This window comes from Streptococcus sp. SS-4456, from assembly GCF_036680365.1.
In the GTDB taxonomy this organism is placed as follows: Bacteria; Bacillota; Bacilli; order Lactobacillales; family Streptococcaceae; genus Streptococcus.
Genome location: NZ_JAVIHI010000006.1, coordinates 1 through 81,235, shown reverse-complemented (window position 1 = coordinate 81,235; position 81,235 = coordinate 1). Strand labels below are relative to the sequence as shown.

Genomic DNA, 81,235 nt, shown 5'->3' with positions numbered 1-81,235 from the left:
GACACCTCTACTTTATCATCTTGAGAATGAAAAAAGTAGTGAGTACTCTCTCCCGTCGGAGATTTCTTCACTACTAATCTTAGTATGTTTTTGTCATCTTTGAAGATTTTATAGCACAACCCTATCAAGGCGATGGTGAAACCACCAAAACTCAATAAAGTTTGTACCACTTCAAACGCTGTCAAAAGATTGTTACCCCCTTTCCGTCAGATTTTGATGAATTGCACATAGGCATCACCGTCCTCTCACTTAGAAAGTAACCACCGTCTTTCTCCTACATCCATTCATGGATACAGGAGCACTTTTCTACTGTTCTATTATACCATATCGTCCACAGAAATTTACTGTGGATTTTTTTGAACCTGTATTCACTTGTGAAGTACTTTCATATAAGTAATAGTTTTTTGTTAATCAAGGCAGTTTTTTGAAGAAATACTGGCTGTATTTTGAAAAAAACTAACGATGAGTAGCTTAAAAACTAGCCTTAGATGAAGGTGCTGAACTGTGAATGCCGGTTCTCAACTGTTGGATTTCTTCTTCTAGGGCCTTGTAGGCCTTTCGAAGTTCCATTTGTTTGCGCATGGCTTTTTCGGCAAACATCTTTTTCTTGAGCTGGGCTGCTTGCTTTTCCATTGCTGCTAAGCGTTCCGTCTGCTCAATCTGGTCTTTGATAGAAGCTCCGCCCCCGACCAGTTCTTCTTCCCCCGCTTGTTTGACCAAGTTTTCATAAAACTGGTCCAAGTCCCTTTCTTGGTAGGTCAATGCCAGAGGTTTGTCTGTTTGAAAGTGACGAACAATCTTAAAATTCCGTCCCTCTCTCGATTGCGCCAGCTTTTCCTTAAAATGAATCAAATACTGGCTAGTCCCATCTGGAAATACCAGATGAAAGAGAGTGTAAAATCCCAGATAAGTGTCCAGCTCTGCTAGTAAGTGCGGGTCTAGTTGCTGACTCAAGAGGTCAATCCGAAGGACGATGATTTGCTGAATGGTCTTGCCCGCTGGAATGGGGAGGGTCTTGGCATCTAGTTGATGGGTAGCGGTAATCTGGCCGATTTGTTGCCGTAGGAGCTGCTTCTCAGCTGTAGACAGACCAAAATTATCTAGAAAGTCCTTGTTGCCTTTTTGATAAGGCTTGTAGAGGACTTTGGGTCTTGGAATCTGAGTAGATGGTAAAAACGGCATCTTAGTCTTCTCCTTTCAAAACGGCAAAGAAGGCCATTAGTTCAAAATCATCACTTCCGTCCACCCCGCTATCCATAAAGTCAATGGTATCTGACGTGAAGAGGGACTCATTGAAGGTCTCCTCATCGCTCTCCACGAGATTTTCAAGACTTCTTTGCAAGAGGTCGGAGTAATGCTCCATTTTGGCGCCATCATCAGTGGCACGATTGTAGGTTGCCACCAAATCTTTCTCAGGCTGATTTTTGCCCTTGGTAATCATGCGTAAATGTTCCAGCAATGCCTTGGTATCTGCAATGGAGTAGACCGTTTCTCCCTGGCCACTGATATAAACCAGATAGTAGGGATGAAGACGATTTTTCTTACTGAGATGGGTCTGGTGGGCAATATTCTTCAAGAGGAAGATGGCTCCAGCTGGTTGACCTTGCCCTGCCTGCACCACTGCTTGAAGACCTTTAGGCATAGCTTCTAACTCTGGGTGTTTGGCTAAATAGCTGAGCAGGTCCATACGGTAGTCTTCCAAACCTAGATCCATAATGGAAATCCCCTCATTCATATCTTCCAAATCAACGACCTCTGTCTGGAGGCGTTCGAGCTGTTTCTTCCGATAATTATTGTCCTCTATTTCCTCGTTGGTCAAGACATTGTCATCAGCCGTTGAAGTCAGTACAGAGATTTTCATTCTGGATTCCACACGCGCCTTGAGATCGATATAAGTATCCAAAGCAATGTTGGGCCAAAAATTGACCAGCTGGATGTACTTGTTCTGACTACCAATACGATCTACCCGTCCAAAGCGCTGGACAATACGGACAGGATTCCAGTGAATGTCATAGTTAATCATGGTATCAGCATCTTGCAGGTTTTGACCTTCTGAAATAACATCTGTCGCAATCAAGACATCAATTTCTCGATGATCATCAGGATAAAGCAAGTCCTTCTGCTTGGATCTCGGTGAAAAATAGGTCAGAAGGGTGTTCAAGTCCTTATTTTTGAGTGGCAAAGTGGTCGAAAAGCCTTTTGTCCCTGAAATCTGGGCTGTGTGAAGTCCATACTTATCCAAGAGATAATGGCTAATATTTTTATAAAGATAGTCTGTTGTCGTCGCAAAGGCTGAGAAGATAATCACTTTCTTGTTATCTGGATTGATTGGCTGTGCCAATTTGTCATCAATCAAGTTAAACAAGGTCTGTAATTTCTGATCTTCCTGTGGGGTGATTAAATTGACCAGGTCTTCTAATTCTCTCAACACTGTTTGGTCAGCCTGTAAATCCCTCTTCCAAGATAGGTAGTCCATATCAGCCAGCTTGATAGGGAATTTCTTTCCAACGAAGAAATCCGTGTTGCTATCTTCGACATCAAAATCATCTTCAGCCAACTCTTGCAACTGAACACTTCCCTCACCACCTGCAACTTCAAACTCATCTATGCTCAGAATTGTTTTGTCTACATAAGCCTTGACCACGTCAATCAAGGTATAGCGAAAGGCCTCAATAGAACTTTCCAAACGTTTCAAGAGGTTGATCATCATCAGTTTCTTAATACCCGTTTCCCGTCCAAGCTGGGTCAAGCCTTGCCCTTCCGCTTTTTCATAGCGGGAACGTTTTGAGGGATGAATGAAAAGACTTGGCTGATAAATGGTCAGTTGTAGCTGATCCAATAGAGAATAAATCCGTTCGTAAGTAATGTCTGTTCGATTGACCGTCAAGTCTGGATAGAAGTTTTTAGGGGCCAGTCGTTCTGGAAAATCACCAATCGCATTTCTATCATAAAATTGTCGGATATGCTTACGGCTTCGTGCAATGGTCACGCTATCAAGGACTTTGAAGAAATCAAAATCAAGTCTATCTAGTAAAGCTGCTGTCGTCCGTGATTCTGCTGGTAGCTCTGCCCATTGATTATAAGCAGCCTGTGCCATACGGAAGATATCATTGATGGAGGATTTGGTATCTAATTTGGCATCAAATTGTGCCGCATCGCCTTCATAGGCTAGGGCAATTTGATTTTTCAAATCATTAAAGCGATTATTGACAGGGGTTGCAGACAGCATGAGGACTTTTGTCGGTACACCGCTTTTGATAATCCGATTCATCAAGCGGGAATAGCGATTTTCACGACCTTCTTCAATCTCGGCATCAGATGATCCACCATTTCTAAAATTGTGTGATTCATCAATGACAACCAAATCATAGGTGTCCCAGCGGTTGAGCGCCAAATCAATGCCATTTGATGTTCCCTTATCACGGCTGAGGTCTGTATGGTAGAGGATATCATACTGAAGATAGCGGTCGTAAATGGGATTGTTGACATAGTCGTGACGGTACATATTCCAGTTGTGCTCCAACTTTTTGGGACAAAGAACCAAGATCCGTTTGCCTCGATAGGCATAGTAGGTCATGACTGCAAGAGCTGTAAAGGTCTTTCCTAGTCCGACCGAGTCCGCCAAGATACAGCCGTTGTATCGTTCCAATTTTGAAATCAGCGACTTGACGGCATCCTTTTGAAAATCATACAAGAGATTCCAAATCTTGGTTTCCTTATACTGAACATGTTCATTTGGTAGTTGGTCCTGATTAACGTCTTCCAAAAATTCACTAAAGATATTATAAAGCATGACATAGTAGAGGAATTCTGGCGAATGTTCCTTATGGGCCAGGGTCAGATTTTCTAAAACTTCCTCGGTCACATCACGGAAATATTCATCATTTTCCCAGTAATCTTCAAAGTTTCGCAGATAGGTCAGGCTTTGTGGCTCTGTGTAGAGATTGCGACTGGACTTAAAAAGTGAATTTTCATAACCCAGTTCCTTACGGTCAAAGTTTTTCAGCTTGTCTACTGCGATGATTTGACCGTTGTCAATCCGAATGCCGTTGTCAATTTCTTCATGGACATTGATAGACTTAAACTGAGCCTTTCGACGTACCCAGTCGGCACACTCTCTGGCAAGCGATTTTTGGGTCAGCTCGTTCATCAATTTGAGCTCGTACTCAGCTCCAAATATAGATGATTCTCGCTGTTTCTTGGGTATAGTATATTCGCGGTATTCTTTGGCGACTTCGTTGGTCGTGAAGGTTGGGCTGGTAAAAATAAATTGTAGCTCTTCAATTTGCTCAAGCTCTTCTTTTAAAGACTGATAAGCAAACATGGAAAAAGTTGCTGCAGCCATCTTAACTTTACTGCCTTTTCCTAAATGTTCTTTTAACTGATCCCCTAGGAGCACCAGTCGGTTATCAATTTCCATAAAATCTCCTTCAAATGTTCATCCCAGATGTAGTATATCACCTTTGGTTAAGGATTTCTAGTTCTCCATCCTCCTCACCATCTCCTCCATATCATAGTCAAAAAGCAGGTCATGGCAGTCCGTAAAAAGCTGGCGACGCTTGTCATCATCCACCAACGCGATATCCACTCCCCTATCGTCATAGCAATGATAAATGACTTTTTCCTTACTGGATAGGAAGAATACAGAAGATGAAAGGTAGTTAAAGCCACCATGATCAGCCTTGATAATCTCCCGCAAGAGAGCTTTCAAATCTTGGTCAGCGGCTGGGAAAAGATAGCGTTCATAGACCAGCACTTCTCCCGTCCAGTCCTCCACTTCTATCAGCTCAGGCTCAGGACACTTGTTAAAGTTAAATTTCGATGTAAAATGCCAGAGGTAGCTGGCTATATCCCTTTCTTCCTCTTGAAGAAGGGAGAGAACCACATAGTCGTATCCTGAACTAGCCCGCTCCAAAAGCTCTACCGCACGCGCATAAGCTCGGTCCAGATAAACTTTCTTAGGAAGGGTTTCAGCCTCCTCTGCAGGACCAACTTCAAATTTCAAAGCGAGCGGGGTTGCATAGAAAAATGGACCTACCAATTGGTGTTCTCCAAATTGAAAATCTGAAAGCCAATCCTGTAAATGCATGATGTATCTCCTTCTATACTTTTGTATCATTATATCACGCTTATCAAAATTCTGTCTAGTTTTCCATAGGAAAATATGATAGACTAGTACTAAACACAAACTAGGAGAAAAATATGAAAACAGCATTCATTTCAGAAAAAGCCAAATCACGCTTTAACCTCAATTTTATCCTATCGCCTATCGTGGGCATTATCTTGATGATTCTAGCGGAAATTATCGGCTATATAGTCATAATGACCTTATTTTTCAACTACATCTATGACCCATTTGTATCACTAAGTTTGGAATTATTTTCCTTTGCCTTTATCAGCCTCGCTGTTATCCTCTGGGCAAGATTTGTTGAAAAAAGTCCTTGGCTTGGGCTTGGGATGACAAAAAAAGGAGCCCTAAAAGACTTCCTACTGGGTTGGGGACTTGGAGCCGCTATGTTGACTGCCTGTGTCTTGCTTATGTGGGGATTTGGGGCTGTGCAATTTACTAGCTTTCACATTTCACCAGCCTTTCTGGGTGAATTTCTAGTCTTGGTCCTAGCCTGGTCCGTTCAAGGAACAACAGAAGAATTGCTCACACGGGGCTGGATGTTTTCATCCCTAGCTGCCAAGCACAATATCCCTGTCGGTATTCTGGTTTCCTCCCTCCTCTTCACCTTTCTCCACTTGGGAAATAATGCCATCTCCCTCATTCCTCTCTTAGACTTGACATTATTTGCCATTCTGGCCTGTCTGGTCATGTTGAAAACAGGCAATCTCTGGGTCATCAGTGGTATCCACGCTGCATGGAACTGCTTCCAAGGAAATGTCTTTGCCTTTCCAGTGAGCGGAACACAGGCTGGGCAGGCCTTTATCGCAGTAGAAACCTCTGGCCCAGACTGGTTGTCAGGCGGTGCTTTCGGTGTGGAAGGATCCGTTATCAGCCTCATCGTCCAAGGTCTTGTCATCGCCTGGTTGGTTTACGACCTCTACTTTAAAAAGAAAAATACAGCTCAATAATGAAGAAAGACTGTCGGCTATTCACTAGCTGACAGTCTTTCTTTTAAATCCTGATAAAAAATAGCTCTGCTGATTTGATAGTAAGGTCTGACATAAAAAGATAGAAGGTTGAGGGTCAGGCATTCACTGATAAACCAGACAAAAAATGCCAAGTCCAAACAGAAAGCTTTCCAATAAGCTCCCTTCATCAATAGCTGACTTTCTTGAAAAACAGCTCTAGGCTGATGGTAGCGGTCCTCTGCTAGTTGGTCATATAAAACAAATACGGTCTGGGAGAATCGATAATGGATAAAGAAATAGATTAGACTTCCAAGGACCAGAAGAATGAAGCCTGTCTGTAAGAGTTGGCTTGGATGATAAAGTGCCAGCTCTGCCATTGCCCCAGGTGATAAAATCATCAAACTATGCAAAACCAAGCCGGCGATGAGATGGCCAATACCTATGCCCAGCGGTAACCCCGCTAGAAAATCAATCAAGTAATGGAAAATCAGGGTGATTAAGACTGGTTTTGTCCACTCCTTTCTGGGAAGGAACAGACTGCCCTTTACATTAAGCTTATCCACTTCTCCTTTGAGAAAGGACATGAGCTGAAGGCTTGCTAGACCAAAGAGAATGTGTATGATAGCATTCAATATCGAGCTAGTGACCAGGGCCAGAGAGAGATGGGCTACCAAACGTTCTACAACCAGACTGCTATCCTGCCTAAGCAGAAGAAAGCCTCTTAGAGCAGCAAGTAAGCCCCCTACAAGATGACAAATAGACAATACAACTACAGGCGAAAAGGCGGCCGTCATGCCCTGGGTTGCCTCACGGATCAGGGTAGCTTCTGCCATCTTCTCCTTCATCCACATAATCATCCCTCCTCTCAACTCTCTACTTGTTAACTCAACCATTCGCTCCACTAAAGTAAAAGCTAAACTACCGACGATGACATAAACCGATTGCTTTCTGAGAAAAGACTTTTAAAGACAAGAGGATTTTTTGCCTTCAAGTCCTCATAAAACAAGACCCTACAGGTCCAATAATATGGATAAACATGGAAAGCTAGCAATCCCAAAGTCATGAAAATACCGATAAACCAGCCCAGGAAAGACAGGTCTAGCAGAAACAAACGCCATCTATTTCCTTTCATCAATTGCCAACTCTGTCTGAATAAGACCAAAGGTGAGGAATAGGTCCCAATTTCCACATGGTCATAGAGTAGAAATTCGACTAGGCTAAAACCATAGCCAAGAAAACCGGTCACTAAGCCCCCTATGATGAGCATGACAAGTCCTAACTGCACATTACTAGAGAAAAAGAAGTCGCTCAAATCGGGCAACAAGCCCATATAGATTGTAAAAAGAACTCCTTTTTCTACCAAGTACCAGCTGATAAGACTGGTTCCAATCAAAATCGGTAGACTGCACACAAAGAGCAAGGCTCTTCGAATGACAACCGTTAAAACCAGCGGGAAGATATTCTTCTCATCCAGTCGGTTAAAACAATCCATGAAAGTCAAACGGCAACCATCTTTTCGAACGACTCGTATGAGCTGAAAACACGCGGTGATTATCAGACATTCTATAGCCAGATTTAAAAATATGCTTGGTGGAGATAGGTGGATTTGAAAGCTACGAACACTGCCAAATTCCTCAACCGTTTTGTTAAAAATAGGGATACCAGCCCAGCCATAAGCAAGCTTCAAGTAAGATGTAACCAGAGTAGAGAGAAAAGAAATCAAAATGGGGGGCATAAACAAGAAAATCATCCCATCTGTTGTACTTCTAATATCTCTTGCTTTCGCACGAATATCACTATTTAGCATAGATTACCCCTTTCGTTTAGCCTTCGGGTCTAAGACCATCAAGGAAAAATCTCCTTGAGTTGATACCTACTATTGATAAACCAGCTCTCAATTGTATATATTATACTATTTTGTACAAGAAATTTCTATAAATTCTATAAAAAAATTGCAAAAAATCCTAGTCTGCAGACTAGGATTTGATAAAATCAGATTACCATCCTTTCTCTACTCGATGACATCAGTTCTGTTCTTCTATTCTGTATTCTAATCCATACTGGTCACGCGATAGGTAGCCATAATCTACCAAGTAGCGTCTTAAAATAGCATAATCATCATAGATCTCAGCTAGAAAGGCATTGACATCTTTTTCTGTAAATGTTGAGCCCTTCTTAGCCAATTCCTCCTGCAAGTAGGCAAACAAGACCTGCTTACTTTTTAATTTTTTCGGAATGACAAGCAACTTTCCATCTCGGAAAAATTTTTCTTGAATATCTTGAGTGTTCATACTTCCCCCAAAAATCCTAGCCCGCAGGATAGGATTTAGTAGTATAGTCTTTCAGTTTTCTTTTGTACTAGCTCCAAAGGTTTGGGAAACCTTTGGAGGTCGGAAATAGAGCGAATAAAATTCGCATCAAAAGCTGCAGACAGCTTGCACAGACCAACTGCCTGTGCAAGTCTGGAAATATTACTTGCGATAGCAAGTCACAGCTGCAGAGTACGGCAAAGCGAGTTCAAATAATCTGAAATTATTTGAAGTTGGAGATAAGGAAACGGAGTTTCCTCATACGTCTAAGTAATAAAAGATAAAATGGAAGACTAAAGTTTAACGAATTTCAGCACCAAGTGCTTCGAGCGACTTACTGATTTTCTCCATATACTTCGCCACTTCCTCATCCGTCAGGCTGTCCGCAGGATTTTGGAAGGTCAGGTTATAAGCCATAGATTTCTTACCAGACTCAATATTGCTGCCCGCATAGACATCAAAGAGGGTCACCTTAGTCAAGCGTTTCACGCCCGCACCAGCAATGGCATCCAAGACATCCTGATGCTTGACATCGCTGCTCAAAAGCAGGGCAATATCACGGCTAACTGCTGGGAATTTAGAGATTTCGGTAAATGGCTGAGCAGGCTGGAGGGCTTCTTCAATCGCATCCAGATTGATTTCAGCCACATAGGTTTCAGGAATACCGTAGTCCTTAGCCGTTTGAGGATGTACCTGACCGACAAAGCCGATCACAGCCCCATTCAAATGGATTTCAGCTGTCCGACCTGGGTGCAAGGCAGCAATCTCACTGGTTGCTACAAAGTCAACTGCCAACTTGTAATGACCAAAGATAGCTTCCAAAATCCCTTTGGCATGGAAGAAATCAACTGGCACAGCTGGTGTCTGGAAGTCTTTCTCAGCCACCAAGCCAGTCAAGACAAGGGAAAACTTATTGATTTCTTGTGGCAGGTCCTCTTTTGGATTGCCAGACTGTTCAAAGATTTTACCGATTTCATAGAGGGCCAAGTTCTTGTTCTTACGAGCCACGTTGTAGGCTACCGTTTCTAGCATACCAGACACCATGTTCTGACGAAGGGCAGAGCGGTCAACGGTCATTGGCCACATGAGTTCAGTCACAGTGGTTGGACGAGCCGCAAACTCCACAGCCTTGTCAGGCGTTGTCAAGGCATAGGAAATGATTTCTGTCAGGCCTGCACCTTCTGCCAGGCTACGCACTTGGCGACGGATGTTCTGGGTCAGGGTCAACTCACCTGCTGTTCCATCCTCTTTGGGAAGAGTGGTCGGCAGATTATTGTAACCATAGATACGAGCGATTTCCTCTACCAAGTCTGCTGGAATGCGAATGTCCCAACGACGACGTGGTACTGCGACTGTAAACTGACTTGCATCGCCAGTTATTTCCATACCTAAACGACGGAAAATGTCTGCGATTTGGGCAAAGTCGAGGTTGGTCCCGAGCGAGCGGTTAACGTAATCAATGGTTGCTGTGACTGGGACATCCGAAGTATCCACGCTGCCCGCAGAAACGATACCAGACAAGACCTGACCGCCAGCCAGTTCCGCAATCATAGCAGCCGCTGTATTCATAGCCTCTGTCAAGGTCGCTACGTTGATGCCTTTTTCAAAGCGAGAAGAGGACTCTGAGCGAAGGTTGAGGCGACCCGAGGTCTTGCGGATAGACTTGCCGTCAAAGAGGGCCGCTTCCAGCACAACCGTCTGAGAGTTGTTGTCAATCTCTGTGTTGGCACCGCCCATGACACCACCGAGGGCAACTGCCTTGTCCCCAACGGAAATAACGATGTCATCACTAATCAAGTCACGTTCTTCGCCGTCAAGAGTTACCAAGTTCTCACCCTCTTTTGCCTGACGAGCTACGATTTTCTTACCGTCAAACTTGTCAAAGTCAAAGGCGTGCATTGGCTGACCGAAGTAGAGCAAGATGTAGTTGGTGATGTCCACCACGTTGTTGAGCGGGCGGATACCTGCGTTCATGAGCAGGTTTTGCAACCACTGTGGACTTGGTTCGATAGTCACATTTTCAATGACACGGGCCGTGTAGGCAGTCACCTTTTCTGACTCAATGGCCACTTCAATCACATCGCTGGCCTTCTTGTCGCTTTCATCCAAGGCTACAGGCTTAAAGTTGACCTTGCTATCATAGATAGCTGCCACTTCGTGAGCCACACCACGCATAGAGAGGGCGTCGGCACGGTTTGGTGTAATGGACAACTCAATAATCTCGTCGTCGAGGTCAAGGTATGAAAAGACTGGCTCACCCACGACTGCATCTTCTGGCAGGTGGTAGATACCGTCCGCATAGACTTTTGGTACAACTGAGTCGGACACGCCGATTTCGCTCAATGAGCAGAGCATACCCAAAGACTCAACTCCGCGGATTTTGCCTTTCTTAATCTTGTAGTTGCCAGCGATACGAGCTCCTGGCAGAGCAACGATCACCTTGATGCCTGGCTTGACATTTGGAGCACCGCAAACGATTTGCGTGATTTCCTCACCCACATTGACCTGACAGATATTGAGGTGGGTATCTGGAATTGGCTCAGCAGACACAACCTGCCCGACAACCAAATTAGAAAGGCCAGCACTCTTTTGCTCAACCCCTTCTACTTCAATTCCTGTTGTTGACATTTTTTCAGACAAGTCATGACTTGTCGCTTCAAAGTCAACCAGTTCTTTTAACCATTTATAACTTACTAACATATTATCCTTTCTGGTGCAAAGGCCGTTTCAGTAGCCAATCCACATCAATCTTATCACCGACCGCAAATTCATGCTGGCCAAATTTTTCAAATCCGTATTTGGAATAGAATTTCTGAGCCTTGTAATTATGTTCCCAAACTCCCAGCCAGACCCAGTCACAACTAGACTGCTCTGCTTTTTCCAAAGCAAATTCAAACAAGACCTTCCCAAGACCGCGACCTTGAAAAGCCTGCAAGAGATAGATACGCTGGATCTCAAAGGCATTTTTCAACTCCTGCTCCGTCTGGGCAGGACCTTTGTTAAGCTTAAGATAACCAGCTATCTGATTATCTACTCTTAGAAAATAGTGCTGGCAATTGGGATCCGATAACTCACTCGTCAAGACCTCCACGGAATAAGCCTCCTCAAAGAAAGCCTCCAGCTCCTCTGGATCATTATCATGGGCAAAGGTTTCAGCAAAGGTCTGCTTGGCCAACTCCTGCAAAACGGAAACCTCTTCTAAACGTATCGAATCTATCTGCATCTCATTGCCTCTCATTTCTAACTGGGTTAAGTAAACTGCTAGAGCGGCCACCTTTTCTCTCAATCAACAATCTACTAACTTTATCGGATTACTAGTATTTCAAGCAAAACGATATTTTTTGCTTGAAAACCGTCGTAAGGTAGCTAGGAAAGTCGCTCAATAGCGATTTCCGTTCACCTACTCCAGCGGTGTTACGACGGTTCAAGGTTGAAAACAACATTTTTTTCAACCTTGAACCTAGTGAGGGGAGTAGGTAGACCGCCATAGCAGCTACCGTTTTTCACCTTAAACAACCTGACAAACTTACTAAATCACGACGGCTTTCAAGCGAAACGATATTTTTGGCTTGAAATCCTAGTAAGGTAGCTAGGAAAGTCGCTTAATGGCGATTTCCGTCTACTTAAGAGCTGACTTTGTCAGCCTTAAGTAGTGCTACGTTAAAACTGCTCCGAGAATCGTACATCGCCTTGATAGAAACCACGGATATCGTTGATTCCGTAGCGAAGCATGGCAATACGTTCTTGACCAAGACCAAAGGCAAAGCCAGAGTACTTGGTCGCATCAATACCACTCATTTCCAATACTTGTGGGTGAACCATGCCGGCACCAAGAATTTCAATCCAGCCTGTTTTCTTACATACGTTACAGCCATCACCACCGCACTTGAAGCAGGAAACATCGACTTCAACAGAAGGCTCTGTGAACGGGAAGTAAGATGGACGCAGACGAATCTGACGCTCTTCACCAAACATTTTCTTGATGATCATTTCAAGTGTACCTTTGAGGTCACCCATGGATACATTTTCACCGACAACCAAGCCTTCAATCTGGTGGAACTGGTGGCTGTGGGTCGCATCATCCGTATCACGACGGAAAACACGTCCAGGCGAAATCATCTTCAAGGCACCTTTTGAGAAATCATGCTGGTCCATGGTCCGTGCCTGAACAGGTGACGTATGGGTCCGCATGAGGATCTCTTCTGTGATGTAGAAGGTATCTTGCATATCACGTGCTGGGTGGTCTTTTGGCAAATTCATCCGCTCAAAATTGTAGTAGTCTTTTTCCACTTCAAATCCGTCAACGATTTGGAAGCCCATGCCCAAGAAAATATCTTCGATTTCTTCAGAAGTTTGAGTCAGGACATGGCGTTTTCCGACCTTGACCTGACGACCTGGCAAGGTCACATCAATGGTTTCTGATGCTAATTGTTGTTGAATTTTCGCTGCCGCAACCTTCTGAGCTGTTTCTTCAAAGGCAGCCGTCAGCACATCACGCACTTCATTAACTTGCTTACCAACGATTGGTTTCATTTCGTTAGATAGGTCTTTTAAACCTTTCAACAAGTCCGTCAAGGACCCTTTTTTACCCAAAACCGCAACACGCAGGTCTTGTAGTTCTTTTTCTCCTTGGTGCTGGATTTCTTTTAACTTTTCAAGTGTAGTTTGGCTTAATTCAGCCAACTGTTGTTCAATGTTTGACATAATTCCTCCAATAAAAAAACGCATGACACCACTCGTATCGGAGCGTTGTCACGCGGTACCATCCGTTTTCATCTGCTAGGCAGACCTTAGTTCCAAGTCCTTGTGTGAGTGAATTCGACCAACTTTCACTGATTGAGCTTGCAGTCACGGCTCAACTCCCTGGACAGTTTCCATAGGTGTACTAGTCTCACAGACTTCTATTCAATTAAGAATATTTTATCAAAAAGAAGAAAGTTTGGCAATTGATTTCTTTACTCATTCACCGTAATTTCCCCACTATGATAGTTAATACTCAATCCACTCTGCACATTTGGGACGAACACATTGAACTCTAAGCTGCCATCTGCTGCTTTGGCTTCTAGATGACTACCTACTGGAATTAGGTCGTCTTTTTCTGCATAGATTAGGCTTACACGGTAGCGGACGCGCTTGTTCTTGTCCAAGGCTTTTCGTACCAAGGTTTCAAAGTAATTCTGACCTGTTGAGGTAGGATCATTGGCTTGATTAGACCAGGCTGTTTGAACCGCTATGTTTTTTGGATTGCTTGTTGAGGCATCAAATCCAGCTAGACCACCAATCAAGGCATAGCCTAGGAGGTGCCCACGGTCCACTGCATGATCATATTCCCCTGGTAAATCATGAATTTGGTGCCAGCCAGCAGGAGTCCATGATGTACGTCCATTACCAGTTGCTTCACGATCCTTATACTGACGTGTTGACTTAGCCAATAGGGCATTGGCTACGGTTGGAACCGTTTCTCCTTGGACAGTCTTTGTCTTGTTATCTCCATATGGTGCACTAGCGACCGAAGCATCTAAATCAGTCTTATTGCCGTTGATTAGAAAAGCCCCAGCTCCATTCCATTCAATGGAATTCCCAAGTTGTTTCCTTACTTTCTCCGTCAATACCGAACTAGCCAGCTCCTGGCTAGGTGTAAACTCGCTTGCTTGCGATTGATTGACATAATAAGAATAGTTTGCAGCATTGTCGCTGCTCGTATTATTTAAAAAGTAGCCACCACCAACTACAACAATAGTAGCTAACAAACTAAGTAGGCTCATAGCCTGTTTCTTTACATTTTTCTTAGCCATAATATCCCCCATCAAAAAAGTAGGTTACCCTACTTTCCTGTAAATTTATTGATTAAATCCTGCCATTTTGCAGGGGATAGGACTGCAAATAAATTATCCCCATCACCAATGACACCATAGCCTACCATCAGTCCTAAAGCAAAAACCAGTAGGGCTAAAAGTGCTACGATAGCAACCAGAAGCAGATTTTTTCCAACATAGTTCAGATTTTCCTTAAACATTTTCACTTTCTCCACTTACACGTCTGATGTCCGCGCCAAGTCCTGCCAATTTCTCATGGAACCGATAATAACCTCGGTCCAAGTGGGACAATTTCCCCACAATCGTTTCACCTTCAGCGACCAAACCAGCCAAAATCAAGGCTGCACTTGCCCGCAAATCCGTTGACATCACCTGGGCACCCTGCAAGGTCTGACCACCTGTAATGATAGCTGTATCACGCAAAATTTCCGAATGCAAGTCCATGCGACGCATCTCTTCTAGATGTTGGAAACGATTTTCAAATACTGTTTCAATCATGGTTGATTCCCCCTTAGCAACTGCCATAAGGGCTGTAAATTGAGCCTGCATATCTGTTGGGAAACCTGGATGAGGCAAAGTTTTTACAGTTACGGGTTTAAGTTTATCCACTTGCGAACGAACTCGGATGCCCCCTTCTTCTTCTGTCACTTCAACACCCATTTCTAGCATCTTAGATATGAGAGGACGGTTGTGTTCCCAGACAGCATCCTTGACCAAGACATCTCCGCCTGTCATTGCAGCAGCCACCATAAAGGTCCCTGCTTCAATACGGTCTTGAACAACTTGGTGTTCAGCTCCATGCAGCTGGTCAACACCTGTGATGGTAATGGTTTCTGTACCAGCACCCTTGACCTTGGCACCCATTTTATTGAGGAAAATTGCCAAGTCAACGATTTCTGGTTCCCGCGCAGCATTTTCCAAAACAGTCGTACCTTGAGCAAGCGTTGCAGCCATCATTAAGTTTTGCGTAGCCCCAACACTTGGGAAATCAAGATAGATATGAGCCCCCTGCAATTTCTCTGCACTCGCCTCAATATAACCCGCACGTTGCTTTATCTTAGCACCAAGTGCCTGCAAGCCCTTCAAATGCAAATCAATTGGACGACTACCAATGGTACACCCACCCGGCATGGATACCTTAGCATAACCATTGCGAGCCAAAATTGGCCCCAGAATGACAATAGAAGCACGCATCTGGCTTACATACTTATAAGGTGTTTCGCTACCAAGTTTACCTGTCGCATCAATAGCTATAGTCTTTGTTTCCTCGTCAAATTTCACACGAACTCCTAAACCACGAACGACGTTGTTCATGGTATAAACATCCGACAAAATAGGCACTTGAGTTAATTTGGTCTGTCCTTGACTAGCTAATACCGTCGCTGCCAATAAAGGCAGAACAGCATTCTTTGCACCTTCGATTTCTACCTGACCCATCAAGCCAGTTTTACTACCTTTAACAATAATTGTGTCCATTTACTATCCTTTTCTTACTTAAATCACATACTTGCAAATGAGCGCCCCACCACCAACAATTCTAAAAAGAAGGTGGAAACTAAGTAGCCCAGCGCAATGGCTAGAAAGAGAATGAGCAGGTTGATTTTCTGCCGGTTTTCTCCTGTAACCTTTAACCACCGTGACCAGTCAACTGTTGTCACCAAAAGATGATGGGCCAGATAGATAAACAGTATGTGACTAAAAAATTGTAAAATTGAAATAATCATATTTTCATTATACCATGAAAACAAAAAATGAGATTGAACTAAGTCCAATCCCATCTCTTTTAGTGTGTTAATGTTTACCAACTCGAATACGGTTAATGGCCCTTTGAAGTGCAACTGTAGCACGTTTTTCCAAATCAGCATTGTGGGCCTTATAAGCTTCTTCAAGCTCTCTTTCGGCACGCAACTTAGCTCGTTCTGCACGACTGATGTCAATATCACGCTCACGCTCTGCTGAATCCGAAATTACCGTAATCATATTCTTATTGATTTCAATAATCCCACCATTGACGGCAATCCAGTCCACGTGGTTTTCATCATCTACACGGCGGACTTTCATTTCATCGATTTCCAAAACGGCAATCAGTTCCTCATGCCCGGGATAGATTCCCATCTCACCTTCGACAGTCTTTACCAAAACAAAGGCAGCATGGTGGTCATATTTCATTCCATCTGGTGTCACAATTTGAACAGTCATTTGTTCCATAAGCCACCTCTTAGAATCTCATTTTTGCAGCTTTTGCGACTACATCCTCGATTGAACCGACATTTCGGAAGGCATCTTCTGGTAGATGGTCATGTTTACCGTCCAAGATTTCCTTAAAGCCTTTAACAGTTTCTGCAACTGGCACATATGAACCTGGCATACCTGTAAATTGCTCAGCAACGTTAAAGTTTTGAGATAGGAAGAATTGAATACGACGAGCACGTCCAACCAAGGTCTTCTCTTCGTCAGACAATTCATCCATACCAAGAATAGCAATAATATCTTGCAATTCCTGGTAACGCTGAAGGACACGTTTGACTTCCATAGCAACTACATAGTGTTCTTCCCCTACGATTTGTGGAGAAAGTGCACGAGATGAGGATGCCAAAGGATCTACTGCTGGATAAATACCAAGCTGGGTCAATTTACGCTCCAAGTTAGTCGTTGAATCCAAGTGGGCAAAGGCTGTTGCTGGCGCAGGGTCCGTATAGTCATCGGCAGGCACATAGATAGCCTGGATAGATGTAACAGAACCTTTTTTAGTTGAGGTAATTCGTTCTTGTAATTGCCCCATCTCCGTAGCAAGTGTTGGCTGATAACCAACGGCTGACGGCATACGACCCAAGAGGGCAGATACTTCTGAACCAGCCTGCGTGAAACGGAAGATATTGTCGATGAAAAGAAGCACATCCTGACCTTCCACATCACGGAAGTATTCCGCAATGGTCAAACCAGTCAGTGCAACCCGCATACGGGCACCTGGTGGCTCATTCATCTGACCAAATACCATGGCCGTTTTTTCAATAACACCTGACTCTTTCATTTCCCAATACAAGTCGTTCCCCTCACGAGTACGCTCACCAACACCGGTAAATACAGAAATACCACCGTGTTCTTGGGCAATGTTATGAATCAATTCTTGGATAAGAACGGTCTTACCAACACCGGCACCACCGAAGAGACCAACCTTACCACCTTTTAGATAGGGTGCTAGGAGGTCAATTACCTTGATACCTGTTTCCAAAATTTCGCTTGATGTAGATAGTTCATCAAAAGCCGGTGCTTTCTTATGGATTGGCTCACGTTCAAAATCAGCTGGGAAAGGCTCATCAAGGTCAATGGTATCTCCCAAGACATTGAAGACACGACCTAGAGTTTCCTTACCGACTGGAACGGAGATTGGACGACCTGTATCAAGGACCTCCATCCCACGTGTCAATCCATCTGTTGATTCCATGGCAATGGTCCGAACAACGCCATCACCAAGTTCCAAAGCAACTTCAAGCACAACTTTTTGCTTGGAATCATCATTTTTATATACAACGAGTGCGTTGTTAATCTCAGGAAGTTTATCTTCTGCTGCAAACGCAACGTCCACAACTGGTCCGACAACCTGAGTAATTTTGCCTGAACTCATTCTATTTCCTCTATTTCTATTACTCAAGGGCTGAGGCACCTGCTACAATCTCAGTAATTTCCTGAGTGATAGCTGCCTGACGAGCCCTATTGTATTGAATTGTCAAATCGTTAATGACATTCTTAGCATTATCCGTTGCTGTCTGCATGGCCGTCATACCAGCCGCATTTTCAGCAGTTTTGGCATCCAAAATCGCTCCGTAAATGGTGGATTCTGCATATTGGGTCAACAATTGCTCCAGAATGACTTCACGGTTTGGCTCTAATTCAAAAGTAGATGTATAACCATCTGCTTCATTATGGTCCAAATCCTCAACAGGAAGCATCTGCTGGACACGCACCTGACTGGTCAAGCTATTGACATGGTGGTTATAACAGACATACAATTCATCGAAAAGTTCATTCTTATACATTTCAACAGACTTAGAAATGATTTTTTGAACCTCTTCAAAGCTTGGATTGTCCGCCAGACCACGCAATTCAAAGACTGGATTGATACCACGGGCACGGAAGAAATCAGCTCCCATGCTACCAATGGCAATAATTTCATACTCATCTTTTGAGTCATGGTCCTGTTCAATCATGCCCATTACAGCTTTCAAAATGCTGGAATTATAAGAACCTTTTAATCCACTGTCCGATGTAATGACAATATAACCCGATTTTTGAACTGGACGACGAATCAGCATTGGATTGCTTGTATCTGAAGCCATCAATTCTCCACGCAAGAGGTCCGTTGTAATCTGACGAACCTTGCTAGCGTAGATCTGAAAGGATTGCGCTAATTGCTCAGATTTGGCTAGTTTAGAAGCCGAAACCATCTGCATGGCACCGGTGATTTGACTGGTTTTCTTAGTTGATGCAATTTTTGACTTGATTTCATTGAGAGAACCTGCCATTATTCACTCCTTTACTTAAAGACAGACTGGTCTTTGAAGGCTTGAATAGCAGCATTCAACTCATCTGTATCGGGAAGGTCTTTCGTCGTACGAATCACATCCAAAAGACTATCATAGTGCAAATCAAAATATGCGTATAGCTCTTCTTCAAATGCCAAAATATCATCAATTGGCACTGAATCCAAGAAGCCGTTTGTCAAAGCATATAAAATCAAGACCTGTTTTTCAACTGGAAGTGGCTTGTGCAAGGGCTGTTTCAAGACTTCGACAGTCCGACGACCTCGGTTGAGTTTAGCCTGAGTAGCCGCATCCAAATCGGAACCAAATTGCGTAAAAGCTTCCAATTCACGATAAGATGCCAAGTCGATACGAAGGGTACCCGCAACCTTTTTCATAGCCTTGATTTGAGCCGAACCACCTACACGAGATACGGAAGAACCCGCATCAATGGCTGGACGGATACCAGAGTTAAACAAATCGTCTTTCAAGAAGATTTGTCCATCCGTGATTGAAATCACGTTAGTCGCTATATAGGCTGAAATATCACCTGCCTGGGTTTCGATAAATGGCAGAGCTGTAATGGAGCCACCACCTAACTCATCAGAAACCTTGGCTGAACGCTCCAACAAACGACTGTGCAAGTAGAATACATCACCTGGGTAAGCTTCACGACCTGGAGGACGACGAAGCAAGAGGGACAATTCACGATAGGCAACCGCCTGTTTTGACAAATCATCATAGACAATCAATACATGCTTACCTTCATACATGAATTCTTCCGCCATTGCAACACCCGCATAAGGGGCCAAGAAAAGCAATGGAGAAGGCTGTGAAGCCGATGCTGTCACGACAATTGTGTAATCTAAAGCACCGTACTGACGAAGGGTTTCAACCTGCGTACGAACTGTTGATTCTTTCTGACCAATGGCAACGTAGATACAAATCATATCCTTGCCTTTTTGGTTGAGAATAGCATCGATAGCGACAGATGTCTTCCCTGTCTGACGGTCACCGATAATCAATTCACGCTGACCTCGACCAATCGGAACCAAAGCATCAATAGCCTTCAGACCAGTTTGCAACGGCTCATTTACTGATTTCCGTTGCATAACACCTGGCGCTGGGTACTCGATTGGACGGGTTTTAGTCGTACGAATGTCACCAAGACCATCCACTGGTTGCCCAAGTGGATTGATGACACGACCAATCAAGGCTGAGCCAACTGGCACTTCCATGATTTTACCAGTCCGACGAACAACAGAACCCTCACGGATATCTGTAAATTCACCAAGAATGATGATACCAACATCGTTGGTTTCTAAGTTTTGGGCCATACCAATGGTGCCATTTTCAAATACCAAAAGCTCTCCACTCATGGCATTGTCAAGACCTTGCGCACGGGCGATACCGTCACCAATGTAAGTTACGACACCAGTTTCTGTATAGTCAAAGTCAGGCTGAAAGCCTTCAATTTGTTGTTTTAGTAAAGCGCTAATTTCTTGTGCATTTATCAAAAGAACACCACTTTCTATTTTCTAAAGTTTTTTTCTAACATCCTTCAATTGTGTCCGAACACTTGCATCGATGACCTTGTGGTTAACACTCACAATGAAACCACCAAGTAGACTTTGGTCTAATTCTTCGATGATAGTTCGTACACGCAAGGAGAATCGTTCTTCCACTAACTGACGTAGTCGGTCTTTTTGCACCTCAGTCAAGGGATAAACAGAAACCACATAGGCTTCAAATTCATTTTTAAATTTACTGATTTGTAAACGGACACGCTCCAGTGTTTCCAGTAGCAAGTCTGCATGCCCATCACGAATAATATCCTCAATCAAATCATTGATTTGCCAGAAACTTGATTGGCGAACGGTTCGTACGAATGCAGCTTTTTCCTCTCTTGATACCGTAGCAGACAACAAAAGACGATTGAGTTTGCTATCATGGATAATCGTAATCAATTCAGAAAGCTGGTCATACATTTCCCAAATTTCTGCATGATCACTGACTTTCTCAACAAATGATAGAGCGTATTTTTGCACAAGGGCATTTTCTCTAGCGTTCATCTACGTTTCTCCCAGCTTATCCAAATAACGGTCAATTAAATTGCTGTGGGCTGCCTGGTCTAGGTCTTCTAAAATGATTTTACCTGCCAAATCAACAGCTAATTCAGCGACTTGAACACGCAAGTTTTCTTGGGCTTCACGCTTCTCAGATTCGATTTCCATCTGCGCTTTTTGTTTCAAGCCTTGGATTTCAACTTCTGCCTGTTCAAGAAGACGTTTTTTCTCTAGTTTCGCTCGCTCAATAGCGTCTTGAATGATTTTTTGTCCTTCAACACGACCTTGAACCAATTCCTGTTCCCGTTGTTGAACCAGGTTTGAAGCAGCTCTTAATTTTTCTTCTGCCGCATCAATATCATTGGCAATCTTATTGGCACGTTCTTCAAAAATACCTGTAATACGATCCCAAGCGAATACACGAATAAGGATTATCAATATCGCAAAAGAAGCCGTTACGAGAATAAAGTTTCCAAGAACAGTGCTAGATTGCATTGCTAAAATTGTTGCCATATTTTTCTTTCCCTTTCTTACTCACCATGACCGTGGATTTTTTTGTTCAAGTACATGGATACCAGCATGACAAATACATAGCCTTGCAAACATGAAATGAAGACAGAGAAGCCTGTCCAGACAATGTTTAGTGCAAATGCAACTGGATAAGCTACTGCACTTTGTTGTGATAGCTGTAAAAGAAGTGAAACCAAAACCTCACCTGCGTAAATATTACCGTACAAGCGCAAGGCTAGTGAAGCAAGGTTGGTAATTTCTTCTAAAATGTTCATCGGAGTCATTGCCAAAGGGGTCACGAAATCTTTCAGATATTGCTTAACCCCTCTACGGCGAATACCTTCGACATGACAAAAAACAGTTGCAATGGCTGCTAGTCCAAAATCGTAGGCCATGTTGGCTGTCGGAGATGTCCACAAATTATGACCTTCTGCTGTTTCCAACTTAGTCATCAAACCCAAGTTATTTGCTACCAAAAGAAAGGTGAAGACTGTGAAGAAGAACAAGGCGTACCTTTTAGCATCTTCATCCCCAAGATTTCCCTTAGTGAAATTGATGGTCAATTCGTACACATACTCCAAAACATTCTGTTTACCTTTTGGCTTCAGTTCCATTCGGCGACTAGCCCAAAAAACAAGTAAGAAAATAACGGAAATGGTTATGATAGAAACCAATACCATGGTCAGGTCAAAGGTTACGGGACCAAGGGTAAGGGTTGGACTTAAATGTTCTTCCAATGGAGGTTCCCCCCTTTTCTATTTCTCTATTTTCTACTATTTCAAGACAAACATCATAGCCAAGGTTACGAAGAACGTTCCCTCGATAAAGGCAACACCCAAGAATACACCAGCCATTAACTTGCTTTGCATTTCTGGTTGACGTGCAGTCGAACTAAGATAAGAAGCTACCAAAAGTCCCTCTCCAATACTAACACCAAGACAGGCCAAACCTAAAGCCAATGCGCCTAAATTCATAACGAATTCTCCTTTTAAAATTTAATACCATGTAAGGATACTCCTAAAACATCTATTTGTCAAGAAAATACCGCCTTTGGAAGCGTTTAATTCGCTATTGAAATAGAAAAAGAAAAGACCTGCTGTCTTTTCTTCCTATTTATATAGCAGAATGTATATGACTACTTTCTTCAATGAAACGTTTGGCCATATTTTCTCGATCGACCTGCTCCGTATCCAAAGTGATAGCCTCATCTGAAACCAGGTCCGTATCCGCAAAAAATTCAATATGATTTTGGAGATTGTGCAATTCAACTGGCGCATCTCCACCAAACTCTCCATCAAGATTGAGAAGAAGGCGGCTGTCGGAACTAAGGTTTTCGATAGATAAAGACTTTGTCTTGATATACTCAATCAAATCACTCTCAATATGCTTCCCACCGTCCAAGACCTGCCCAATTAACTGAAGAATTTCAAACAAGTTTCCAGTCTTGACCATTATCAAGGTGAAATTACCATCATCCAATTTGGCATCTGGAACAATTTGCTCAAACCCTCCGATTGAATTAGTTAGAGCCACAAAAATCATGGAAACTGACCCTTCAAAAATCCCTTGGTCATGACTCACTCGCACTGGCGTAAACTGAACTTGTGGCAAGAGTTCTGCACCTTTAACGACATAGGCTAAATAGCCAAACATGGTTTTGAGTTGGCTTGGTACACTGTAGGTCAATTCTGTCAGGGTTCCTGCGGCAGCAATATTGATGAAGTAATGTTCTTGATGAAAACCATTCTTTTGGTTCTTTGCCAAACCAATATCCATCAAAACCGTTTGGTTTTTGCCAATCAACTTGGCTGCTTCAATCGGGTTGCCACGCGGGACCTTGAGAGCACGCGCATAGTCATTGGTCGTTCCTGTTGGAATAATAGCCATCTTTGGTCTATTTTCAAGGGGAGCAATGCCATTGACCACTTCATTGATGGTGCCGTCTCCTCCTGCTGCGATGACTAGGTCAAAGCCCGCCTCCGCTGCTCTTTTCGCCTCATTCTTAGCAGAATCTTTTGCGGCCGTTGTCTGAAAAGCAGAGGTTTCATAACCGAAACCTTCTAAAATTTCAAGTACGTCTGCCACATTTTTTTTCATGATTTCCTGACCTGAGGTAGGGTTGTAAATCAACCGTGCTCGTTTTTGTTCTCCCATATGCTATACCTTAAAGGCTTTCTAACCAAGCCTCGTCTTTTATTTCAATACCTAACTCTTGTGCCTTGGCCAACTTGCTTCCCGCGTCAGCTCCTGCGATGACCAAATTGGTCTTTTTGGAAACGGACCCTGCTACGTTGGCACCTAAGGCTTCTAGCTTAGCTTTGGCCTCGCCCCGCTTCATCCGTTCCAACTTACCAGTTAATACGACCGTAAGTCCAGACAAGGCAGCATTTTCATCGGCCACCTGTCCTAGATAGGTCAAGTTTACGGCATTTTCCTTAAGTTCGGCTAAAAGTTGCTGGGCACCTGAGCTGGCAAAGAAGCTGGTCAAGGACTTGGCTATTACCTGACCCAATCCTTCTAGGGAAGCAATTTCCTCCTGGCTGGCTTGAGCTAGGGCTTCCAAGTCTCCAAAGTTTTCTAGCAAAATCTTGCTGGCCTTGCTGCCGACATGGCGAATGCCCAGACCGAACAAGAGCCGTTCTGCTGAATTTCCTTTTGATGTCTGAATAGCTTGGTAGAGCTTGTCTGCGGACTTTTCCTTAAAACCGTCCAGGGTCAAGAGGTCGTACACCGTCAGTTTGTAAATGTCCGCCACATCCTTGACCAGACCTGCTAGAAAGAGTTTTTCTACAATAGAAGATCCCAGACCTGCAATATTCATAGCATCACGGCTAGCAAAGTGCTCCAACTTACTCATCAACTGGCTTGGGCAGATGGGATTGATACAACGGAGGGCCACTTCATCTTCGTAGTGTTGCAAGTCGCTCTGACAAGACGGACAGTGACTTGGAACAGGCATGACTTCCTGCTCAGACCGATACTTGTCCACCACTTTCAAAACAGCGGGGATAATGTCCCCAGCCTTGTAAACAATAACCGTGTCGCCAATACGGATGTCTTTTTCTGCGATGTAATCCACATTGTGCAGAGTAGCACGGCTGACGGTTGTTCCTGCTAGCTGTACTGGGCTGAGATTGGCTGTTGGAGTGACGACACCTGTTCTACCAACCGTCCAATCAACAGACAGGATTTGGGCTTCTTTTTCCTCAGCTGGAAACTTGTAGGCCACCGCCCAGCGAGGTGCCTTAACGGTAAAACCGAGTTCTTCTTGGATAGCTAGGTCATTGATCTTAATGACGATACCGTCGATTTCATAGGGCAAATCTTCTCGACGCTCTGCCATTTTTTCAATAAAAGCCCAAACATCGTCCATGCTGTCGGCCAACTGGTAGTCGTGGTTGGTCACAAAGCCCAGAGCTTCCAGTTTCTCCAGCACTTGTGACTGGCTGGTCGCTTCAGAGGGGCTGGCCTCTTGGTAGAGGAAGGTTGCGAGACCACGCTGGGCCACAACTCCCGTATCCAGCTGGCGAAGGGTTCCTGCCGCTGCATTTCGCGGATTGGCAAACTCAGCCTCACCTGCCTCCTGACGTTGTTGGTTGACGCGGTCAAAAGACGCTTTGGGCATATAGCACTCGCCGCGGACTGTGATGTCCACCGCTTGAGGTAGGGTCAGGGGAATATCCGCTACACGCTTGAGGTTTTCCGTGATATTCTCACCGACACTACCGTCACCACGTGTCGCACCTACTACTAGATTGCCTGCTTCATAGGTCAGGGAGATGGACAGGCCGTCAATCTTGAGTTCGCAGATATAGGTCGCCTGTGGAAATTCCTTGCGAACACGCTGATCAAAGGCATCCAATTCCTCACGGGAAAAGGCATCCTGCAAGCTAAAAAGAGGATAGACATGGGCATATTTTTCAAATCCATCTAATATCTTTCCACCTACACGATGGGTCGGACTATTGGGCAAAACCAATTCTGGATGGGCTGTTTCCAGTTCCACCAATTCTCGATAGAGTTTGTCGTATTCTGCATCAGACACGCTTGGTTTGTCTGTGCGATAGTATTCGTCGGCATATTTGTTAAGTAAGTCTACTAATTCTGATATTCTTTTTTCCATAAGACAATTATACCACGACTTAAGATGGCAACTGAAGATTTTAGTTTTGAATTAGGTTAGGAAATTTTAGATACATTTGAGCAAAAAAGAGTATAATAGATATATAAAAATTTGGGAGGTGCCTCATGGCTATTACATATAAACGACAAGACGATTTGGAAAAAATGCTGGAAGAATTTGCATCCTTTGACAAACTCGAGGAAGTTGAATTTCCAGACCCAACAAGCACTGAAAAAAATAAGCAGAAAGTTGACGATAAGTAAGGATGTTTGGATTTGAGCAACTGCCCTCTTCTGTTTTACAGGCGGGGGCTATTTTCCTATCAATTATCATAGAAGCTCTGCCCTTTGTTCTGATAGGTGCGGTTATTTCTGGTTTCATTGAAGTCTTTATCACACCTGAAAAGGTGGTCAGATTTCTACCTAAGAATACTTTTTTAGCCATCCTCTTCGGGACCTTTCTGGGCTTTGTGTTTCCTTCATGCGAATGTGGGATAGTCCCTATTGTGAATAGGCTCTTAGAAAAAAAGGTGCCTAGCTATACGGCTATTCCATTTCTAGTGACTGCTCCCCTTATCAATCCCATTGTCCTTTTTGCAACCTATACTGCGTTTGGAAATTCTTGGCTCCTTGCTGCCTATCGTGTTCTAGGATCTATCTTGGTCGCACTCGTCCTTGGGCTGGTCCTTGGCTTTTTGGTCAAAGAACCGATTAAAAACCAACAGACTGCCTGTCAACCGACCCATGATTTTTCAGATAAAACCAACTGGCAAAAAGTCGGACTAGCTTTTATTCATGCCATTGATGAATTTTTCGATACAGGTCGATACTTGGTCTTTGGTTGCATCTTTGCTAGTTTAGTACAGGTCTATGTTCCAACAGCTATCTTGACTTCGATTGCTCACAGCCCTCTATCAGCTATCTTGCTCATGATGGGACTTGCCTTTCTGCTCTCCCTTTGTTCTGAAGCAGATGCCTTTATCGGTGCATCCTTTCTATCCAGCTTTGGTCTAGCTCCCGTCATGGCCTTCCTTGTCATTGGACCAATGGTAGATGTCAAAAATCTGCTCATGATGAAGCGTTACTTCACAGCTAAATTTATTCTGAGCTTCGTTACTATTACTTTCCTGGTTATCCTTGGCTACTGCATCATTCTAGGAGGGCTTGTATGATTCGATTTTTAATTCTCGCAGCTTATTTTGAAATGACCATGTACCTCTATGTATCAGGCAAACTAGACCAGTATATCAATATGCACTACACCTATCTAGCCTATCTGTCTATGATACTTTCCTTTATCCTAGCCATGGTTCAACTCTATGTCTGGGTAAAAAACATTAAAACACATAGTCATTTGACAAAAAAATCAGCCAAATTTGCTAGTATGTTTCTGCTAATCCTCCCGCTTACAGTTGCCTGGCTCTTTCCAACAGTTAGTTTAGATGCTACTTCTGTGGCGGCTAAAGGCTATCATTTTCCCCTAGCTGCTGAAAATGACACAGCTACTCAGGCTCAGGAGGGGACCAGCGTCCAATACCTCAAGCCTGATACATCCATCTATTTTACAAAGTCAATTTACCAATCTGAGATGCGCGCAATAGCAGACCACTATTTAGCTCAAGATGAAATAGAGGTGACAAGTGATAATTACATGGAGGTCATGGAGGCCATCTATGACTATCCAAATGAATTTGCCGGTAAAACAATTGAAATGATCGGTTTCGTTTATAATGACCCAGACAAGACTGACCAGCAATTTCTCTTCCGTTTTGGTATTATTCATTGTATCGCCGATTCTGGTGTCTACGGTCTACTCTCTACAGGAGCTTCACAGACTTTTCCTAACAACAGCTGGGTCAAGGCCAGCGGAAAAATTAAGATTTCTTACCATCATTCCTTAAAACAAAGCCTGCCAACACTGGAATTAGAGCAAACAGAAGAAATCCAGCAACCTGAAAATCCCTACGTTTATAGAGTATTTTAGAAAAATGAAGTCATAAAGTGAATTTTCTGACAATTTATGCTATAATGAGATTTATACTCAATAGAATAGGAAAGAATTTATGTCATCACATGTATTGTTTACCATTTTTGGTGCTAGTGGCGACTTAGCCAAACGCAAGCTATATCCATCACTTTTTCGTCTGTACAAGGCGGGACATATCAAAGAAAACTTTGCTGTTATTGGAACAGCTCGCAGACCCTGGACCAAGGAATTTTTTGAGCAAACCGTCATTGAATCACTAGGAGATTTGCCCGACACACCACGTCAGGCACATGAATTTGCAAGTCATTTCTACTATCAGAGCCATGATGTCAATGACACGGAACATTATGTAGCTCTTCGTAAATTACAGGATGACTTATGTGAAAAATACGATACGCAACACAACAAGGTCTTCTTCCTCTCTATGGCTCCTGAATTTTTCGGAACCATTGCCAAACACCTCAAATCTGAGCAGATTGTTGATGGACAAGGTTTTGAGCGTTTGATTATCGAAAAACCATTCGGAACAAGCCTTGCTACTGCAAGCAAACTCAATGATGAATTGGCCGCTGCCTTCAATGAAGACCAAATTTACCGTATCGACCATTATCTTGGTAAGGAAATGGTGCAAAACATCTTCGCTGTCCGCTTTGCCAATATTATCTTTGATCATATCTGGAACCGCGATTACATTGACAATATCCAAATCACTTTTGCTGAGGCGATTGGGGTTGAGGACCGGGGTGGCTACTACGACCATTCTGGCGCCTTAAAAGATATGGTTCAAAACCATGCACTTCAAGTCCTTTCTCTCTTAGCAATGGATAAGCCTGCCAGCTTTAAAGAAGAGGATGTCCGTGCGGAGAAGATTAAGGTTTTCCAACACTTACGTCAACCTTCTGATGAAGACCTCAAACGCAACTTCATCCGTGGCCAATACACTGCAGGTTCCATCGACGGAAAAGACTATGTTAGCTACTTGGACGAACCAAATATCGCAGAAGGTTCTCAGACGGAAACCTTTGCAGGAGGTGTCTTCTTCGTTGATACCGACCGCTTCCGTGATGTTCCCTTCTTCTTCCGTACGGGTAAACGTCTGACAGAAAAAGGTACGCGCGTGACCATCACTTTCAAACATGCTGAAGATATTTTCGGTCAACCTTCTGAAGCCAACGTATTGACCATATTTATCCAACCAACTGAAGGCTTCATGCTTTCTATCAACGGTAAGGAAGTTGGTTCCCACTTTGCTCTTACTCCTGCCAAACTCAACTTCCGCCACAATGCAACTGCTCTTGGTAATTCACCAGAAGCCTACGAGAAACTCTTTTTCGATGTCTTGAACGGCGATTCTACCAACTTTAGCCATTGGGAAGAAGTTAAGGCAAGCTGGAGCTTGATTGACCGCATTGTTGATTTATGGTCTAACGACCAAGCACCACTCCACACCTATCCAGCTGGTTCCATGGGACCTCAAGCAGCCTTTGATTTACTAGAAAGTTACGGCTGCAAGTGGGTATGGACTCCGGATGTATGGTATCGTGAACGTGGCTTATTGAAATAAGATATAAAAACTGGAGTCATCCAGTTTTTTTTGGGAGATAATTATGACTGAATTAAACAACATTCTCGACCAACTCCAAGCAGCCAGCCATGCTGGCACCCTCAAGCGTTATGAAAAAATTGGCGAAACCAAGCCCTACTACGGCGTTCCAATGGGAGCTATTTCTGGTATCGCCAAGGCCTATAAAAATCGACTGGACTTGTTTGCTCCACTCTGGCAAACGGGGGTACTAGAGGCACAATATTTAGCCATTCAACTGGCTAAGACTAAGCCCAACCAACTGCCCCTAGAGGATTTAGAAAACTGCCTCAATGAACAGGTTTCTGTCAATGTCTTAGACAAACTAGCTTCTATCATTCTCAGCAAACGAAAAGACAGTAGGGATTGGGAAGAAATCTTACTTGCCAAAGACGAGGCCGTCTTTAACAGACTTGGCTGGTTCCTCCGTGCCAAATACTTTGCTGGAAAAACAGCAACAAATCAAGAAATTGAAGAAACTCTAGACCATATTCGCCTGCATTTGCAAACCGCTGACCCGCTTGTCCAATGGACCATGAACCAATGCTTGGTGGAGATTGCGGTTGCCTATCCTGACTATCTGAAACAAGGTCTTGCAATCGGTCAGGAATTGGCAGTCTATGCCGATATGAAGGTTCCAAAAGGCTGTACTTCTGCCTACGCACCCGAATGGATTGAGGCATTGTTAAGGAGGAAATAAGGTGCAACATAAAGGAAGTCAGATTTTAGAAACAGAACGTCAAATTTTACGCCCTTTTCAAGCAAGCGATGTTGAATCAATTTTCCAAAACTGGACTTCAGACGAAAAGGTGACTACTTATCTGACCTGGCCAACTCATCAATCCCTTAAAGATACAGAAGACTATGTCCAGTTCTGTCTTCAATCCTATTCACAGTAAAAAACATACAGGTGGGTAATTGAGCTCAAAGAAAATCAGCAACCTATTGGAGATATTTCCGTCGTCAGTCTAGATGAACGAGTACAGGCTGCTGAATTGGGCTGGGTCTTAGGCAGTAAATGGTGGGGACAAAATTTTATGCCAGAAGCTCTTGAAGCTGTTAATCACTATTTATTGGAGGAAGTGGGTTGTTTACGGATTACAGCTGTTCACGATAGTGAAAATCGTCCTTCTGGTCGTGTCATGGAAAAAGTCGGCATGACCTACGAAGGAACTCTCCGACAAGCCGCTAGAAACAATCGTGGTATTGTGGATATTGCCATTTATTCCCTACTGCATACAGATAGAAAAAGTCGCTAGTTTTTCAACTAACGACTTTTTTCAATATTACACCAATCCCTCTAAAAGTCCACGCATGAACTCTTCGGATTTAAATTCTCCGATATCATCAATTTTCTCACCAAAACCAATCAATTTCACTGGAATATCTAGTTCCTGACGAATAGCAAGAACGACACCACCTTTTGCAGTACCGTCTAACTTTGTCAAGACTAGACCTGTCAATGGAGTAATTTTTGCAAATTCCTTGGCTTGACTAAGGGCGTTTTGACCTGTGGAGGCATCTAGTGCTAAGAGGGTTTCATGCGGTGCATCAGGTAGAGTCCGTTTGATGATGCGACCGATTTTTTCCAGCTCTGCCATAAGGTTTTCTTTATTTTGCAAGCGACCTGCTGTGTCAATCATGAGAATATCCACGCCTTCTGCCACGGCACGTTTTACCCCATCAAAAACCACGCTAGCTGGGTCTGACTTTTCAGGACCAGTCACTACTGGCACATCAACACGGCGACCCCACTCGACCAGCTGGGCTACCGCACCCGCACGGAAGGTGTCCGCTGCGACCAACATGACCTTCTTGCCAGCCTGCTTGTACTTGTAGGCTAACTTACCGATAGACGTCGTCTTCCCAACCCCGTTGACACCGACAAAGAGCATGACAGTCAAATCATCTTGGAAATTGATCTGCTCGCTGAACTGACCATCTTTTTCGTAAATATCCACCAATTTTTCGATAATCACACGACGGAGTTCATCTGTCTTTTTAGCCTTCTGTAGTTTGGCTTCATAGCGGAGCTCCTCTGTCAGCGTAGAGGCAACCTGCACTCCCACGTCTGACAAAATCAGCATTTCTTCCAGTTCCTCGAAAAAGTCCTCATCAACCGAACGGAAGTTTGCAAAGAACTCATTGAGCCTTGCCCCAAATCCTGTACGCGTCTTGTTCAAGGTACGCTGGTACTTGTCCTGCTCACTTTCTTGCTCTACTGGAGCAACTTCCTCAACACGCTCTTCCTTGACCTTGGTTTGAATAGCAGGGTCAAATCCTTTTTCCTGAGCTTCTTTGACACGGGCCGCAGCGGCTTCTTTGGCTGCATAATACTGGGCCATCATGTCTAAGGTCCGTTGTTTCTGAGCTTCTTGCTCGGCATTCAAGTCAGTTGGTCCTGAACTGTCCTGTTCAGGAATAGTTGACTCCGTTTCAGATACTTTAGTGTCCTTTTCAGAAACCAACTGCTCTACTTCAAGTTCTTCAACAACTTCTTCTCTAGGCTCTTCTTGAGCCTTTTGTCCAAATAATCGATCGAATAATCCCATACTAGTCCTCGTTCAATACATAGCGTTCAACAGCCCAGGCAATGCCGTCTTCATCATTGGTCTTAGGCAAGACTACCTTGGCGGCAGCTTTTATCTCATCTGTGGCATTAGCCATAGCAACACCCATACCAGCCCATTCAATCATAGAAAGGTCATTGCCTTCATCGCCACAAGCCATGACTTCTGACTGGTCAATTCCAAGATGACCAATCAACTTAGCCAAACCATTTGCCTTGTGGACACCTTTGGGGCTCCACTCAAGCAAAATATCACGCGATTTAAAAATCTCAAAACGTTCGTGCAATTCCGCAGGAATTTTCGGAATTTGTGCATCCAAGAAATCTGCATCTACTGCCGACACAGCCTTATTGTAAACGAAGTCCTCTGGCAATTCGTCATCAGTCACCTTGATTTTATTCAAAAGGGGGTTAGCAGTTAAATAGAGAGATTCGTGGGCAGCTGGTAGAGAGTATACATCACCCCCATAGACTGCATCAAGGGGTAAATCAAGTTCATTCGTCACCTGACGAATGGCACGGACTTCCTCAATGGTAAAGCCTACCTTATCCAAAACCCGACCTGTATTTTCTTGAACTAGACCACCATTAAAGGTAATGGAGTACTGTTTTTCACCCAGCAAATTCAATTCTTCCAGAAATGATCCAATGGCTTGTAAGGGACGACCAGTTGTCAAAACCACATAGACACCTCGATCACGTGCAGCCTTTAAAGCTTTTTTATTGGCCTTTGAAATCCGTTTATCAGATGTCAGAAGCGTTCCATCTAAATCTAATGCAATCAACTTAATTGCCATTTACTAATTCCTCCATGTAGGCCAGCACAGCCTCTTCATTACAATGCCCAATAACTAAGTCTGCTTGTGTCTTGACTTCATCAACTGCATTTGCGGTCGCAACAGAAAAGGCTGCCAGCTTCATCATTTCTAGGTCATTTTGGTTATCTCCGAAGGCAATCAAATCCTTTCCAGACAAGCCAAAGTACTTGCATAGATGCGATAAACCAATTCCCTTATGAACACCTGACAAGATAATGTCGATTGAGGTAAAGCCCGTCGTGACAGCAGTCAATTGTTGAAAATGATGATTGATCCATTCTTGCGCTTCTGTACGTATATCCTCATCAATATAGAGATTTAATTTAATAATATCCTCAGAAACATCCTCAAAACGCGGAAGCAAAACAATATCTTGGTAATAGTCTGATAGGACCTGATATAGATCATCTTCAACCGTATCCAACATGTAAGAAGCCTTCAGGCCAGATAGGGTGATATGCTGAGGTTTAACATATCCGCTCTTAATCAGTTCATCCACCAAGGATAGATAGGTTGCTGGTTTAATGGGCTCATCCATGTAAATCGTCTGATTACCATACAGAACTACTGCTCCATTTTCTGCAACCAGGGCAATGTCATCCAAGAAATCCTCGAACAAGAGTTTCAAACCTGGTAGAGAACGACCACTTGCCGCTACAAACAGATAGCCCTCCGTTTTAAATTGAGCAAGTAAGCGGCGAAAACGCTCCTTGTCAAAATGATGATCCTCTCGTAGAAAGGTCCCATCCATATCGCTTGCAATTAGTTTTTTATACAACATACAGTTCCCCTTATTTCTTCTATTATACCATAGTTCCTTCCAAATTCGAAGACTTGCTTCTCTCTTCCCACGCCGTAGGTATAAAAAAATGCATGTAACTATTTGCTAGAGTTACATGCATTTTTCAAGATATTTTCATAAAACTTACACTTTAGAAGGGTAATCCCTCATTTTTCAAGGCCATTATATCACTTTTTTCTATCAAGAATTGATGCTGACTTTGAAAAATGATTTCTGAAAACGAAATTTTCTTCATACATTTGGCCTACTCTCTTCCTTTGGTCCAGTAAAAGTAAAACCAGCGGTTCCCCACTGGTTTTTCTTATTCATTATCCCTTCACCGCAAAGTAATGACCACTTGGGCTAGCAAAGTTAAAGTTAGGGAAAGGTTCCGCATTGACTGGACTGCAAGTATCCGTCAAACCAGCGATGCGTTCTTGAAGACCTTCGATATCGTCTGTTTCAAACAAGATACTTGGCTTCATATCGATCACTTCTGGTGATACTTGGCGAATAAACTCATTTGCATAAACTGTGATAGTCGTTGTAGCTTCAGGATGTGGCTTCATATCAAAAGTTTCATAGCCCATCATCTCAGCTTCATTTAGAATCGTAAAACCAGCTGCAGACCAAAAATCCTTTTCAGCAGCAACATCATCCACATAAAACATCAATCCAAATTCTTTGGTAAACATGATTTCTCCTTTTCATTTCAATGTGGTCTATCAATAATACCACATATTTAACTCAATCTAGTTTATCTTATCAGAATTTTCTTCCTTTTGCAAAACTGGGATTTCTGACAACTCTCTTTTCAAATTCTTAATCTCACTTTTCAATGACATATTCTTAGTCAATCCAAGTAAATATTGAATGAACATACCAATCAAGAGCGAGCCAATTATCACCAAAATCAAGGGCATTCTAAATTGTCCAAATAAATAATTGACCACTACTACCTGACGATTTGTCAATGAAAGAACAACCGTCAAAAGTATGATGAGCACTAAACCAATTAGCGATAATTTCTGTTTCATCTTAACTCCTTTTCTACTATGATAGTCTAGCATATGTAAGTATGAATGGCAAGGAAGTCAACTCACCACGATGGAGAATAAAAATATAATACCAAAAAGATTGTCAACCGCAACATCCAATTTCCCTACTAGAACAGCCTAATCTTGATATAAAGAAAAACGCCTCCCGGCGTTTCCAATCTCCAACTTAAATCGTGGGGTAACCCACTTATAAAGAGAACCGCTTACCAGCAGTTCTCATTTCCGACCTAAAAAGATCCCAAAAATGAACAAAAAGAAAGACCGTCTGCCGACGGTCCCTATTTCCAACCTAAAACAACCCGTCAGGGTGGGGACTAACCAGCTACATGCGGTACTGGTTTTCCTATTTCCAACCTAACCCTTCGCTATTTCATTTCTAGACTCAGGCTGAAATAGTTCGCCGAACTATTTCACTCCCCCGGACTTTGATAATAAGAAAAACGCCTACTGGCGTTTCTCATCTCCAACTAAAAAAGGGCCCAAATCAGATTATAGTGAAAAGTTGCTACCGCAACTTCTCATTTCCAACCTAAAAAGGTCCAAAAAATGAATAAAAGGAAAGACCGTCTGCCGACGGTCCCTATTTCCGACCTAAAACAACCCGTCAGGGTTGTTTTAGCCACCCAGATATGCTTTTTTGACTTCTTCTGAGGCGAGGAGTTCTTTTCCTGTTCCTGAGAGGACGACTTTTCCTGTTTCTAGTACGTAGCCGCGATCTGCGATAGCAAGGGCTTTGTTGGCGTTTTGTTCAATCAAGAGTACGGTTGTTCCTTGTTTTTGGATATCCTGGATGATATCAAAAATTTCTTGAATGAAGATTGGTGCCAAGCCCATTGATGGCTCATCAAGAAGCAAGAGCTTTGGTTGGCTCATCAATGCCCGTCCCATAGCAAGCATTTGTTGTTCACCACCTGAAAGTGTGGCAGCATCTTGGTTCTTACGTTCTTCCAAACGTGGAAAACGTGCGAAGATTTTTTTCAAATTAGCTTGGTTTTCTTCACGGTTGTTACGAAGGAAGGCACCCATTTCTAAGTTTTCCATAACGGTCAAGCCTGCAAAGACATGTCGACCTTCTGGAACTTGTGACAAACCGTCCGCAACGATTTTACGAGCAGGAACTTTCTGAATTTCATTTCCAAGGAAAGAAATAGTTCCAGCTGATGGACGAACAAGTCCCGAAATGGTACGAAGAATAGAGGTTTTACCAGCACCATTGGCACCAATTAAGGTTACAACTTCCCCCTCGTTGACCTCGAAACTGACATCTTTTACAGCCTCGATAACGCCATAGTTGACGGAAAGATTTTTAACTTCTAACATTGTCATTATGCTTCACCTCCAAGGTAGGCTTCAATTACACGCTTATTATTACGGATTTCTTCAGGAGTACCATGGGCAATCAAACGACCGTATTCCAATACATAAATACGTTCTGTTACTTCCATAACCAAGCTCATATCGTGCTCAATCAAGATGATAGTGATACCAAATTCTTCCTTAATTTTACGGATGAGTTGGGTCAATTCTGCCGTTTCCTGCGGGTTCATACCAGCCGCTGGCTCATCCAAGAAAAGAATTTTTGGCTCGGTCGCAAGGGCACGAACGATTTCCAAACGACGTTGTTGACCGTAAGGAAGGTTCTTAGCCAGCGTATCCGCATCGCCATCCAAATCGAAAATTTTCAAGAGGTCAATCGCCTTGTTTTTCAACTCTTCTTCATTTTTGTAGAAGGCAGGAAGTCGAAGGAAACTTGCCAAGACTTCTGCTTTACCATGATTACCAAGACCAATCAAGACATTTTCCAAAACTGTCATATTTTTGAACAAACGGATGTTTTGGAAGGTACGCCCAAGACCAAGAGAGGCAATCTTAGAAGGAGCCTTACCATTCAAGATAGTACCAGCAAGAGAAATGGTTCCTTCACTTGGCTCATAGACACCTGTCAAGAGGTTGAAAAGGGTTGTCTTACCAGCACCGTTAGGACCGATAAGACCGACCAATTCACCCTCATGAAGTTCCATGGTCACATCACCAACGGCAGTCAAACCACCGAAGTTCTTGGTTAAATTTTTTACTTCAAGTAATGCCATTACTTAACCTCCTTCTTCTTGAGCAAGGCTGCCACGCTAAATTCCTTAGTTCCCAACAAGCCACCTGGACGGAAAATCATCAAGAGGATAAGGGCCAATGAGTAGATAATCATGGCGATATCTGAATAGCTCTTGAGGAATACGTTCAAGATACCAAGTACAATCGCTGCAACAAAGGTACCTGTGATAGAACCCAGACCACCCAATACGATGATGATCAAGACGTTAACAGATGTCATGAAGGCAAAGTCTTTAGGAACGATGGTACCTACATAACCTGCATGAAGACCACCTGCAATAGCCGCTGTCATAGCACCGAATACAAAGGCAGATACCTTAACAAAGGTAGGATTAACACCTACTGATTCTGCTGCAATCTCATCTTCACGAACAGAAATAGTTGCACGTCCCATAGGACTACGCAAGAAGTTGACCGTTACAAGAGTTGTGATGATCACAAAAATGTAAACCAAAGGCCAGCTGGTAAAGAGTGGGATGGACATGATACCAGCCGCACCGTTTGTTACAGTACCACCATTGATAATCAAAATACGGATAATCTCAGCAACACCAAGGGTCGCAATCGCAAGGTAGTCACCTTTCAAACGAAGGGTTGGCAGACCAACCAAGAGGGCAACAGCGCCCGCAAGCAACATACCAACAAGCAAAGCGATGGCGAAACCACCATAAGATGGCATCATCTTGCCAAGAATACCTACTGCGTAGGCACCAATAGCCATGAAACCAGCATGACCAAGAGAGAACTGACCTGAGAAACCAACAATGAGGTTAAGACCCACTGCCAAAATAATCTGAATTCCGATTTGTTGTACAATCTGAATATAGTAGAAGTTGAGAATACCAGCTGCAACTAGACCTTGAATAAGACCAAAACCAGCCAATAAGATAGCCAACCAGATTGCATTCACTTTAAGATTTTGCTTCATGGTTACACCTTCTCTTTCACGTTCTTACCAAGGATACCGCTTGGACGCACCAAGAGGATGACAATCAATACTGTATACACAATTGCATCACGGAAGGTATCCAAACCAATCACATAGGTAAATGTTTCAATAATACCGATAACGAAACCACCCAGAGCAGCACCAGGAATAATACCGATACCACCAAGTACCGCTGCTACGAAGGCCTTCAAACCAGGAGTCATACCCATCAAAGGCTCGATTTGGTTGTAGTAAAGACCAAGGAGAACACCTGCAGCACCAGCAAGTGCTGAACCCAGCGCAAATGTAAAGCTAATAGTACGGTTGACGTTAATCCCCATCAATTGCGCCGCATCGCTATCCACAGAAACAGCACGCATGGCTTTACCCATCTTGGTACGTTTTACAATCAACTGCAGAGCAACCATCAAGGTCAAGGCTACTCCTAGGATAATCAACTGGATATTGGTCACTGAAACTGGACCAAGATTGAAGGTCACAGCCTCCATAGCTTGTGGAAAGGCTTTTACATCAGCTGAAAATAATTTAATCATTCCATATTCTAAGAAGAAGGAAACACCGATGGCTGTAATCAAGGCCGCAATACGGGTTGAGTTTCTCAATGGACGATAGGCCAAGAATTCAATGACCACACCAAGAGTAGCTGTTCCAACCATTGCCAAGACTAAGGCAACAAAGAAACGGAGGCTACCATCTGCAATAAAGGTTAAATTATTCAATAGGAAGTAACCCATAAAGGCTCCCATCATGTAAAGGTCCCCGTGGGCAAAGTTAATCAGTCTGATAATTCCGTACACCATGGTATAACCAAGGGCCAAGAGGGCATATACAGAACCAAGAATCAAACCATTGACAAGTTGTTGAAGCATAGGTTCACCAATCTTTCTAAATATTTTTCAAGCTCAATAAGCATTGTTACATTATACAAAATTTTCTGAAAATAGGCAAGTTTTATTATATTTTTTAATCTTTTAAAAATAGGCTAGTCAATTCAAGGGAAAAAGAGGGAAATTCCCTCTTTAACTTGCTTATTATTCTGCTGAAATTGTATCAACCGATGTCTGCTCTCCATCTGTCAAACCAACAATGTAAACTGATTTCACAACATTGTGCTCTGCATCGATAGACATAGTACCTGTAACACCTTCGAAATCTTTCAAAGCTGCAAGGTTGTCTTTGAGTGCCTTAGAATCAGCTGCACCTTCTGCTGCTTTAGCTGCCATGTAAACTGAGTCATATGCAAGCGCTGAGAACATCGATGGCTCTTCATTGTATTCTTTCTTATATGCATCGTAAAACGCTTGTGCTTTCTCACTAGCTGATGTTACGAATGCTGAAAGATAGTATACATTTGATGCTGCTGAAGCTGTTGCCAATTCAGTAAATTGTGGTGAGTCGAAACCGTCAGAACCAAGAATTGGTTGATTCAAGCCAAGTCCACGAGCTTGTTTCACAATTGTACCTGTTTCGTTGTAGTAACCAGGCATGATGATGGCATCAAACTCAGCATCTTTCAATTTAGTCAAAGCTGCTTGGAAGTCTTTATCTCCTGAAGCAAATGTGATTTCAGAAACAATCTCACCAGTGTAAGCTTTCTTGAAAGCTTCTGCTACACCCTTACCATAGTCAGAAGAGTTGTCATAGTAAAGAACAACTTTCTTAGCTGACATGTTTTCTGTCGCATACTTAGCCATAATTTGACCTTGGTATCCATCAGTAAATGTTGCACGGAAGAAATAATCTTGAACTTCACCTTTGCCATTTACTACAAGGTTTGTTTGCGTACCTGAAGGTGAGATCATTGGAATACCAGCTGAAGTTAATGCAGGGATAGATGCTGCTGAAGCACCAGATGTTGCAGGTCCAATGACAAGGTTTACACCTTCACTTGCCAAGCTAGTAGCAACAGAAGCTGCTTCTGCTGTTTCAGACTTGTTGTCTTTTGTAACAACTTCAATTTGCTTCCCATCAATACCACCTGCTGCATTGATTTCTTTCACAGCCAAGTTTGCACCTTTTTCTTCAGTTTGTCCGTATGAAGATACAGCACCTGACAATTCCAAGTTGTAACCAATTTTAAATGTATCACCAACACTTGAACCAGTTGCTGAAGAATTGGTTGTCGAAACATTACCACAGGCAGCAAGTAGGGCTGCTGAGGCAAAGGTAGCAAGTGCTACTGCAAATTTTCTTGTTTTCATGAAAACTCCTTAAATCTTTCTTAAATTTTGCGATGTATCTAATATACTGAATTATCAGAAAATTGTCAACAAAAAAAGAAAAATTTTTAAAAAAATATTTTTCCACAAAAAAGCGAGTAGACTAAACCTCGACTACTCACTCATTTCACCATTAAATAATTGGTTCCTCTTCCCGCCACAAGCTACCAACGAAATTTTGATCTAGCTCCTTAATATAGGAAGGAAGAACCTTCTTAACAAATTTTTCCTTTTTTAATTTTTGGATGATAAGCTCAGACTGATCCTTATCCATATAAATCAGAACATAACGCAATTTCTTTGAATGATAATGGATATCTCCGTACTGATTTAGCTTTCTAGCATCTCGATTGTAATGCAAATACACAGTCAGGCAGGTCCGTTCTCTCTTCTCAAACATGATTTCTCCTCTAAAACTTCTCTTGTTTTATTATACCTTTTTCAGAGGAAAATGAAAAGGTCAAACTTAGCGGAATGGAAAAAGGAGGCTCAAACGCCTCCTCATCAGCTTATTTGGCTTTCGTATTGTCCATAATTTGGTCAATAAATCCGTAAGCTAGTGTTTCTTCTGCTGTCATCCAGTAATCGCGTTCGGCATCCTTGTGGATTTGTTTCACTGTTTTACCTGAATTGTCAGCCAAGATTTTTTCTAATTTGTTACGGGTTTTGAGCAAGTGTTCTGCAGCGATGGCCATATCCGTTTGCTGAGTACCGCCACCAGTTCCACCCATTGGCTGGTGAATCATGTATTCCGCATTTGGCAACATGAAACGTTTGCCTTTGGCACCACTTGAAGCGATAATTGTACCCATGCTAGCTGCTGTTCCCATAACGATTGTTTGTACATCAGCCTTGATAAAATTCATCGTATCTACAATAGCTAGACCAGCTGACACAGATCCACCAGGTGTATTTACATAAAGGTAAATATCTTTGGTTGGGTCTTGGGCATCAAGGAAAAGCAACTGGGCAATGATAGAATTTGCCATATTATCCTCAACTGGTCCTGTCAGCATGATAATACGATCTTTCAATAGGCGTGAGTAAATATCATACGAACGTTCACCACGGCTAGTTTGTTCAATAACTACTGGAATCATACGAATCCTCCTTTATTTCAATAACAAGTATGAACCCATTATATAGAATTAGTCAAAATTGGTCAAATAAAAACCACGATTTCTGGAAATCAAAAAGAAACCAGCACAGCTGATTTCTCAAATACATTATTTTGTACCGAACAAGCGGTCCCCAGCGTCACCAAGACCTGGAACAATGTAGCCTTTTTCATTGAGTTTTTCATCCAAAGCTGCCGTGTAGATATCAATATCTGGATGAGCTTCTTGAAGAGCTTTGACTCCTTCTGGAGCTGAAACTAGGGCAACAAATTTGATATTTGAAGCGCCACGTTTTTTCAAGGAATCAACAGCCAAGATTGCTGAACCACCTGTGGCAAGCATTGGGTCAACTACAAAAATATGGCGTTGGTCGATATCTTCTGGTAATTTCACAAGGTATTCAACTGGTTGAAGGGTCTCTTCATCACGATACATACCGATGTGACCAACCTTAGCTGCTGGTACCAAGCTTAGCAAACCATCGACCATCCCAACACCTGCACGAAGGATTGGTACAATGGCCAATTTCTTACCAGCAATTTGCTTTTGAACCGTCTTGGTAATTGGTGTTTCAATTTCCACATCTTCTAATGGTAAGTCACGCAAAACTTCGTAACCCATAAGCATGGCAATCTCATTTACCAACTCACGAAAATCCTTTGTAGAAGTCGATGTACGACGAAGGATTGACAACTTATGCTGAATGAGTGGGTGTGAAATAACTTGGAATTTACCCATGATGATAAAACCTCTCTTTTTTGTTTTTTCTATTTTACCAAAAAATTCGGAAAAATGCTTGGGAAATGAAAAGAAGTACTACTTATTTTTTGAAAACGATAGCTTCGTAAGGTCTCAATACAGACTTATCAAAAATTACTTTATTATCGTAATTATGCATAAACAAGGAATAGTCCTCAAGTGATAAGGCGTACGCTTGCTCTTCACTTGTGAAATTAACTAAAATAATGAAATTATCTTCTTCATCATATTTTCGATAGGCCATTACTAAGTTGTTCCCTGTCTCCATCACTTCATATTTTCCTTCAGACATACAAGGATACTCTTTCCGAAGAGCAATCAATTTTTGATAAGTATAGAACAGCGAATTTTTATCTGCAAGTGCTTTCTCAACGTTGATGTCTTTGACAGTATCTCCCAAAGCCAGCCAGGCTTGACCTGTACTGAAGCCTGCTCCTTCTTCTCCTGTCCATTGCATTGGACGGCGAGCATTATCACGACCTTTGGCATTAATAGCAGTAATCAATTCCTCCTTGGTGAAGCCATTTTCAATCCGTTCCGCATACATGCGACGTGTTTCAATATCATCCGCTTGGCTAATATCCGTAATCGATGTATTAATCATACCAATTTCCTCACCTTGGTAGATATAAGGTGTCCCTGACATAAAATGAAGATAAATAGCCAACATTTTACCACTTAGTTCACGAAATGCTGGTCGATCATCACCGAAGCGAGAAATGGCACGAGGTAAATCATGGTTATTCCAGAAAAGTGAGTTCCAACCTTTACCAACCAGTTCAGTCTGCCATTTGGATAGAACCTTATGCAAACGAGCTGGATCAAGCGGTGCCAAATCCCACTTTTCTTTTCCTTCCTGCTGATCCAGTCCGACATGTTCAAATTGGAAAATCATCGAAAATTCTTTTCGGTCAGGATGCGAATATAACTGAGCATTTTCTGGATTGGCACTCCATGTCTCCCCAACAGTCACTAAGTCGTATGCACCAAAAGTTTTCTCATTTAATTCCTGAATAAGAGGATGAAGAGTCGGTCCATCGGCTGTAATTAATTTTTCCGGTTCTTTTCCAATCAAATCAATAACATCTAGCCTGAAACCGCCAACACCTTTTTCAATCCAAAAATTGATCATGTCCCAGATTTCTTGTTTCAGAGCAGGATTTTTCCAGTTCAGATCTGGTTGCTTAACAGAGAATTGGTGGAGGTAGTATTTGTTCAGATGTGGAACGTATTCCCAAGCAGAGCCTGAGAAGGTCGAGCGTAATTCATTCGGTTCATCAGCCCAAACATAATAGTCATAATAAGGATTATCTGGACCTTTGAGGGCTTCTTGAAACCAGAAGTGTTCATCCGAGGTATGATTGAGCACCAAATCCATGATTATTTTAATATTACGCTTATGGCCTTCTGCAATCAGCTCTTCCATATCTTCCATGGTCCCAAATTCGGGAGCAATTCCCTGGTAGTCACTGATGTCGTAACCATTGTCATCCATGGGGGACTGATAAACAGGACTGAGCCAAATAGCATCAATTCCTAGCTCGTGAAGATAATCTAATCGGCTGATAATCCCTCGAATATCCCCTACTCCATCTCCATTTGAATCTTGAAAGCTACGAGGATAAATTTGGTAAATGACGGACTTCTTCCACCAATCTGTTTTTTGTATTTCTGACATTTGATTGATCCTTTCTGCACAATCTTATTTAAGCAAGAAAAAGAGGAATCCCCCTCTTTCTATATAATCATATTATAACTCAATTGTGGTCATTTTGCCCTCTTCAATTTCAACAATTTCAAAGGATTTTTCTTTTAGGTTAGCTGTTAGGCGAGCAGACACCCCTGCATCTTGATTATCCCAGAAAATTTCCATACTTGTTTCATCCAGCATCTTAACGGAGAACTCTCCGTCGAAAGCTGGACTTGTATTGCGGAATTTAAGGAGTTTGAACAAGGATTGTACCACAGGACGTTGCACTTCCTGCTCAATTTCTTCTAAATCATAGTAATGGCGATTGATATTGCGGCCTTCCTTGCTTGATTCTAAAAGTTCAATATCATTTTCGCCTGCTAGCAAACCAACATAGTAAATTTGTGGAATACCTGGTGCAAAACATTGGAGAACACGCGCTAATAGGTAAGCTTGATCGTTATTGCCAAGGGCAGAATAATAAGTACAGTTAATTTGATAAATATCCAAATTATTATAGGCTTCGGTACTATAAATTTTCTTGACATTGGCACCTTGTGCATACAAGGCTTCACGCGTTTCCTCCGTCTCCTCATCCGTCAGCAAATCCTTAACATCCACAACACCGATTCCATCATGTGTATCAAGAGTTGTAAATTGCTTGCGAGGGCAAATCTCCATCCAGTGTACCAGACGATTGACATGACCGGAATACAAAGCGTGGAGAACCAGCATTGGCAAGGCAAAGTCATAAACATAATAATCTTGCTCGGCAATTTTCTGCTGAATGGTATAGTGTTCATGAATTTCTGGTAAGATTTCCACATCTTTTGGCGCCAATAACTGACGTGGAAAATGGAGCATTTCCCAAATATCAGGCTCCACAAAGAAACAGTTGGTTCCGATTTTTTTATTGGCATAAGCAAAGGCGTCCAAACGAATAATCGAAGCACCATGCTCTGCCAACTGTTCCAAATTTTCTTGGATGAACCGGCGTGTTGTCTCTGTAGTCACATCCAAGTCAATCTGTTGCTCATCAAAGGTACACCATACCTTCTCCTCACTACCATCAGCGAATGTTGCAATTCGATATGGAGCACGAGGTTTACGCTTATAGATTAAATCAACATCTTCTTGCGTTGGCTCACCATTTGGCCAAAAGTTTTTATAGCGAATAAACAAATCCGCATAAGCTGATTCATCTTTCTTTTCAAGAAAATCAAGGAAATATGGAGATTTTGCAGAAATATGATTGATCATAAAATCGAACATCAGATAGTAGTCCTTACTCAATGCTTCAATATCTGACCAGTCTCCAAATGCAGGATCTACCTTTGTATAATCCATTGGTGCAAACCCACGGTCACCTGATGATGGGAAAAACGGCAGAATATGGATACCTCCCACAACATCCTTTAACGGTCCCTCTAGAACTTTTTTCAAATCCTTGAGATTCTTGCCTAAACTATCCGAATAGGTAATTAACATAGCTTGGTTTTTAATTTTCATTGACACTCTCCTTTGTAAGCCTTTTCTTTTGTGTTTTTTAGAAAAGGTTGAACAAGTCAACCTTTGTAATTATTTGACAGAACCACTTGTCATACCTGAAATAATATGTTTCTGGAAGACAAGGTATACCAATAAGATTGGGATAATCCCCACCACATAGGAGGCAAATGATGGACCATAGTCACTAAAATACATACCTTGGTAATTGTATTGGAAAAGTGGCAAGGTCCACATGCTTTGATCACGGTTCAATACTAGTAAAGGCAAGAGGAAATCGTTCCAGACCCAGAGGGCATTGATAATCAAAACGGTTGCATGCATAGGTTTCATGAGTGGGAAAATGATTTTCCAATACATAGTAAATTTATCACAACCGTCAATAGCTGCCGCCTCATCCATTTCTTCAGGAACAATGGTCTTAATATAGCCAACATAGAGGAAGAGGGCCTGAGGAACTGCATAGGTCAAATATAGAATAATCAAACCGACAATATTGTTCAAACCAAGGCTTGACATTAATTTGGTCATTGGGAGCATAATCACTTGGAAAGGTACAAAAATCCCAATAATCAAGAAAAAGTAGATAAAGTTAAACACTGTCTGGCGTTTCATTTGACGGGCTACGGCGAAAGCTGCCATTGGAATAACAAGTAGAATCAAGCCAATTGCTACAATCGTAATCAAGGCTGAATTACCAAAATATTGTACAATCCCATCATTAAACAGGCGTTCATAGTTGCTCAATGTAAACTCTTGTGGCAAACCAAAGAAATTTCCTGTAATTTCCTTTGTTGGTTTAAAAGAACTGATAATGGTTACCAATAGTGGAATAAACATGAACAATATCCCACTAAAGAGAACTAAGTAAACCCACCAATTTTTCTGTTTGTGCTTGTTCATATTTACTCTCCTATACTTCAAATTTCTTCGAAATTCTCATCTGAATCAATGAAATCACAATGATAAAGATAAAGAGGACCACCGCTAAAGCATTCGCATACGAAAACTTATTATCAACAAAGGCATAGTTATAGACTAGTAAACCAAGTGATTCTGTCTTGCCATCTGGGCCACCACTTGTCAGTGCAAAGATAAGGTCAAATGCTGTCAAACCTGACTTCATTGCCAAGATGAAAACCATACTGATAGATGGTAATAAGAACGGAAGTTCAATATTGAAAAATTGTTGAGAACGAGTAGCTCCATCGATTGCAGCTGCTTCTTTCACATCTTCTGGAATACTCTGTAAACCTGATAAGAAAATGATAACTGGCATAGCCAAACCTTGCCATAGTGCCACAAAAATCACTGCTGGGATAACAGTATTCTCCTGTACCAACAAGTTTTCCATCAACCAATCGATACGGAGGATTTCTCCAATCTGTGTAAAACCATAGTTGAATAATTGAACAAAAATCAAGCCTAAAGTAACGGTTGAAAGTACCGCAGGGAAGAAATACCATGTTCTAAAGAAACCAACCGCCTTTATCTTACGATTAAGCAAGGTAGCCAACCAGATTCCGATAACTATTTCTCCAATGACCAAACCAATGGTGAAGATAATGGTAAAAGTCATAGACGTATAAAAATCAGGATTTTTTAAAATATCTAAGTAATTCTGAATACCGATTAGTTTGAAATCAGATGTCAATCCATTCCAATCCGTCAAGCTATAATAGATACCTGTAAATAGGGGATAGAAGAAAAAGATTAACTGTAGGCCAATTGGTATGGCAACAAATAGATAGGGCCAATATTTGGCAATAAAACCTTTTTGATTCATCATGGTACTCCTTTTTTCTAAAATATAGTTGCTTAGGGTCAGTTTGAATGGAGTAGTTAGGGGATTTTCAAACCAACCCTAAGCAACTATAAAGAAGAGCTAGGCTAATCTAGCCCTCCTTATAGTTTTCTTGTCTTATTTTTTCATCGGATCAAAGAATGCATTTAGTTTCTTAACTAATTCTGTAGAATTTGGATTTTTCACTGCTTCTACTGTAATATTCCAGAATTCTTCCTCTGATTCCCATTCAGATTGCAACCAAACTACGTGTTTATCAGTAAAGGCATATTGTGTCACTCCGGCTGTTTCTTCAAACTTACCTTCTGTATCTACACCTTCAACAGAGGTTGGAGAACCATCTACATCATAGTATTTTTGCATTACTTCTGGACGAGAGAGGTATTCTAGGAATTTTTTAGACTCTTCTGGGTGCTCTGACTCAGCCGATACTGATAGAGCAAGGTCAGCTGCACCAATGGTATAGTCACCACCTTCTTTATCACCAGGGAAGGTAAACATACCATATTCAAATTCTGGTTCTTGTTGGTTTACAGCTGTAGCTGCCCAAGTACCTTGTGGAAGCATGAGAGCATCTCCTGCTGCAAAGGCTGCCACCGCATCTGCATAAAGCGCACCAGTTGCCCCTTTTTGTCCATTATCTGTCAACAGTTGTAAGCGTTCTAGAACTGCTTTTGTTGTAGCATCATCTTGAATTGCTCCCTTTGCACTGCGGATTAGAATATCTTCTGCGCCATCAAATCCACCCGCAACAGTTACCCAAGCTAACTGATGATATCCGTTCAATGACCAAGCATCGTTCAATGAAAGAGCAAACGGTGCTGCACTGCCATCAGCCTTGATTTTGTCTACCAAAGCCACAAATTCTGTATAGGTAGTTGGAACTTCGAGACCCAATTCTTTGAACTTATCTTTATTATAGTAAATACCATAGGCATTTGCTGTCAAAGGAAGGGTGTAATTTTTTTCATTAACAAGATATGGCGTTACAGCACCTTCTTTTAGATGACTGAGACCTGCATCATCTCCAATTTCTAGGAAACGACCATCCGCCGCGTATGCTTTGAAGTCCGCATTTTGTGGATAAATGTTAATCACATCTGGCGCTTCATTGTTGGCCATACGGGTTTTCAAAACAGTTCCTGCATCTGGTACATTTGAAAATTTAACATCAATCGTAGGATTTTCTTTTTCAAATTCATCAATAATTTCCTGAAGAGTAGCCTGCATTTCAGGTTTTTGTGAGAAATATTCTATTTCTACCTTATCGCTACTACTTGCATTCCCACAAGCAACCAAAAAGCTGGCAAAAGCACAAACCGATGCACATTTTAAAAATGTTTTCATTTTCATTATAAAATCCTCCTAGATTTTGTTAAAAATATATTGTACACTATAATAATCTTTTTGAACATGTGGCATTGTAAGACCAATGTTCATCAATTCATCCCCATAGAATGTCTCACCTAATTGTGGGCATTCGTAAAGGGCATCTGGGTCAAGTCCTTTTAATTGAACTTGTAAAAGCGGAGCTTCTGATTGAGCCAGTATCTTAACAAATGTAAATACTGCTTGACTTTTATCTTTGTTCACATAGTTTGCAGCCCATGTATTGCTTGTTTTTTTCAAGCGATAAAGCAAGCCTTCTTGAATGGTTCCGCGAATAGTCTTGTAGGTTTGAACTTGCTGACGAATCTCTTCTAGTTCTTCCTGATCAAGCTTGGTGACATCCAGCTCGTATCCAAAGGCTCCTCCCATCATGGCCACATTACCGCGAGTTGCAAGCGGTGTTATTCGACCAACTTGGTGGTTTGGAACAGCTGACACATGAGCTCCCATAGAAGAGGCAGGTAAAATCAAACTAGTTCCTTCTTGAATGGAAAGTCGACCAATCGCATCTGTATTATCACTAGCCCAAGCTTGTGGCATATAGTAGAGCAAGCCTAAATCGTTTCGACCACCACCACCAGCACAAGATTCAAACAGGATAGTTGGGAATCGCTTGGTCAAGGTATCCAATACCCGATAGAGTCCTAAGATATAGCGATGATGAAATTCAAATCGTTGATGATTTGCATAGGCTGGAGACATACTTGTGATATTCCGATTCATATCCCATTTTACATAGCTGATCGGAGCTGATTCCAATATGCTTGAAACCGAATCAATAATATAATCACAAACTTCTGACTTAGTTAAATCCAAGACCAGTTGCTCACGACTGTAAATTGGTTGTCTACCGTCAATTTGAATGGCCCAGTCTGGATGTTTCCTATAAAGCTCACTATCAACTGAAATCATTTCCGGTTCAAACCACAGACCAAATTTCATACCAAGTTGGTTGATTCTTTCTGCTAGACCATTTAAGCCATTTGGCAATTTCTCCAAATTGACTTTCCAATCGCCTAATGAACTCTCATCATTATTTCGTTTTCCAAACCAGCCGTCATCCAGTACAAAGAGTTCGACTCCTACTTTGCTAGCCGTTTTAGCCAGTTCTACAATCTTATCTTCAGTAAAGTCAAAATAAGTTCCTTCCCAGTTGTTAATGAGAATTGGTCGTTCTTGATGACTAAACTTCGGAGTTACAAGATGATTTTTGATGAACTCATGACTGTCTTGTGTCATTCCCGTCAAGCCTTTATCAGTGAATGATAAGAGTACTTCAGGTGTCTGGAAACTAGAATGATTGCTTAACTCCCAACTAAATTGTTCATCATTTAATCCCATACCCCAACGACATGTCTCTAGTGGTGTTACCTCAACAAATCCAGCGAAATTTCCACTATAAACTAATTGAGCAACATAGACATGGCCACAATCCTCGGTTGCTGCTGGATCCGCCAGCGCTAGGAAAGGTGTTTTTGAATGACTTGAGGCTCCACGAATACTCCCAATAGAAAATTTGCCTTTGGTTAAAGGAGTTTGTGTCCACTCTTTCTCATAACCATAGCGTCCAGCTAAGCTATGGACTGTAAAATCTTTATGTGGAACATCTAAGGTAAATGACAAAGCCTTTTCAATTTTTGTAGCATACCGACCAGTTTGAATCCTCGCAGATCGACTGAGGTAATTTGAATTCTCAAAAATACTGTATTGCAAGGTTATGGTGATATCAGTCAACTGATCATATAGATCAATCTCCAAACTCTCCACATCTTTCTCACTGCCAAAACTTGAAGGAAGACCTTCTAATATTGGTTTCCCTTTTTGAATGCGGTGTGTCTTATATTTCAGATCCAGAGCAACTCCAAACTCATTTCTCAACTCAAGAGCCGATGTTCGAAAATCACCTAAGCCATTACTAGAATACTCCTGTTGCAAGGTATCCATTGAATAGGTTCTGTTGCCAGAAATTGGACTTGGTGAAAAAGAACGATCTAGATATGTGATTTTGTTTCCCGGACTAAAATGTTTAATCTTTTTTCCGAAATATCTATGAACCACATCCCCTGTTTCCAAGATCTGAATAATGTATGAAAACTCTCTCGTTTGTAGGTGGAAGAGGCGATTTTCTTCTAAGTATTGAATCATATTCACGTCTCCTATCTCTTTTACATACCATATTATATAAAATGAAAACGCTTTACTTAATAATCTTTTGTTTTTAAAACATGGTATAATGTTTCCTAGGAGGATTGAAATGAATATTCTGAATATCTATAATGAATTTGATAGTCATAATTTTGACTTAAACGTTGACCATTATGGAGCCGAACAATGTGACAGTGGCTATTACTTTGGACCTACCATTCGGGAAAACTATGTTCTTCATTTTATTACGAATGGAAAAGGGAAAATAACCATTGATGGAGAAACTACCAATTTACAAGCAGGGGATTTATTTGTACTCCCCAAAAATCAATCAATTTTTTATCAAGCTGATGAGAATGAGCCCTGGACTTATACTTGGGTGGGTTTCAGTGGTTCTAGAGCTGAGACAATTCTTTCTCAGACCCGACTCCTAGAAAAATATTTCTTGCATTCACATCTTGAGTCAGAAATATTAAAAAAAATGATCGATATCAATCAAACAGAGGTTCAATCCCTACCAATGATTACTGAACTTATTCTAATCGGTCATTTAAACCAATTGCTTGCAGCGCTAGTACAAGAGTTTCCAAATGAGTCATTGAAAGAATCCTCTACTCTCGCCAAGAATTACGTCCACCACGCAATAAAACTCATTCATTCTCAATACAATAGCCCAATAAAAGTAAACGAAATTGCAGACCATTTAGCACTAAGTCGTAGTTACCTATACAAAATTTTTAAACAAGAAACTGGTTATGCCATCAAAGATTACATTCTTCAAATCAAAATGAAACGCTCCTGTCAATTATTAGAAGATCCAACAAGAAACATTACCGAAATTGCCTATTCAGTTGGCTACCAAGACCCTCTCACTTTCAGTTCAGCCTTCAAAAACTATTTCCATATGAGTCCAAGAGATTTTAGGAAGACACTAAAAAACAAGGATTAGGTGATCAAATTCGAACACCTAATCCTTGTTTTTTATCCAAACACACTTGCGATTCGTTGACAAGCTTCTTTGATGGTTTCAAATGGTGCGGCTGCGTTGAGGCGGGCATGTTTAATACCCTCTTTGCCAAATGTTTGTCCATCGTTTAAGACAACTTTTGCCTCTTCTCTTAATTTTCGATGGATTTCAACATGTTCCACATCGTAAGCTGAGAAATCTAGCCAAACCAGATAAGTCCCTTGTGGTTTCAAGACCTTTATCTTGGTATGTTGGGTCAGATAGTCCGACACAAAGTCAATGTTTTTCTCAAGTACTGTTTTCAATTCTGCTAACCAAGGTCGACCGTAGCGAAAGGCTGTTTCAGTCGTTATAAGACCAATGGCTGGTATTTCATGTTGGTTATTGACCAACTGTCTCCTCGTGAAAACCTTTCTCAAGTCTGGATTTTCAATGATTGCAAAGCTATTTTTGGTACCAGCAATATTAAATGTCTTAGTGGCAGAAGATAGAATAATCGAAAAATCTTTAAAATCTGTGTCCACCGTATTGAAACTGTAGTGCTTATTTCCATAAAGCGTCAGATCTTGATGAATTTCATCTGAAACCAACACTACCTTATGCTTCCGACAGAGTTGGCCAATTTTTTCCACTTCTTCCTTGGTCCAAACCCGACCACCTGGGTTATGTGGATTACAGAAAATGTAGAGTTTTACTTCCTGTTCCACAAGGTCACGCTCTAGTTGCTCAAAATCAATTTGGAACTGGTCTTTTTCCACGCGCAAGGAATTGGTTACCAACTGACGATTGTTTAATTTTACCGTGCGGGCAAAAGGAGGATAGACAGGTGTATTGATGAGAACGGCATCTCCCTCCTCAGTAAGAGCCTGGATAGCTACCGAGAGGGCTGGTACCACTCCTTCAATTAAAACGATACTTTCTCTTCCAACCTCATAGCCGTGTTGGTCTTTTTCCCAGTCAATGATAGATTGAAAGAGGGAATCACTAGCATAGGGATAGCCAAAGATATGTTGGTCCGCATACTGGCGAATGGCAGAGCGAATTTCGGGCAGAGGTTCGAAATCCATATCTGCAACCCAAAGTTGTAAGAGTTCTTGATCCTGTTCACTCGTCTTCCACTTCTCTGAATGGTGACTCAATCGATCAGGTCTTGTTGTAAAATCATACTGGGTCATCTCTTATCCCTCCAAGGCTGTTTTCAAATCTACAATCAAGTCTTCCGCATCCTCAATACCAATTGACAAACGAAGCAAATCATCTGTCAAACCGTAAGAATGACGGGTTTCAGCTGGAATATCTGCGTGGGTTTGGGTAGCTGGGTAGGTTATCAAACTTTCCACTCCTCCCAAACTTTCTGCAAATGTAAAGACTTGCAAGGTATTAAGAATATGAGGAATGCGGCTTTCATCTAGAACTTTCACAGATATCATGCCCCCTTTGCCTGTATAATAAACCTGCTTGACTGCTGGGCTATTCTCCAAATACGCTACAATTTTCTGTGCATTTTGTGTTGCTCGTTCCATGCGCAGCGAGAGGGTTTTCAGACCACGCATAAGCAGGTAGGCATCTAGTGGCGAAAGGGTTGGACCTGTTGTATTTTGGTCATAGAAGAGCTTATCATAGAGGGCCTGGTCATTGGTCATGAGCACGCCAGCTAGGACATCATTATGCCCTGACAGATACTTGGTAGCTGAGTGCAAGACAACATCGGCACCAAGCAAGAGAGGATTTTGATAAATAGGGCTATAAAAAGTGTTATCGACAATTACCTTGGCACCTTTGGCATGGGCGACAGCCGAAACCTTGGCAATGTCAAACTCTACCATGAGTGGATTGGTCGGTGTTTCGAGGAAAACATAGTCTGTCTGATCCGTGATGGCAGCCAACAAATCCTCTTCTGAATTGGCATAGGTGAAACTAAAGCGGCCCAACTGCTCCTGCTCGTTGAACCAGCGGAAAGAGCCACCATACAAATCACGCGCCGCTACAACTTGACTACCGACCGGGAAACCGTTAAAGAGCAAGACCAAAGCAGCCATACCCGAGCTGGTCACTAGGGCATAATCAGCCTTTTCGATGGCAGCTAAGGTCTTTTCCAAGCTAGCTCTAGTAGGATTTTTTGTTCGTGTGTAGTCGAAGCCAGTTGATTGACCAAATTCTGGATGCTGGTAAGTGGTCGAAAGGTGGATAGGGGAAATCAAGGCCCCTGTTTTTTCATCAGTATTGATGCCTGTATGTGCTAATATCGTATCAATCTTATAATCTGTCATAACCATTTCTCCATTCTAACTACTATCTAGTCTAGCATGAAATGAACGATATGATGTGAAAAACCTCAAAAAATACTTATAGAAAAATAGGGAGCCTTGTTATAGTTTTTCTTTATAACTAGACTAGTTTGGACTTACCAATAAATACTTTTAAACCTATAATTTATTTTATATAATAAAAGAAGGAGAGGTGATTGTTATGAAATTCCAGTTTAACAAGCATTTCTATCGGTATAGTGCCTTCTATTCTATGATTTTTTGGACGTGTTTTTTTCTGTCAGACATTTTGCTAGATACTTCCCAAACTCCTGCATGGTATAGCCTACTAGCCTGTCTGATTATTTTTATCAATGCCATTCGGGTATTCTTCTTCAAGGAAGAAAAGGAACTCACTCGCATGGGCTACATCTTCTATATCGGATCGATTGTGGTGATTGTTTATCTGAGATTTATTTTGGGTAAGTAGAAGGAGTTTACTATGTCTAGGAAATTCAATAAAGCATTCTATCGGACCTGGGAATTTTACTTTTCCCTACTTTGTTTAGTGACCTTTAGTTTCGTAGTTACAAAGGGAATCTTTGGGGTGTTCGATTTCATCCAATTTGCCTTGGGACTTTATGTCGGCTATCTGGCATTCTTTAAACCACGCAGCTGGATTAAAAAAACATGGCAGATTTATCTGACAATTGGATTGATTGCTAGTTGGACAATCATTTCCTTCTTTGTACTGTGAGGATTTTATATGTTTAAGGAATTTAATAAAGAATTTTATCGAAGTTTGAACTTTTATTTGATGATATTGTTGTTGCTTGGTAGCATTGGAGAATGGTTGGACAAGGGACCTAGCCTCTGGCTTGGGCTCTTGCTTTTTGCTTTCGTCGGTACTGCCCGTAGTGCCTTTTGGTCTAAAGAATGGATGTTGAGGGCAAATTGGCAAATCTATCTCTGCATCGCATTCTTGCTTGTTGGGGCTTGTGTAGAATTTTTTATTTAAGAATTGAGAGCGGGGTATCCGCTCTCTTTTCATTCAAAATAAACAGTGATTTTCATTCAAAGATGGTATAATAAACCTATGCAAAAAATTGATTTACTAGACGGAGAGCGGATTGATCAGCTCTTCTCGACAGATGTTCAGATTATTCAAAATCGGGAGGTATTTAGCTACTCGATTGACAGCGTTCTTCTTTCGCGGTTTCCAAAAATGCCTGCTCAGAAGGGGCTGATTGTCGATCTTTGTAGTGGGAATGGGGCGGTTGGCCTCTTTGCCTCTACACGCACCAAGGCACAGATTATTCAGGTTGAATTACAGGAACGCTTGTCGGATATGAACCGCCGTTCCATCGCCCTCAACGGTCTGGAGGAACAGCTTTCGGTCATCAATGACGACTTGGCAAATCTGCCCCAGTATGCTCTGCGGTCCAAGGTTGATTTAATACTCTGCAATCCACCTTATTTTAAAGTCGATGAGCAGTCAAATCTCAATGAAAGCGAGCATTTTCTCCTAGCCAGACACGAGATTGCGACCAACCTAGACAGTATTTGTCAGGTGGCCCAACAGGTGCTCAAGTCCAATGGTCGCTTGGCCATGGTCCACAGGCCCGATCGATTTTTAGATATTTTGGACACACTAAGAACCTACAAACTTGCTCCCAAATGCATCCAGTTTGTCTATCCCAAGGCCAGCAAGGGGGCCAATATGTTGCTGATTGAGGCTATCAAGGACGGCTCGGTGGACGGTCTGCACATCCTACCACCTCTGGTTGTCCATGAGGAAAACGGCGACTATACTCCTGCCATTCGTGAGATTTATTATGGAAAATAAGGCCTACTTGTATGTTTTGGAATGTGCCGACGGGAGTCTTTATACTGGCTATACGACTGATGTGGAGAAACGGCTTGCTACCCATAATCGTGGGAAAGGGGCCAAGTACACCCGCGGACGCTTGCCTGTCAGCCTGCTCTATCAGGAAGCCTTTACTAGTAAGCAGGAAGCTATGTCTGCCGAGGCTTTGTTTAAGAAACGCAGTCGGCAGAGTAAATTAGATTATATTGCAGAAAGCAGAAAAAATGATACAAAATAAGAAACAAATCCACCGCCTTCGCATTATTTGGCATATTTTGAGAGTGACTGGCTTCGCCACTTTTCTCACTTCCTTTTTCAGTTTTATCTTTCTAGCAGCTGGATTACTGCTCTGGTTGGAGCCTGACTTTACTAGCTATGGGGACAGTCTCTGGTACAGCTTTGTCACAGCGACGACTGTTGGTTATGGAGATTTGCTGGTCACTACTACATTTGGACGGACTATCAGCATTATCTTAGCTATTTACGGCATTCTCTTTTTGGGGAGCCTGTCTGGTTTGGTCGTCAGCTACTACACCGAGGTCAGCAAGCATTATTCTTTAGCGGTTGAACATGATAAGCAAAAAACTGGCTCTTAGGAACCAGTTTTTTTGCTACTTATTTCAACTTCTCCAAGAAGGCCGTCAGCTCTGCCTGTGCTTCTGGTGTGGTACCGACTAGCTGACCAAGCATGCTTTCAAGTTGGGCTGTGGTTTCTGCGATTTCCTTATCAGTTTGAGCAAGCTTATCCGCAAGCTCTGTTAGTGGAACAACTGGCTCTTCCTCAAAGGTATCAACATAGCGAGGGATGTTGAGGTTGTAGTCATTTTCCACAATCTCTTCAAAGCTAGCTAGGTGGGCAAACTTGTCCACATCTTGCCGGTCTTGATAAGCTTTCAAAATCTTGGCGATATGGTCATCGGTCATGATATTTTGGTTTTTGCCCTTGTCAAATTCTTTAGAAGCATCGATAAAGAGAACATCTTTACTGGTGCGGTTTTTCTTGAGAATGATGACAGTCGTTGGAATGGAGGTATTGTAGAAGATGTTGGCTGGCAGTCCAATCACGGTGTCAATGGCTCCTTCTTCTAGGAGATGCTGACGAATTTTCTGCTCTGCATTTCCCCTAAAGAGAACCCCGTGAGGGAGATCAATGGCCATGACACCTGAATGCTTGAGGTGGTAGAAACCATGAAGAAGGAAGGCGAAGTCGGCCTTAGACTTAGGTGCTAATACTCCATAGCTAGAGAAACGTGCATCTTGCAGGAAGCCAGCATCCCCACTCCACTTCTGAGAATAAGGTGGGTTCATGAGCACCCCGTCAAAGTCTGTCGGCTCAGTCGTTGGCCAGTCCGCATCAAGGGTATCACCAACATGAAGTTTTTGGTTCTCAATAGCAACCCCGTGGAGCATCATGTTCATGCGGGCCAGGTTGTAGGTCGAGGTGTTAATCTCCTGACCGAAGTAGGAAACGGTCGAAGCCTCTTTGCTGTAACGTTTGGCGTTAAGAAGGAGGGAGCCTGACCCCATGGTTGGGTCATAGAGGGTCATGCCCTTTTGATGTTCCCGTCCAAGAAAGACAATCTGGGTCATGAGGTGGGAAACGGCTTGAGGTGTATAGAACTCCCCTGCTTTCTTACCAGAGTCGCTGGCAAACTGACTAATTAGGTATTCATAGGCATCTCCCAAGACATCTCCATCATGGTTACTGAGGTTGAGTTCATGGAGTTCTTTGATGAGGGCTGAAATGACCTGATTCTGCTTTTGCGGTGTTGGCCCTAGCTTTTTAGAGTAGAGGTCTATGTCTTCAAAAAGGTTTTCAAAAATCTCGTTGGACTGCTCAATATCACGAAAGCCCTGTGCCAAATCTTCCAACTGGAAGTTGCTGGTGTGGACTTTTGCCACCAAGGCCGTAAAGGTCAGACCAGGCTCGATAAAGTAACCTAGCTCATCATCAAGGACATCTAACAAATCTTCCTTAACATCTGGATCCGCAAAATTTTCTTCATAAAGTCTTTGAGCCTGTGACAAACTATCAAAGGATTCATCAAGGTTGTCACACACTGTCAAAAGTAACTTATCTGATAGGTATTTGTAGAAAATCAAGCCCAAAAGGTAGGACTTGTATTCATTAGCGTCCATCTTGCCACGGAGAATATCCGCCGCATTCCAAAGGGACTGGTAAAGGGATTGAGAGTTGTTTGAATTGTTCATTTTAATTCCTTTTCTGTTATACAAATAATTTACGGAGTAGCGTCTTTTTCATCTCTTTCAAGCTAGCCAGCTTATCCTCTACCTGAGCAATCTCTTGATCGAGGGTTTGGAAGAAAGTGCCGATAGCTTCCTGTTCAGGGAGGGTGGGGAGGGAGATTTTCATCAAAAGAAAATCAGATACCTTTACAGCCATCCTTTCATATACTGTTCCCTCTTGAAATTGAAGTGCTTCCTGTATGAAATCTCTTTTAGTCACTATTCCTTCAATAAAATTAGCGAACACCTTACTCTTATTTACCACTAAAGTTACATATATTGGTGAAAAGACTGCTTTACCAAATTTATTTCGTGAAATTGCACCAAACTTTAAATTTGCTGGATTATATACAATATCATCTAGCTCCGTGTACTTATATTTTTTATCCCCTGTTCGAACCAAAAACTCTCTATCATATCTATCAGTTTTTGGAGTAACACCGTTCTCAACTGTAAACGAAACTAAAGGAGTATCTTCTTGTGGTAATTGCTGAACATTCCGTTCTTTCAAAACCTCCCCCAACTTCACTTCTTCCCAGTCGTCTTCAAAGCCTTGGAAGCGGAGAGCTGGTTTGGTTTGTCCCTTGGCTGGAAAGAGGAGTTTGAGATAGGTCTTCTTCTGCTCCTTGAGCGTGTCCAACTTACGCTGATGAAGGGTGATTTGTTGGTCGAGGGTGGAGAAGAAAGTACCGATGGCTTCTTGTTCGGGGAGAGCTGGGAAAGATATCTTGAAATTCTCAACATCTGTCTTTGTTATATTCGGGTCTTTCCGACTACTTGCTGCCAAACTCCTCCATACTCCAATTTTTGAATTGAGATGATAGATTAGATAGTAAGGTAAAATCTCATCACTCGGCGGCAATGCTGAAATTGCTTGGTTAATAGTTGACGGAAAAGTTAGTAGTCCTGTTCTACCTATTTGATTTATACCTCCATACATAGCTATAAGAACTGTCCCATTTGGAAATAGCTTTAGTTTTTGACTAGCCTTATTAGAAATGAATTCTTCAGATTCTAGAATTGCTGAATTGGTTAAGTCCAGTGTTTTTACCCAAGGTACATCTGGCGAAGAGAAATTTTCTTCGTCTTGCCTTGATGGAGTCTGTCCTGAGCTAACTTGAAAAATTTCCCCCAACTTCCGCAGATCCCAAGCATCAGTGTAGCCTTGAAAACGATAGGCTGGGATATTATTGTTTGTTTTCATTTAATTTAATAACTCCTTTCTCATCTGATCTATATCATAACTTTTCACAAATACAATATTTCCTCTACCAGTTAACTCTACTAACTTTCTTTTTCCTAAAATAATTGCTAGATTTTTAACAATATTTCGTTTCGTGACCTCGTCAAGGAAAGTAAATATGAACTTGTAAGCATAGCCCCCTTCATGGGCTAAATCAAAACAGGCTTTAAAAATTTCCTTATCAAGAGGATCTACGGAATGACCAAAGATGATAATATTTTTACTAGCCGAATACACCCAATCGTCACTAAACTCTAAAGTATTTTCAAAAAAATTCTCAAACTTGCTTCCTGTTTCTTTAACAGCCCGTTGATAGAATTTCTGAAATGGAATTAAATCTTGATGGATATTTTCAGTTTCTGCTTCCTTATCTTCAATACCGAATACCATGGTATTGATGTCATCATCAGATCGATTGAATTGACATCTTCCATGAATAAAGTGAGTATTTTCATCGGTTACACCCAACATTTCACTAGCAGTATTGGTATAATTAAAAGTAATAACTTTAGATTTTTCAATATTTTGAATAGCATCCAATGCTGTTGAAGCAGGTCTAATCTTTTGAATTTCAAAATCAATCTTATCCAAATAGGTTAGATAAAATTCCAAGTAATCTGTTATTTTCTCTAATTCAGAAATCATAAATTCGTTAATAGCATCAAGGTGATGAAGTACGGATAACTTTGAACTTTGAGAAAAAGACTCACTTTTCAATAAATCCAAAACATAACATATTGCCATATGATTTACACTATCAGCAAAATTTGATTTCATACTCTCTAGTTTAAAGTTCCTTTGAGTAATATATTCTTCCGCCAACACATCTGTTAAAATGGATGCATTATGTTTAAGCTCCGCTATTGCCTCTGCAAGTGATGAAATAGCATGTTCAATATTTGACCAATTTTTACCTAGTTTATCTTTATTTTCTTCAAGAAAGCGAATATAGATATTATCTGATAATCTGAACAACCATTCAAAATCCTTTTTTTCTACATTTGACAATATCTCTGCAATTAATTCGACATCAAAATATAATTGTGAAGTCTTTACAGAATTTTTTACAGACACCACTCCTTGACTGAGTATAGTATTAGCTATTTGGTCATTGAGTAACGAATAATCCAGAATGTCTATCGATAAACTGTTTTGCCCCTCGTAGTAAAGATAATCTGACATCAAATAGAATTTTTTATTATTACTTAAGCTCAAAATTTTCTCATACTCTTTGTCTGAGAATTCCGATTTTATCTCATCTAAGGCTTTTGAAATGCTTGTTAGTACCCTTTGATAGTTTTGGTTTACATTTTCCAATGAGTAATCATTTGTATCTTTTAAAACATAGTTTTTCAAAACACTAAGAGACCTTGAAAATTTCAAAAAATCTCCATAGCTAGTCTTTCTCCCCATCGCAAGGTCAAAACCATTTCCTAAAATTAGAATATTTTCTGCCATTCCCTTCTCCTTTCTATTTTCATTTCTCTCAAATACCGCATTTTATTGAAATAGCTCTCAATTATTCAATCCTATTTTGACAAAATGCTGATTTTGATAAAATAGACTCATGTTTTTCATTCTATTTTGACAAAATGGCTGTTTTGAGCAAATAGAAAATAAATCTTAGGGGATATTTTGACAAATGGAGGGTTTCGTCAAAATACATCTACCCTACCTCCCCCTCAATGGCAGGATTTCTTCCGCAATCATATTCATATAGTCCTCTTTGAGGGCTTTTTTGTATTTGAGCTTGTTGAGGGCTTGGTCGCCCTTGTTTTCCTTGTAGCTTGTATAGTCGTAGGTATCAACAAGGGCTTTTTCTCCAATTTGCTTGTCCTTGCCGACTCGGTAGTTGTCCACGATAAACTGGAGTTCGTCTTCGCCAACACACCAATCTCGTGCGGTGGATACGACTTGCTCACGGATGGTTAGGTCAATCATCTCGTCTAACTTGTGGGCGATGGATTGGCCCTTGTAATCTTGAGTATTGGTCTGGGCTTCCTGCCAGATTTTTGAGATGAGTTGGGATAGTTTGGGATTGGTCTTGTCTAAGTCGGCGATGTAGTTGTCCACCATCTTTTTCTCCTTATCAGGAATGACTTGATTTTTACTGTCAATCAAGTTTTGGATAAGAGAGATGATATAGTGGTAGTTGATTTCATCCGTACGGACAGACTCCAGCTCGTATTCAATATCAAAAGGCGTATCTTCTATGCCCTCGTCATCCTTCCGCCGTCTGCGGAGTTCTTCGATGACATTTTGGTATTGTCCAGAAAAATTCTCAATATCCTCCAGACTAAGCCCGATTTCCTTGAGAATATCCTCTTGCTCGTAGTCGGCATAGACCTGCACCGAGGCAAAGAGCTTGTCAAATTCCTGAAAGGCCTTGGCAAAGCGTTTCAACTCGGCATCACTGCTGGCATCCAGGTCTGGCGCCATTTCAGGATTTGGGGCAATGGCCAGCAACTGCTGAACTTTTTCCTTAAACTTGGCTTTTTCTTCCAACCAAGTCGGAGCCAGCACCGCAAACTCACCGCCATTTGAGTAAAGACTGAGGGCCTCGTCAACCTTTTCCTTAAAGCCTTCTGGAGTCTGGAAGGTGACGATTTGTCCAAACTTCTTGCCCTCGTCAAAGAGACGGTTGGTCCGTGAAAAGGCTTGGATGATGTGCTGGGGTTTCATAGGCTGTCTATCCATGAAAATGGTAGACAAGCACGGAGCATCAAATCCCGTCAGCAAGCGATCCACTACAATAACCAAGTCCAACTGCTCCTCACGGAAGGCATACTTGTCTTTTTTCCGAGCCAAGCGTTCGTTGAGGTCAGTATTATAGGAACCAAGGGTCGCCAGAGTGAAATGCGTACCAAACATGGCATTGTAATCCTCCAAGCTCTTGCTCATGTAGTCTTGATTAGCAAAGGAAGACTCTTCATTTTCAGATACTGAGTAGGTGATGGCAACTTTTGGAAAATCAGGCAAGACTTTTTTGACTGATTCCGAAATCGTCAGACTCTTCTGTCCTGCCTTGACTTCCTGTATCAGGTCATAGTAGGCTTGGGCACGGGCGATGGACTTGACAGTCAATAGACCCTCGTAGGTTTTCCCTACTCCGTTTTGGAAACCGAGTTTGCGTTTGGATTTGTTTAAAATGGCATCTAACACCGTCAGCATGTGCCGTTCATCGTCGTAAAACTCGTCTTCGATTTCATCCTCAGCCCAGCCAGGCATGGTGGTCTGGTATTCCACTTGGAAACCAAGAACAGCTCGGTCATGGATGGCTTCTTTGACCGTGTACTCATGAAGACACGGACCATACTGTTCTTCTGTTGTCTGGGCCAAATCCCCTTTTTGTTCTCGCTTGTTTTCCTTGAAAATAGGGGTTCCTGTAAAGCCATACCAGAGGGAATGAACAAAGAACTGCTCTAAAATCCGTTGGCGTTCTGGGGTGACAGCCCGGTGGCATTCGTCCACAACAAAGGCTAGATTTAGGTTCTTAACACGTTGGTGGAATTTCTCATGAAACCCCTCTTCAAATTGACGCAGGAGGGTATTGAGTTTTTGGATAGTGGTGACGACGACACGGCGGTCTTCTGAAGACAGATTTTTCAACAAGTGCTGGGTATCGTCCGTCTGGTCAATATCTATCATGTCATTTTCCGCGTAGGATAGAAAGGCAGCGGTGGTCTGCTGGTCAAGGTCTGTCCTATCTATGACAAAAATGGTCTTCTCAATAGATGGAATTTGCAGGAGATTGCGTGCCACCTTGTAGGATGTCAGGGTCTTACCAGAACCAGTCGTGTGCCATATATAGCCTGACTGGCGTAGACGGCTAGCTTCTCTGATGGCTTCTATGGCATGAATTTGATAGGGACGAAGCAGGATAAGGGCTTTTTTGTCGTCGTCAATCACCGAATATTGCATGACCAATTGGTGAGCCATGGGAATGGAAAGGACCTCTCTGGCAAAGTCAAAGAGATGGGGTTGAGCTTGATTGTGCTTGTCTACCCACTTGGTCAAGAAGCGGTCGTTGAGTTTGGATTCTTTGGCAGCGGCGATGTAGCGGGTTTCCGTGATGTTGGACACAACAAACATCTGCAGGCTTGAAAAGATACCCTTAAACTGACCTTCTTGCTCGTATTTCCGAATCTGGCGAAAGGCATCCATATAGGGATGGGAACGGCTCTTGAGTTCAATTTGAATCATGGGTAGGCCGTTAATCAAGAGGGTCACATCACCCCGTCTTTGTCTGGCAGCATCACCACCGGTCACAACTTGGTTGACAACCTCATAACTGGACTTACCCCCTGCGACATTGTGCCGCCAGATGACCTCTAGTCGGATGGTTCCCAGACTAGCATCTTCCCGCTGGACTTGGACCTTGGCAATGCCATTCTCACCCGCTAGCCACTTGGCAGCTTCGTAGAAATTGACAAAGTTGAGTTGGTTCTTGATTTGGTGTTTTTCTTGGTCTGTCAGAGGATAGTCAGCTAAATGGCGGACATTATTGGCTTCTAGCTTGGCGAAAAAGTTTGCCCAAAGGAGTTCTTCACTATTGAGTTCAGGACGGTAGACCCACTGACTCTCTCCACTAGTCAAATGGCGAATGAGTTCATCTTCCATCTGCACTTCATTGGCTGGCTTTTTAGTCTGATAAACAGCTTGAGGCTCAACCAGCTCCCGTTGACCAGGTAGTAAACGTAGACTGACTTGAAAATCTTTTAAGTCATCTTCATTCACTTTTTGTAGCAAGTTCAGAAGATGTTTGCGGAAACCGATTAACTGACCGTGGGCATCTGCTAATTTCTGCTCGGCTTGAGCATAGTGGTCAGGCTTACGCTTGATGTCCAGATAGCCTTTAACAATATCAGTCAGGCGGGCTTGTTCCACTTGGTAAACAGCCTCCAACTCCAAGGCATTGTCCTGTCTTTCTAGTTTTTCCAGCAAGCCTGTTTGGTATTCCTCTATGGCTCTCATTTCTTCCAAGAGCTCTGGTGCATAGACTGGTATGTCTAGCATAAGTTGTTTCCAAGTCATCTAGACACCAGCCTTTCGACAACGCAAAAAGCCTGCCAAGACTGGCAGGTTTTGTTTACTATGAAATTGAAAAAAAGTTTTAAATCGCTTTGATATATATATATATATATGCAAATCTATTTAGAAGTTTCATATCTCTCTCCTAAAAAATACAAAGATTATGTAGGTTTATTTTATCATATTTTAAGCTAGAGTGGAATAGAAAAACAATTGATTTAGTGAGCATGCATTCCCATCCCTCATCTGTGCTTTTTTCATCATTCCATGATACACTAATAGATAAGACGATTTTAGAAAGAAAGATATATGATAACTAAAGAATTCGACACCATTACCGCTATTTCTACCCCTCTCGGAGAGGGAGCTATTGGAATTGTCCGCCTGTCTGGGACGGATGCCTTTGCCATTGCCAGCAAGGTTTTCAAAGGAAAAGACCTAGCAACTGTACCCAGTCACAGCCTCAACTACGGTCATATCATTGATCCTGCGACGGGGCAAGTGCTTGATGAGGTTATGATTGGAGCCATGCGTTCCCCTCGCACCTTCACCCGCGAAGATGTCATTGAGATTAACACCCACGGAGGCATCGCCGTTACCAACGAAATCCTCCAACTCCTGATTCGCCAAGGGGCTCGAATGGCTGAGCCGGGCGAGTTTACCAAGCGGGCCTTCCTCAACGGCCGTGTGGATTTGACCCAGGCAGAAGCCGTCATGGATGTTATCCGCGCCAAGACCGACAAGGCCATGCACAATGCCGTCCGCCAGCTTGACGGCTCCCTCTCCCAGCTCATCAACGACACCCGCCAGGAAATCCTCAACACGCTGGCACAGGTCGAGGTCAACATCGACTACCCTGAATACGACGACGTGGAGGAGGCGACGACAGAGCTGGTCCGTGAGAAGACCCTCCAGTTCCAAGCTCTTCTAGAAAATCTCCTCCGCACTGCCCGCCGTGGAAAAATCCTGCGTGAAGGCATCGCAACCGCTATTATCGGTCGTCCCAATGTCGGAAAATCCAGCCTGCTCAATAATCTTCTCCGCGAGGAAAAAGCCATCGTTACAGACATCGCTGGAACAACACGCGACGTTATCGAAGAATACGTCAACATCAAAGGCGTCCCCCTCAAGCTGATTGATACAGCAGGTATCCGTGATACAGATGACATCGTTGAAAAAATCGGTGTGGAACGTTCCAAAAAAGCCCTTGAGGAGGCCGACCTCATCCTATTAGTCCTCAACGCATCTGAGCCCCTAACCGAGCAAGACCGCAATCTCCTAGCCATTTCCGATATGGCCAACCGCATCGTCCTGCTCAACAAGACCGACCTGGAAGAGCAGATTGAAGCAGACCAACTGCCTGAAGATGTCATCCGCATTTCCGTCTTGAAAAACCAGAATATCGACCAAATTGAAGAAAAAATCAACCAACTCTTCTTTGAAAATGCTGGTCTGGTAGAGCAAGATGCCACCTACCTCTCCAACTCCCGCCACATTTCCCTGATTGAACAAGCCGTTCAAAGCCTACAAGCTGTCAACGATGGGCTGGAAATGGGCATGCCTGTTGACTTGTTACAGGTTGACCTGACACGTTGTTGGCAGATTTTGGGAGAAATCACAGGCGATGCCGCTCCAGACGAACTCATCACCCAGCTCTTTAGCCAATTCTGTCTTGGAAAATAATATCAACTATCATGCAAGGAAACTTGCATGTTTTTTTTGTTATATTAACACATAAACAATTGATTTTGTTTACTATTTAGGATATACTAAAAATAGAGAGGAGGTCTTTCCATGAAAAAAATCATCATCTGTATTGCACTTCTATCCTGTCTAGTTTTTCCCTTTATCGGCTGGAAACTCTACGCCTACCAGCACAACAAAATAAGTTTGACTGAGAATGCGGATTTCTACTTGGTTTATCCCGGTAAGGTCGAAGCCTTTCAACTAAATGGCCAAGAACCTCAACTCCTTCATGCACAAAAGATGAGTTCGGAAGGCTATTTTGGCTCTGGTGAAAATTATGTCATAGACAATCAGTATCTAGTCTTTGCCAACGATCAGCAAAAATTCATTAACGACAATCTGATATCCATCGATTTCAATACTGGCACTGTCTTGCGAAAGCCAAGTCAGTATAGTAGCTATATCAGTGGTACAGATGGACAAGACTTTTATACAGCGGGGCCCTATCACAAACTAGCGCAATTTGACAGGAATTTTGATACCATTCAAACCCACGTTTTAAACGACGACTTCATACCAAATGCTCCATTCATGGTAGACCAAACGTCAGTCTATTTAACTGGTTTTGTGAAAGATTTTACCCAAGAAGGACCCGAAGAAAATGTCTTGATTGTATTTGATAAGGAAGATTTTTCAAAGCAAGAGGTATTTAAGTACGACAATACCATTGCCACAGGAGAGGGGCTTTTGATCAATGGAACCATCTATCTCCCAAATTTAGGGAAAAAAACAAATGAGTATGAGGACATTGAACAGTCATCCGAACTCTTGGCCTTTGATACAAAAACAAAAACATTTTCGTCAGTAACTTTAGAACACCCCTCACCAAGCACACTCCATGCCCTCAAAGACGAAAACCTTCTTCTCATCGAGCATCAAAATGGCATGTTTAGTCCACTTTCCTTTACTATTTACAATACCCAAACTGGCGAGCAATCCTACCATACTTTGAAGGACTTAAATCCCCGTCCTCATTACATCGACCATATCCGTCAAATTGATGACAAGCGCTTAATGATTATTTTGGCAAATCAACTCCTTATCTATGATATGGAGGCTAAGAGCATTATCAACCAGACAACTCTGTCTGAAGACTACGTTTCTGGTGTTTGGATCAATCAATAAAATAAGAACTCGGCTCAGGGAGCCGAGTTCTTTATTCGTTATCCTGTAAATCCACACTTGGCACTGTTGTCGCCGCATCTGTGCTAGCTTGGAAAAGGTCGACTTTTTCATAACCAAATAGATTGGCATAGATGGATGTCGGGAATCGTTTGATTTTTTTATTGTAGGCCGTTGCCACCGCATTATAATCCTTACGTGCAACCAAAATCCGATTTTCAGTCCCCTCTAGCTCGGTAATGAGGTCAGATACCTGTTGATTGGCTGTTAATTGCGGATAATTTTCCGTCACCATCAACAAACGTGAAACTGCCGAATCCAGCTGACTTTGTGCCTGATTGTAGTCGCTGGTTCCCACTTGGCTGGAGCCGATTTTCGCACGCGCATCCGCTATGGCAGTGAAAATCTCTTCCTCATGCTCCATGGCTCCCTTGACTGCTGCCACGACATTCGGTATCAGGTCATAGCGCCGTTGAAGCTGGGTATCCACATTGGCTTGAGCATTTTCCACTTCCGCATGGCTATCGACCAGTCCATTGTATTGACCGATTGCCCCCATTCCTAAAAATAGCAGAGCGAAAACTGGGATTAGTATGGCTAACCATTTCTTTTTCATAGACTTTCCTTTCTTTTCTTACCAACCAGATGAGGCTCCACCGCCACCACCACCGCCGCCAGACCAACCACCTCCACCATAGGATGATGAAGAATGGGAAGAATGATTGTTGTGGTAATGATGGTGGTCGTCTACCAGCATCCAAAGCAGATTACCTGGACCTCCGCCACCTCGGCTGGATTTATCAATAATCATAAAGATAATGACAACGAGAATAACAATCATAAACCATACAAAGCTGTCACTTTCTGCACTGGTCCTTTCTTCCATAGCAGCCAGCTGTTCTTGGCCCAGACTTGTTCCGTAGAAACGATCACCGATAGATTGGACAATATAGGTTACCCCACCATCATAGTCTTCCTGACGGAAAAACTCCCTAGCACTTTCCAGAATATCCTTGGCTTCCACATCTGTCAACACCGTTGCAGCATTGTCAGAGGTTTCTATCCGAAACTCCCTGTCGGCTATGGCAATCACCAAGAGAATGCCATTGTCCGTTCCTGCAAAGCCGACTTGCCAATCACGGAAGGTTTCATTTGCCAGACTTTCAATATCAGTAGAAAGACTTTCCGTCACATAGACCCCAACCTGTAACTGCTGTTCACTTGCTGCCCAGGTCTGATTGAGCTGGTCAATGTTGGCAATTGTTTCACTAGAAAGAAGCTGGGTTTCATCAACCACCGTCGTATAAATTGGACGGGGTGGGATTCCCTCAGCTCCTACCAGACTAGGCTGACCTAGGCTGAACAGTAAAAGTAAGAAACCTAATAAATAGAACAGATACTTTTTCATACGGCACCTCCTCTGAAGGTAGAAACAGTTTCTTTATATTATTGTATCATTTTTACCTTATTTTTCAAGTATTTTCATAAGTATATTTTGTAAATATGGAATGATTTCCGCTTGAAACCAGGGATTCTTTGCCTGCCAAATATTGTTTCTAGGTGATGGATGAGGCAAAGGAAAATAAGTGGGAAGGTAGTCAACTGCATGCTGTACTCTCTCAGTCAGGTTCCTTTGGGATTTTTCCAAATAATAAGTTTGAGCATAATTGCCTACCAATATGGTCAACTCAAGCTCTGGCAGTTGGTCCAGAATAAGTGGGTGCCATTTGAGCGCAAAATCCTTGCGAGGCGGCAAATCCCCAGACCTCCCCTTTCCTGGATAATAGAAATCCATAGGAAGAATGGCAAAATAGCCAGATTCATAGAAGAATTCCCTATCTACTCCCAACCATTTCCGAAGATTCTCTCCACTGGCATCATCAAAAAGGCGACCTTTTTCTTGTGTTTTTAATCCCGGTGCCTGTCCAATAATGAGAATTTTTGCGGTCGAAGGGGCTTGGAAAAGGGGAGCTATTCCCTTGTTCGTAAAGTCTCGGTTAGCAACATCCTCAATGATGGCTTGACGAATATCAGCAAGTTCCATGATGTCCTACTTTCTTGACCATGGTCACATCTTTTTCTAAGGCACGGAAACCGCATTTTTTGTAGAAAGAATAGGCTGAAAGGTTGCGTTCGGTTTGTAGAAGAATATGAACAATTTTTCTATCAGCTAACTGCTTCTCTATGTCCGCTAGAAAACTAGCACCATGTCCTTGCCCTTGGTAATCACGGGAAATGCAGAGCTCTTCAATTCGATACTCTGTTCCCTCATACCAATAGCGAATGTAACCAAGTGACAGCCCTATCAATTTTTCCTGGTCAAACAAGCCAAAACAGAGTGCTCTTGGGTGTCCCAGTAAATCGCCTATATAGCAATCTAATTGTTCCTCATCTGACCAATCATCATTCCAGGGCTCCTGGCTAAAGACAGACAAGAAGAGCTGTTTGACCATTTCCAAATTTGCAAGTGTGAGTTCTTTCAGTTTCATACTTCCTCCTAAAAAAGACGGGCATCCCCGTCTTCATGTATTACTTAATGAGTTCATAGATAGCTTCTGCATAGATGGCAGCTGCACGGTAGAGTTGCTCAACTTCAATAAATTCGTTGGCTTGGTGCATGGTGTTGACATCGCCTGGGAACATAGCTCCGTAGGCAACGCCACGTTTGAGCAAGCGTCCGAATGTTCCGCCACCGATTACTTGTTCGTGACCTTTCAAGCCTGTGTGTTTTTCGTATACAGACAAGAGGGTTGCGACCATTGGGTCATCGATTGGGCAGTAGTGCGGAGTGTGTCCATGCTCAGACAGGCTGACAGCTTCTACTCCCAGTTTTTCCAAACCAGCCTTGATGATTTCAGGGTTGGTATTTTTGGGATAACGGAAGTTGAGGGCAATGGTGTTATCAGATGAGTTTTCATCAAACTTAAAGACACCAGCGTTCATAGAAAGAGCTCCCATTTGCTCATCGTAGATGGCTACGCCGAGTTTTTGGGCATCGTGGTCTTCCAGAAGGACTTGTCCTGCCAGGTCAAGATAGTTTTTTGCTGCTCCGTCAAAGGCGAATTGGCTGAGGAATTTTGCCAAATAGGTTGCTCCGTTGACACCTTCTTCTGGGGTTGAACCGTGGGCAGATTTTCCGATGACGGTGACTTGAACTTGACCGTTTTCAAGGGTTTCCGCGTCAGCTTTTAGGCCATAGGCTGCTGTGAAATCTGCCAACTTGCTGTCTAAATCTGCAAGGTCGCCAGAGATAATAGCTGTCGCAGACTCAGGCACCATGTTCTCACGCAAACCGCCTGTGAAGGAATGCAGTTTAGCAGCTCCGCTATTTCCCCCCGCAAAATGCAAATAAGCTGTGATATTGCCCTTTTCGCCGTTGATAATCGGGAACTCGGCATCAGGCGAGAAGCCGAAATCTGGCAATGGGAGGCCTACGTGCTCGAAGTAGTAATCCATGTCCGCCCAGCCTGACTCCTCATCAGTACCGACGATGAAGCGGACTTTTTTAGAGGTCGGAAGGCCCAACTCCTTGATGATTTTCAAACCGTAGTAACAAGCCATGGTTGGTCCCTTGTCGTCAGAGGATCCGCGGGCAAAGAGCTTGCCGTCAATGATTTGCGGCTCGTAGGGGTCGGTATTCCAGCCGCTTCCTGCTGGCACTACGTCCAAGTGACCGAAGATACCAAGGACTTCTTCGCCCTCACCGAATTCGAAATGACCTGCATAGTTGTCAACGTTCTTGGTTGGATAGCCATCACGCTGAGCAATTTCTAGAAACTTGTCCAAGGCACGCACTGGTCCAGGTCCAAATGGATGCTGGGCATCTGCCTGGCTATCGTCACGCTCAGAATTGATGCGGAGGAGGTCAAAGAGATCCGCTAGAAACTCGTCTTTGCGTTTGTCAATTTCTGCTCTAAAATTTACTGTCATGTGTTCTCCTTTTCAGTATCGTCATTTGGTTTATCTTTTATTACTTAGACGAGCGAGGAAACATCGTTTCCTTATTTCCAACTTCAAACACTCCACTGGAGTGTTTGAACTCACCTTGCTTGATTGAAACAGTCTGGGAGACTGTTTCAAGTCAATGCCTAGAAACAAGAAAGCATTGAGTTATGCCTGCGGCTGTTGACACAAACTTCGTTTGTTTCATTTCCAACCTTCAAAGGTTCCCCGAACCTTTGAAGCTAGTAATAAAAGTAAACCAAAAGACTGTATCAAAGTAAGTCTATTTTATCATATTTTGAAGGATTTCAGTGATAAAAATGACCTGTCAAATAGAAAGGTCACTCAAATTTATTCAAACTCCAACTGGGCCTTGTCGGTAAAATAAGTCTGGTAGGCTGAGTAGGAGGCAATCACAGAGGCTAGACTGGTTGCAGACAGTAACATGAACATAACCATAATCTGATAGCGAATGGCATGGACTGGATCAACTCCTGCAAATATTAGCCCTGACATCATGCCAGGCAGGCTGACCAGACCTACTGTCTTGGCTGAGTCAATGGTAGGCTGCATACCTGTTTTGATAGCTTCTCGTAAGATATCCTGTGAAGCCAATTTGACAGTTGCTCCCAAACTTAATTTTTCCAAGACTTGTTGGCGGTTGTCGGTGAAGGATTTGTACATAGCCCGATAAGACAGACCGATTGCCGTCATGGCATTGCTAGCCAGCATCCCTGAAATGGGAATGACCTGGGAGGGAATAAACTGGATAGCACCTGATAAGACCAAGATTGTCAAGGTTAGACCTGTTGATGCAAGGAGGGCTAAAAAAGGATGAAGCAAGGATTTCTTGCTATTGGGATTGCGTTTGTTGGCTTGAACACTAGCATTGTAGAGAATAACTAAAACCATTGCTATGCTGAGAAAGACATTTGAGGCTTGGAAGATAAACTTGAGAATGTAGCCGACAAAAATCAGCTGAAGGACAGTTCTGACAACGGCCATGAAAATATCCTTGGTCAAGCCCAATTTTTCCTTCTGACTGATGCTAATTGCTACCAAGACCAGCCCAAAAACAAGGGCTAGAGAAAGGTTATCTACTGAAACATTCATACTTGGACTCGACCTCCTTCTATTCTCAAAATCTTTTGGGCTGCATCAATCTCTGACTGGTCATGAGTGACTTCAATTAAGGTATTTCCAGCTGCATGGTAATCTGCTAGAAGCTTGTTGACAATGGCCTTGGTTTCAGCGTCCAGTCCTGCAGAGATTTCGTCCAAGAGTAAGACTTTGGGCTCGAAGAGCATATTGCGGATGAGGGCAACTCGCTGCTTTTCTCCTCCAGATAGTTCTGTGATTTTCTTGCTTAAAAATTCTGGTGCTAGATGTACAGATTCTAAAGCCTTGAGGGCTTTGGTTTGGTCAAATTCTAACTGACGAATGGTAAATGGAAACTGGAGATTGTCTTGGACAGTTTGCCCAAAGAGAACTGGCTGTTGAAAACAATAGGAAACTTCTCTCCTGTAAGTCGGCATATCCAGCTCTGCTATGTCCCGCCCCTGAAAGAAAATAGTCCCACTGGTCGCGGATGTCAGGCCTGCCAAAAGTTTTAGAATAGAGCTTTTTCCACTGCCCGAAGTTCCAACCAGGGTTAGTCGCTCGCCTGCTGCAACGGTGAAGCTAATGTCAGTTAAAATCGACTTATCTTTATCCGATAAGCCGACCGATTGAAGTTGAAAAATTCTCATCTTAATGCCCGTGCTCTTCTGCTTCTTCGGCAGCGATAGCGATGGCCTGTGTTTCGTGAACTGTCCCGTGAGCGTGGTGAGCTGGTCCATAGATAGAGTAGATTTTAAGGTCTTCTTGACCGATGTTGATAACATTATGGTAGGCACCGTTTGGAATCAAAATCGCATCTTCTGGTCCAACTTCCGTATCAAGCGTAATCTTGTCAGCAGATTCGCCCATAATAACACGGCCGTGTCCTTGCTCAATGCGGAGGAACTGATCGTTTTCATTGTGAACTTCTGCACCGATATCGCCACCAACTGGGATAGACATGAGGGTAACTTGCAAGAGTTCCCCAGTCCAGAGGGCTGTGCGGTAGTTAGTATTTTCAAGTGTTGCTGTTTCAATATTGGTTACAAATGGAGCTTTTCCGTTGTCTTTTGTTGTCATAAGATTTACCTCTAAATTATAATGATTCTAAAGTTTCTTTGGAATAATTCTAATTATACTCCTTTTAAAATACTTGTCAAGCTTTTTTAAAAACATTATAATTTTCAGACAATACTTAGAGACCTGATAAGAATATGCCATCAATCAGGAGCTGTTTTCTATAATTTTACAGATAGATTAGCCAGATAATCTGGGCCAAATTGGGACAGGCGATTACGACTGTCTTTGGATTCATATAAATCAATCATGGCAAAACCAGCTCGTAATTGTCCAGCAATTTGTTCTTCTAAGGTGTGGCTAAATTCATAGCCATATTCTGGATCAATCGTGATTTGTCCTGCTTCTTCTAATTGTCGTGCGTTGAAAGGTAGGCTGTATTTAGGAATCAATGCTCTATCTGGATGCTCCCAAACATCATCAGCATCAAAGACATAAATCCAAGGGTTCATATAACCGATCATGAGCAAACCACCCTTTTTCAAAAACCGATAGGATTCCTGCCACATCGGTGTCAGGTCTTCAATATATACATTTGAAACGGGGCAAAAAATGATATCAAAACTCTCGTCTTCAAAAGGAAAAGGCTGTGTCATATCTGCCTGGACCGTTTGCAAATTCAGATTTTCTCGCTCAACAACTAGCCTATCCTTGTCCAACTGTTCCTTGGAAAAATCCATAATGGTCGTTTGGTAACCATGAGCCGCAAAAATTGGTCCCTGTTGACCGCCACCGCAAGCTAGACCCAGCAATTTCTTACCTCCGGCTTTTTCAAACCAGTCAAGTGGCACTGTCTTTCCGACTGTCAAAGAAACGGATAAGGGCATATCTTTGGCAACAAGAAATTCCTCATGACTGAGCGGAACTGTATAGGCATTCCCCTATCTAGCTGAAATCCGATTCCAACGTTCTTGGTTGTAGTTTACATAATCTGTCATTTTATTTCCTCTAAAGAGGCCTAGTCAGTGTGACCTCGTTCTATTCTTTTCATATTTTTACCTCCTTTACTATGCTCATTCTATTATAGTATAAGCACAAAGAAAAAGCCACCTTTCGATAGCTTTCAATCTAAGTCAAGTCATTGAAGTCCCATACATCATCCACCCAGCCTTCATAGAAATCCGGCTCGTGGCAGACCATGAGGATAGAGCCCTTGTAGGCTTGGAGGGCACGTTTGAGTTCGTCCTTTGCATCCACATCCAAGTGATTGGTCGGCTCGTCAAGAACTAGGACATTGTTTTCACGGTTCATAAGCAAGCAGAAGCGAACTTTGGCCTGTTCACCACCTGAAAGGACTTGGATCTGGCTTTCGATATGCTTGGAAGTCAGACCGCAACGAGCCAAGGCTGCTCGTACTTCTGCCTGGTTAAGGGCTGGGAAGGCATCCCAAACGGCTTCAAGCGGAGTCTGACGATTGCCACCAGCTACCTCTTGCTCAAAATAGCCTAGTTCCAAATACTCCCCACGCTCCACAGAGCCTCCGAGCGGTGGAATAATACCCAACAAACTTTTAAGAAGAGTGGATTTACCGATACCATTGGCACCGACAATAGCAATCTTCTGGTTGCGTTCAAAGGTCAGATTGAGCGGCTTACGTGTTAGGGCACGGTCATAACCAATTTCCAAATCTGTCGTCTGGAAGATAAAGCGACTTGGAGTTCGAGCCATTTTGAAATCAAAGGACGGTTTTGGTTTCTCTGCTTGAAGCTCAATAATCTCCATCTTATCCAATTTCTTCTGACGAGACATGGCCATATTTCGAGTTGCAACTCGGGCCTTGTTACGGTTAACGAAGTCCTGCAAATCAGCGATTTCTTTCTGCTGGCGTTCGTAGGCCGCCTCCAACTGAGCCCGCTTCATAGCATGTACTTCTTGGAATTGGTAGTAATCGCCTGTGTAACGGGTCAAGAGTTGATTTTCTACATGGTAGACAATGTTGATCACATCATTCAAAAAAGGAATGTCATGCGAAATCAAGACAAAGGCATTCTCATAGTTCTGCAAGTAACGTTTGAGCCAGTCAATGTGTTCGGCATCCAGGTAGTTGGTCGGCTCATCCAGAAGCAGGATATCAGGTTTTTCCAAGAGCAATTTTGCCAAAAGAACTTTAGTACGTTGGCCACCTGATAACTCCGTCACATCCTTGTCCATGCCATAGTCCATGACACCTAGAGCACGCGCCACTTCGTCAATCTTGGCATCAAGCGTATAGAAATCACGGCTTTCCAGACGGTCTTGCAGTTCGCCAACCTCTTCCATGAGGGCATCCATATCAGCTCCCTCTTCTGCCATAGACATGTAAATGTCATTGATACGAGCTTCTGTCTTGAAGAGTTCATCGAATGCTGTCCGTAAGACATCTCGGACGGATTGACCCTTTTCTAGTTTAGCATGCTGGTCTAAATAACCTGCCGTTACATAGCGGGACCATTCTACCTTGCCCTCATCTGGCTGCAATTGACCTGTCACGATGGACATGAAAGTCGATTTCCCTTCACCATTGGCACCGACAAGACCGATATGCTCCCCTTTTAAGAGACGGAAGGAGACATTCTCAAAAATGGCGCGGTCACCAAACCCATGACTTAAATTCTTTACTTCTAAAATACTCATATTTTCCTCATAACATCAAAGAACTGGAGCAAGAAACTCCAGTTTTTATTTCTATTTTCACTGCCTTAAGTGAAACTTCTCCGCCTATCAGCTATAAAATTCCTACTCAATCTTGTGGATCCAGACAATGAAATCATCTTAACGAATGATTGATTTCTACTTAAATTCCTATTTCTGCACGGACCACATCGGCAATGGTGTCCACATAGTAATCGACTTCAGCATCCGTTGGTGCTTCTGCCATGACACGCAAGAGTGGCTCGGTACCACTTGGGCGAACCAAGATACGACCGTTGCCAGCCATTTCTGCTTCCATTTTTTCAATGATAGCTGCAATAGCAGGTACTTCCATTGCCTTATCTTTCATGCTGTTTTCCACACGGATATTGACCAATTTTTGTGGGTAGATGGTCACTTCTGCTGCCAATTCTGACAACTTCTTACCAGTTTCTTTCATGATTTTGGTCAATTGCACAGCGGTCAACTGGCCATCGCCTGTGGTGTTATAATCCATGAGAATCACATGACCTGACTGCTCACCACCAACATTGTAGCCACCTTTGCGCATTTCCTCCACCACATAACGGTCACCAACTGCGGTCACAGCTTTTTCAATACCTTCACGGTCCAAGGCCTTGTGGAAACCAAGGTTAGACATAACCGTTGTCACAATGGTATTTTTAGCAAGCAAGCCCTTGTCTGCCAAGTACTTACCAACGATGTACATGATACGGTCACCATCAACCAAGTCACCATTTTCATCAACGGCAATCAGGCGGTCACTGTCTCCGTCAAAGGCCAGACCGATTTGGCTACCCGTTTCCTTGACCAATTCTTGCAACTGCTCAGGATGGGTTGAACCAACTCCCTCATTGATATTCAAGCCGTCTGGGTCTTCAGCCATAACAGTCAAATCAGCTCCCAAATCCGCAAAAATTTGACGGGCAGAGGTTGAGGCAGCGCCATTGGCAGTATCCAAGGCCACTTTCATACCTTCTAGTTGGGTACCAGTCGATACAAGGAAGGATTCGTATTTGCGCAAGCCTTCTGGATAATCGACCACATCCCCCAAACCTTGTGCAGATGGACGTGGTAGCGTATCTTCTTCAGCATCCAAGAGAGCTTCAATCTCTGCCTCCAAGGCATCGTCCAACTTAAAGCCGTCGCCCGCAAAGAACTTAATTCCGTTATCTTGAGCAGGGTTATGGCTAGCTGAAATCATAACACCAGCACTAGCCTTTTCAGTTTTTACCAAGTGGGCTACACCCGGTGTCGCAAGCACTCCTAGTTTATAGACATGAATCCCAGCTGATAAAAGTCCAGCAACCAAGGCAGCTTCCAACATTTGTCCCGAAATACGTGTATCACGCGCCACAAAGACACGAGGTACATCCGTTTCATGTTGACTAAGAACATAACCACCAAAACGACCTAATTTAAATGCCAATTCTGGCGTCAATTCTACGTTTGCTTCTCCGCGGACACCGTCCGTACCAAAATATTTACCCATTTTAAAATTTACCTCTTATTTCGTTTTTGTTATAGTGATTTGTAGGTTGGCTTCTGTTTGTGATAAAACAACTGGCAAGACATTGCCATCACCATCTACTGCCTGCAACTTAGCTGTCCCACTATAATTAGCGGATAAATTGCTGACATCTACTGCGATTGCCTCGATGTGATCAATCTTAGCCATGGTTTCTTCATCCGTTGTTACTTTTACAGTATCGACATTGACGGAAACCTTAGAAAGACTATAACCTTCTGCCAACTGGTTACTATAAACCTTAGCTTCAACAGGTAGAGCCTTACTGACACGCTTACCTATTTTTACAGAAATAGCATCTGGTGCCAGGGTCGCTGTTACCCCTGCTGGTAGGTTGGCCAATTGGAGTTTTACAATATTGGTGCCTGCCTTCATCTCCTTCAAATCTGCGACAACTTGAAAAGTTCGCGTAGATTCATCGGATTCCCGTTGCAAAAGCACTCGATTGGATCCTCTCAACTCAACAGTCACTGTTGATGAGAAACCTGAAATAAAGTACTCACTGGTATTGTATTCAATATCTATCGGTACATTATTTAAGGTATGAACATAGGTTTCTGACTCCGTATTCTGAGCGGCTGTTTCTGAATTTTTATAGTTGGTAGTAGTCGCATAGAAAAAAAGCAAAAGCGCTAAGAATAATGAGAGAAGTAAGTGACCTACAGCTTTAAATTTTTCTTGCATGTTTGCCCCCTCTCAATCGCTTCAAAAATGTGTTTTTCTCCTCATTGTCAGAACCGAAAATAGTCCATAGTTCAGCCTCAAATTCCTCCAAGCTCAAATCATGCTTGAAATTACCATTATGAGCAATGGAAATACTACCCGTTTCCTCTGAAACTATGAAAACAAAGGCATCTGAAACCTCTGACAAACCAATCGCAGCCCGGTGCCTAGTGCCAAATTCTTTTGAAATACCTGCACTTTCAGACAGGGGTAGGTAGGCACAGGAAACCGCCACCTTATCATCCTTTATAATAACTGCTCCATCATGCAAGGGGGTATTAGGAATGAATATATTTATCAATAATTCACGCGAAATATCTGCGTTCAACGAAATACCCGTTGCCCTATATTCTTGCAAGGTTTGAGCCTGCTCCACTGCCACAAGTGCTCCAATTTTACGCGGTGACATATAGGCTGCAGATTTTACAAGGGCATCAATGAGCTTTTCTTCCTTACTGAGCGTATTAGCTGAAAAAATATGGGTCGTCCGCCCTAACTTTTCAAGCATAGCCCTCAATTCTGGAGCAAAAATAACAACTGCTGCGATAACTCCATAGGTAATGACCTGATTGATCAACCAGGCAATGGTCTGCAAACCAAATAAACTAGCAAGAAGTTGTGCAATGATAAAGAGAAATACCCCACGGATGAGGGTCATAATCTTCGTACCAGCAATAGCCTTACTAAAATTATAAATCAAATAAACAACGATGCTGATGTCAATCAAGTGTAGGATAGCTACCCAAGGACTAGCAATCAGACTTGACCAATACCCAGCATCCAGTAACTGGCTTAAGTTTAACATAGGTTTCTCATACTTCCTAACTCGTACATGGTAACGTTTCTATTATATCACATTTTTTCTTTCTTTTTTTAGAAAAGGATGAAGATAGGATTAAATTTATTACAAATAGTCATCAGAAATGTATCAGTATTTCTACATACTCCGTTCTAGAAAATCCCTGACCTTTATGATAAAATAGTCCCATGAAAATAAATACTTTATTAGGGATTGCCGCAGGGAAGACCAGCCAGTTTGTCCTCGACAAACTGGGCCGAGGAACTACCTTGCCTGGCAAAATTGCCCTTACATTCGATAAACATATTTTAGATAGTTTGGCTAAGGATTATGAAGTCGTTGTTGTGACAGGTACCAACGGTAAGACTTTAACAACTGCCTTGACCGTTGGAATTCTCCAAGAAGCATTTGGAGAAATCACGACCAATACCAGCGGTGCCAATATGATTACAGGGATTACGGCAACCTTTTTATCTGCCAAGAAAAATAAAAAGGGCAAGAAGATTGCCGTCTTGGAGATTGACGAAGCCAGCCTGGCCCGCGTGACCGACTTTATCAAGCCTAGCTTGATCGTCTTTACCAATATTTTCCGCGACCAAATGGACCGTTATGGTGAGATTTATACCACCTATCAGATGATTTTAGACGGGGCTGCCAAGGCTCCACAGGCGACCATTTTAGCCAACGGTGACAGCCCGCTTTTCAACTCGACCACCGCTATCAACCCAGTTAAATACTACGGTTTTGCGACGGAAGAGCATGAGCCTCGCCTGGCCCATTACAATACCGAAGGCGTTCTCTGTCCGCATTGCCAACAGATTATCCAGTACAAGCTCAATACCTACGCTAACTTGGGCAGCTACATCTGTAGCAACTGTGGCTTTTGCCGACCTGAACTGGACTACAAGTTGACCGAACTAAAAGAAATCACCAATACCTCTTCTACCTTTGCCATTGACGGTCAAGATTATAAGATTAACATCGGCGGGCTCTATAATATCTACAATGCCCTAGCAGCTGTCAGCGTTGCAGAATTTTTCGGCGTATCTCCTGAGAAAATCAAGGCAGGTTTTGACAAGTCCAAGGCTGTCTTCGGTCGCCAAGAAACCTTTAAGTTGGGCGATAAGGATTGTACATTGGTCTTGATTAAAAACCCAGTTGGTGCTACTCAGGCCATTGAAATGATGAAACTGGCTCCATACGATTTTAGCTTGTCTGTTCTTCTCAATGCCAACTACGCTGATGGAATTGATACCAGCTGGATTTGGGATGCTGACTTTGAGCAGATTACCCAAATGGACATTCCCAAAGTCTTTGCGGGCGGTGTGCGTTCATCTGAAATTGCCCGTCGCCTCCGTGTGACTGGCTATCCTGCGGACCAGATTACTGAAACTCCGAAACTGGAAGATATTATGACCTTGATTGAGCAATCGAGTAGTCAGCATGCTTATATTTTAGCTACTTATACAGCTATGCTCGAATTCCGTGACCTGCTGGCTCAACGCCAAGCCGTTGGAAAGGAGATGAAATAATGGTCTATACGTCATTAAAAAGTCCTGAAAAAGACTACAATTATGATCTCCACATCGCCCACCTCTACGGTGATTTGATGAACACCTACGGTGACAATGGCAATATCCTCATGCTCAAGTATGTAGCTGAAAAGCTAGGGGCTCGTGTTCAGGTGGACATCGTTTCACTGACAGATGAATTTGATAAAAATTTCTACGACATCGCCTTTTTCGGTGGCGGTCAGGACTATGAACAATCCATTCTTGCAAAAGATTTACCAACTAAAAAAGACAGCCTAGCAGACTTCATCGAAAACGACGGTGTCATGCTGGCCATCTGCGGTGGCTTCCAGTTGCTCGGTCAATACTACATCGAAGCTGGCGGTCGCAAGATTGACGGACTGGGTATAATGGGCCACTACACCCTCAACCAGACCAACAACCGTTACATCGGTGACATCAAAATTCACAATGATGAATTCAACGAAACCTACTACGGTTTTGAAAACCACCAAGGCCGTACCTTCCTAGCTGACAACCAAAAACCTCTAGGCAAGGTGGTCTATGGTAATGGCAATAACAAGGAAGACGGCGGCGAAGGCCTGCACTACAAAAACACCTTCGGCAGCTACTTCCACGGACCAATCTTATCCCGCAATGCCAACCTAGCCTACCGCTTGGTCACTACTGCCCTCCGTAAAAAATACGGACAAGACATCCAACTTGCCAGCTACGCCGATATCCTCAGCAAAGAAGTCGCTGAAGAATACGGCGATGTAAAGAGCAAGGCAGAATTTGAGAAATAAATTAGCTCTATAATTTCTATTGTGGTCAATTCCACCTGGAGATTATAGAGCTTTTTTGAGTACAAAATTAAAAACTTGAAAAAAAGTAGCTAGCACTTTTTTGCTCTAGCTACTTTTCTTTTTTTATCCTGTCAGAAAGAAACTATTTTTATTCTTTCTCATCTTCTTTCTTGCGTCGTTTGTACAATCCACCAAGGAGAAGACCTGCTCCTAGAAGACCAGTCCAAGATGATGATTCCTCACCTGTATTTGGCAATACTGCTGACTTACGAAGAAGCTGTGAATCCACTGAAGGAGTTGATTCAGATACTATCTCAGAGATGGACTCGGAAAGTGACAGTGACTGACTAATTGATTCAGAGATGGATTCAATATTTATTGGTGGGAGTGGTGGGTTTACCAATCCAGGACCATGTGAATGAATCTCCACACTTGACTCTGATACTGATTCTGATACTGACTCAGAAACGGATTCTGAGATTGACTCAGATACAGATTCAGAGATTGATTCGCTTACTGATTCTGATACTGACTCGCTGACCGATTCTGAAATTGACTCTGAAACGGATTCTGATACTGACTCTGAAACTGATTCACTTACTGATTCTGAGATGGATTCAGAAATTGATTCAGATACTGATTCTGAGATTGACTCGGAAACTGACTCGCTTACTGATTCTGAGATAGATTCAGATACGGATTCGCTGACTGACTCTGATACAGATTCGGAAACGGATTCAGATACAG

General features: G+C 42.6%; 79 protein-coding genes and 2 pseudogenes. 18 read left to right on the top strand and 63 right to left on the bottom strand.

The annotated features are described in order from the left end of the window. From RFK25_RS11745 to RFK25_RS03125, 4 genes are all read right to left on the bottom strand, one after another. Positions 1 to 185: putative holin-like toxin (locus RFK25_RS11745; RefSeq protein ID WP_443035547.1), on the bottom strand; the 185-nt coding region annotated here is incomplete at its 3' end. A gap of 286 nt (positions 186 to 471) precedes the next feature. Then, on the bottom strand, positions 472 to 1,182 hold the full coding sequence (locus RFK25_RS03135) for a DUF4391 domain-containing protein (RefSeq protein WP_332411430.1): 711 nt from the start codon (positions 1,180 to 1,182) through the stop codon (positions 472 to 474). 1 nt (position 1,183) lies between these two features. Next, the gene (locus RFK25_RS03130; protein WP_332411428.1) at positions 1,184 to 4,420 is read right to left on the bottom strand and encodes a helicase-related protein; all 3,237 of its coding nucleotides are present in this window, start codon (positions 4,418 to 4,420) and stop codon (positions 1,184 to 1,186) included. A 57-nt stretch (positions 4,421 to 4,477) separates the two neighbouring features. Continuing rightward, positions 4,478 to 5,089: a DUF3885 domain-containing protein gene (locus RFK25_RS03125; RefSeq protein ID WP_332411426.1), complete on the bottom strand. Its 612-nt coding sequence runs from the start codon at positions 5,087 to 5,089 to the stop codon at positions 4,478 to 4,480. 113 nt (positions 5,090 to 5,202) lie between these two features. Here RFK25_RS03125 and RFK25_RS03120 point away from each other — a divergent pair, with 113 nt between their 5' ends. After that, the gene (locus RFK25_RS03120) at positions 5,203 to 6,078 is read left to right on the top strand and encodes a CPBP family intramembrane glutamic endopeptidase (protein WP_332411425.1); all 876 of its coding nucleotides are present in this window, start codon (positions 5,203 to 5,205) and stop codon (positions 6,076 to 6,078) included. A 17-nt stretch (positions 6,079 to 6,095) separates the two neighbouring features. Here RFK25_RS03120 and RFK25_RS03115 read toward each other — a convergent pair whose 3' ends face one another. From RFK25_RS03115 to ligA, 20 genes are all read right to left on the bottom strand, one after another. Continuing rightward, entirely contained in the window at positions 6,096 to 6,929 is an 834-nt protein-coding gene (locus RFK25_RS03115; RefSeq protein ID WP_332411424.1) for a DUF975 family protein, read from the bottom strand. 62 nt (positions 6,930 to 6,991) lie between these two features. Beyond that, complete coding sequence (locus tag RFK25_RS03110; protein WP_332411423.1) at positions 6,992 to 7,885, bottom strand: DUF975 family protein; 894 nt, start codon at positions 7,883 to 7,885, stop codon at positions 6,992 to 6,994. Between the two features lie 217 nt (positions 7,886 to 8,102). Continuing rightward, entirely contained in the window at positions 8,103 to 8,369 is a 267-nt protein-coding gene (locus RFK25_RS03105) for a DUF2087 domain-containing protein (RefSeq protein WP_172028588.1), read from the bottom strand. A 318-nt stretch (positions 8,370 to 8,687) separates the two neighbouring features. Further along, a complete protein-coding gene (gene pheT / locus RFK25_RS03100) occupies positions 8,688 to 11,087 on the bottom strand; it encodes a phenylalanine--tRNA ligase subunit beta (RefSeq protein ID WP_332411422.1) in 2,400 nt (799 codons plus the stop codon). Position 11,088: 1 nt separating this feature from the next. After that, positions 11,089 to 11,610, bottom strand: coding sequence for a GNAT family N-acetyltransferase (locus RFK25_RS03095; protein WP_332411438.1), 522 nt, complete (start codon positions 11,608 to 11,610; stop codon positions 11,089 to 11,091). A 437-nt stretch (positions 11,611 to 12,047) separates the two neighbouring features. Beyond that, a complete protein-coding gene (gene pheS, locus RFK25_RS03090; RefSeq protein WP_029187816.1) occupies positions 12,048 to 13,091 on the bottom strand; it encodes a phenylalanine--tRNA ligase subunit alpha in 1,044 nt (347 codons plus the stop codon). A gap of 251 nt (positions 13,092 to 13,342) precedes the next feature. After that, positions 13,343 to 14,182 (bottom strand): DNA/RNA non-specific endonuclease, encoded by an 840-nt coding sequence (locus tag RFK25_RS03085; protein WP_332411419.1) that lies wholly within the window; start codon positions 14,180 to 14,182, stop codon positions 13,343 to 13,345. Between the two features lie 29 nt (positions 14,183 to 14,211). Beyond that, positions 14,212 to 14,403 carry a DNA-directed RNA polymerase subunit beta gene (locus RFK25_RS03080; protein ID WP_105113934.1) on the bottom strand — a complete coding sequence of 64 codons (192 nt, stop codon included), beginning with the start codon at positions 14,401 to 14,403 and terminating at the stop codon, positions 14,212 to 14,214. Then, complete coding sequence (murA, locus tag RFK25_RS03075; protein WP_332411416.1) at positions 14,396 to 15,679, bottom strand: UDP-N-acetylglucosamine 1-carboxyvinyltransferase; 1,284 nt, start codon at positions 15,677 to 15,679, stop codon at positions 14,396 to 14,398. The genes RFK25_RS03080 and murA overlap by 8 nt, the downstream gene beginning before the upstream one ends. Before the next feature lie 23 nt (positions 15,680 to 15,702). Further along, complete coding sequence (locus RFK25_RS03070) at positions 15,703 to 15,927, bottom strand: DUF1146 family protein (protein WP_332411415.1); 225 nt, start codon at positions 15,925 to 15,927, stop codon at positions 15,703 to 15,705. Positions 15,928 to 15,994: 67 nt separating this feature from the next. Next, positions 15,995 to 16,411 (bottom strand): F0F1 ATP synthase subunit epsilon, encoded by a 417-nt coding sequence (locus RFK25_RS03065; protein ID WP_105113936.1) that lies wholly within the window; start codon positions 16,409 to 16,411, stop codon positions 15,995 to 15,997. 10 nt (positions 16,412 to 16,421) lie between these two features. Next, positions 16,422 to 17,828 carry a F0F1 ATP synthase subunit beta gene (gene atpD, locus RFK25_RS03060; protein ID WP_105113937.1) on the bottom strand — a complete coding sequence of 469 codons (1,407 nt, stop codon included), beginning with the start codon at positions 17,826 to 17,828 and terminating at the stop codon, positions 16,422 to 16,424. A gap of 19 nt (positions 17,829 to 17,847) precedes the next feature. Beyond that, positions 17,848 to 18,726, bottom strand: a complete 879-nt coding sequence (locus RFK25_RS03055; RefSeq protein WP_024398204.1) for a F0F1 ATP synthase subunit gamma — start codon at positions 18,724 to 18,726, stop codon at positions 17,848 to 17,850. A gap of 11 nt (positions 18,727 to 18,737) precedes the next feature. Further along, a complete protein-coding gene (gene atpA / locus RFK25_RS03050; RefSeq protein WP_161942060.1) occupies positions 18,738 to 20,258 on the bottom strand; it encodes a F0F1 ATP synthase subunit alpha in 1,521 nt (506 codons plus the stop codon). A 3-nt stretch (positions 20,259 to 20,261) separates the two neighbouring features. Then, the gene (locus RFK25_RS03045; RefSeq protein ID WP_332411410.1) at positions 20,262 to 20,795 is read right to left on the bottom strand and encodes a F0F1 ATP synthase subunit delta; all 534 of its coding nucleotides are present in this window, start codon (positions 20,793 to 20,795) and stop codon (positions 20,262 to 20,264) included. Further along, a complete protein-coding gene (gene atpF, locus RFK25_RS03040) occupies positions 20,796 to 21,302 on the bottom strand; it encodes a F0F1 ATP synthase subunit B (RefSeq protein WP_332411408.1) in 507 nt (168 codons plus the stop codon). It lies immediately after the preceding gene. Between the two features lie 17 nt (positions 21,303 to 21,319). Next, positions 21,320 to 22,036: a F0F1 ATP synthase subunit A gene (gene atpB / locus RFK25_RS03035; protein ID WP_248055066.1), complete on the bottom strand. Its 717-nt coding sequence runs from the start codon at positions 22,034 to 22,036 to the stop codon at positions 21,320 to 21,322. A gap of 36 nt (positions 22,037 to 22,072) precedes the next feature. Continuing rightward, a complete protein-coding gene (locus RFK25_RS03030; protein ID WP_105109681.1) occupies positions 22,073 to 22,273 on the bottom strand; it encodes a F0F1 ATP synthase subunit C in 201 nt (66 codons plus the stop codon). Between the two features lie 139 nt (positions 22,274 to 22,412). Then, complete coding sequence (locus tag RFK25_RS03025; protein ID WP_332411404.1) at positions 22,413 to 23,453, bottom strand: diacylglycerol kinase family lipid kinase; 1,041 nt, start codon at positions 23,451 to 23,453, stop codon at positions 22,413 to 22,415. A gap of 10 nt (positions 23,454 to 23,463) precedes the next feature. Further along, on the bottom strand, positions 23,464 to 25,422 hold the full coding sequence (gene ligA, locus RFK25_RS03020) for an NAD-dependent DNA ligase LigA (protein WP_332411403.1): 1,959 nt from the start codon (positions 25,420 to 25,422) through the stop codon (positions 23,464 to 23,466). A 125-nt stretch (positions 25,423 to 25,547) separates the two neighbouring features. Here ligA and RFK25_RS03015 point away from each other — a divergent pair, with 125 nt between their 5' ends. The 6 genes and pseudogenes from RFK25_RS03015 (at position 25,548) to RFK25_RS02990 (ending at position 30,249) form a co-directional block, all read left to right on the top strand. Then, positions 25,548 to 25,685, top strand: a complete 138-nt coding sequence (locus RFK25_RS03015) for an SPJ_0845 family protein (RefSeq protein WP_172050468.1) — start codon at positions 25,548 to 25,550, stop codon at positions 25,683 to 25,685. A gap of 2 nt (positions 25,686 to 25,687) precedes the next feature. Beyond that, positions 25,688 to 26,593, top strand: coding sequence for a permease (locus RFK25_RS03010; protein ID WP_332411400.1), 906 nt, complete (start codon positions 25,688 to 25,690; stop codon positions 26,591 to 26,593). After that, positions 26,590 to 27,405 carry a TIGR03943 family putative permease subunit gene (locus RFK25_RS03005; protein ID WP_332411398.1) on the top strand — a complete coding sequence of 272 codons (816 nt, stop codon included), beginning with the start codon at positions 26,590 to 26,592 and terminating at the stop codon, positions 27,403 to 27,405. Before RFK25_RS03010 ends, RFK25_RS03005 begins: the two co-directional genes overlap by 4 nt. Positions 27,406 to 27,484: 79 nt before the next feature. Continuing rightward, positions 27,485 to 28,972, top strand: a complete 1,488-nt coding sequence (gene zwf / locus RFK25_RS03000; protein WP_332411395.1) for a glucose-6-phosphate dehydrogenase — start codon at positions 27,485 to 27,487, stop codon at positions 28,970 to 28,972. A gap of 43 nt (positions 28,973 to 29,015) precedes the next feature. Beyond that, positions 29,016 to 29,690, top strand: coding sequence for a DNA alkylation repair protein (locus RFK25_RS02995; RefSeq protein WP_332411393.1), 675 nt, complete (start codon positions 29,016 to 29,018; stop codon positions 29,688 to 29,690). Between the two features lies 1 nt (position 29,691). Next, positions 29,692 to 30,249, top strand: a pseudogene (locus tag RFK25_RS02990) (GNAT family N-acetyltransferase). A gap of 27 nt (positions 30,250 to 30,276) precedes the next feature. Here RFK25_RS02990 and ftsY read toward each other — a convergent pair. From ftsY to RFK25_RS02895, 19 genes are all read right to left on the bottom strand, one after another. After that, positions 30,277 to 31,542 (bottom strand): signal recognition particle-docking protein FtsY, encoded by a 1,266-nt coding sequence (ftsY, locus tag RFK25_RS02985; RefSeq protein ID WP_332411391.1) that lies wholly within the window; start codon positions 31,540 to 31,542, stop codon positions 30,277 to 30,279. Position 31,543: 1 nt separating this feature from the next. Further along, positions 31,544 to 32,356: a Cof-type HAD-IIB family hydrolase gene (locus RFK25_RS02980; RefSeq protein WP_332411390.1), complete on the bottom strand. Its 813-nt coding sequence runs from the start codon at positions 32,354 to 32,356 to the stop codon at positions 31,544 to 31,546. Continuing rightward, entirely contained in the window at positions 32,346 to 33,158 is an 813-nt protein-coding gene (locus RFK25_RS02975; protein WP_332411389.1) for a Cof-type HAD-IIB family hydrolase, read from the bottom strand. Before RFK25_RS02975 ends, RFK25_RS02980 begins: the two co-directional genes overlap by 11 nt. A gap of 329 nt (positions 33,159 to 33,487) precedes the next feature. Continuing rightward, entirely contained in the window at positions 33,488 to 33,853 is a 366-nt protein-coding gene (locus RFK25_RS02970) for a glyoxalase (RefSeq protein ID WP_332411388.1), read from the bottom strand. Positions 33,854 to 33,910: 57 nt separating this feature from the next. After that, a complete protein-coding gene (locus RFK25_RS02965) occupies positions 33,911 to 34,195 on the bottom strand; it encodes a LapA family protein (RefSeq protein ID WP_332411387.1) in 285 nt (94 codons plus the stop codon). A gap of 636 nt (positions 34,196 to 34,831) precedes the next feature. Further along, positions 34,832 to 35,542 carry an ABC transporter ATP-binding protein gene (locus tag RFK25_RS02960; RefSeq protein ID WP_332411385.1) on the bottom strand — a complete coding sequence of 237 codons (711 nt, stop codon included), beginning with the start codon at positions 35,540 to 35,542 and terminating at the stop codon, positions 34,832 to 34,834. Next, positions 35,542 to 36,306, bottom strand: coding sequence for an ABC transporter ATP-binding protein (locus RFK25_RS02955; protein ID WP_332411384.1), 765 nt, complete (start codon positions 36,304 to 36,306; stop codon positions 35,542 to 35,544). Before RFK25_RS02955 ends, RFK25_RS02960 begins: the two co-directional genes overlap by 1 nt. Next, entirely contained in the window at positions 36,306 to 37,253 is a 948-nt protein-coding gene (locus RFK25_RS02950) for a branched-chain amino acid ABC transporter permease (protein ID WP_332411382.1), read from the bottom strand. Before RFK25_RS02950 ends, RFK25_RS02955 begins: the two co-directional genes overlap by 1 nt. Positions 37,254 to 37,255: 2 nt before the next feature. Continuing rightward, positions 37,256 to 38,143, bottom strand: a complete 888-nt coding sequence (locus RFK25_RS02945) for a branched-chain amino acid ABC transporter permease (protein ID WP_105118804.1) — start codon at positions 38,141 to 38,143, stop codon at positions 37,256 to 37,258. 162 nt (positions 38,144 to 38,305) lie between these two features. Continuing rightward, positions 38,306 to 39,475, bottom strand: coding sequence for an ABC transporter substrate-binding protein (locus tag RFK25_RS02940; RefSeq protein ID WP_332411380.1), 1,170 nt, complete (start codon positions 39,473 to 39,475; stop codon positions 38,306 to 38,308). A gap of 151 nt (positions 39,476 to 39,626) precedes the next feature. Then, on the bottom strand, positions 39,627 to 39,893 hold the full coding sequence (locus tag RFK25_RS02935) for a DUF2129 domain-containing protein (protein ID WP_105124206.1): 267 nt from the start codon (positions 39,891 to 39,893) through the stop codon (positions 39,627 to 39,629). A gap of 109 nt (positions 39,894 to 40,002) precedes the next feature. Beyond that, positions 40,003 to 40,593, bottom strand: coding sequence for an ATP-dependent Clp protease proteolytic subunit (locus RFK25_RS02930; protein WP_074389118.1), 591 nt, complete (start codon positions 40,591 to 40,593; stop codon positions 40,003 to 40,005). Between the two features lie 126 nt (positions 40,594 to 40,719). Next, positions 40,720 to 41,349: a uracil phosphoribosyltransferase gene (gene upp, locus RFK25_RS02925; RefSeq protein ID WP_002937309.1), complete on the bottom strand. Its 630-nt coding sequence runs from the start codon at positions 41,347 to 41,349 to the stop codon at positions 40,720 to 40,722. 82 nt (positions 41,350 to 41,431) lie between these two features. Then, on the bottom strand, positions 41,432 to 43,048 hold the full coding sequence (locus RFK25_RS02920) for a glycoside hydrolase family 13 protein (RefSeq protein WP_332411376.1): 1,617 nt from the start codon (positions 43,046 to 43,048) through the stop codon (positions 41,432 to 41,434). A gap of 72 nt (positions 43,049 to 43,120) precedes the next feature. Beyond that, complete coding sequence (gtfA, locus tag RFK25_RS02915) at positions 43,121 to 44,569, bottom strand: sucrose phosphorylase (protein WP_105110050.1); 1,449 nt, start codon at positions 44,567 to 44,569, stop codon at positions 43,121 to 43,123. A 69-nt stretch (positions 44,570 to 44,638) separates the two neighbouring features. Continuing rightward, a complete protein-coding gene (locus tag RFK25_RS02910) occupies positions 44,639 to 45,469 on the bottom strand; it encodes a carbohydrate ABC transporter permease (RefSeq protein ID WP_044686342.1) in 831 nt (276 codons plus the stop codon). A gap of 10 nt (positions 45,470 to 45,479) precedes the next feature. Next, positions 45,480 to 46,352 carry a carbohydrate ABC transporter permease gene (locus RFK25_RS02905; RefSeq protein WP_332411435.1) on the bottom strand — a complete coding sequence of 291 codons (873 nt, stop codon included), beginning with the start codon at positions 46,350 to 46,352 and terminating at the stop codon, positions 45,480 to 45,482. 135 nt (positions 46,353 to 46,487) lie between these two features. Continuing rightward, the gene (locus RFK25_RS02900) at positions 46,488 to 47,723 is read right to left on the bottom strand and encodes an extracellular solute-binding protein (RefSeq protein WP_332411373.1); all 1,236 of its coding nucleotides are present in this window, start codon (positions 47,721 to 47,723) and stop codon (positions 46,488 to 46,490) included. A 12-nt stretch (positions 47,724 to 47,735) separates the two neighbouring features. Continuing rightward, entirely contained in the window at positions 47,736 to 49,904 is a 2,169-nt protein-coding gene (locus tag RFK25_RS02895) for an alpha-galactosidase (protein WP_443035546.1), read from the bottom strand. A gap of 109 nt (positions 49,905 to 50,013) precedes the next feature. Between RFK25_RS02895 and RFK25_RS02890 the strand changes: the two genes are divergently transcribed. Next, positions 50,014 to 50,853 carry an AraC family transcriptional regulator gene (locus RFK25_RS02890; protein ID WP_332411371.1) on the top strand — a complete coding sequence of 280 codons (840 nt, stop codon included), beginning with the start codon at positions 50,014 to 50,016 and terminating at the stop codon, positions 50,851 to 50,853. A 32-nt stretch (positions 50,854 to 50,885) separates the two neighbouring features. On the opposite strand, the gene RFK25_RS02885 is transcribed toward RFK25_RS02890, so the two are convergent. After that, positions 50,886 to 52,046: a MalY/PatB family protein gene (locus RFK25_RS02885; RefSeq protein ID WP_332411370.1), complete on the bottom strand. Its 1,161-nt coding sequence runs from the start codon at positions 52,044 to 52,046 to the stop codon at positions 50,886 to 50,888. 3 nt (positions 52,047 to 52,049) lie between these two features. Beyond that, positions 52,050 to 53,141 carry a cystathionine gamma-synthase gene (locus RFK25_RS02880; protein WP_332411368.1) on the bottom strand — a complete coding sequence of 364 codons (1,092 nt, stop codon included), beginning with the start codon at positions 53,139 to 53,141 and terminating at the stop codon, positions 52,050 to 52,052. 199 nt (positions 53,142 to 53,340) lie between these two features. On the opposite strand from RFK25_RS02880, the gene RFK25_RS02875 reads away from it, so the two are divergent. From RFK25_RS02875 to RFK25_RS02850, 6 genes are all read left to right on the top strand, one after another. Continuing rightward, positions 53,341 to 53,607, top strand: a complete 267-nt coding sequence (locus RFK25_RS02875) for a hypothetical protein (protein WP_332411367.1) — start codon at positions 53,341 to 53,343, stop codon at positions 53,605 to 53,607. 12 nt (positions 53,608 to 53,619) lie between these two features. Continuing rightward, positions 53,620 to 53,874, top strand: coding sequence for a hypothetical protein (locus RFK25_RS02870; protein ID WP_332411365.1), 255 nt, complete (start codon positions 53,620 to 53,622; stop codon positions 53,872 to 53,874). A gap of 9 nt (positions 53,875 to 53,883) precedes the next feature. Continuing rightward, positions 53,884 to 54,135: a hypothetical protein gene (locus RFK25_RS02865; RefSeq protein WP_332411364.1), complete on the top strand. Its 252-nt coding sequence runs from the start codon at positions 53,884 to 53,886 to the stop codon at positions 54,133 to 54,135. Positions 54,136 to 54,213: 78 nt separating this feature from the next. Further along, positions 54,214 to 54,963: a tRNA1(Val) (adenine(37)-N6)-methyltransferase gene (locus tag RFK25_RS02860; protein WP_332411363.1), complete on the top strand. Its 750-nt coding sequence runs from the start codon at positions 54,214 to 54,216 to the stop codon at positions 54,961 to 54,963. Then, positions 54,953 to 55,222 (top strand): GIY-YIG nuclease family protein, encoded by a 270-nt coding sequence (locus RFK25_RS02855; protein WP_332411361.1) that lies wholly within the window; start codon positions 54,953 to 54,955, stop codon positions 55,220 to 55,222. The genes RFK25_RS02860 and RFK25_RS02855 overlap by 11 nt, the downstream gene beginning before the upstream one ends. After that, entirely contained in the window at positions 55,212 to 55,580 is a 369-nt protein-coding gene (locus RFK25_RS02850; RefSeq protein ID WP_332411434.1) for a potassium channel family protein, read from the top strand. The genes RFK25_RS02855 and RFK25_RS02850 overlap by 11 nt, the downstream gene beginning before the upstream one ends. Before the next feature lie 19 nt (positions 55,581 to 55,599). Here the strand turns inward: RFK25_RS02850 and RFK25_RS02845 are convergent, their stop codons facing one another. The 4 genes from RFK25_RS02845 to RFK25_RS02830 form a co-directional block, all read right to left on the bottom strand. Next, the gene (locus RFK25_RS02845; RefSeq protein ID WP_332411359.1) at positions 55,600 to 57,195 is read right to left on the bottom strand and encodes a type I restriction-modification system subunit M; all 1,596 of its coding nucleotides are present in this window, start codon (positions 57,193 to 57,195) and stop codon (positions 55,600 to 55,602) included. 16 nt (positions 57,196 to 57,211) lie between these two features. Then, complete coding sequence (locus RFK25_RS02840; protein WP_332411356.1) at positions 57,212 to 58,435, bottom strand: restriction endonuclease subunit S; 1,224 nt, start codon at positions 58,433 to 58,435, stop codon at positions 57,212 to 57,214. After that, on the bottom strand, positions 58,436 to 59,932 hold the full coding sequence (locus tag RFK25_RS02835; RefSeq protein ID WP_332411354.1) for an AbiH family protein: 1,497 nt from the start codon (positions 59,930 to 59,932) through the stop codon (positions 58,436 to 58,438). A 213-nt stretch (positions 59,933 to 60,145) separates the two neighbouring features. Beyond that, positions 60,146 to 63,094 carry a type I restriction endonuclease subunit R gene (locus RFK25_RS02830; RefSeq protein ID WP_332411433.1) on the bottom strand — a complete coding sequence of 983 codons (2,949 nt, stop codon included), beginning with the start codon at positions 63,092 to 63,094 and terminating at the stop codon, positions 60,146 to 60,148. Positions 63,095 to 63,814: 720 nt separating this feature from the next. On the opposite strand from RFK25_RS02830, the gene mnmE reads away from it, so the two are divergent. Together mnmE and RFK25_RS02820 are read left to right on the top strand one after the other, a co-directional pair. Then, positions 63,815 to 65,188 carry a tRNA uridine-5-carboxymethylaminomethyl(34) synthesis GTPase MnmE gene (gene mnmE, locus RFK25_RS02825; RefSeq protein ID WP_332411352.1) on the top strand — a complete coding sequence of 458 codons (1,374 nt, stop codon included), beginning with the start codon at positions 63,815 to 63,817 and terminating at the stop codon, positions 65,186 to 65,188. 111 nt (positions 65,189 to 65,299) lie between these two features. After that, positions 65,300 to 66,376: a hypothetical protein gene (locus tag RFK25_RS02820; protein ID WP_332411351.1), complete on the top strand. Its 1,077-nt coding sequence runs from the start codon at positions 65,300 to 65,302 to the stop codon at positions 66,374 to 66,376. Between the two features lie 31 nt (positions 66,377 to 66,407). Here RFK25_RS02820 and RFK25_RS02815 read toward each other — a convergent pair whose 3' ends face one another. The 13 genes and pseudogenes from RFK25_RS02815 to cdaA form a co-directional block, all read right to left on the bottom strand. Then, positions 66,408 to 66,989 carry a LemA family protein gene (locus RFK25_RS02815; protein WP_332411350.1) on the bottom strand — a complete coding sequence of 194 codons (582 nt, stop codon included), beginning with the start codon at positions 66,987 to 66,989 and terminating at the stop codon, positions 66,408 to 66,410. 18 nt (positions 66,990 to 67,007) lie between these two features. After that, the gene (locus RFK25_RS02810) at positions 67,008 to 67,781 is read right to left on the bottom strand and encodes a TPM domain-containing protein (RefSeq protein WP_332411349.1); all 774 of its coding nucleotides are present in this window, start codon (positions 67,779 to 67,781) and stop codon (positions 67,008 to 67,010) included. Positions 67,782 to 67,838: 57 nt separating this feature from the next. Continuing rightward, positions 67,839 to 68,417, bottom strand: coding sequence for a uracil-DNA glycosylase family protein (locus RFK25_RS02805; RefSeq protein ID WP_332411348.1), 579 nt, complete (start codon positions 68,415 to 68,417; stop codon positions 67,839 to 67,841). Beyond that, entirely contained in the window at positions 68,404 to 68,862 is a 459-nt protein-coding gene (locus RFK25_RS02800) for a GNAT family N-acetyltransferase (RefSeq protein ID WP_332411347.1), read from the bottom strand. Before RFK25_RS02800 ends, RFK25_RS02805 begins: the two co-directional genes overlap by 14 nt. Before the next feature lie 40 nt (positions 68,863 to 68,902). Next, positions 68,903 to 70,303: a dipeptidase PepV gene (gene pepV / locus RFK25_RS02795; protein ID WP_332411344.1), complete on the bottom strand. Its 1,401-nt coding sequence runs from the start codon at positions 70,301 to 70,303 to the stop codon at positions 68,903 to 68,905. Between the two features lie 363 nt (positions 70,304 to 70,666). Beyond that, a complete protein-coding gene (locus RFK25_RS02790; RefSeq protein WP_332411342.1) occupies positions 70,667 to 71,428 on the bottom strand; it encodes an ABC transporter permease in 762 nt (253 codons plus the stop codon). Continuing rightward, a complete protein-coding gene (locus tag RFK25_RS02785; protein WP_332411340.1) occupies positions 71,425 to 72,063 on the bottom strand; it encodes an ABC transporter ATP-binding protein in 639 nt (212 codons plus the stop codon). The genes RFK25_RS02790 and RFK25_RS02785 overlap by 4 nt, the downstream gene beginning before the upstream one ends. Before the next feature lies 1 nt (position 72,064). Beyond that, entirely contained in the window at positions 72,065 to 72,493 is a 429-nt protein-coding gene (locus RFK25_RS02780) for a cupin domain-containing protein (protein ID WP_332411339.1), read from the bottom strand. A 158-nt stretch (positions 72,494 to 72,651) separates the two neighbouring features. Next, positions 72,652 to 73,428: pseudogene (locus RFK25_RS02775) on the bottom strand (class I SAM-dependent methyltransferase). 130 nt (positions 73,429 to 73,558) lie between these two features. Then, on the bottom strand, positions 73,559 to 75,103 hold the full coding sequence (locus RFK25_RS02770; protein WP_332411338.1) for an ABC-F family ATP-binding cassette domain-containing protein: 1,545 nt from the start codon (positions 75,101 to 75,103) through the stop codon (positions 73,559 to 73,561). Between the two features lie 160 nt (positions 75,104 to 75,263). After that, a complete protein-coding gene (gene glmM, locus RFK25_RS02765) occupies positions 75,264 to 76,613 on the bottom strand; it encodes a phosphoglucosamine mutase (protein WP_332411336.1) in 1,350 nt (449 codons plus the stop codon). 15 nt (positions 76,614 to 76,628) lie between these two features. Next, entirely contained in the window at positions 76,629 to 77,333 is a 705-nt protein-coding gene (locus RFK25_RS02760) for a CdaR family protein (protein ID WP_105113347.1), read from the bottom strand. Then, positions 77,317 to 78,177, bottom strand: coding sequence for a diadenylate cyclase CdaA (gene cdaA / locus RFK25_RS02755; RefSeq protein ID WP_332411335.1), 861 nt, complete (start codon positions 78,175 to 78,177; stop codon positions 77,317 to 77,319). The genes RFK25_RS02760 and cdaA overlap by 17 nt, the downstream gene beginning before the upstream one ends. A gap of 182 nt (positions 78,178 to 78,359) precedes the next feature. On the opposite strand from cdaA, the gene murT reads away from it, so the two are divergent. Together murT and gatD are read left to right on the top strand one after the other, a co-directional pair. Continuing rightward, the gene (murT, locus tag RFK25_RS02750) at positions 78,360 to 79,703 is read left to right on the top strand and encodes a lipid II isoglutaminyl synthase subunit MurT (protein WP_332411333.1); all 1,344 of its coding nucleotides are present in this window, start codon (positions 78,360 to 78,362) and stop codon (positions 79,701 to 79,703) included. Beyond that, the gene (gatD, locus tag RFK25_RS02745; RefSeq protein WP_332411332.1) at positions 79,703 to 80,488 is read left to right on the top strand and encodes a lipid II isoglutaminyl synthase subunit GatD; all 786 of its coding nucleotides are present in this window, start codon (positions 79,703 to 79,705) and stop codon (positions 80,486 to 80,488) included. Before murT ends, gatD begins: the two co-directional genes overlap by 1 nt. A 148-nt stretch (positions 80,489 to 80,636) precedes the next feature. Here gatD and RFK25_RS02740 read toward each other — a convergent pair whose 3' ends face one another. Then, positions 80,637 to 80,918, bottom strand: coding sequence for an LPXTG cell wall anchor domain-containing protein (locus RFK25_RS02740; protein WP_332411330.1), 282 nt, complete (start codon positions 80,916 to 80,918; stop codon positions 80,637 to 80,639). Between the last annotated feature and the right edge of the window lie 317 nt (positions 80,919 to 81,235).

Bases quoted from the DNA above. Each gene is read 5' to 3' on its own strand.
- RFK25_RS03135 (WP_332411430.1), bottom strand. From the start codon at position 1,182: ATGCCGTTTTTACCATCTACTCAGATTCCAAGACCCAAAGTCCTCTAC.
- RFK25_RS03130 (WP_332411428.1), bottom strand. From the start codon at position 4,420: ATGGAAATTGATAACCGACTGGTGCTCCTAGGGGATCAGTTAAAAGAA.
- RFK25_RS03125 (WP_332411426.1), bottom strand. From the start codon at position 5,089: ATGCATTTACAGGATTGGCTTTCAGATTTTCAATTTGGAGAACACCAA.
- RFK25_RS03120 (WP_332411425.1), top strand. From the start codon at position 5,203: ATGAAAACAGCATTCATTTCAGAAAAAGCCAAATCACGCTTTAACCTC.
- RFK25_RS03115 (WP_332411424.1), bottom strand. From the start codon at position 6,929: ATGTGGATGAAGGAGAAGATGGCAGAAGCTACCCTGATCCGTGAGGCA.
- RFK25_RS03110 (WP_332411423.1), bottom strand. From the start codon at position 7,885: ATGCTAAATAGTGATATTCGTGCGAAAGCAAGAGATATTAGAAGTACA.
- RFK25_RS03105 (WP_172028588.1), bottom strand. From the start codon at position 8,369: ATGAACACTCAAGATATTCAAGAAAAATTTTTCCGAGATGGAAAGTTG.
- pheT (WP_332411422.1), bottom strand. From the start codon at position 11,087: ATGTTAGTAAGTTATAAATGGTTAAAAGAACTGGTTGACTTTGAAGCG.
- RFK25_RS03095 (WP_332411438.1), bottom strand. From the start codon at position 11,610: ATGCAGATAGATTCGATACGTTTAGAAGAGGTTTCCGTTTTGCAGGAG.
- pheS (WP_029187816.1), bottom strand. From the start codon at position 13,091: ATGTCAAACATTGAACAACAGTTGGCTGAATTAAGCCAAACTACACTT.
- RFK25_RS03085 (WP_332411419.1), bottom strand. From the start codon at position 14,182: ATGGCTAAGAAAAATGTAAAGAAACAGGCTATGAGCCTACTTAGTTTG.
- RFK25_RS03080 (WP_105113934.1), bottom strand. From the start codon at position 14,403: ATGTTTAAGGAAAATCTGAACTATGTTGGAAAAAATCTGCTTCTGGTT.
- murA (WP_332411416.1), bottom strand. From the start codon at position 15,679: ATGGACACAATTATTGTTAAAGGTAGTAAAACTGGCTTGATGGGTCAG.
- RFK25_RS03070 (WP_332411415.1), bottom strand. From the start codon at position 15,927: ATGATTATTTCAATTTTACAATTTTTTAGTCACATACTGTTTATCTAT.
- RFK25_RS03065 (WP_105113936.1), bottom strand. From the start codon at position 16,411: ATGGAACAAATGACTGTTCAAATTGTGACACCAGATGGAATGAAATAT.
- atpD (WP_105113937.1), bottom strand. From the start codon at position 17,828: ATGAGTTCAGGCAAAATTACTCAGGTTGTCGGACCAGTTGTGGACGTT.
- RFK25_RS03055 (WP_024398204.1), bottom strand. From the start codon at position 18,726: ATGGCAGGTTCTCTCAATGAAATCAAGTCAAAAATTGCATCAACTAAG.
- RFK25_RS03045 (WP_332411410.1), bottom strand. From the start codon at position 20,795: ATGAACGCTAGAGAAAATGCCCTTGTGCAAAAATACGCTCTATCATTT.
- atpF (WP_332411408.1), bottom strand. From the start codon at position 21,302: ATGGCAACAATTTTAGCAATGCAATCTAGCACTGTTCTTGGAAACTTT.
- RFK25_RS03030 (WP_105109681.1), bottom strand. From the start codon at position 22,273: ATGAATTTAGGCGCATTGGCTTTAGGTTTGGCCTGTCTTGGTGTTAGT.
- RFK25_RS03025 (WP_332411404.1), bottom strand. From the start codon at position 23,453: ATGGGAGAACAAAAACGAGCACGGTTGATTTACAACCCTACCTCAGGT.
- ligA (WP_332411403.1), bottom strand. From the start codon at position 25,422: ATGGAAAAAAGAATATCAGAATTAGTAGACTTACTTAACAAATATGCC.
- RFK25_RS03015 (WP_172050468.1), top strand. From the start codon at position 25,548: ATGGCTATTACATATAAACGACAAGACGATTTGGAAAAAATGCTGGAA.
- RFK25_RS03010 (WP_332411400.1), top strand. From the start codon at position 25,688: ATGTTTGGATTTGAGCAACTGCCCTCTTCTGTTTTACAGGCGGGGGCT.
- RFK25_RS03005 (WP_332411398.1), top strand. From the start codon at position 26,590: ATGATTCGATTTTTAATTCTCGCAGCTTATTTTGAAATGACCATGTAC.
- zwf (WP_332411395.1), top strand. From the start codon at position 27,485: ATGTCATCACATGTATTGTTTACCATTTTTGGTGCTAGTGGCGACTTA.
- RFK25_RS02995 (WP_332411393.1), top strand. From the start codon at position 29,016: ATGACTGAATTAAACAACATTCTCGACCAACTCCAAGCAGCCAGCCAT.
- ftsY (WP_332411391.1), bottom strand. From the start codon at position 31,542: ATGGGATTATTCGATCGATTATTTGGACAAAAGGCTCAAGAAGAGCCT.
- RFK25_RS02980 (WP_332411390.1), bottom strand. From the start codon at position 32,356: ATGGCAATTAAGTTGATTGCATTAGATTTAGATGGAACGCTTCTGACA.
- RFK25_RS02975 (WP_332411389.1), bottom strand. From the start codon at position 33,158: ATGTTGTATAAAAAACTAATTGCAAGCGATATGGATGGGACCTTTCTA.
- RFK25_RS02970 (WP_332411388.1), bottom strand. From the start codon at position 33,853: ATGTTTACCAAAGAATTTGGATTGATGTTTTATGTGGATGATGTTGCT.
- RFK25_RS02965 (WP_332411387.1), bottom strand. From the start codon at position 34,195: ATGAAACAGAAATTATCGCTAATTGGTTTAGTGCTCATCATACTTTTG.
- RFK25_RS02960 (WP_332411385.1), bottom strand. From the start codon at position 35,542: ATGACAATGTTAGAAGTTAAAAATCTTTCCGTCAACTATGGCGTTATC.
- RFK25_RS02955 (WP_332411384.1), bottom strand. From the start codon at position 36,306: ATGGCATTACTTGAAGTAAAAAATTTAACCAAGAACTTCGGTGGTTTG.
- RFK25_RS02950 (WP_332411382.1), bottom strand. From the start codon at position 37,253: ATGAAGCAAAATCTTAAAGTGAATGCAATCTGGTTGGCTATCTTATTG.
- RFK25_RS02945 (WP_105118804.1), bottom strand. From the start codon at position 38,143: ATGCTTCAACAACTTGTCAATGGTTTGATTCTTGGTTCTGTATATGCC.
- RFK25_RS02940 (WP_332411380.1), bottom strand. From the start codon at position 39,475: ATGAAAACAAGAAAATTTGCAGTAGCACTTGCTACCTTTGCCTCAGCA.
- RFK25_RS02935 (WP_105124206.1), bottom strand. From the start codon at position 39,893: ATGTTTGAGAAGAGAGAACGGACCTGCCTGACTGTGTATTTGCATTAC.
- RFK25_RS02930 (WP_074389118.1), bottom strand. From the start codon at position 40,593: ATGATTCCAGTAGTTATTGAACAAACTAGCCGTGGTGAACGTTCGTAT.
- upp (WP_002937309.1), bottom strand. From the start codon at position 41,349: ATGGGTAAATTCCAAGTTATTTCACACCCACTCATTCAGCATAAGTTG.
- RFK25_RS02920 (WP_332411376.1), bottom strand. From the start codon at position 43,048: ATGTCAGAAATACAAAAAACAGATTGGTGGAAGAAGTCCGTCATTTAC.
- gtfA (WP_105110050.1), bottom strand. From the start codon at position 44,569: ATGAAAATTAAAAACCAAGCTATGTTAATTACCTATTCGGATAGTTTA.
- RFK25_RS02910 (WP_044686342.1), bottom strand. From the start codon at position 45,469: ATGAACAAGCACAAACAGAAAAATTGGTGGGTTTACTTAGTTCTCTTT.
- RFK25_RS02905 (WP_332411435.1), bottom strand. From the start codon at position 46,352: ATGAATCAAAAAGGTTTTATTGCCAAATATTGGCCCTATCTATTTGTT.
- RFK25_RS02900 (WP_332411373.1), bottom strand. From the start codon at position 47,723: ATGAAAATGAAAACATTTTTAAAATGTGCATCGGTTTGTGCTTTTGCC.
- RFK25_RS02895 (WP_443035546.1), bottom strand. From the start codon at position 49,904: ATGATTCAATACTTAGAAGAAAATCGCCTCTTCCACCTACAAACGAGA.
- RFK25_RS02890 (WP_332411371.1), top strand. From the start codon at position 50,014: ATGAATATTCTGAATATCTATAATGAATTTGATAGTCATAATTTTGAC.
- RFK25_RS02885 (WP_332411370.1), bottom strand. From the start codon at position 52,046: ATGACCCAGTATGATTTTACAACAAGACCTGATCGATTGAGTCACCAT.
- RFK25_RS02880 (WP_332411368.1), bottom strand. From the start codon at position 53,141: ATGACAGATTATAAGATTGATACGATATTAGCACATACAGGCATCAAT.
- RFK25_RS02875 (WP_332411367.1), top strand. From the start codon at position 53,341: ATGAAATTCCAGTTTAACAAGCATTTCTATCGGTATAGTGCCTTCTAT.
- RFK25_RS02870 (WP_332411365.1), top strand. From the start codon at position 53,620: ATGTCTAGGAAATTCAATAAAGCATTCTATCGGACCTGGGAATTTTAC.
- RFK25_RS02865 (WP_332411364.1), top strand. From the start codon at position 53,884: ATGTTTAAGGAATTTAATAAAGAATTTTATCGAAGTTTGAACTTTTAT.
- RFK25_RS02860 (WP_332411363.1), top strand. From the start codon at position 54,214: ATGCAAAAAATTGATTTACTAGACGGAGAGCGGATTGATCAGCTCTTC.
- RFK25_RS02855 (WP_332411361.1), top strand. From the start codon at position 54,953: ATGGAAAATAAGGCCTACTTGTATGTTTTGGAATGTGCCGACGGGAGT.
- RFK25_RS02845 (WP_332411359.1), bottom strand. From the start codon at position 57,195: ATGAACAATTCAAACAACTCTCAATCCCTTTACCAGTCCCTTTGGAAT.
- RFK25_RS02840 (WP_332411356.1), bottom strand. From the start codon at position 58,435: ATGAAAACAAACAATAATATCCCAGCCTATCGTTTTCAAGGCTACACT.
- RFK25_RS02835 (WP_332411354.1), bottom strand. From the start codon at position 59,932: ATGGCAGAAAATATTCTAATTTTAGGAAATGGTTTTGACCTTGCGATG.
- RFK25_RS02830 (WP_332411433.1), bottom strand. From the start codon at position 63,094: ATGGAAGATGAACTCATTCGCCATTTGACTAGTGGAGAGAGTCAGTGG.
- mnmE (WP_332411352.1), top strand. From the start codon at position 63,815: ATGATAACTAAAGAATTCGACACCATTACCGCTATTTCTACCCCTCTC.
- RFK25_RS02820 (WP_332411351.1), top strand. From the start codon at position 65,300: ATGAAAAAAATCATCATCTGTATTGCACTTCTATCCTGTCTAGTTTTT.
- RFK25_RS02815 (WP_332411350.1), bottom strand. From the start codon at position 66,989: ATGAAAAAGAAATGGTTAGCCATACTAATCCCAGTTTTCGCTCTGCTA.
- RFK25_RS02810 (WP_332411349.1), bottom strand. From the start codon at position 67,781: ATGAAAAAGTATCTGTTCTATTTATTAGGTTTCTTACTTTTACTGTTC.
- RFK25_RS02805 (WP_332411348.1), bottom strand. From the start codon at position 68,417: ATGGAACTTGCTGATATTCGTCAAGCCATCATTGAGGATGTTGCTAAC.
- RFK25_RS02800 (WP_332411347.1), bottom strand. From the start codon at position 68,862: ATGAAACTGAAAGAACTCACACTTGCAAATTTGGAAATGGTCAAACAG.
- pepV (WP_332411344.1), bottom strand. From the start codon at position 70,303: ATGACAGTAAATTTTAGAGCAGAAATTGACAAACGCAAAGACGAGTTT.
- RFK25_RS02790 (WP_332411342.1), bottom strand. From the start codon at position 71,428: ATGAATGTTTCAGTAGATAACCTTTCTCTAGCCCTTGTTTTTGGGCTG.
- RFK25_RS02785 (WP_332411340.1), bottom strand. From the start codon at position 72,063: ATGAGAATTTTTCAACTTCAATCGGTCGGCTTATCGGATAAAGATAAG.
- RFK25_RS02780 (WP_332411339.1), bottom strand. From the start codon at position 72,493: ATGACAACAAAAGACAACGGAAAAGCTCCATTTGTAACCAATATTGAA.
- RFK25_RS02770 (WP_332411338.1), bottom strand. From the start codon at position 75,103: ATGAGTATTTTAGAAGTAAAGAATTTAAGTCATGGGTTTGGTGACCGC.
- glmM (WP_332411336.1), bottom strand. From the start codon at position 76,613: ATGGGTAAATATTTTGGTACGGACGGTGTCCGCGGAGAAGCAAACGTA.
- RFK25_RS02760 (WP_105113347.1), bottom strand. From the start codon at position 77,333: ATGCAAGAAAAATTTAAAGCTGTAGGTCACTTACTTCTCTCATTATTC.
- cdaA (WP_332411335.1), bottom strand. From the start codon at position 78,177: ATGTTAAACTTAAGCCAGTTACTGGATGCTGGGTATTGGTCAAGTCTG.
- murT (WP_332411333.1), top strand. From the start codon at position 78,360: ATGAAAATAAATACTTTATTAGGGATTGCCGCAGGGAAGACCAGCCAG.
- gatD (WP_332411332.1), top strand. From the start codon at position 79,703: ATGGTCTATACGTCATTAAAAAGTCCTGAAAAAGACTACAATTATGAT.